This window comes from Stieleria magnilauensis (assembly GCA_007753675.1).
In the GTDB taxonomy this organism is placed as follows: Bacteria; Planctomycetota; Planctomycetia; order Pirellulales; family Pirellulaceae; genus Stieleria; species Stieleria magnilauensis.
Genome location: CP036432.1, coordinates 6,447,641 through 6,562,983 on the forward strand (window position 1 = coordinate 6,447,641; position 115,343 = coordinate 6,562,983).

Below are 115,343 nucleotides of genomic sequence, written 5' to 3' on the forward strand. Positions count from 1 at the left end.
ACATGGTTCGCCGGATTGGCTTGCGTGTGTTGAAGGAGATCGCGAACCTTCTGGTTCAGATCAATCGGAGGACGACCCGGCATGGTTACCCCTACTTCTCAGGCAGCGTTTTCTTCAGCGTCTTTTGCCGCTGCGGGGTCTTCCATCATCAGCCACTGCCAATCATCATCAGCCCACTGCAATAGAAATGTCCGAGCACTTGAATTGTTGTTTTTGTCTGCCATGTCATCCATCTGCTCCAGTTCCATGGCCTCGCCTTTCGCGGTTATGCCTTCGCGCGGGTCAAAGATGAGGGCGTTCTTGTCAACCTTCTGCAACGCTTTGATCAATTCATCAGGCGGGCAAGGGAAGTTCACGAACGATGTCAGAAGCGGATCACCGTCGACAAACCACCACATTTCACCCTGCTGCTCGATCCAACTGGCGAGATCAGTCGCTTTGATCGTGTAGTACGGTAATTGAATTTGATTTGGCATTGTGTCGGTCTGTTGACGCTCTTGTCCGTACACGTTCGTGTGGAGTTCTAATTCGTCTCTACATTTTACGCTTGAAAGCCGTTCCAGTAAAGTTTCTCTCCTTCCGCATCGGCGACGTTCATGCAGTGCGGGCAGCAGCACTGGCTCACGTTGCGACGACAATCGACACTGGCATGGTGAAGAGGGAAATGCGCTCGTGCTTGTCAAACGTAAAGCCGGATTCGGTGACCAGCTTCTCCAGCGGGATCGGCTGGCAATCGACGATGTGCGGAAAATGCGTGTGCATCCAGATGTAGGTTCGTTCCAGCACACTTTCCTCGTCGCCTTCTTCGACCGACGCCATACTCACAACGCCAAGCCTTCCACCGGGCTTCAGCACTCGGCGACATTCCGCCAACACGACCGGTATGGTTTCCAATGGGAACAGCTCCAATGTAAAGCTCATCGTGACGATATCAAATGTATCATCCTGCATCGGTAGCGGCGGAACCGCCCCGACCAGCAACTCAACACGACTCTCGATAGCGGCTTTTGACACTCGCTTCTGAGCGACCTCTTGCATACCGGGAGAAATGTCGATTCCAGTGACGTGACCGCTTTCACCCGCTGACTCAGCCAGCTCGACGATCGAATGCCCGGTTCCATAACCAATTTCGAGCACCGATTCCCCGGGTTGCACATCGAGTAACTTCAGACCGCGTTGGCGTGCCTCATGTTCGCCGCCGTCGGCGATCAAGTCGTAAGCGTGGCTGATTCGATCGTAAAACTGTTGTGTGAGATTGGTTGCCATGGCGTGCTCGCAACTTGGAGGCGGTTGGTGCTGTCGTGTCGATCGGATGTCGCAGTTTAACAAGATTGGGCGACCGGAGAAGTCAGACACCGTCGGCTCCTGACATTAAGGAGCGGAGTCGGCATGGTCTTCGACTGAGACTCGTCGGCTGCTGATTCTATTCGCGATGATCCAAACAAGCAGCGACCAAACAATGCCAGCGGTCCATCCGGCCAAGACGTCGGTGGGATAGTGCGCGCCAAGATAAACGCGGCTGAGTCCAACGAGGAATGTCGCGGCGAAGACTGCGGACCGCCCATTCATCGAAGGCCTGCGTATCGCCTTCGATCACTTCTTCGGCGAGCTCAATGAATCCCCAAGTCCCTCCGACCACGATCAACGCAGCCAACAACCAGATGGGCTCACGGGACCACGAGGACGGGATCAAATTCAGCAAGCGACGCAACATCGATTCTTCCAGCCTTTTACGAACGCGCAACGGGTTTACTCGACCGCGACTTGGCGTTTAGCCGGCTGGAATCGTCAGCGTTGGTCCCTGCTTGGCCGCATCGCCTTCCTGCACGGCGAGATTGTAAAGCAAGAGCACAAACGCCAGTGTTTCCTTTGACGTTATGTCCCGATCATCAATGTAAAACCAACAGCCGCGATAGGGAACTGCCACGGCGGCACGCTCGGGCTTTTCGCAGGAGCATTTGATGGTCATGAGATCGCCCGTCAACTGTGACCAGTCGAAGTCGTGACCTGCCGAGTCAAACGTGACTGTCACCAAACCACACTCGACATGCTGCGGCGGCACGCGGACTCCCTGCGAGAGATAGTACATCGCTTCCAGCATACTGCGGGTACTGACGACGAGCTTGTCATACGACTGGGGTCGATTCAGAACGAATCCTGATTTTTCCTGCTCCATCTCATAAGACACCTGCGCAGTGGACAGATTCAGCAGGGAAGCAAGTTCGACATGAAGCCCGCTGCCAACCACCTCGGGGGCGAATTGGAGAGCCAGATAGTCTTCATCTCTGTCCTTGCTCCACAGCTGCCAACCTCTTCCATCCTTGGAGGCACGGTATTCAAAGCCTTTTTCCGCTGCCGCAAGCACGTCGGCAGCCAACAAAGCATCCTGCTTCACGGCCACGCCAACCTGCTCCGCCTGATTAGTGCGGGTTGCTTGAGCGATCTCGACCTGCCGATGTTCCTGAAGGTCTTCGAGCAAGTCGACCGCAGCCGCGAATTGTTCAAAGCTGGGCTTAAGTTCAGGTGTCGGCCCGCCCGCCGCGGTCGCGTTGTCCACATCGTTGATGCTTTGCACGGTCAGTCGCAGGACACGCTCGAACGACCAGCCGGTGCGGGTCAATTGGTCAATCGTGTCCAGCGTGAACGGCGTCAGCAGACGATTGTTAAATTCCTGATCCTGTAACGGCGTGTACGTCAACGTCGGTGTGTCAGTCGCCTGCAATGACAATGAGCCGAAGACCTTGTCAAAGAACATCGGGTGAGAGCTGACCGTTCCGTTCCCCTGATAGGCGTATTGCTGGGTGATGTTCGGTATCGAGAGGAATTCGGGCGGCTCGGCATACCGCAGTCGCACGAGGTTCAACAGCATCTCTTCCTGTGCGGTCTGCTGAACCGCGTGGTTGTAAGGAAGGCGGCTATTCTGCAGTGACTTCGGCCCCAGCCGACACCCGCAACAGCAGGCAGCGATCACCAGCAACAGTGCAATCTTTGAAACACGCTCACCACCAAACATCGCACCACCCACTCAAATTCAGCGATTATCGTCCACGCAGGGCCTCCGGAAGCTCAGCGCAAAATCCGTACACCTTATAAACGGAATCGGTCATGCAGGCTGTATCAATTAAATCAGAGAAACGGTGGCCTCACGCCTATCGCATCCCCCCCAGTTTGCCGCCGTGGTTGTATCGCTTTCATTGAGTTGGTGCACTTGGTAATACAAAAAAACCAAGGGGTGTGAAGACGGATTACTTCTCCGCGTGACAGCATGTTCAGAATTACGAACAGAAGATGTTGCCCAAGTCACGATCGACGTAAGCGTTCTATCTTTCCATGTTGACGGGAGCGGTAGCGTGGTGGGTTTCTTTCCACTTTTGGAGAAACCCATGGCAGGATTGCCCAACCCACAACTTGCCCGACAGTGGGGAGAGCGACTCGATCGATTTGAGCACTCCGATTCGACCGTCGAAAACTTCTGCGAATTCAGACGTGATGGCGAGCGAAGCTATCGCCAGCTTCAGGGGTCTTCTGGCCGTAGGTTATCAGCGATGCGACCGCGAAAGCGTTTTGATCTCTCGTGGCCCGTGGTGGATCGATAGACGCCTGACTCCCTCGTGACATGCGATGCGTGATCCAGTGGGTCCTTCTTTTAGCCAAAGACCGAATCCCTTGACCGCACTTCGCGCCGCCCCTTGGGAGTCGAGCGGAAGTAGAGCTCAGAGACACCCCAGTGAGATCAAAACGCAGCCTCAGCCACAGCGCCGATGGACTGCGTGCTAGAGACCTGGGAGGCGGCCGCCACCGAGTTTACGGGGCTGCGATTGGCCGCCGGTTGCTTCCCCCGACAGCAAGGCCACCCTGAGCAGATAGAATGCTTTCACAACGACAGTCGCAGAAAGTTCTTGGTCAACGGGGCCGCAGTAGCAGGGGCAGGGGCAGGTTTGTTTGCCGGTACGCTAGCCGCACAGGAGCAAGCTGCCAAAGATGCTGCCAAGCCATAGAGAGCACATGCTGGTCATGTCGCCATGAAAGGGCACGAGCAAATGCAGATGCCCATGACCGACGGACTTACCGATGACATTTAACCACGTATCGAACAACGATCCTTCCAATTCGCGGAGTACTGCGGCATCAGATCAGACATGTAAATCGAGCCGTCGTACACTGGCACCCTGCGTGACTGCTTGCCGCCGAGCAACTCATAGACCGGACGGTTCAATACTTTTCCGGCCAGATCCCAAAGCACCATCGTTCGAGGGCCCAACGGACCTGGCATTTTTCGCGACGCCAGCTCAAAATGTTGGAAGGGATTTTCCCCCAGTAACGGTGCGAGTGCTTCTTTTGGCTTCCAACACCTGGCAAGGCCCTCGACGCCCAGATTCGTATACAGCCGCACCATTCGGTCGCGGGAGGTCTGGCCGTGACCGCCGCTTCTCGCATTCTTCCCGATGGATTTTGATCGCCGCGTGGGGAGATCAAAGCTAACGATCCGGGTAATCTTCAGATCCTGTGGGAATTCCGTAGCGGATGCGATACCAGCAAACAGAGTTGAAGCGGTCGCCGCCCCAACGAATTGACGTCGGTTCAACAATTTTGAGTCTCTCAGGTTCGGTCCGGCAGAGTCACTTGGCCTGCAATCTCAGCGTTTTGATTTGAGAAGTATAGCAATTAAATCGTATTCTCGTTTTACTTCGGTACGGTTCGTTGCGGCTGCGGTACTGATGCTGTCGGCTCGACCGCTGCTTGCGGTCGGGGCGGCTCTCGTTGTGTCAGTACGTGACTTTTCTTGGGGACTTGGGCGATCATTGCGATAGAACCCACACGGTTCTTTGGTCGCTCCGGATGTGAAACGCTTTTCGTTGATGACTTTGAAACGAGAGCATTGTGAACGAACGCGAAGCACAGGTTTTCGCGGATGTTGTGCATTGCTTTTCGGCGTAGCTTGGTCGCCGCGGCGACCCCGCGCAGGTCCCTGCCGAGCAGTTGCACTCCGGCTGACTGAATCGCTATGCCGGTTCCCGTGCCCATCGCAATCCCGAGTTGCTCCGAGACAGCTCTGGCAGTTGTTTCTGCACCGTCAGTCGGCATGACGACTTTCAGCCCGAGTTCATACGTCTGGCCGGAACCGCCGGCGTGCTCTCCTTGATAGGATAAGCGATCGCCATGGTGGCGGCGAGCCTGCCATCGATTGCTACGAAGGTCACCGCTCAATCGCAGTCAATCACTGACAACCCAGCTAGCGCTCGGATGCGTCTGACTCAGCACGGCCAGTGTCCGTTATCAATCGGGCACTGGCTGTGTTCTTGTGTACGCCTTGCCAAAGAACCGACCAACAATTGATCGGCGCGGACAAATCCTGTTCGACTCGAACGGTTCAGCCGGCAAAGCAACGTAGGTTTTCCCCTTTGAATACGAATGGCACACGGCATGCTTTGAAATGGTCGAGGCCGCGCCGAAGTTGAATTGCCCTTAGCAATTTCATTTGGAAGCCTGGAAAGTTTGACCACTCCCCCCCCATCACGCAAGATAACCATGACCGAGATTCAATCGACCTTAGACGAACTCGCATCTAACGACGGCGCCGTCCGCGAACGCGCGCGGAAGGCACTTGTCGCGACCAACGGACACGAAGTTGTTTACGCCCTAATCGGGGAGTTGGTTGACCCGCGTCACCAAGTGCGTTGGGAAGCAGCGAAGGCGCTTTCGGAGATCGCTGATCCGGTTGCCGCGATCCCACTAGTTCACGCAATGTTTGATGAAGACAATGATGTTGCTTGGGTGGCCGCCGAAGGCGTAGCGAGACTGGGCGAACCAGGTCTCTTGGCAGTGCTCAGCGGCCTGACACGCGCTAGCCATTCAGTCGAATACTGCAAAGCCGCTCATCACTCGCTCAAAGAGTTCCGCAAGTCGGGCAAACAGCACACCGAAGTGGACGCCGTGATGAAGGCTCTTGAAGGTGTCGAGCCAAAGCTGTCGGCTCCCGTTGCCGCCTATCAAGCACTGCAACAAATCCGCATCGGCGAAGTTACCATGCCGTAGCCCAAGTCGCCAGACTCAATGCCGTCTCAGACACGATCGAGCCTCTGGCGAGATTGGCTACGAGACACCGATCCTGTTTTTCTTAACCCCCGCACGAAGAAGAGAAACCCATGTTACGAACATTCACTGCACTGTCGTTGGCCGCTACGTTTGCCGTTAGCACTTTGTCGGCCCAAGCCACGGGCACTCCCCCCGTCACAAAAGCCGCTGTGGCTACGAAGAAGACCGATCCCGTTTATCCCGCAAACCCGCCAGTCCGCGGTCTTGCCGAAGTCGAAGAGTTCCTGCTCTTACCATTGCACAAGGAACCGCACTTCGTCTTGAAAGCAACGGGCGAAGCGTTGCGCAGCAAAGACGACAAAAGAGCGGTCCAGGAAATCCTTCGAGCTATCACATGGTTGCGAGTGATCGAATCGCACGCGACACCGGAGGGCAAAAAGAATCTCTCCGACGCGATCGAACAACTCGCGAAAATCGAGACGGACTTGGGCGAGAACAAGACTGTCGAGGCCGCCGCAGCAGCAAAAGCGATCGGCAGTGCATACTACGCAATCGCCAACGACCACTACTTGAAAGCCAAACAGGATCACACCGGCACGGCCGCCGACATGGATTCCAACATGGGTGCCAAGCACTTGATCGCAGCAGGACTGTATCTACAAGAAGCAGCCCGATCGGCCAACACGGACCTGTCCAATGATGTCCAAGATTCCCTGACGTCCTTGATCGGATTTAAACATCCCGAATCCGATGCCGAAGCGGCCAAGTACGGCAATGTCCTTGCGATGCATTTAAAGCAAGTAGGCGACGGACTGCAACAACTCGGTGCAGAACTGCAGCAACCCTAATCGTTGACTCACAGAAGTCGTTGCCGCGCAGTCACGCTCACAGGCACGATCGTGCCGCAGGAGCCAATTGATCTTTGTCGTCGCAGTCGTGCCCGTAGCGAATCAAGTTGGTCGCCAAGCCCATGATGCAGCATCACAAATCGCCGTCTCACGTGATGGCAATTGAGCTGTTTGGTGTTTTATCCGAACAAGACATCGCCGCGATCAAGACTCGGTTCAATGCGATGCTCGAGTCGCATGAAGAGTTCGGTTTGTATATCGACATGTCTGAGCTAAACGATATGACCGCCGATGCGATCGTGGCAGACTTGAAGTTTGAACTTTCAGCGATGAAAGACCACCACCGCATTCGTCGCATTGCGTTTATCACCGACAAACACTGGGTATCGGCGGTGGTGACGATGTTCCAGCCGTTCTGTCCTCAGGTGACATGCCACTGCTTCCCGCCCAGCGAACACACACGGGCCATGGAGTTCGCCTCACAGCTTCCTGAACCGTCCAAGTTGAATGCGACCGACACACCGCCGGTTGCTCGCATTGCCACCGATCGTGACGATTTGATTGCGTTCGAGTGCATCGGCAGGATGCGTCTTGAAGACTTGCCGATTGTGCTCGAACCACTCAGCGAAGCCTTTAGGTCGGACCAAAAAATCGACTTATTGGTTCGGCTGACGGACTTCGCAGGATTTGCTCCTGTACTGCTGATGGAGAATTCTATCTACGCGATGAAGTTTGCGGCGTTGAGTCACGTTCGCAAATATGCCGTCGTCGGTGCTCCGATTTGGCTACGCCGAGCCGCCGAATTGTTCAAGCCAATGATTGATATCGACATGCGATTCTTCCATGCCGACGAAGAAGACGCAGCATGGGATTGGCTGAAGGTAACTGCGGTGCCGACCAACCATTGATCGGAGCAGGAGAATCCATGCCGCGGATGGTGTTAGGGCAATCGGCGTACGTTCACCGATCGACATTGTACAGGTGATCTTCGGGCAGCATCATCAACGCACCGGCCAGAAAACACGTGCCGCCAATGAGCGTGAAAACGGTCGTCAAGTTGGTTGGCGGCAATCTTCGTCGCCGGTTCCACCACCGATCGATCAGCATAGGCGGGAGTCAGCAGCGACTCTTCGTCGTTAAGTTCGCGTAGATCGATGATCCGATGCACCATGCTGGGATTCCTTGTGTTCGGTGAACATTCATGCCCAAAAAGCAATGACAAGCGACCAATGTTTGGTCGGAGTGATCAAAAGCTTCACGCCGGTAACACTTAATCATTGGCACACCTCAACAGATTGCGAGTTTCTGCTCTTTGGCGCGATTTCTGCTTTGTCATCGACATCGAGTCGCGACTGCGATTGGCATGTCGCCAACGAGATCGCGATAACTTTTGATGAGGAACACAAAAATGAAAACTCTCTCCATGTTTGCACTTGCCGCACTGATGGTCGCGCCGGCCGTTGTCGGTTCGGCCGCGGACACGACAACCGGCACCAAGACAAAGGGTTCGAAGCCTGCCGCATCACCTGGTTGGTTGGTGATTGAAGAAGATTTTTGGACACCACTGCGGTTCGAGCCTGTCGAATCGCTCGATACGATTCGCTACCATTATCGCCGCAACGAAGAGAAAGCGGCGGCGAACGAAATCGACAAAGCCATTAGTTGGTTGAAGTTGGCTGAAAGTCATGCCATGCCAATCACAAAGGAAAAGCTGACCTATGCAGCCAGCGAACTTACTCAGCTTTCGGCCAAGCTTCGTTCGGGTGAAGTCGCATCGGCCGCCGCGATGGACAGCGCTTTGGGACGTGCCGCACAAGCACTTGGCGAGTGGCACTTCTACAAGGCCAAGGAGTCTTGGGGGAAAGGCGAAGAGCAAGATGCCGGACGCAACTTGACGATGGCTGCCAACTATTTGCAGCATGCTGCCGATTCGGCTCATCTGCAATTCGGCCCCGACACCACTTCGGTGATCACTGACTACTACCGATACGGCTATTGGACCGGTGACACCGTGAAATTCGATCACAACAAACTCGGCAAGGATTTGCAATCGATCGAAAGGGCGGTCAGCGATCTCGGGAAAGAGATGAAGAACTATTAGTTTCACGAAGCGTATCTTCGCTCGCGAAGAGCGTGAGACACTACGGACCCATGTTTTGGCGAATTAAATGCCGTTCGCCAGGACATGGATTTTTCCATATAGCTGAAGCCGCCAGACGTTGGAGCCATCGAGAGCATTCAAACGCGCGCCAGAGCGTATTCAAAAGCACTACCCCACCTACTGTCGAAGGTCGCTACATTTAGGGCGACAGCTAGCATGATTCTTACGAGGCTCCGTCTGTGATTTTACTGCGACTTATTGCGATTCTAACGTCGCTTTCTTACGTGCATGCCACGTTTGCTCAATCCACCAATAATTCCGCGCCGCCAGAGGCGACTAGCCTCGACGCGATCACTCAGCGTCTTGCATCGGCATCCGACCTGACGGACCAGAATAAGACTGACATTGGGCAACTGGTGCAAACGATCCAGTCGCAGATTGCAGCGACGGCGAAAGCCAAGTTAGACGCGACCGGATTTGCGACGGCAACAAACGGCGCGGCAGACGCGATCAAACAAGCCAAAACGGAGCTCGCCAAACCGATTTCCGAGCCAACGCCGCCGAAAGACTCCGCCGCACTGAGTGACCTGCAACAACAACTTACAACGACTCAAGCGGGACTCGCTCAAGCACAGACTGACCTCGCCGCCGCAACGGCGGCTCCCACAACCCGACAATCACGTACCATCGCGATTCCCGGTTTGATCGCCGCGGCTCAGTCGCAGTTAGACGCCGTGAAAACAAGCCTGGCGCTGCCAGCATCGACAAGCGAACCGCCTTTGTTGGTACAGGCTAAACGAATGCAATTAGAAACGCAGCAGCAATTGCTCTTAGCGCAAATCGACGGCTACCAGAAGGAACTGGCGAGTTACGCAGCGACGACCGACTTGGTTCCATTGCAGCGACAACTTGCCGATCGCCACGTCGCAATGCTGACGGCACAAATGAACCAACTGCAGGCTGGCATTACACAACGCCGAGTCGACGAAGCGGCGCGTTGGAGAGCTGCCATTGCCAAGGACCTGCAATCCGCCGACGCCGCGACAAAGTCCGCCGCTCAATCAACAAAGGCATTGATCGACCAGTACGAACAGGTAAACAATCGAATCGCGTCATCATCGGCCAAGGTCGACGAGCTGAAGTCAAAATTGGATGCCGTCAAGGGTGACTATACAACAACAACCCAGCGAGTCGACGCGGTCGGGTTAACCGAAGCACTGGGCTTGCTGCTGCGACAACAGCAAGCTCGCTTGGTGGCAGAGAGACATCAATATCTACCCGACGGCCAGGGCAAAGCTCAAATGCAACAATTGCAGCTTGAAATGTTTCAAGATCAAGATCAATTGAATCTGCTGAATCAGTCCAGCACCAAGCCGGACAGCGTTTCCACACTTCGGATTGCGATCCTCGACAAACTCGTCCCAGCTCAAACAGCGTTGTTTCAAAATTTGGTCACCGTGGACACCGATTCGCGACAACTGATCGAAGCAATTGATAAATACCTCAACTTTATCCAAGGCAACCTTCTCTGGATTCCAAGCACGGGAACATTGTCCAGCGATGAAATTCCGCAGTCCATCGCGGCAGCACGCTGGCTCTTGACGCCAAGTTCTTGGCGCATCGTTGCGTCGGAACTGTTCAGTGATTGTAGGACCAATCCAGTTCGTTCGGCGTTTTTCGGCTTCTCAATGGTAGCTGCTTTCGCGACGCATCGCCGCCGTCGCCAGCGATTAGAATCGCATGGCAAGACGGCTGCCCGCCGAAACTGTCAGTCCATTCGCCCGACATTTGCCGCCTTGACGATCACAATTGTATCGTCGGCAATCTTGCCACTGATCATGCTCGGTATCGGTGCAATGTGCATTGCACCGGCCAGCAACGAAGAAGTTTTGCGCGCAATTGGCTATGGATTCTATGCCTGCGGCGTCTTTCTGATTCCATTGGAATTGATGCGGCATGTTGCCGCGCCGTCAGGGCTTGCCCAATCCCATTTCCGTTGGGCCGACTCAACGCGGGCCGCTCTGTCGTCAAAGCTACGATGGTTCTATCCCGCCACGTTGTTTTTGTTTATCGCAGTGGTTCTTGAACACCAATCCAATGCCGACTGGCAGAGTTCGCTGGGACGAATCGGGCTGATCGGATTCTGGCTGGTTGTCGCAGTCGCCTTGCATTGGCTTTTCCGACCGCAGTCAGGACTGATCCCGACCAAAGACGGAGATTCCGAACGTTTCATTTTGTTTCGCTCGCGCCGCATCATCTACGCCGCGACATTGCTAATTCCCACCCTGCTGATTGCGCTGTCGGCAGCCGGATATCATTACACCTCCGTTGAGCTCAGCAAACGCGTTTTATGGACGCTGGTGGTGGCGACAGGATTGTTGATCGCCAGCGAGTTCTTGACTCGTTTGGTACTGGTCCATCGCCGTCGATTGGCAATTCTTGAGTCGATGCGTGAACGTGAACGAAAAGCCGAGGTCACAACGGGCGAAACACTGATGGACGAAGCAGGGATCAACGCCCAGCAGGAAGAACGATGCGATCTTGTTTCGGTGGGGCGTCAGTCACGCAAAGTTGTCCATTTGCTGTTTGGGGTTGCCTTCGTATCGGCGGCATTGTGGTTCTGGAAAGACATGTTCCCAGCGTTCGATCTGCTCAACCAAGTCACGCTGTGGTCGGTCGGTGTGGCCGGAGAGGCCAAGCCGGTCACTCTGGCCGATGTCTTGATTGCGCTGCTTACGGTGACACTGACTCTGGTCTCGATCAAGAACATGCCGGGACTGCTGGAGTTGATTTTGCTGCAACGACTACCGCTCGATTCGGGAGCGCGTTATGCGGTCACCACAATGTTTCGCTACGCACTGTTTGTCGTCGGCTTGATTGTTGCACTAAGCTTCTTGAGCATCCCTTGGTCGCACTACAGTTGGATTGTGGCGGCCGGAACGGTCGGACTGGGGTTCGGGATGCAGGAGATCGTGGGCAACTTTGTATCGGGCATCATCATCCTGCTGGAACGTCCCATCCGCGTCGGTGACATGGTGACCGTCGATGGCAACATCGGATTCGTCACCCGCATCCAAATGCGGGCGACGACGATCACAACTCGCGACCACCAAGAACTGATTGTGCCGAACAAAGATTTCATCACCGGAAAAATCCTCAACTGGTCGCTCAGTAACGTGACCAATCGTATATTGATCAATGTTGGCGTGGCCTACGGCAGCGATCCAGACCAGGTCCGTGATTGTTTGCTCAAGACGGTCACAGATCACCCCATGGTCATGTCGGTCCCTGAACCGGTCGTGTCGATGGAGAGCTTCGGTGACAGTTCGCTGAACTTTGAAATCTGGTGTTATCTGCCGGATTTGACCAATCGTCAGGGTCTGCGTCACGAACTGTTGGCGGCAATCACACGTGCTCTCGATGGTATTGGCGTCACGATCCCGTTCCCGCAGCGGGACATTCACATCGTCCACGATTCGTCGGGTGCAAATCAACTCAAGTAGCCGAAATCACGGGCGTTTAGAAATCAATCCAGAGCATGGTGCCGCCGTTTAACGAAGATTTGATCGTCTGATGCGTGCAATCAGGTTGAGTAACCGCTGCCAAATACCTGACGATACACGAGAACGAGCCGTGCGATAGCCACTGGCGAAACCATGAAGATGGGTCATCAATTGCTCGGCCGCACATTCGTAGCGAGAATACACTGCATTTGAAAGAGGCAAGCTGGGGGCGGGGTCGAAGTCAAGAAGAAAGTCCTCGATGTCATCGATCGACGCGGAGCGATAATAGCGAACGATGTCCTCCAGCCCGGCTCCACATCGCTTGATCACGATCACCACCACCCAACTGTGATCTTCAGCCAAAAATCCGGATAGCTCGAACCAGAGGTGCTGGTCCGGGAATTCTAGAACCTCACAATGGACGTCGACAATTCGTTGCCCGACAAACCGGCATGTCCTTTCGGTGGAGTCAGCGATCAGGAAGGCGGGCATGATGGTTACCATGTAAAATTTCTTAGGTTGATTTGGCTACACCGACATTTGTGCGTCCAGTACCTTTTGAATGCGTTTCGCGAGGTCGTGAAGATGGGCTGCGGAGTAGGTATCGAGCTTGACATCACCCGCCAGCGCGTTTTCGATTCTTCCACGCAACTGTTCCAGCTCCATCGCGGCAATCGCGCGAGCGTCTTCTGGAACATCTGTTTTGCCGAGAACAAAATCGCCTAACTTTGTCAAGTAATCTCGTTGCAGATTGCGACGCACGCTCTTGATCGCAGGTTGGCGCGGCGTGTAGTCGCCCGGCTTGATCGGCTCCAACTCGCTAAAAATCGAATGCGTCAGACTGGAAATCAATTCCGCAATCGTCAACGCATCCTCGTCCGCGGGGGTCTTCATTTCGTTGTCGGAAACTCGATTCAAAGTCAGTGGTGAGAAGAATTGATCCAAAATCCGGTTTTGCCACAGCGATATCGTTTCTTGCAGTGGGTAGTCGGCTCGCTCGGCCACATCGGTCCCCCAGTGCAACCAACGTGACGAACCCATGTGACTGAATAGGTCCAGCGGCAACTCTAGCGCGTCGGCTGCGAACACGGAATTTTCGATCAACGACAACGCTTCTCGCTGTTGCTTTGCTGAAACGATTGCCGCAGGCAGCCTCGCGCCATCGTCACCCGGTTCGCTACGACTCAACCGAACACCGCCCACGTATCGCGACGCAAAGTGCATCGCTTGACCGTAGGCGGACAACAGCTCGTTGAGCGCCGGTCGGACGTTTTCGTAACCTTCGCACGATGCCTTGGATCGTTCGACCAATTTTGGCAACAAGCCTCGCACCAATTCCGCCCGCTGGGCCGCATACGCGATCGCGTCATCGCCTAGATCAAAACGATTCGCGTCCGGGTCCGGGTCAATTCCTCGCGTGTCTTCATCGGTTGCAAACGCCAATCCTGGCTCACCACTACGTGACGCAATCTTTTTTAACTCAGGAAGCTCGCCTTGGGTGCTGCCCGAGAGAGGCGTGTACCCGTATTGAATCGCCCAAAGGTCGTAGGGTCCGATCGTTGTTGAGAAGTAGTCGCCTTGCTGTGTTTTCCCCGGCACAATGTTGGCAGGCAAGTAGTCCATGACCGACGCTGCCAATCCGTCGCGATGAGTCGCCTTGTCGTCCGACATTTGATCAAGCGATCGAAACGTGCTGGCCTTGAAATTGTGACGCAATCCGAGCGTATGACCGACTTCGTGCATCACGACTTCTTTCAAGCCCTGCATCACGACCCGATCCTTCAGTTCGTCTAATCGCTCCGGATCAGCGTGCAGGGCGACCGCTTGCCGAGCCAAGGCGATTTGATGAGCAACGCCACGACAGTTAGCGCAAGTGTGCCCGTGTCGTGAGTTCGGATCAGTTTGTTGTAGCCGATAGCTAGCCAAGTCCAGCGGACCGCCCGTCATATGGGCGACGTCGTCGGGCGTCAGCGTTTCGATTTGCTGTGACCACTTGGTGACGAAGTCGGCATCCAAAATGATATCCGCATCGAGGATTTCACCTGTGTAAGGATTGATGCGAGAAGGCCCCATTGCAAATCCGGCATTGGCCGTCATCCAGCGGAACGTGTTGTAGTTGATATCTTCGGGGTCCCAATCGGCGTCGTCGGGTTGTTGGCGGACTTCGATTGCATCGACGATTCCCGCTGCTTCAAATGCCTTGTTCCACTCAGCGATGCCGTCGCGAATCGGTTCGCGGTATTTATAGGGAACTGATTTCTCGATCCAAAAGACAAGTGGTTTTTTCGGAGCGGATCGCTTGGCATCAGGGTCCGCCTTCGTCAGATTCCAGCGATTGATATAGCGGACGAATTGATCGTCGCCTTTGGTTTTGGAATAGTCTTTGATTGCGGTAACAAAGTAGCCGATACGGTTGTCCGCCAGTCGTGGTTGGTAGTTGGATTTGCGCAGTCGGCTGATGGAATAGTGAATGTGTAACGTCACACCGCGCGAATCGGCAACGGTGTCCATGTGCGCGCGACCACTCGAACCGTAAGTGGCCGCCACTTCAAGCTCGACGTTATGATCGAACCCTTTGACCGATGACCACGTTGATCGGTCAGAGGAAAAGCTAAAGCCAGGCAGGACTTGGCTGATCAGCGGCAGGTCCGACATGAAAACGTTGGTCAAGTCGACCAGATCGCCGCCGCCGGGTCCTTTGCACATGATGGGCAGGCTAAACAGAACGCTGTCGGTGAATGCGTTGTCAACCGACGTGGATTCCGGTGTATTGGCGGTGGCGCGAAAGCGCACATTGCGACGCACGATCTGAATGCGATCATCAATCTTGCGAAACTTCCACACCCAATCGTCATCAAACCCCCAAGCCATGCCGCCCAGCAACGGATTCTTACCGATCCCACGTGCAATGGAAGTCAGCACGAGATACTCGCTTGAGAGCTGTTCGCGGCCAATCTCTGCATACAGCTTGCCGCCTTTGCGGTATAGTGGAATTGCCCCGTCGATGTTCGTTGAATCCTTTAGGATTCCGGCGTGCTTCGCTGCGTTGCCGTCGGTCTTGGCGGTTTCGCCAGCCGAGACGGTGGCAACGGAAAGCGGTAACAGGACTGCGAAAACGATGATTCGTGCGAGAGGAGAAAGGGACATGCTGTTGGACTCCGAATAAGTTTGTTGAGGCAGGCAAGATCCGTAGCCGAAGCCGCCAGACTTTGGTTGATTCACTCCAGTCACTTGGCGAGATCGGCTACGTCAGTGACGAGCGATTGATTACGAAACGTCTTGTAACCGCGACATCAATTCGTCTTTGGAAGTGACGCCAATCACACGATCAACGACTTCGCCGTTGTTGAAGATCAACATCGTTGGTAACGACTTCACTTTAAAATGTGCTGCTGCGGCAGGATTCGCGTCGACATCCAGCTTCCCGACCATGATTTGGTCATTGGTCGAGGTTGCAATTTCCTCGACGACCGGTGCCATCATCCGGCAAGGGCCACACCAATCGGCATAGAAGTCGACGAGCACGGGCTTGCCTGCATTGAGCACCGTGTCAACGAAGTTGGCTTCGCTCAGTGGCAGAACTCCGGCGTTGGATGGCTTGACCGGACTCTTGTGGTTCGTTGTGATCGCTTTAATCGTGACGGGCTCAACCAACGCAGCGGGTACGTTAACTTGCCGTCCTTGATGGGCCAATGGCCGAGAGGGCGAACAACCCCAAACGAGTGCCAACAGGATGACAGAGGTGGCAGCAATGGAAAATAGTTTTGACATGGAAAAGTGCTCCAAATACACACAGGTCGTACGCGACCGAATTGTCACCGCACGCTTGCTGATTGAGTGACAAAGCACTCGGAATGCCAAAGATGCAAAAGCCACGTTTTGAGGTACAAAACTGACTTTGCAAGACAAGAACGGAGCGTCAGAATGTCTCATTGAGACATTCTGCCCCGATCAGAAATGGGGCTACGGGCGAAGCTTTTCGGTGCCTCAGATAATGAGCCGTACGCCGCCGAGTTCGGAGATTCCGAACATAAAGTGATCGCCTGGCGAACCGACGAACATCAAATTTGTCGGAATTGACCACTGTCCGGAAAGCTCATGGATCAATCGCGGAGAAAACTCGCCTTCAAGCTTCACGTATTCAATGTCGATTTCCGGGTATGCCTTGTCCAGGAATTTCAACTGTTCCGCCAACTCCGGCGGCTCTTGTTCGCCCGCTTGCACAACCGTAACGATGCGGACGCGGTCGGTGTGCTCGTTGTCCTCGATGTACTGCATCACGCGATTCAGGTTGCCGAGACTATCGCCGCGTGTGAAGAACACGATCTGCTGTGCACTAACTTCTTGAATCTTCCGGTACATCCAATCCTCGATCCACCGGATGCGAATTCCAATCCGGCGCCACCAACGGGCTTGCGTGAAATGCTGTTTATCAAAAGCGTCCTTTCGCTCACGGCCAATCGCGCGACGCACGCGGTCGGTAAAGAAGACGAGCAGTTCCAGCAGCTTTAGCCGTGTCAACATGATCGTGACGACCAACAACGTCGGCGCGAAGTATTCCAGGAACACGATCAAATACGCTTGGTTCAGTCGAGCATTCCCAAGAATGGCAACCGTGACGGCTGTCAGTGCAACAAGCAAGGTCGGATAACCAGCTTCTGTAGGTCGCGGCAGACGGGGCCGTTTGATTTTCAGAAGTAAGTTTCCGATCGCAAAGAACGCCATCACGGACAAGAACGAAAGCGTGTAGACAGCCGCCAGCGATTTCAGCTCGCCGCCGGTGATCAACAACACCGAAACACACAACACGAAGAATGTGACGATGATACGGTACGGTGTTTTTCGACGATTGAGCTTTGACAAAGCCCTTGGCAGACACCGGTCCAGCGTCATTCGCCCGACGAGCCCGGTGACGCCGACGTAGCTGGTCAAAGTCGCTCCGCTGAGCACAAGAATGGCGTCGATACTAATCAACCACGCCAGCCAACTGCCGCCGGATGTTTCGCCCATGTGCGAGAGCAATGTGTTCTGATACTGTTCGGCGACCTGAGGAATCGGCACCACTGCCAACGCCAATATTGCCATGCCGGGATTCAGTACTGTGACGGCGATCCACATGTTGCGCAGCGTTTTTGGAAACACCCCTTCGGCTTGCTCTTCGACAAAGTTGGCAGACGACTCGAATCCTGAGATGCCCAGCATGGCGGCAGCAAAACCGAAGAACAACGCATGGCCAAACCCGCCGACGGTGGGCGTTCGCATGTTGGCCCAAAAGATGTCTAGCCCGAATTGGGTGAGCGAGTAGATACCGACGCTCATCAAGAGCAGCATCGAAAACAGGTGAAACACAAAAATACCGATCGCAACCACAGCCGACTCGGTGATCCCAACGATCGCCAGGCACATGAACACGGCCAGCAACCCGATTGTCGCGGGGATGACCGGCAAGCCGTGCCACAGCGAATGCAGGTAATGCATCGCCTCGTTGGACGATATCACTGCGGTTGCCATGTACGAAAGGATTGTCAAACAAGCCGCGATTGATGCCCGGTATTTGCTGGTTGTGTTCAGCAGCGCGTTGTAAGCACCACCGTTGAGCGGCAGCGCGCCGACGACTTCGGCATAGATCGACCGAAACAGATACAGCGTTCCCGCGACCAGCAACAGGCAAACCGGTGCCCAGCGTCCGGCGTATCCGATCGCCAAAGCCGAAACGTACAGGCAAGAGGACGTGATGTCATTGCCACAGATAGCGGTGGACGCAAGCTGCCCCAGGCCACCATGTTTGTGAGAGGTCGGATGGGAATCGCCGGTGGTGGGTTCTGACATGGCAATGTTGCGGAGCGATTTCGGCTACGCTGCGGTGGAAGATTTTGACTGGGGCAATTTTCCTCAGTGGGCGGCAATGTCGCGAATTCAGGACCAATCAAAAAGTCGCCGCCGCAATCTGCGAAAACTTGCATGTGAAGTTTACCGTAACCGAAGTCGCAAGACATTGGAGGAAACGCATGCGACCGACCAATCTCTTGCCAGACCGGCCACGAGTGTCTTCTTCGGCACACGGCATGCTCTCTTGATCCAGCCTTCCCTTTTCTGAGAGTACTAAAAAATGAATAACTCATGGCATTTGGGCCGGTACGCGGGCATTGACATCAGGATTCACTGGACGTTTTTGCTGCTGCCGATTTGGATTTATTTTTCGTCGTTGGCTGCCGGAAGCGGTGCGGTTGCTGCCACCGTGTCAGTCGCGTTTGTCCTGGCAATTTTCGGCTGTGTCGTGTTGCACGAATACGGGCATGCGCTCACGGCTCGCCGGTTCGGGATCGGAACTCGCGATATCACCCTGCTGCCGATCGGCGGTGTGGCGAGTCTGCAAAGGATGCCGCGCAACCCTTGGCAAGAACTGGCCATCGCGGTCGCGGGCCCTGCGGTGAACGTCGCGATCGCGGCAGTGCTGTTTGTTGGTTTACCGATTCTCGCCGGTGTTTCCTTGCTGCCAATCGCGGTTGCCGGATTATTGGCAAAATTGGCCTGGGTCAACGTTGTGTTGGTCGTGTTCAATATGATCCCGGCATTTCCGATGGATGGTGGACGCGTTTTGCGAGCGATGCTTGCACTGGTGATGCCTTACCACAATGCGACGCGGGTTGCCGTTGGCGTAGGACGCTTCGCTGCTGTCGGCTTGGGACTGGTCGGCTTGATGTCGGGAAATTTGATGCTGGTTCTGATCGCTGGCTTCGTGCTCTTGGCCGGAGGTGCCGAAATGGCGAATGCAGGAAGTCCTGCGGAGCGAACGCACCTACCTTCAACGGCCACACTGCTGGATGTCAATGGCGAAGAAATCGCGAAAATTCCGTCGTCACTGCCCGTTGTGAGCGCTCAATGGAATGCTCGCAATGTGTTGGGATGGTTGTCGAGCGACACCGTCGACGAGTTCCTGGTGTCGAGTCACGGCGTCGCTATCGCAGTCGTTCGCAAATGTGACTTGCGACAGGCGGTTCGTTCCGGTCTCGGCGCGATCCCAATCGAACGACTACTCGCGGGTCACTTCCTGCCGTTCCGTGATCTCGGGTCAGGGACCGCCGCGTAAACATAGATTCGTAGACGAACTCGCCTGATTTTGGAGAGAAACTCGCTATGTCCAGAGTTTCTGGCGAGAGTTTCGCGAATTCATGTTTGCACAGTCGCAGATTCTGCCGGACACGTTGGGGGGGATTCGCGAACTGAAGGAGTCAAACGGCTTCCGCATCGCGGCAGTTAGCAATGAAAGCCGCGAGTTGACGGAGCACCGTATCGAGCGATTCAATTTGCATGTGGTTTTTGATTTGTTCGTCTGCTCGTGTTTTGTCAATCTGAGAAAACTTGACAGCGACACCTATCGGCTCGCCTTGGATCTGACTCAGGCTCGACTGGAGCGAGTGATCTATGTCGATGATCGCCAAATGTTTGTAGACATTGCCGCGAAGCTGGGCATCCGATCAGTCTGCCATCAATCCTTGGAGTCCACGAAGAGACAGTTCGCGGAGTTCGGCGTCAGAGTGTAGCCGAAGTCGCTAGACCGATACTGGCTTGGCCCAAGATATGCTCTGTTATCAGGTTCGGTGACGTATTCTATGTTGCCAACTTTACCACTGAAACACCGAGACAAACGATGATCATGCGACCGGAATCTAAGTCTGACGCACTGCCACCCTTAACGACGCAACCCGAGTTGGTGTACAGAACCGTTCACGGGGTGGAGGTCCGATTCAGGCCCTGCCAACGACGTTTCCCAGAATCTCAAACGTCGCGTTTGAACGAATCGACCGGGGATACATTCCCTAAGTTCGATCCGGCACATGGGGTCGTGGATGCTGTTGACGAGGCGAACGCGGAATCATTCCCTGCCAGCGACGCTGCTGCCCGCTGGTGAGCAGACAGTCGCCCAATGCCTGCTGCCTTGGGACTATCGAGCTGGTTTTCTTCGTCGCCGTTCGGTAGCGACGTTAATTACGATTACGAGAGTCCACCTGCGCTCAGATGGGCGCATTGTGCCACGCCCAGCAACGCTGCTCGCCCCGTGAGCATGACTCGGACGGGCACGTCGGCCAGCACCGATCGCAGACGCCCCTTTTGCACAAACGAATGAGCGAAGTCGCCCGCTTGCAACGCGGGTAGGATGCGCGGCGCGATCCCGCCGCCGACAAAGACACCACCGGTTGCCATATACCGAAGCAAGCAAACTCGGCTGACCGATTGTGATCGCGCAAGAACGTCATTGCCAGGGCGTCCAAGCTCTCAAAATCGTGACTTGGATAGGTCGCTTCGTCGATCACGGCGAGTGTGCCGTCACATACCCCAAAAAAACCGAGATTGGTTTTTGTGCCTCCAATATCGCCTGCCAATATCATTGTTTGGTTCTCACTATGCTGAGTCGTATTTATCCTTTTCCGGATACTGATTGGACATGGCGTTCCGGACGTCAAGACAGGCCATACCTATATCGAATGCGACCAGTGTTTAACCGGTGCGACCAATCTTTGGTCGATTGAAACACATCCTTTCGTACAGTTGACCGACTTTCTGTGCAGTGAAAATCCGTAGTCGGCATCGTCAGACTTCGGAAAACGTGAAATCGCCAAACTCTGGACGGTTCGGATGCGAATCTCAATCCTGATTGGTCCGCCGTATGCGTTGCTGGAACTCTCGACACACCTCCCCGTCAATTCACTGGAGCCGCACTGATGCCATCGCTTCAAATCAAAGCCATTCTGGAACTCATTCGCGACTATCACCATCAGCTTGCCGACCAGTTGGAGTCGCTCGCAGGCCACGAATCGGATCAGCGTATCCGTTTGCTGCTGGACTATATGGCCCGGCATGAAATCAATTTCGAGAAAACGCTTGCGGGGTATGAAAACGATACGGCCAAGTCGATCCTCCAGACGTGGATCAAGTACGTACCGGACGACGCGGTCACGAAAGCTACGGAACAATTAAATTTTCACGACGAGATGCCCGCCGACGAAATCTTGGCCGCCGTGATAACGTTCGACCGAGCACTGACGGACATGTATCGTGAACTGGCCGAGGAAACATCGGTCCCGCGAATCCACGAGCTTTTCACCAAATTGATCGACCTGGAAGACCGCAAGGACCGGCAGTTTTCGATCAGCATTTTGGAAATGGCTGACCAGTAGTTTTTCAACAAACTTGAATTCAGCGCAAGCCTTCCGGCGTTGCGTTTCTGCCCCCCCTCTTTTGAAACTGAGAATCGCAAAATGACATCCACAACCACCACACCCGATTCCGTCGTCGCCATCTATGACACCCACACTCAAGCCGAAGACGCCATCAAGCAGTTGCAGGCCAGCGGAATCGAACTGAATCAACTCTCGATCGTCGGGCGCGACTATCACAGCGAAGATCACGCGATCGGCTACTACAACACTGGCGACCGAGTGAAGTATTGGGGAAAACTCGGCGCGTTCTGGGGCGGCATTTGGGGATTGTTGGTCGGATCAGGACTGTTTTGGCTACCGGGGATCGGGGCAGTGGTCGTCGGCGGTCCGCTGGTGGCCGGACTGGTCGCTGCATTGGAGAACGCGATTGTCACTGGCGGCATGAGTGCCTTGGGCGCAGCGATCTACAGCGTCGGCATTCCCAAAGACAGCATTGTTCAGTACGAATCGAGCATCGAAGCGGGCAAGTTCTTGGTGATGATCCACGGCAGCACCGATAAACTGACCAAGGCCAAGGAAGCACTGCATCAGACCGACGCCGCCAGTGTCGATCACCACGTTCAAGCGTAACCGAAGTCGCTAGACTTGGGAGACAGACGGAACTCAAGCTCTTGGTGAGTTCGGTTACGACGCAGATTTCAGCGCCACTTTACGGCAGACGAGTTCAACATGACGCGAGATAAGCACCACAACCACCGCCCACAACATCGGAAAAAAGCGATTCACACCGATTGGAGGGCATGGGCGGCGGTCGCGTTGATGTTGGCGGCGATGGCCGCCTACGTATTGTCGCTCGACGAAGCTATCGGACCGCAAGGCGGCGGACAAGTCGTTCCAGCAATCGATGGTGGTGGGGCACCGTAGTCGAGGCCGCCGGACTTCGGACGGTACGAACAATCCATGCCTATCTAATTTAAAAATACCATGTCTGACCCGCAACTCATCCTCGAAGAACTGATCTTCGAGTTATTCATGCAACAAGACGATCTTTGTAACCGCTTGCATCGCGAGCGGCCCGATGTTAAGCCACAATGGGAAGCACTGCACCGGCAACTCAACCTTCTCAACGATGGATACATGAAGTTGTGCGACGAATCCATTTCCACAGGAGCCGAAGATTGGTTTGCGATGACCGACTTAGCCTATGCTATTGGCAAAGGCTTTGCAGACCTTGAATCGTTGTTGCCCACACAGGCACCTCCAGGCATCCCTCCAGCCTTCCATTCTCATTCATGAACAAAACCTATTTTCGTCACCTCGCCATCTTCGTCGCCATCCTGATTGCCTTGAACTTTCTGTTTCAATGGCACATTTCGATCATCGGCAGTTTGTTGCTGACCATCGGGTTGAACTTTGCTTTCAACTTGTTTTCCAACCGTCGGTCGTACTAATTCACATTTTTAGCAGAAGGGGCGTAGGCCGTTCGGCCTCGCACTGATGATGCGCGAGGTGCGAAAGGGCGTGCGGCCTTCCGCTAAGCATCGTCACCCGCTGGCCCGAAAATCATCAGGAACCACAACATGAATCGATTGCAAGCTCCCGGCGCACCTGGCATTGTACCTCGCTGGACCTCTAGCGCGAAAGTCGGAATCGGAACCGCGTACAGCGCTAGCTCGCCCGTTTGGTTCACACTCAGCCACGGCATCATCAACGAAATTTACTACCCGCATGTTGATTCGCCCAACACACGCGACTTGCAGTTCCTAATTTCTGATGGCGAAACGTTCTGCCACGAGGAAAAACGTGATCTGATTCACCAGTGCGAACGGCCTGATCCCGATGCGATGCTGTATCGATTGACCAGCACCGAGCGCGACGGTCGCTATCGAATTGTCAAAGAAGTCATCAGCCAACCGCATTCGCCTGTGGTGATGATGTCGGTGAAAGTTCAAATCTCGGACGAGTCTCTCAAGGGAAAGCTAAAGCTCTACGCTTTGCTGGCACCACATGTTAAAAACACGGGGGCCGGCAATACTGCAACGGTCTGCGGTGTCGCGGGCCAGCATTTTTTGCACGCCGAGCGGGAAGACGTGCATTTGATCCTTGGCTGCAGCACTGATTTTGTCCGTCGCAGTGTCGGTTACGTCGGCACCAGTGACGGCTGGCATGACCTGAAAGACAACTTCCAGATGGATTGGCAATACGAGGTCGCCAGTGATGGCAATGTCGCGATGACGGGCGAGATCGACATTGCGAGAGGAGCGGAATTCACGATCGGTGTCAGTTTCGGTGACAGCAAGCAGAGTGCAGCGACAGCATTGTTGCAAGCGTTTGCCAAGCCATTTCCCGGGCAGCGAGCGAAATTCATCGAGCAATGGAAACGGACAGAGCAGCCCAAGTTGTCGGACGATCCGAAAACGTCTTCGCTGGTACGCCTAAGCCAACATGTTTTGATGGCGCATGAGGACAAAACGTTTAGCGGTGCGACCGTCGCTTCAATGAGTATTCCGTGGGGTGATACCAAGGACGACTCCGACGCCGGTGGTTATCACCTAGTGTGGGCACGCGACATGGTGCAAACCACGACGGCACTATTGGCCTGCGGTGAGACCGAGTTGCCGCTTCGGGCGTTGGTCTGGCTGGCCAGTATTCAGGCGTCTGATGGCGGAATGCCGCAAAACAGTGCGATCGACGGCGCCGCCTATTGGCGAGGCGTTCAACTGGATGAAGTCGCCGCGCCGGTGGTGTTGGCTTGGCGACTGAAGGAAGCCAATGCGCAAGGGCAATTTGATCCAACCACCATGATCCGTCGCGCCATGCGGTTTTTGATATTGCACGGCCCCGTCACGGCACAAGAACGCTGGGAAGAGAACTCCGGATATTCGCCTTCAACACTGGCGACGATTATTTCATCGGTCGTATGCGCGGCGGATTTAATGCGCAGCCAAAGTCGCCAGACTTTGGATGATGTAGAGACGGTCCAAACTCTGGCGAGTTCGGATACGGGAGAGATCGAGTTTCTGCTCGACTATGCTGACTGGATGGTCGCGTCCCTCATCGAATGGACCGTCACGACGTGTGGCGAACTTGTCGCTGGGCATCCACGGCACTTTGTTCGCATCACTCCCGAGGCGACACATCCCGGTTCGGCCAATCCCGATCCGGACACAGCGGTGTTACAAGTGGCCAACGGCGGCGGAGACCATCCTGCACGCAATGTGGTAGACGCCGGATTCTTACAACTCGTTCGGATGGGAATCCTGGCCTGGAACGATCCCATCGTCGTCGATTCGATCGAAGTGATTGACGCGGTGCTCAAACGTGATCTTCCACAAGGTCCCTGTTGGCGCCGCTACAATCACGACGGCTATGGGAACCATGACGATGGCAGTGCGTTCAACGGCACCGGAGTCGGTCGTGTCTGGCCGCTGATCACTGGCGAACGCGGTCACTACGAAATCGCTGCCGGTCGTGATGTGACACCGTACATCAAGGCGATGGAAGGCTTCGCCAGCGATGGAGGATTGTTGGCCGAACAGCTTTGGGACGCTGATGACATCCCTGAACATGAACTATTTTTCGGCAGCCCCGCTGGATCAGCGATGCCGTTGTGCTGGGCTCACGCGGAATACATTTCCTTGGTGCGAAGCCAGAAAGACGGTGCTTGTTTTGATCGCATCGAACCGGTTTACCAGCGATACGCTCACGGCAACCCGAATAGCGATTTGGAATTCTGGACGTTTGCCCATCAGCCAATGCGAATCGCGAAAGGCAAGTCGTTGCGGATCGTCTGCGAAACAGCCGGTTCGGTCCACTGGAGTTTCGACGACTGGGCGACCCGACAAGACACGACGATGAAACCCAATGAATTCGGGTTGTTCTCGGCAGACATTCCCTGCGATTCGCTCGGCAAAGGCGGTGCGATTACGTTCACGTTCCACTGGGACGATGAACGCTGGGAAGGTCAAGATTACGTGGTCGCCATTTCCTAGCGGCAGGGCGCAAGCCCTCCGGCACAACGCACGACCTCCAAGCCAAACCACACCCATACCGGACGGCTTGCGCCGTTCTGCCAAGAACGAACAAAGCACATGAATATCACTCTCGACGGAAAACGCACCCTCGTCACCGGAGCCAACTCGGGCATCGGCGAGTCGATCGCAATGGCACTGGCCGAATCTGGAGCCAAGGTCGTCATCAACTACGTTTCGCATCCCGAAGCCGCCAACAACATCGTCGAGCAGATCAAGCAAATCGGCGGTGATGCGATGGCAATCGCTGCCGATGTCTCCGACCCGATCGAAGTGGCTGCCATGTTCGAGCGAATTGATCAAGCCTGGGGCGGCATCGACATCCTGGTCAACAACGCAGGCATCGACGGCGTTAGCGCAATGACCTGGGAATCAGACATTGACCAATGGCAGAAAGTCGTCCAGATCAATCTGTTCGGTGCGTACCATTGCGCCCGCGAAGCCCTCCGGCGAATGGTTCCCAATCAATCCGGCGTGATTGTAAACATGACTTCGGTTCACGAAGAGATCGCATGGTCGGGCTACAGTGCTTACACCGCCAGCAAAGCAGCACTCGCCATGTTGACCAAGACGATGGCTCAGGAAGCCGCACCACACAGCATTCGCGTCCTCTCCGTCGGTCCCGGGGCCATCCAAACGCCTATCAATCAATCGGTTTGGAGCGATCCCGACAGCATGAAAGACTTGCTGGAAAAAATTCCGCTCAACCGAATCGGTCAAACCGAAGATGTCGCGAAGATGGTCGTGGTGTTGGTATCTCACATCGCATCGTATGTTACCGGTCGAACCATCTTCATCGACGGCGGGATGACCGACTATCCCAACTTTTCCCATGGGGGCTAGTTTACCGCCTCCTGAAAGTCGTATCCTGCGGACTTGTGCTCCTTTTCGCTGTCGGTTTGCTGATCACCCCGATCGGCCACCTGCCGAACATCGATTTCTTGTCAACACGGACGAGTCGTGAGTTTGCCAGCAACCAGTCGCGAACCGTCAGGACGTGATTCGTCCGACGAGAGTACCGGAATTCGATCAGGCAATCAAAGGCAACTCTGGTCAGACGGGCATTGGCGGCGATCACTCTCCTGGGCGGTCGCTGTGATCATCGCCTATCTGCTTCGTGATTTCCTCTTGATCGGTGTTCATCGTTCGAGCGACCACTTTGGCGAGGGGATTTGGCTGAACTGGCGAAGCCGGATTCCTCAACCTCCCTCGGTTTACGATTCGATTTACTCAAGACTGTCGCTGATAGGTGGGATGCTGCCTACGCAAATGGCGAAGCAAACTTCATTCAGCAAGTGCGGGAAACGACCAAATCACTTACCAGTAGCGATCCGACGACGGCGGAAGCGATTGGGCAGCTGGATTTCAAACTGTAGATGCGACATCGATCGTTCAGCTGCAGAACAGTGGGCAGTCCATTGGGTAAAATGCGAACCGCTCGAAGGCAAACAGAATTCCCTATTCACCCACATAGTTATTCAGGACAGGTTAAATGCTTACGAATATCAAGAACCTTTTAAATAACACCTTCCTTGACAAAGGACTTGAACTTGCCGTTGCCATTGTTGCGGTATTGTTGGCCGCTATGGTCGCCAGACGGTTCTTGTTGCGCGATGTAAAAGAGCCCGAAGACCGACGGCGGATTCGCAAGGCAATTTCGCTGACGACGTTCTTTTTAATCGTTGCCTCGGTAGCAATCATCTTCAGCAGCAACCTAGGCAGTCTTGGCGTCAGCCTGGGAGTTGCTAGTGCCGGGATTGCTTTCGCATTGCAGGCTGTGATTGCGAACGCCGCGGCATGGATGGCGAACTCGACGGGAGCCTACTACAAGATTGGCGATCGGATTCAAATGGGCGGCGTGACAGGCGATGTGATTGGCACCAATGTGATGGTCACAACGGTCATGGAGATCGGCGGTTGGGTGAAAGCCGATCAATACAACGGGCGTGTCGTTCGCATTTCTAACAGCAACATCTTTACTTCGCCTGTTTACAACTACACCGCAGACTTTGCTGTGCTATGGGATGAAATCACCATCCCAATCAAATATGGCGGCGATCGAAAACTGGTCGTCGAAATTCTGGAACGTGTCGCAACAGAAGTCACGGCAGAGGCCATCGAGCAGGCGCAAAAAGAATGGACACAACTGGTAGACAAGTTTGATGTCGAAGACGCTCGGGTTGAACCACTCGTCACACTGATCGCTAACGACAACTGGCTTGAGTACAACCTGCGCTATGTGACAAGCTACCATCAACGTCGAATCACAAAAAGCATCCTTTTTAACCGGCTGATGGATGAATTTGACAAGGTGCCTGAAAAATTCTCGATCGCCTCATCGACCTACGACATCGTTTCATTCCCACCAGTGAACGTTAATCTGACCCATGAAAACAACAAACGTTCCTAGGAGGCCACAGCAACCAAAGAAGAGACAATCCAATGGAACATCTCAAACCGCTCTTGAAAGACGCGACTTTCGACCCCAACACTTGGTTCGGGGCGATCGCTTACGGTATTGTATTCTTCCTCTTGGCTTGGGCGACCGTTCGAGCGTTGAATTTCGTGCTTGGGCGCAGACGAGAACGCCTTGTGGGAACGACAAGTCACGGCGATGTCTCGTTTCTCTATCAACTTGGTCGCAGCACGATTTATCTCGTTGCACTTGTTCTTTACGCACATTTCATCCCTGCGTTTCGCTCGATCGGAACGGCGCTGCTGGCCGGCGTTAGCGTGGCGTCGATCGTCATTGGGCTCGCCGCACAGACCACGTTAAGTAATCTGATCGCCGGCGTTGTGCTAATCATTTACCGGCCGTTTGAGCTGGAGGATCGAATCCAGCTTTCGGCACCGACGGGAATCGAAACAGCATATGTGAAAGACATCACGCTCGGCTACACCGTCTTAGAGACCGCTGACAATCGAAGGATCGTCGTTCCCAATTCACTAATCGCGAGTCAAATCACAATCAATCTGACTCGGACGGAGAAGCGAACGCAGGTTGCATTGCCATTCCACCTCGACGCCGAAGCCTCAGTCGAATCGGCTCGGGAGGTTCTGCTGGACGTTACCAAAACACACCCGAAAGTCGTGGAAGTCTCAAGTTGCTTGGCAACTCAAGTCGATGGTGCGGGAGTGACTTTGACACTTAAAGTGCTTTGCGATTCGTCTGCCGATGCTGCTAGAGTGCAAAGCGACGTCATCGAGCAGACGACAAGGAAGTTTCGTGAACAGAATATTTCGCTTGCGATGCCGAGTTCATTTACCAAATCATAAACGCCCTCGTAGCCAAGCTTTGACGACTTCGGCTAACCCTATCATTGAAATGCAATCATGAGTTCACAACACATTCATCCGGAATTGCATCGTAGCGACCGAATTGGCTGGCTGCGCGCTGCGGTATTGGGCGCGAACGACGGCATCCTGTCGGTCGCCAGCATTGTTGTCGGCGTAGCGTCGGCAAGTACCGATCACAAAACCATTCTGCTATCGGGTGTGGCAGGGATGACGGCGGGCGCCATGTCGATGGCGGCAGGCGAATACGTTTCCGTCAGTTCGCAGGCAGATACGGAAGCGGCGGATCGACGACGCGAGGAAGAGGAACTACGGACGACCCCGGAAAGCGAACTCGACGAATTGACCCAAATCTATGTTCAGCGTGGTTTGGACGAACCGCTGGCAAAACAGGTCGCTATACAACTGACCGACAAAGATGCCCTCACGACACATCTTCGCGATGAACTGGGGATCACCGAAGAGCTGGCGGCACGACCACTGCAAGCGGCCATGGCCTCTGCTGCCTCCTTCGCCGTGGGAGCGGCGCTCCCGCTGGTGATTGCCCTGTCGTTCCCAACCAAGTGGACGACGGTTGCTGTCGCGGTGACCACGCTGGCGGGATTGACCGTGCTGGGCGGTTTATCCGCGTCGGCTGGTGGTGCTCCGCCTGCGAAAGCAGCCACGCGAGTCGTGTTTTGGGGCGCGGTGGCCATGGCCGTTACATCGGCCATCGGCTGGGCTTTTGGAGTTTCGGTCGGTTGAGCGATATTGCTGGCCGGCACTTTCAAGGTAAGCGTTCTATCTACCCAGGGTGGCCTTGCTGTCGGGGGGGAACTGCCGGCGGCCAATCGCAGCCCCGTATACTCGGTGGCGGCCGCTTCCCACGTCTCGAGCACGCAGTCCATCGGCGCTGACGCCGGTAACCTACGGCCAAAAAATCCATGATGCTGGCGATAGCCTCGCTCGCTTGCGACAGTCAAATCGGAGTGCTCAAATCGATCGAGTCGCTCTCGCCATTGCCGGGCAAGATGTGGGTCGAGCAATTGCGCCATGGGTTCCTCCAAAAGTGGGAAGAAACCCACCGCGCTACCGCTCCCGTCAACGCGGGACGATAGAACGCTTACTCTGGAAAGCTACAAGAAATGAAAGAGATGATTACAGATGTCGAGAATTCCAGCGGCGCATTGGCACCATGGCCCGGCAATCTGCGCAGCTCGCTTGCAACGATGGACGACCTCGGCAAAATCAAGGACGTGCGCGACAAGGCCGAAGCGGTTCGACAGTATGCCAAGTCTGCCGCACGCGGGTTGGAAATGCAGAACGACGCCGCGGAGGTAAAACTGCGGGCTGAAAGACGAGCAGGAGCCATACTCGCAACCATGCGCATGCGCGGAGGCGACCGAAAATCGAATGCACGCCGAACCGGGGTGACACTTGAAGAGCTAGGGATTTCCCAAAACCAGTCCACTCGATGGCAATTGTTGGCGAAACGCCCGGAACGTGATTTCGAGGCTCATTTACAATTGCAGCGGCAGCGGGGCTGCTAAATTACGTCTTCCGGTGTGAGCCGACTAGCCAAAGAAATGCACTGCCCAAAGAGAAAGGACGATCCTGATGGAGAGGCTTACACTGTGTTAAGCGAATTGAAGCAACATCGCCAACTGCTGGAAGACATTTTGGCGCCTCAGAAGCCGGGCGGCAGGATCGAGTTGTCCGCAAAACAGGCTCGGCACGCAAGGCGGCTGCTTACAGGGATGAAACAGCTATTGTGAGAGATTCAGAAGCGGGTGCCAAAGCCACCTGATGAATCAAGCAATCAGTCTGATTGTTTGAATTGAGGTAGAATGGAGTAACCACCACTAAATCGCCACCGGCCCAACGAGTGAGGGCGGCACACGGTTTCCTGTGTCCACGAACCTCGATGCCATTGCGCGCTATTGGCTTGCCGGCTTGCCCAAGCCGGTCAACCTGGGCCTTCAGCCTCTGCAGCAGATTGATCGCCCGCGTCATTGATCGTCCGCGTCTGACGCTTGCGTCTGCGATTCACGTACCACGCTAAGATCACCGCACCCACGATCAGCCCAAGGAAGAGCAGCCAACGCTCTCCGTGCTTGAACCAAACCAAAGCGTGTTCCATTTGGGTGCCAAACAAGTAAACAAGCACGCCCCAGACACCGACCCACAGAACGGCTCCGATTGTGTTGAACAGGAGAAAACGATGCCACGGGTAACCGACGGAGCCTGCGGCGATTCCATTGAGCTGTCGCAGCACTTCGACGAACCGCGCGATGACAATAATCGCTCCGCCGCGACGCCGGAACGTGTCCTCGACTCGTGTCAGTTTTTCGTCGGTAATGCCGACGTTTGGACCAAACCGCACCAACAATTTGCGACCGCCGAAGCGACCGATGGCATAACCGAGATTGTCTCCAACGATGCATGCCGCAAGCGCGACAGGGATAACCAGAAAGACGCTCATGCTGCCTTGCGAGGCCGCCAGCGCACCGCCGATCAGCATCGTTTCGCCGGGCAATGGCATCCCCAGGTTTTCCAGCAGGAGCGCCGCGAAGATGCCCGTGTATCCGTATTGCTCAAGAAAGGGCTTCGCCAGTGCCATGAAGTGGTGAAAGGAGACGCTCATCGGGTGCCCTTCCCTGACGTCTCCCTGATACGCTGACACCCACTCTGGGTGGCATCCAGTAGCGGCTCGCGATCGGTACGCATGACGCGAACAGGCATACCGGCCAACAGCGCTCGCAAACGCTGCGGGGTCCCAACTGATCCAAACACAGCAACCGCGAGAATCAACTTTCAACTCCTGATGGGTTTCGATGAATGATGTTGGATAGTCTAGCATCACTTAACATTCGCACATGCCTCCAATCCAACCGTGCCTGGTGATTTGACCGGACGATCCAAACAGTCATTGGTAATGTATTGCAATCGATCGGGCTGAATTCCGTTTTCAAAAATTTCTCTCGGCGTTCCTGATTCAACTCAAAAACCTTTGCTCTCAAAACAGGACTATTTCCAATGGATCTCGCTCACTTGCACTTGCTACTGAATCACTTTCCCATCATCGGCACGCTTTTTGGCGTCGGATTTCTTGCTTACGGAGTGATCCGTAGCGACGACAGGATCGCCAATGCGGGAAAGGTGGTGTTGGTCTTGATGGCCCTGATGACGATCCCTGCCTATTTCACTGGCGAACCCGCCGAGAAGGTGATAAGGGCCTTCCGGGGATCAGCAAAGATGACATCCACGCCCACGAATCCGCAGCCGAGTCGGCATTCATTGCGATGTTGGTTCTGGGCGGGCTTGCGTTTGTTGCCATGCTGAAGAAATTTCGCGAGAATCGAAAATTCTCGATTGCCCTGCTGGTCGGTTCCGTGATTGTCTTCGCGCTGATGGCTCGTGTCGGAAATTTGGGTGGACGGATTCAACACGAGGAGATCAAGGGATTGGAGCAGGAAGCACAAAGGGCCGGGGCAAATCCAAAGACGAAATGAGCGATCGAATTTCACCCGACGTCGCAAACTGAATATCGATCCAGCATGGCAAGAATAGCCCGACATCTTCGCTGTAACTTCCTGTGGTTGGTCGCCAAGCCAGACATCGACTACCTCATTCAGGTACTCGTTGTTTCCGTCTCGCTCTGTTTGTTTACGTTCTCCGCCGGACATCTATTGGCAAAATTGTTCCGATTGGACCATTCCAGCCGTGTCGCATTGCTCTATGGACTGGCATGTGGAATACGAGTGCTGGGTTGGTGTTAGTGGCGATGATGCTTGAGGTCTTCCCCCACGTCCTCCTGCCGATTTCCGCCGGGATTCGCAATGTATTGAAGGTCGGGGTGGATGCGAAGCCATTTGTTGACTTGTTCCTCACAAGACCTCGTCACGTGTTTTCAGAGCTGTGAAAATGGGTAAATTGTTCATCCGGCACGGCCCATTTGCTAGTGAGGAAAATCCACGATGAAATCGAAACTTACCTGTGTGCTCGTCGCATTGATGCCCTTGGGCTGCTTTATCGGCTGCCAGCAGAATGCCGCGAACAATACACCAACCGCTTTCTCTTCCGGCGACGTTGCGGAAGCGAGTCCGCAACAGGCGGCGACCAAGCAAGAGTCCGATTCATCCGGTGCAGACAGCAAAGAGGTCGCAGATGAGCGCGACTTGGATCGAGCCAGTTGGGAACCGACTAAGGGTGAGCGTTCCGAGGACGGGCTGATGACGTATCGCAGCCACAAGGGCGTGCTGCGTGTCGATTTGACCGCCAAACAGACCACCGTCAAATTTGGCGATACGCAGTATCAGGGCACCCCGTTCAACGGAGACTATGCCGGGCCGTTGCTGCGTGTCCGTCGAGGCGATACGATCCACGTCCGATTGAACAACCAGCTTCGAAGTTCGACCAACTTGCACTTTCATGGACTCGGCGTCTCGCCTCTTCCGCCCGCCGATGATGTTCTGATGGAGATCGCTTCCGGTGAGCAATATGAGTACGTCTTGCAAATTCCGATCACCGAAGAATCAGGACTGTTCTGGATGCATTCGCACGATCATGGTCGTTCACAGCGGCAAGTCATGAATGGCCTTAGCGGCACCCTGATTATCGAAGGCCAGCTCGACCCGTTCCCGCAACTGAAAGGCATCAAGGAACGTGTGCTGGTCTTGAAAGACACGATCCCCGGCAAGGATGGTCGGCTGCCGCGAGATTTCAGTCTCTCTGATCCCATCATCCGCACGGTCAACGGTCAGGTGAATCCGACACTGGAAATTCGCCCGAACGAAGTCCAGTTCTGGCGCGTCGCCAATCAAAGCGCCAACCTGTATTACAAGCTTGCATTGGAAGGACACGAGCTGCACGTGCTGGCGCGTGATGGAATGCGTACGACAAAACTGTTGCCAACCAACGAATACCTGATTCCTCCGGCTTCGCGAGTGGAGTTTCTGGTGGTCGGCGGCAAGGCTGGAACGTACAAGTTCGCGACGGCGGACATGGACACCGGGCCGGACGGCGATCAGTACAAGGGTGCCACCATTGCGACGATGGTTTGCAAAGGCGATACGGTTGATCCCATCAAGCTGCCGACGCCCGATCAGTTTCCGGCTATCGACGAGATCGCGACTCAGAAGGTCGACCACACACGCGAAGTGGTTTTTACCGAAAACAACAAGGCGCACGAGTTTTACGTTGACGGAAAAATGTTCGATCCCAAACGCGTTGACACTCGTATTCCGCTAGGCAGCGTCGAAGAATGGACGATCACGAACAACACGAAAGAACTACACGTTTTTCACATCCATCAAGGTGACTTTCTGGTCACCAAGATCAACGGTGAGGCGCAGGAAGCAAACGGACTCCGCGACACGGTCAGCGTGCCCACCGGTGGCAGCCTGACGTTGAAAATGGATTTTACCGAACCCTTCATTTGTGGTCGCTTCGTCTATCACTGCCACCTGATGGAGCACGAAGACGCCGGCATGGTCGCGGTCGCCGAAGTCTACGACCCCACGTTTCCGAAGGATAATTACGACGATTTCTACAGCTATGTGCCACATTTGCCGACTCTGGAAATCAAGAAACTGGCCGGCCCGTTCGAGTTGCGAGATCAGTCCAACCGCGCGGTCAGCCAACAAGACCTATCCGGCAACTACTCGCTGGTCACGTTTGGCTACACGACTTGCACGGGCAGCTGCACCACGGCAGTACCGAACATGGTGCGAGCAACAAATAAACTGAAAGAGTCTGGATTGGAAATCACACCGTATCTGGTCAGTGTCGATCCGCAGCGTGATTCGGTGGCCGCGATGGAAGATTACGCGAAACGCTTTGACGGGCTGGTCGCGTTGACCGGTTCAGCCGCGCAGGTCGAACAGGCCGCGATTGCGTTTGGCGTGCTGTACCGTCCTCGCCCGCTACCCGATCGCGACACCTACTCGGTGCTTCATTCCCCGGACATCTTCTTGCTCGACCCCGATGGCAACTTCGTCGCCTCGTTCCGTGACAACGTCGCCTCCGAAAAGATCACCCAGCGAGTTCGCCTCATCATGGAGGGCGCAAAGGTGGCGATGAAGTAATGTACTTACGGATTCGATCCATTGAGCTAGATCAGCGAACGCAGACGATACCCGCCCGTACGCATGGGCGCGCTGTGGGCAATCATCAAGGAAACGCCTGCCCACACATTGCAACTCCGGAGGGAGGCAAACTTCCGGATGCGGGATAAGGCGTTGGGACGTTTTTGCAACATGCCCAAGTAGAACGCTCTAGCGATTGCAATCCCCTGTTAGGGACCTATGCATCGTGATGACGGTGACGCTCGACCGATTCGGCGTCACAGGTTTTCAAAACGGCCTGTGCTTCCTCTAGACGATCCGTCTCGCCGGTGACGATGATCAACGCCGCACCATCAAGGAGTCGTTGCCTGAAATGCTAGGCAACTTTGGCGTGCTCATCTGCATGCACTATTTCACATAACGCGGCACTTGTTAGGGCTCCTCCGGCAAACATGGCCAGCGGTGTCGATAGCGGCACAACGAGCACCCTGGTCATTCGTAGCGACCCGATGGCGATCGGACTGGAGATGGATGCGGCTATCAAACCAGCAAGTCCGGCAGCGTCAGCAAGGCCGCCCATTGAATGTGCTTCTTCATCATCGACCAATGATTTGCCGGTACGAGCGGAATTTAGCCGCGATGAATCGAAGAATTGCGGCTCAAGATTTAGCGGTTTTGCGCGGAAGCCCTCGGGCATCCCCGTCAGCAAAACTGCGAGGCCGCACGGCTTCGCCCTGCCACTAACAAGTAAGGGTTGCTGGGCTGTGCTGGTTCAAAGTCTTGGCGGGTTCGGTTACCGCTGTTAGATGTCCCGCGACTCGGCAATGTTCTGGGTTGGACTTCAGCGAACCGGCTGATTTTGACGACAAAAAGGGGGGCTACTTTCTTGGAGACTCCCACTTCAGTGCGTTTTCCTGTTTTCTCGCTGCTTTTCGTTCTGCTGTGCTGCGGGTGTTCCGTTTCGCACCGCCGGGTGAATTGGTGTGCGCCGTCGGTGGAATCGGCGTTGGCGTCCGTAGGCGATGCCTCGCAGACGCTCATCGACGCGCTGCTCTCTGCTCGAAGACTTGAGCAAGCCGATGAACCAGCATGCGTGGAAGCGTATTTCCACGTTGCCACTGAAACGCTCCCGAATTCACCAATTCACAAGGTCGCCGTCGCCAAACTGGTGGAAACCGCGGGCCGCTTTGGTCGAATCGACATGGAGGTCGGTATCCATCTGGCGTCCGGTAGAGCGGCAAGCGTTCTTCGATTTCAGACCAACGGATTTGAATGGTCGAATGATGAGTTCCGCGAGTTTATCCCGGTTGGAAAATACTGCGCCGAAGGCCTAGCATGCCATAACGCAACGGATGGTCCTGGGACGGCCTTTGTCGTGCTCGGCGAAGATCGTCGTTCTAAACCGTTGCTGCTCGAATGTGAGCCGTTTGCAGCCACCGCGATGTTGATTCAGACTGAAGGAAGTTACGAGCTTCATTGGTACGCACCCAAAGTTGCCGCTCAACAAGGATTGGCCTACGACCGCACTGCGCCGATTGCCTTCGGGATGATTGGGACAGAGAAGGTGGCGTTGGAAGACTATCGGTTCCCAAGTGAGCCGTCCGCAGGCCCGACGTTGTTCATGGGGCAACCGTATCAACGAGGCAAAACGCCTGTCATTTTCGTGCATGGACTGGCATCCGACGCCAGCACTTGGGCAGGCACGATCAACGAACTCCGACAGTGCGAAGACCTCAACGATCGGTTTCAGTTTTGGTTTTTTGAGTATCCGTCAGGGTTGTCGGTGCTCGGAAACGCCGCTGCACTGCGACAACAAATCAAGTGTTTGATTCACCGAATCGATCCGAAGGGGACCGATCCAGCACTTCAGCGAATGATCATTGTCGGTCACAGTGCGGGTGGACTGATCGCCAAGGCTCAGTGTTGCGCGAGCGGAAATCGACTTTGGGATGCAGCGTTCAAACAATCACTAGCCGATTTGAAACTAGCGCCCGAGGTTGAGAGTGATTTGAAACGGGATTTTTATTTTGAGCCATCGTCTCGAATCGACCAAGTCATCTACATTGCGACGCCCCATCGCGGTTCGGTGATTTCCTATCACTTGCCTGCTCGATTGGCAACGCATTTGGTTCAGACACCGCAACTGATTCGTTCGGAGCATCGTGACTTGCTACGAAACAATCCTCATTCGGTTCGCTGGCAACTTCGACACCGTATGCCCACGTGCGTGGATTTATTGAAGCCAAACAGTCAAATTTTGCAGGCACTCGACGCGTGTCCGATTGCTGGCAACGTTCGCGTCGATTCGATCATCGGTTTTGGGCACTCGCATCATCCATGGCAAGACTCCGATGGCGTGGTTGCGGTCAGCAGTGCGACCGACAAGCGGTCGACGACGGAAACGTTCATCAACGCAAAGCACACCAAAATCAAGTCCGATCCGGCAACGATCAATCAATTGATTCGATTGCTCAGCGAGCGTTGCCCGTAGCCGAACTCGCCAAGAGATTGGATGCTCAATATTCCTAGCGGCGGGGCGCAAGCCCCATGGCATTTCACGCACGGTTTTAGTGTGCGAGGGAGGTCGGCTTGCGCCGTGCCACTAACGAGTGGGGGCTGTTGGGGGTGTGCTGGCCCAAAGTCTGGCGACTTCGGCTATAACAAAAGCATGCTACCAATCACACTCTCTCTCCTACCGACACTCGTTTGGGTTCTGCTCTGGCTTTGGATTCGGCCCAGGTCGCTACCGATTCAATGGTTGGTTGCCGGAATGATTGCTGGAGCACTGGTATGCGCCCCCGTGTACGTCGCAGAAACCCTCGTCGATCAAATCGCGCCGACGGATCGTTGGTCACGCGATTTCGTTCAGCAAGTCGCGGGCGCCGCTTGCTGTGAAGAGTTTCTGAAGTTGGTCGCCGTGGGAGGACTGCTTCGGTGGTCCGGTGAGCCAAGTTCGCTGCGAGGCACCCTTGCGATTGCCGCGTCTGTTGGGATTGGATTCATGACACTGGAGAACGTTGTCGCGGTGTCAAACGCTGCTTCGGCAGATTCAACGGCGATCGGCCGGCAAGTTTCGATCCTGGCAGGACATCCCAGCTACCAAGTCATCATGGGATTCTGCTTGGCTCGTTGGCAGGCATCACGACAGACGGCCTGGATCATCGCGGCGGTCGCTGTGCCGGTCGTGCTGCACGGCTGGGGGGATTTCTCCGAAGCCGTTTTTCAGGACGAACCCAACCCAGGCTCGCGGGAGGACACGATTGTGTTTCAATCCTGGATCATGTCCGTGTTTGTGACCGCGATGACCGCGATGGCGTGCCTGAAGCTGTCTCGCAAACACGAAGCTTTAGCGTAATTACAAAGAAGAGAGCTCATGCTCGGGTTTCCCGACAGCCGATGGGAAACTGCAGCGGTTGTGCCGATTCGATGGCTGTGCCGATTCGATTGGCTACCTTCGTTTTGTGCCCAAGATCATCGATGGTGAAATGATCCGCCTGTCGGTCGAACCCAAGGCTAGCGAGATCAATCGGGCGACCACATTGATGCAATCAATCTTCCATTGCAGCTTCGATCGCTCCGCAAGCGATGCGTTTTCCGGCATTGCCGGACGGCTGCGTTTTGAAATCGTCTGGGTCTGCATGGATGATCACACTCCGTCCTAGGATCGACGATTCGCCGTTCAACCGAATCAATTTGTCTTTGCGTTGATACTTTGCGACGCCTTCTCTATCGGCGACAAGGTTGCCAAGGTCGCCGGCGTGACGCCGGGAATCGTCGGGGCCGCCGTGCGGCATCGCGTTCGGGTTGAAATGACCACCGGCGCGTGCTCCATCGGCATCATGGCATTCACCGAACTCGTGAATGTGGAATCCGTGTTCGCCAGGTGTCAGACCGGTGACTTCGGCAGCGATGAGCACATAGCCATCCTTCTGAGCGAATGTGACTGCGCCTTCGACACCGCTATCACCGAGCGGCCTGACCACGCACAACGCACTGGTAACTGCGGGTGAGGGATTGACGGCGGTCGCATCTGTTTCATTGTGATGCTGGCGGTAATAAGTGACACTGGGTATGATCGGGGAAAGGGCATAGAGGGCGAGAAAGTAGGGGAATGCTTTTTCCATTTTGACGATTCCTTGCAGCTCAACTCACCGACGTCTGGAGGGTTCGTGTGGTGACTCGTGGCTGAATGGTGGGTGCGACCAAATCCTGGCGACTTCCGCTACGATTAGATCATTAGTTGGGGGTGCTTCCATCAGCCAACGCATCGACATGGTGGAATGCAAATCGTTGCAGGCTGTCCGGACCCGTTGTTTTCAGGACCGCTTGTGCCTCGTCCAATCGTGGCGGCGTACTGGTCACGATCACGAGGATCGCTCCGTCGTTGATCCGGTCCTCGTAGTGGGCAGCCGAATGGGCATTGATGGGGAAATGATTTGCCATTGCGAACACCCCACGCGTATCGTCGCCATCGGAACTGGTGTACTTGCGATGAGTGAGATGCTCCGATTCCGCAAACACGCCGCCAGCCGCCGAACCCGTCGCGAGGGCCGCAAGCGGACCAGCAACCATGACCGGCCCCATGATGGAGCTGATTCCGATCGGAATACCTACGATCGAAGCCACGATGGCACCAATTGCCATTGAGCCTCCGACACCGAGCTCATCGGTCTCTTCATGGCGTTCGACCTTTCGCAGGGCTTCGGTATGGCCACGCCAAGCAACAGAAATCGCGTCGGGGTGGAAGTCCGATTTACGGAGGACTTCCAGCCCAATTTTCATGGTGTCGCGGTTCGCGTATTCCGCGACGAGACAAGCAGCGTGCATTTTGTTTCTCTTCTATGTTGAAGTGTTTGGTTGCCGAACTCGCCAGAGTTTGGATTGGTTTGGTTCGTGGCGCAGGCCCAACGTCTGGCGACTGCGGTTACGTGTGATGGTCATTCAAGCTGGCCTTAGATCAACACCCAAACCGCAATCCCGGCCAGGCAGAGCAATAGGACGACCAGATACGAAAGACCCACAAGCCCGATGGCGAACCCCGGCGTGCGGTCTTCCATGGACATGCTTTCGCCTTTGCCACGTTCGCTCAGCGGGACATCGGAATCACTTTCATCGACGACTTTCATTTTTGACATTGGAATCTCGTTATTGACAAGGGGAGGAGAACGATTGGTTTCATCCGATTCGCGGGTCTTGGTTATAAAAACGTTTCATGACTTGAAACAACTCGGGCCATTGCTTTGCAAGTAATCCCGACGCTTCAAAAAACACTTCGGTCGTCACGGCAAAGAATTCAGCCTTGCTTACCGTTGCGTATTCGTCGATGAGATCAGTGCGGCCGGATTCGTAAATCTTGCACAGTTGGTCGTAGGCTGCGTCCGTCACGCTGACCCACTCGTCAGCTTGTTCGTTAGTCTCAATCGGCGGAATCCCATCGGCATCGCGGCCGTTGCGGAAGTCGAGTTGATGGGCAAATTCGTGAAGGATGACGTTGTGCGGACGGCGTGACGATTGAACATGAGATTGGATATCATCCCAAGCTAAGATGACCGGACCGTGATACCAGGATTCTCCGATGCGTTGCGAATGGCCTTCCATTACGACACCGCTGCCGATGTGCTGCCGATGGGGAGCTTCGTAAGCACTCGGATACACGAGGATGGAATCGACATCGCCGAGGTAGTCCTCGCTGAACCCGAGAGTCAGCCGCATGGCGTGGGCGGCGATCGTGGCTTGATGTTCTTCCCGAAGCGAAAAGCCGCCGCAGCCTTCCCAGGTGTGAGAATCAGTGAAGCATAACATTGCATGGTCGAGCAACGTGCGGCGCGCCGGATCAAGACGCGATCGGAACAGTGCGTTGCGTTCGAGGACTGCGTTCCATGATTCGGGAAACGGCCGAGCGACCAGGCGCCGCCGTTGGAAGGGTTCAAATAGGCTGCACATGGTGATGTTCCCTGGACAATCTTGCGAACGAATTCTTAGCGGAAGAATCCCTTTTCGCGCGGCGGGGGTCGAGGAACCCGCCAGGCCATGGGCTAGGTGGTGTTCAATCCAAACTCTGGGAAACTCGGCTACCAGACTCTCTGAAGCACGGCCCGTGCCAATCCCAAAATCAACAGCAAATCGCGGTTCGCCAGGCAAAAGTGACTAATCCCTGATCGCCCCGAGCAAAAAGTGCTCGCCCAACGGGGAGCCTAAATAAAAGTTCCGTCGTAGCCGCAATCGCCAAACCTTGCTTGTGCCATCCAATTACTGGCGAGATCGGCTACGGGCAGTCAGTATTAGCCGAAGTCGCCAGAGTCTGGATCGCATCACGCACAGCGACCCAAATCACCGGAACACGGTGCTTGGCTTCCAAATCGACGGCCTTGCTGGCTTCTAGGATCGCATCGGCTTGATGACCCGACTGCATCAGAGCAACGGCTCTTCGCGCGGCTGACTCCGCCTTTTTTGCGTCGCTTTCGACGATGGCAAGAAAAGCGGCTGCCTCGTCCCAAGCGGCTGATTCACTGCCGGATGTGGCACTTGCCAAAATCTGCGCATGGCTCGAACGCATCCCCTGCAAATTCAGTTTCTGCGGTCCCATCGCGGTCCGCCAATTGCAACCGGTCCATCGCCCCGACGCCTCGTCCAGGAGCGATTGCAACATTTCGATAGAGATTGGCGGAATGGTCAGGATGGTCACCGAGGTGGCAAGAACGAAGTCGTTTCCAAACCTAACGGTAGGGCACGAGCCCTCCGGAAATTCATCGCGATTCCGTGGAAGCCCGGACGGCTTGCACCGTTCCGCTAGGAAGGCGATGGCGAAACAAACTTCTGCACATCGCATACCAACACGAAACTCACCTTAGTACAATCACATTGATGACAATCTCTAGACGAACCTACTGGCTGCCCATTGCGATTGCGTCGGCGTTTCTCGCAGTCGCGGTGTTCGCGGTCGTTTCGTATCTGAACACTGTGCGAATCCGACAAAATGAGCAACGGGTTCAGCGGTCCTTTGCGATCCGTGAAGCGACGCGGGAACTACTCTCTGCCATGAAGGACGCCGAGACTTCCCAGCGTGGCTATCTGCTCACCGGCGATGTTGCGTTTCTGAAACATTATGACACCGGCGTCGAGGACGCCCAGCAGCGCTTCGCACAATTGCGAACGCTCGAAGCGGGCGACGAAAAATTGATCGCCCAATTGAACACGTTCCGCGATGCTTTCGATCGTCAACAAGATCACTTTCAAGAAACCATTGCGATGCGAATGAAAGCACCGAAAGCTGCGATTAGCGAAGACATCTTGTCGTTGGTCAAGTCGGGGCGTGGCAAGCAAGCGATGGATATCGCAAGACAAACGTCGCGAGTGATCGTCTCTCGTGAAACTGAACGCCTGAAAGAAGCCGAATCCACCAACCAATATCTCGCACGGGTTTCCCGAAGCACGATCACAGTCGGCAACACGATCGCACTCGCCCTGATTTTTGCCACGGCGTTCGCGGCGTACGTTGACCGCAAACGACGCGATGCCGCAGAAGCTGGTTTGTTGTCAAAACAAACCGAACTGGAGGCTGTCGTCGACTCGGCCTACGAGGGCATCATTACCCGTGATGCAAACTTCACCATTCGCCTCATCAATCCAGCCGCCGCAAGCATGTTAGGAGTAGACGCTGAGCAGACGGTTGGCAGGTCGTTATTGGATTTTGTGCCTGACGACCGGCGCGGATTCGTTGGCTCACGAGCCGAGCAAAATAGTGAGTCCGAAGCAAACCTGTACGAGTACGATTGCGAACGGATGCGACGGGCCGATGGCACCGAGTTCGCCGTCTCGGGTAACTCAGTCCGCACCGAGTTGCCAACCGGGATTTTGGTCACGGTTAAGTTTCGTGACATGAGCGACTTTCAAGACAGCCAAGCGAAACAGCGAGAATACGCCGCGATCTTGGAACAAATCAGTGACGCGGTGTTGGTATGTGATTTGGAGGGCCGAGTGCGGTCGTGCAACAATTCCGCCGAAACCCTGTTCGCCCAATCCGAAGGCGAGCTTGTCGGGCAGTTGGCTGAGAAGCTGTTGGGCGTCGATTCAGAAGTGTGGGAAATCAATCGCGACCACCTATTTGAAAACGGATTGGTCACGACACAGCGTGTCTGGCTTTCACCCGACGGCAAGGAATTTGTTCTGGACCAGAGACGTTCCCTGATCCGAGATGACGGTGGCCAACCGATCGGAAAGCTCTTGTTTCTCATTGACATCACTCAGCGCGTTCGCGAAGAAGCTCAACAGCGACGTACTCAGCGATTAGAAAGCATCGGAACACTGGCCGGTGGCATCGCGCATGATTTGAACAACGTGCTGACCCCGATCGTGATGAGCGCCAAATTGCTCCGGCGCGGCAGCAAGACTCCCGAACGATTGGTCGACAACATTATCACAAGCGCCGATCGTGGCGGAAAGATGATCGCCAAACTGCTCGCCTTTGCCGGTGGTGACCGCGAAGTAAAAGCTCAGATCGACCTGCGGGAAACGCTGTCCGAGGTCGAAGAAATCCTGTCTCACACATTGCAGCATACGATTGACCTGAAGGTCAACGTGCCAGCGAAGTTGCACAAGATCGACGGCGATAGCACCGAACTGATTCAAGTCATCATGAACCTCGCCATTAACGCTCGCGATGCGATGCCACATGGTGGCACGTTGGAGATTTGCGTCGAGAATTTCAATGTTGACAGGTCGCGTGCCGCCCACAGCGACATCCTCAACGAAGGGCCGCACGTCTTACTGACCGTGGCCGACAACGGAGATGGAATTCCGAAAGACGTGATCGACCGCATCTTTGATCCATTTTTTACGACGAAAGTACAAGGCAAAGGGACGGGGCTAGGGTTGGCAACGACACGGGGGATCGTTCGTTCCTATGATGGTGACGTGACCGTCTACAGTGAACCGGGAATCGGGACCAAGTTTTCGATCTATCTTCCTTCATCAAAACTTGCCGAAAAAATCGCGGAGATGGATGACGAACCGGAAGCCCTCTCGGGCAATGGCGAGATGGTTCTGATCGTCGACGATGAATCGCTGATCTTGGAAACGGCTCGCGAGACGCTGGAACTGGCAGGCTACCAAACGATCATCGCCAGCAGCGGCACCGACGCCGTTGTGGTCTATCAATCGCAGGGCGATTCGATTGACATCATCCTGCTGGACATGATGATGCCAGGGCTGGACGGATCCGAGACCCGCGAGGCAATCCGCGGCATGAACCCTAACGCTCGTGTCATCGCCAGCAGCGGCTTACGTCGCCCAGGCCAAGCAGGCGGCAAGATGGAAGACTTCGACGGATTCCTCGCCAAGCCCTACACAGACGCACAATTGTTGGGAATCGTGCGAAGCGTGTTGGATTTAGAACCAAAGGGATCGACTGTGTAACCGAAGTCGCCAGCGATCCTACACAGCTTTGACGACTTCGATTTCGCGATCATGGACCCAGCCGCGGTGGCCGTCGGTGGTGCAGATTTGTGCCCACACCCCTCGATGAGTCAATACCTCGACTCGGTGCCCCTGCGCGGCGTCAACGGAAACGACCTCATCGAATTGCTCGCCATCGCCGGCGTGTAGGCTCATGTGATCGACAAGGACCACGGCGTTCCACGGCATCTGTGGATTGGATTGGGTCAAGGCGAACGAGCCGAGTGATATCAGTAGCAACGCAAAAGGTACCGCCGCCCACTTCCAGACAGGAAACGACTGATGAACCACTCGCACGATCAGTAAGCCCCAGAAAAAGATTGACGAAAGACCCAGCGTCCAGGTGATTACACTTGCTCCAACTAGGGCCGTCACTCTGTTGTTCAGTGCCCGCACGGATGTCGCTGAATTCGTCAGGGCCTGAACGCCGACGACCTTTTCGTTGGCGAATGCTAGGTTGTTGGTCGCATGCGCATTTCCCGAATCCAAACAGATTGCCTTCTCGTAGTTCGCAATCGCATGACCGAGTTTTCCAGCCTGAAGATAAGCATTGCCCAGATTCGTAAATAGATCGGCGTTTTTAATGCCGCTGTCGACAAGCAGCTGATACTTGCTGGTTGCCGTTGCCAGCAACTCCTTTGCCTCCGCAGAATCGGTTTGCGCCGCTGAAACACCTTGGTTGTAAGCCTGACTTGCCTCTTCGAGCAAGGACTCTTGTTGGGGCTGTGAAAGCGTCAGCGGCTCCGAGGCCGATGCACCTCCAACAGACATGACCACTGCGGTGGCAATCACCAATCCAAGTGAACGATGAAGTGCAACTTTGGCGACACTACGTTTGCGAGTTTTGATTCTCGTCTTCTTGTTTGCCAGCGCCGTATCGATTGTCTCAACCATCGCCGTCGCCTTTATTGCCCAATCCTCCAGAGATTGGGCATCACCAGTCGTGCATTTTGCGAGGAAGGATTCGGCTTCGTTGGCGACGTCATAGATTCCAGCAACCCTCAAGACGCCAACCGCATTGATTGATAGAGTTTGCGCATCATCGCTACGCGAATGCCAACTTGTGCGAGTTCGGCCGCGACGCAACATGAATAGTGCGATCGCTTGGGCAATCTCTTCACCACTCTTCGCACGTTTGATCGCGGCAAGACATCGGGCCTTGGGCGATCGGAAACTGAGTATGCGGCCGACAATTAGATCGCGGTATTTGGCTATCACAACACCGATCCAAACCATTGGCGGCAGAATCACGAATCCCCACCACCAGTTCGATTCGCCTCGCGGCGTATGTGACATCAACACGTTTTTGCCGCCTTGATTGGTGAAGTCGGGCAGGTTTGCGTTCGCCAACGGCCCAGCGGAACCAGGGGTAGCATTGCGAGCATTGCCAACGATGGCGTCCAGTGCCAAAGTCTCTGACTTATTGACCGTGACCGCGATCGGATCACTCGTCACGGTTTGAAACGTTTCCGTTTCTGGATCAAAGAAACTGAACCGGATCGGGGGGATTTCAGTGATGCCCTCATGTCGTGGTCGAATCGACGTTGAAAACACTTTCGTATCGTCTTTGACAAATCCGGCCAACGATTCATCGGCGACTTTGAAATTTTTCGTCAAATCGGATTGCTCGTACAACGGCGGCGCTTGCACCAATTCCATTGGACCGGTTCCCGCGATACCGATGTTCAGCGTGATTGGGTCACCAGCGTCGACGGTCGTTGGAGTGGCTTGCGTGACGATTCGATACCGCCCGACTGCACCGCGATAGTTGGCGGGACGTCCTTCCGACGGCACCGGGCGCACTTCGGTGGCATCCACACTGACTTCGCCGACGATCGGACGCGACGCGACCACCGCCATTCGATTGCCAAACGACGAACCAAAGAAGTCATCGTTCATCATACGAGACTTCATTGAATTCCCGCCGAACATGTCGTCTCCGAACATGCTGCCGAAGGGAGATCGCGACCTGCCCAGTGCGGTTGGGTAGTCGACGACGATCTGTACATCACTCGCGTCGATCTTCCCAGCACGTTTGGGATAAACAGTGGCATTGATTTCATACAGGTAGTAGACGCGCTGACCACTGTTGCCGTCATCCCGCAATACTTCTTGACCACCGGGGCGTTGATTGTTCGCGGCCATCTCTTTCATGCGAGCCGTGAAGCCGCCCCACGAGGTTGAGTCAGAAATCATGTTCCACATCTCGCCTTCGCTAAGCGTTTGCCCGGTCTTGACGTCACGAAACGGTTTGATCCAAATCTTCAGTTTCAAATCGATCGGCTGACCGACGAACACATTCTCTTTTCCACCTGCGATTTCGACAAACATCAAGTCGCCCGTATCGCTTTTCGTTGCAACGAACCGCATCGCGTTAGTGGTCACCGTTTTTCCGTCGACGTTTAAGCTCATCGACGGGACCGTGAATGTGCCTTCGCGGCGAGGCGTGATGAGATACTGCATCGTCACGCTGCGACTGTCGCGACGCCGACCATTGATGATCGTGATTTGCGAACTCTGCGACGGCGACCCAGCCGAACGCACGTCACACCCGTCAATCGCTGGCAGTGCCGGTTGCTCATAGTCGGTGGCGTCCGAAACGGTGACCTGTAAGGTCACTGGCGACCCGACGTATGCTTCGCGGGTTGATAGGCGAGCATCGATGTTGGCTGCGGAAACGGACGCGGTCAGCAGTGCGGCCAGAGTGATGGTGGTGATGAAGTTTTTCATATTCTTAGTCTCGGATAAATTCCAATTGCATACTCACACGGCGATGGTGAAGTGTTGATTACCAGTCTTTGTCGGTAGGGACGTGCATGCTCCGTTCGATTTGCTCCTGACGAAGTCGTCGCAGCATATCGCGATCACGGACGGCTTGCAGCATTTTGAGTGCTTCCTCTTTGGACATCATTCCTTGCTCTACGTTCGGGTCGGATACCGCAACACTGCCGTCCGGATTTTCCTTGGCTTTTTGTTCCGATGCCGCTTTCAACTCGCCCTCGGGAACTGCTTGATTGTTTGCTTCGACTTGCTGTTCTCGTTCCGCGGCCGAATTCGCCTGGTTTTGATCTTCTTGACCGGTTCTTTGCTGTTCGGATCGTTGCTGGTCGTGTGGTTGCGTTGCCTCCTGACTCGATTGATCGTCGGACTTGCTTTGCTGCTCGCCAGACTGCTGCGGTTTGTCTTCCAGTTTTTCCCCTTGGTCGTCACCGGACGATTGGTCTTCGGAAGACTGTTGTTGGTCCTGCTCTTTTTGACCTTGCTGAGACTGCGAGTCATTGGATTCCGAACTCTGATCTTGTTTTTGGTCTTGCTGGGACTCGCCATCCTGGGACTGCGAGTCTTGGTTTTGCTGATCTTGATTCTTGTCTTGCGACTGGGATTCTTGGTTTTGTGAGTCTTGCGATTGATCTTGGTTCTGTTGTTGATCTTGCTGCTGTTGTTGATCTTGCTGCTGCTGTTGTTGATCTTGCTGCTGCTGTTGTTGATCTTGCTGCTGCTGTTGTTGATCTTGCTGCTGCTGTTGATCTTGCTTCTCCTGCTCTTGCTGCAGCTTCTTCAGCAATTCACCTGCCAATTCGATGTTGGCGCGAGCGTCGACGCGGTCAGAGTTGCCAACCAACGAGCCTCGATAGTCGTCGATCGCCTGATGCAAGGCGTCGATCGCGGCTGTCTTGTCCTTGTCAGCCGCAGCAATGGCGTCGGCATAGAAACAATTCCCGAGGTTGTATCGGGCAGCGGACGCGAGCTTTGGATCTACCGACGTCGACGCTTCGGTGAACTTCGCCTTGGCGGACTCGATGTCGCCGTTTCGATACTGAGCCACGGCGATATTGTAGTCCAGTTCGTCTTTGACTTCGCCGCTTGGTGTCACGCTTCGATAGCCGTCCAGTGCTTCATCGAACTTACCTTCGCGAACGAGCGAGTTGGCGGTGTTGATCTCGGTGGCGGTGTCAGCCATCGCGGGTACAGTGACTGCACATGCGAGCAAAGCGATAGGAAGTCGTCTGGCATTCATGGTCGAAAATCTCTTGTTAGCGGAACGGCACGAGCCGTCCGGCCTCGGGTGTTAGGCGTTATCGTCGTGTGTGGTGCCGGAGGGTTTGCGTCCTACCGCTAAGTTGACTAGGCGGCTGCCTTCCTTTTTGACTCCAAAGTTTTGGCGACTCCGGCTACGGTGGCAATCGTGGCACGTCGAACTCGTCGCGTTGCCAATAACACTTCGAGCAACAACAGTGCCAAAGCGGGTATGGCGAACCACTGATACCTTGCAATGTACGTATTGATCTTTGCTGTCTCGAATTCGCCTTGTTCTACGTTGGCGACATAGCCGTGGTAGACGTCGGACATGTTGACCCGGCGTGTCCCGGCGGGGATATATGCCCCGTTGGTTTTCTCCGCAATCTGCTGTAACACCGCACCGTTCATCTTCGACCAAACTTGCTGCCCCTTGTATTGCACGTAGCCACCGCGACCGTCTTCGGATTCAGGCACGCGAGCACCTTGATCCATGTCGCCAAGCCCGACCGTGAAGATGCGAATGCCTTGGTCTGCGTACAACTTCTCGGCCACACCGACGGGGTCACTCTCCTGGTCTTCGCCATCAGTAAAGATCACGATTGCTTTGTGTTCGTTTGTTTTGCTCAAAAATCCGTTGGCCGCCGCAGTGATCGCATCGCCCAAACGCGAACCGCCACTACGCACGGTATGCGGTCCGACCGAATCGAGCGTTTGTCTGAAATCTTCGTAGTGGCTAGTCAGCGGAACGGATTGACGGGTGTCACCGGCAAACGACACTAGCCCAACTCGGTCGCCCGCCATTTCATCGACCATGTCTTTGATCTGTTGTTTCGCCCGCGCCAACCGGTTTGGCGACGCGTCCTCGGCAAGCATCGAACGGGAAACGTCGAGAACAAACATGACTTCGATGCCCTTTTGCGGAACTTCACGCCATGTCTTTCCCCAGCGGATGTCGGTCAAGGCGACTGCGATCAACGCCAAACTCGCCGTGACCAAAATCGCCGATGTCCAATGTCGTGCCGACGCACCAGTGGGAAGCAAACGGCGTCGTTGCCCTTCGGTGGCAAATTGGCTCGCGGTTCGGCGTCGAGCGATCGCCGCCCACGCGACGAGACCAATTCCAACCGCGACAAACGCGAGCAGGTAAATACTGGACGGGTTTCCAAATTGCAAATCGTTCATTTCGGTTTCCTTGGTAACCGAACTCGTCTGAGTTCAGAGGTATGTCGTAGCCGAACTCGCCAGAGTTTGGAGGTTGTGGTGTTTCCAAAATCTGGCGACTTCGGCTACTTTGTCTGTTGGTTAATTCAGTTCTCGAAGCCATGTTTGTTCAAGCGCCAACCGCGCTGCCAGCAACAAAAATGCGATCAACAGCAACGGCGGCAACGTCACCACGCCCGCGTACGATTGCACCGCCAGTTCGCGGTAGTCGACAAAGTGTTTTGCTTCGACCTTCGTCTTTTCAAGTTGGTCAATTTCGGCGTAGATTTTCGCCAGCGAGTCCGTATCGGTCGCTCGGAAATACTTACCGCCGGTCACTTCCGCGACCTTTGTTAACGTCGCTTCGTCAATATTGACTTGCATGTACTGAATCCGTTGCCGACCAAACGGGTCGGTCACCGGAACCGGTGCCTCACCTTTGGTCCCCACACCGATCGTGTAGACCTTAATGCCCATCGTCGCGGCCAGTTCCGCCGCTTGGATCGGCTCGAGTTGCCCAGCGTTATTTTCTCCGTCGGTCAGCAAGATCACGACTTTGCTTTGCACCTTTTGCTTCTGCCGATCATCCAAAGCGTTTAGCTTTTCGACGGCCAACGAAATCGCATCACCAATCGCGGTGCCGTCTTCACTGCGGTTCGTCACGATTCGTGCGTTGTTGAGTTGCGAAACCAAAAAGGCATGGTCGAGCGTCGGTGGCGTCTCGCCGTCGGCGTATCCGGCAAATGTGATCAAACCGACCAGATCGCTGAAACGTCCGTCAAGTTGATCGCTCTCGCCGCCGGTGACGAATTCGCCAGCCACTTTTTTGATCGCTGTCAGGCGGTCGACATATTGCCCGTCAATTTGAAAGTCCATCGCCTGCATGCTGCCGCTACAGTCGACGACCATTTCGATCGCAATGCCTTCACTCTCGGCCACTGTTTGCTCGCGCCCCTCGCGAGGCCGAGCGACAGCGACGATCATCAATGTGATCGCGGCAAGCGTCAGGGCAGCGGGCAACCATGTCAGGCGTTGACGCAGTGTCGGCGTCATCTGTTGAGCAAGTTTTAGGCTGCTGAACCGAATCGCGCTGCGGCGTCGAGGAGCGAATAGTCGCCACGCCAGTAGCGGAACGAGAAGGAGCAGCAGGAAGTACCAGGGTGAGTAGAACATCAGTTTTTCTCCGTTGTATCTTCGTGGCCGGCCTCGCCAGGGATTGGATGGGGTTTGTTGTCACGGCCCAAAGTCTGGCGACTTCGGCTACTTTCAAATTCGTTTGCAATTCGTTCGATCAATTCACGCGAGTCGTTGACGGCGCTTTTCATCGCGGACGCCGACAACTCCACGCCTGCAAATCGGACCTTGTCAGCCAACATGAATGCTGTGCTTAGCCGATCGGTCGCTTCCTTCGCGATTCGCTCGGTTGCAACAATCTCATTCACCAGTTCCTGCGGCGTCCGCCCGGCGTCCTCAATTCCAAACTCCAGCAGCAGATAGCTACGAACGATCTCGGACAGCTTTTGTGCCGTCGTCTCGCAATCGACCGAGTTTGTGTCGATCAAAGACTCAAGCTCGTCGAGTTCCTCGATCGCCCAAGCCTTTGGGGTCAGCCACTGACCGCGACGCGAAAGCACTAACCCCGCGATCGCGCACAAGCACGCTCCCGCAACGCCGCCCATCGCCCACAGCATCCAAGTCCCGGACTTGACTTCCGGCACATTTACATCGACGACCGTTTGGATGTCACGGAACTTGGTCGGGTCGCTACGGTCTTCCAGCACGCTGACAACTCGCACGTTGATCGGTTGCGTTTGAACCAGCTTTGCGATCTCGCCTTCGCTGACTTGAATGTCGAGCGATGGAATGACCAAGTCGCCCGTCGCAATGCTTTCAAGCTCTATCCGTCGTGCCCACGTCCGACCGTTTGCTGTTGGCACATCAAACCTGTCTTGCGAATCACGCACATCGAATTCGCCTAGCCGGTCGGCGATCGCCGGAAAAGCGACTTTTGCACCGGCGGGTGCATTGACGGTGATATCGACGGTAAACGGTTCAGCGACTTGAACTGAGTTGGTGGAGGCGGTCGCAGTGACCGTTGGTTCGCTTGCCGAAACATTGGCGGCGCCGCAGAGCAAGACGGTGGTAATCGCAAGCCATCTCGTAGCGATACTCGCCAAGAGTTTCGGCCCGTTTGGTGAGTCGCCGAAAGTCTTGACGACTTTCGCTACGACAGGTTGATCCGTGTTCATGATCGGCTCTCCCGTTGATGAAAGTATTTGCGTAAGGGTTCAACGATGTCACAGCCGGTTTCTAAGTGGATCGGTGTTAGCTGAAGACGTCGAAACAGGTTGTCACGGGCTTCGGTTTGCTGGCGATACAATTCCGCGTATCGGTGGCGATTCTTGCGACTGGCCGTGTCCAACGTGATCACCTCGCCAGTTTCTTCGTCTTGTAGTCGAACGAGCCCCACGTTGGGCATTTTGTGCTCGCGTGGGTCAGCGATGACTACCGGGATGATGTCGTGTCGACGACGCGCGACTTTTAGTGCCGACTCGTATTGGCTGTCTTGGAAGTCGCTGATTAGGAACACGACCGTGCGGCGTTTGGAAACTCGATTGACGTGCTCCAACGCTTGTTTGACATCGGTGCCGGTGCCGATCGGGTCGCAGTACAACAGTTCGCGGATCAGACGCAACACATGCCGCGATCCCTTGCGAGCCGGGATCGCCTTCTCGATGCCATCGGTAAAGAGCGTCAGGCCAACTTTGTCGTTGTTCTTGATCGCTGACATGGCCAGCATCGCTCCAAGTTCTGCAACAAGTTCACGTTTGGTTTGCGACGTCGTCCCCAAGTTCTGCGACCCGCTAAGATCGACCAGCAACTGAACCGACAGCTCACGTTCTTCGCGGAATAGCTTGATAAACGGCTCGCCACTGCGGGCGGTGACGTTCCAATCAATCGCTCGCACATCGTCGCCTATCTGGTAGGGACGAACTTCTTCAAACTCGATACCGCGGCCTTTGAAGGCCGAGTGCCAGTTGCCCGCCAGCAACTCGTCGACTTTGTGTGACGTGCGAATTTGAATGCGACGGATTTTGCGGAGTGTTTCGCGTGGGATCATGGGCTGGTTCCTCGTAGCCGATCTCGCCAGAGATCGGATGTGCATAGGCTTTCGGTAGCCGAAGTCGCCAAGACTTTGGACGGGTATCAAAAACAACGGAGTTCCAAACTCTGGCGAGTTCGGCTACGCCACGTGATGGCTTACGGAGTCTTCACGTGATTGAGGATTTCAGTCACGATCGACTCGCTGGTGCGTTCTTCCGCTTCGGCTTCGTAGGTCACCATCACGCGGTGACGAAGCACATCGAGTGCGATCTCTTTTACATCGGCCGGAGTCACGTAGCCTCGCCCTGCCAAGAACGCGTTCGCTTTGGCAGCCAACGTCAAATTGATCGTCGCTCGCGGCGATCCACCGAACTGAATCAATTCGCTCAGTTGCATCCCGTAGGCTTCGGGTTTGCGAGTCGCCATGACCAGATCGACGACGTAATTCTGAACTTTTGAATCGACGTAGATTCCGTCGACCAACTCGCGTGCTGCCAGTATTTCTGCGGGCAACATCACGGGTTGAATGTCGAATTTCGCCGATGTCTTGCTCATCCGCTGCAAGATCTGCAGTTCTTCATCACGGTTGGGGTAATCGACGACCACCTTCAACATGAACCGGTCGGTTTGTGCTTCAGGCAATTGATACGTGCCTTCTTGTTCAACCGGGTTTTGCGTGGCCATGACCAAGAATGGATTGTCCAGCGGGAACGTTTCGCCGCCGATTGTGACTTGCCGTTCTTGCATCGCTTCGAGCAGAGCGCTCTGCACCTTGGCCGGAGCACGGTTGATTTCGTCGGCCAAAATCAGGTTCGAGAAGATCGGACCTTTTTGAACAACGAAAGTTTGATCTTGCGGTCGGTAAACTTGTGTGCCGGTCAAGTCGGCGGGCAACAAGTCGGGTGTGAATTGCAGTCGTTGAAAACCAGTGTTGATGGCTTTGGCGAGGCTCGCCACGGCCGTCGTTTTCGCCAAGCCCGGCACGCCTTCGATGAGAAGGTGTCCGTTGGCAAGCAATCCGACTAACATTCGATGAACAAGTTTTTCTTGACCCACGAGGACATGATTGACCTGCTGAACGATTTGTCGAAATGGTTCGCTGTGGTTTTTGATCTCGTGGGTAAGTTCGGCAACGCGTTCACGAGCGGTTTGTTGGTCAAGCATGGCTTGGTTTCTTTCATTGAGGAAGGAGCATTGATAGCGGCAGGGCGCAAGCCCTCCGGCCTCGTGAGGTGTTTCAGCAGCGATGCCAGTGGGCTCGCGCCGTTCCGCGAAGAGGCGATGGCTCTCTAAAGCAGGACTCGTGCCAGAGCCGTTTCAAGAAGTGAAAACCAACGATTTGCAGTGGTTTTGGACTCGCGGCCTCACTTTTGATCGCGACTTGTTTTCCCACCGGGGAAATTTGCCCCAGTTGACGCGGGGCTCTGGTAGCCGAAGCCGCCAGACGCTGGACGGTCATTGCATACCAATCTCTTGGTGAGATCCGCTACAGAAGTGGTGAGACCGTTTCGGCAAGCGATTCGACCAGGTGATTCGTGCGGCCGGTGGATGATTCCCACGACGTGCATTCGCTCAGTCGAGCCTCGATCCACTGAGAGATTTCTGCAATGTTCTCGCCCGAGTAGATCGCTAGGACGAGTTCGTAGTTCAACAGTAAACTCCGTTCGTCGATGTTTGCCGAGCCGACGAGCGCCAAAGTTTTGTCGAACAGGCATGTCTTGGCATGAACCATCCTCGGATGCGCAAGCACTTTGCCTCCTGCCGCCTGAATTGCACGAAGGTGTGGGCCTCGCGCCCAATCGGCGAGCGTGTGATTGGATTTCGCAGGCACAAGGATGCGAACATCCACGTTGCGTCTTGCGGCCAGACACAAAGCGTCAATCAGACTCTCCGGCGGAACGAAGTACGGCGAGACCATCCAAATGCGGTCCTCCGCGTCATAAATCGCCGTCAGCAGAGCACTCAGCAGTGCATCATTGGAAACGTCCGGGCCGGAAGGTACGACCTGTGTAATTGCCGAACACGTCGTATCTGAACTCGCCAAGAGCCTGAACTCAACGCCCCGATTATCCTGCCTAATGGCGCCAACGTCTCTCCCCGTTGCGAATTTCCAGTCTGATTCAAACACTTGCCGATTGACGTGACAACTCGGGCCATGCAACAGATAGGACAGGTCGATCCAGGCACTTTCAGTAGGCTCGCCCGACATGTATTCCGAGGCAGTGTTTCGCCCGCCCGCCCAGGTTTTCACGCCGTCAACAATGACTTGCTTGCGGTGGTTCCGCAGATTCGATCGGCCTCGAAACGGGCGATGCAGGACCGGCATGAACCAAGCAACTTCGCCACCTGATTCGATCAACGACTGCAAGAAACGCTTGCTCGTTCTCAAGCATCCCACTCCGTCGAGCAGCAACCGGACCTGAACGCCGGCCGCCGCTTTGGTTTCTAACCGCTCAATGACAGCTCGTCCCGTTGCATCATCGGCAATAATGAACGTCGAATACCAAATGCTCGTCTCGGCAGATTCGATCATTTCAATCAACGACGTCAGAGCCGCCACACCATCGTTGTGAATCTGCAACGAGTTACCACCTTCAGCGACTGGAATCCCCAACGACGTTAGTACATCGTGAACACGGTCGCTGGGCGTTTGCGATTCAACAAGGCTGCTCAGCACCAAATCTTCTTTCGAGTCCATCAACCGTTGCATTTTTCGACCACCCATCATCAAATACAGCGGAACGCCGATCCAGGGCAGCACAAACATTAGCACCAACCAAGCCCAGACGCTCTGAGGCGATCGACGTTGCGACAGCATGTGAACGGCCGCAGGCACCGCCAACGCGAACCCCATCACCACCAAGATGTGACTGAAAAACCAGTTCAATGTCGTGCTCCCTGTTGCGCCGAACTCACCAGAGTTCGGACGAATGAAGTTGCCTTTGTCGAAAGTCTAATATTTGGAGCCGGACGTCATGCGCCGTTCCGCTATCTGTTTAGCGGCAGGGCGGAAGCCCTCCGGCCTCATCTCCCTCTATATCTCCAGCCGCGTACCGATCTCGACGACCTGTTCGGGCGGCAAATGGAAGTACCTGCTTGGATCATCAGCGTTTCGTGCCAGAGCGACGAAAAGCATCTTTCGCCATCGCCGCATCGCCGATTGATTGCCGACGTCTAAGGTTAAGCGACTGAGATAGTAGGTAATTGCGGCCAACTCGCCGAAGTCAACTCCTTGTTGACGGCATTGTTCAATTACGCTTGGCAAATTTGGACGTTGCTTGAATCCGTAATGGGCCACGACACGATACCAACCGCTATCGATTCGGACGATTTCGATGCGTTTTTCCAATGGAACCCAGGGTCGCGATTCGACTTCGATCGTCAGCAAGCCGACTGGATCGTGCATCGCATGGTGGTGGCGAATGTTGTGAATCATTGCCATCGGCACACCTTCGTCGCCTGAAGTCAAATAGATCGCGGTGGCCTTGATGCGTCGCGGCAACGTGGTCTTCATCTCGTCGATCAAGTCACAGGCCGAAATGGACCGTTGACGAAGCAGACCCAACACGAGATCGCTGCCACGACTCCACGTCGTCATCACGAAGCACAGGCCGACGCCAACCAAAAGTGGAAACCAGCCACCGTCTAGAATCTTCGGTACGTTCGCCGCAAAGAAGGCCACGTCAATGCACAGGAACAAGCCGAGCATCGGCATGGCGAACCAGCGATTCCAGCTCCAACGATTGACGGCGACGATGTATAGCAACACGGTGGTGATAACCATCGTCGTTGTGACGGCCATCCCGTAGGCAGCCGCCAAATGATCCGATGTGCGAAAAGCCAATACCAATGCCACGACTCCGGCAAACATCAGCCAGTTGACGACTGGGACATAAACCTGTCCTTGCTGGTCTTTCGACGTGTGGAGGATCGAAACACGTGGAAGGAATCCAAGGTGCACGGCTTGACTGGTCAGCGAAAACGCGCCGGAAATAATCGCTTGCGATGCGATCACGGTCGCAATGGTCGCAAGCAGCACCAGTGGTATCAATGCCCACGACGGAGCAAGTCGATAAAACGGATTGCTGACGGCGGAGGCGTCCGTCAGCAGCAAGGCTCCTTGTCCGTAATAATTCAGCAACAAGCTTGGCAAAACGACCAGGAACCATGCGAAGCGAATCGGGCGTTTCCCGAAGTGTCCCATGTCCGCGTACAAGGCTTCGCCGCCAGTGACCACCAAGAACACGACACCCAAGATCGTGAAAGCAGTAAAGCCATTAGCTGAAAAGAACTGCAACGCTTGAATCGGATTTGCCGCCGCCAAGACACCGGGGTAAATCACAATCGCAGCCACACCCAGGACGCCGATGACCGCAAACCAAATGATCATCGCGGGTCCGAACAAGCGTCCGATGTTGGCCGTGCCTCGCTTCTGAAACCAGAACAACGCGAACAAGATCACCAATGACGTGGGAACGACAAGATGGTCAAACGCATTAGTGGCAACATGAACGCCCTCGATGGCACTGAGCACCGAGATCGCGGGTGTGATAATGCCGTCACCATAGAGCAAAGAAGCGCCGAACAATCCCAACAGTATGATGACGGAAGTTTTTGATTTCCGGTGCGTTGCCGAACTCGCCAGAGTATGGACAGTGGCAGATTCGGATTCATCCAAATTCTGGCGACTTTGGCGACGTCGTGGGATCGCCAGGCTCATGAGAGCCAAGATTCCGCCTTCGCCCTGGTTGTCCGCCCGCATCACAAACGCAAGGTACTTCAGCGACACGACCAGCAGCAACGACCAAAGGATCAGTGACAACACACCCAAAACGTTCGCTTCGCTAACCGCCAATCGCCCCGCGCCCACGAAGCACGCGCGAAACGCATACAGCGGACTTGTGCCGATGTCACCATACACGATGCCCAAGGCAGCGATCGTCGCAGGAAGCACGGGTTTGGTGGGTGTATTCATGTCGGGAATGTAGCCGAAGTCGCCAGGCTTTGGATGGAAGTTGAGGCAAGGTCCAATCTCTTGGCGAGATCGGCTACGGTTGGATGATTCGATGGGTCTATCGACCAAGTTTTACTCGGCGCGGCAAATTTTTGGTCGCGTTGCAAACGAATCTGGCCACAAACCAGCGATTCCTGCGTTCGGCACGTTCAATGCGTACCAAAAAAGACAGGAAATCACTTCCCCTGTTTCGGAGCATTTCTCGTGACCTTCCCTCGCAAAAACGAAACCATTCTTCGGTTCTCAATATTTCTGGCCGCTTGTTACTTTTTTCCGATGACGGCATTGGCCAACGATTCCCAGATCACCGAATGGGTCGTCGATGCCTTGGCGCAGGACCAGCGTGTCGACAATATCAAAGTCCACGTCGCCGCCAACGACGGCATCGTGACGCTATCGGGAAACGTCGGTTCGGCTTACGCCAAGCAACGGGCCACCGACGAAGTGAAGGAAATCGCGCACGTGAAGGCCGTCAATAATGAAATGAAAGTCGATCCGGTCTTAATGCGAGGCGAAAAGGCGACCTACAACTGGCCATCCGAAGAGGAATTGGAAGCGGCTTTAACAACGGAACTCAATCACGATTCACGAATCGACGCGGCCGCGATCAACCCGTCTGTCGAGTACGGCCACGTCGTCTTGGACGGGGCTGTACGCACACTTCGCGAAAAGCGAATCGCCGAACAAGATGCCTTTGACATCATCGGCGTGCAATCGGTCGCAAACAACTTGTCGGTGAACCCAGGCAGGAAGAACGCCGTGAGCGTCGAATCCGAAGTCGCAATGGAGCTGGCTTCTGACACAACCTTGCATCAATTCGACTTGAAAACGAAATCAATCGCTGGGACGATCATCTTGTCGGGGACCGTCAACAGTCTGTATGAGCGATCGCTCGCCGAACGAATCGCAGCCCGCGTTCATTGGGTCACAAAAGTTGACAATCAGATCGTGGTCAAGCAGTCCTCTCCAATTTCTGACGATGCGATCAAGCAGGCGATCGTTAGACGGTGGAGTCAAAACAAAATCACCCAGCCATGCAAACTGCTGAGTGCCGAGGTCAAGGACGGGATCGCCACATTAACCGGCAACGTCGACTCGTGGGCCGAGTATCAAGAAGCCTCGCGAGTTGCCTTTCACACTCAAGGCGTCCGTCACGTAAAAAACCAATTGGTGGTTGAAGGTTGGGATTATCCGTGGGAGCAGTTACGCGGTGAAGACGGCCAGGACTTTGACCCTGATTCACCACAAGTTCATCAGTTCCTTTTTAACTGAATCAAAAACCGAGTTCGGCTACGACACTCGCGCTGGGTTCGCCAGCGACCGAATTTGTGCGATAATCACTTAATCATCCTGCAAACCCTTATCAAACGATTCTATGAACACACCGCACGTCGTCATCATCGGCGGTGGCTTCGGCGGACTCGAAACGGCACAGCGGCTTCGTAAGGCCAATGTTCGCGTGACGATCGTCGACCGCCACAACTACCATCTTTTCCAACCGTTGCTGTATCAAGTTGCCACAGGTGGCTTGTCGCCAGCCAATATTGCTACGCCATTGCGGGCAATCGTTCGCAAACAAGCGAACTGCGAAGTCTTGATGGCCGAGGTCGAGGACATCGACGTTACGAACCAAAAACTTGTCTTGGCCGATGGCGAACTCGAATTCGACATCTTGGTGGTCGCTTCGGGAGCGACACACAGCTACTTTGGGCGCGACGACTGGGAACCAGTCGCGCCGGGGCTGAAAACGTTGGCTGATGCCACTCGAATCCGCAAGCGAATTTACCTGGCGTTTGAAGCGGCCGAGCGGGAGACCGATGAAGAGCTGCGTAAGGCGTTGCTGACGTTCGTGGTCGTCGGCGGCGGACCAACCGGTGTGGAGCTGGCTGGTGCGTTGTCCGAGATCGCCGCACACACACTTAAACACGATTTCCGGCATATCAATCCCGAAGATTCACGCATCCTGGTTATCGAAGCAGCTCCGCATATCTTGGCGCACTACCCAGAAGAACTTTGCAAGCGTGCCGCGGAAAAGGTTCGATCACTGGGCATCGAGGTCCACACGCACACGAAAGTCACCGAGATCACGCCGGATCAGGTGCGGCTAGCAACCGCTGATGAAGAAACCGTTGTGCTGACGAAAACGGTATTGTGGGGCGCGGGAGTGCAAGCCAGTCCGCTGGGCAAGAAACTTGCTGCCGCGTGTGGACTCGAAACCGACCGAGCAGGTCACCTGCCCGTAACCGATCGACTAAATATTGCTGGGCACGAAAACATTTTTGCGATCGGCGACATCGCGACATGTCTCGGCCAAGACGGAAAGCCGCTGCCTGGTTTGGCCGCCGTGGCGGTTCAGCAGGGAGCGTATGTGGCCAAACGAATTGCCGCATACGGTGCGGCAGTCGGCAAAAACTCGGACGGGGGCAAAGGCCTTCCTGCCATGGCGAGCTCGGCTACAGGCAAGCCGTTTATCTACAACGACAAAGGAACCATGGCAACGATCGGTCGAGCCGCTGCGGTAGCTGAAATCGGCAAGCACCAGTTTTGTGGATTCTTCGCCTGGATTTTGTGGTTATTCGTCCACCTGATGCTGATCGTGAAATTCCAAAACCGCGTGCTGATCCTGCTCCAGTGGGCATGGAGCTACGCGACGTTCAACCGTAGCAACCGCATCATCAGCGGAGAGCAACCGGTCGTGCTGCCGGAAGCAAAAGATGCCGCAGCATCAGTCGAGTAACTCGAAAATGCTTCAGAGTAACCAATCTCGCCAGAGTTTGGATGAGTGTCGAAAAGCCTGGAAAATTCGGCGACGACCGATCTTGCCCATTGCTTCATCCATTGGACAGTTCCGTTTAGGTCTTTCATGAATAATCATCGCAAGAACCAAAATCACAGAATACCGTGTGGCATCTGCGGCAAGACGTTTCCGGTATCGGAATTGACACCGGGTAGGTTCATGCGTCGCTTAGTCGCCGAGCGAATCACCGCGGAACACCCGCAGTGGACCGAGGACTCGTACATCTGCCATGCCGACTTGAACCACTATCGAAGTGCCTATATTCAAAACGTGCTTGAAGAGGAACGCGGTGAGCTGTCAGAACTAGAGCGGGATGTGATCGAGAGCCTGCGTCAGCATGAGATCGTTACCGAAAATCTCAATGAGATAATGGAAGATAACTCAACTCTTGGTCAGCGACTGGCGGACAAGGTCGCAAGCTTCGGAGGCAGCTGGACTTTCATCCTGCTTTTTGCTGGCGTGTTAACCGTTTGGGTCACGATCAATTCCGTCGCTATTTTCGTGAAACCGTTCGATCCGTACCCGTTCATATTCTTGAATCTAGTGTTGTCTTGCTTAGCCGCGATTCAAGCTCCCATCATCATGATGAGCCAAAACCGGCAGGGCGAGAAAGATCGTCTGCAATCTGAGAATGATTACCGAGTGAACTTAAAAGCCGAACTCGAAATCCGTCACCTGCATTCCAAGATGGACTTGCTGTTGACCCACCAGTGGCAGCGACTGCTTGAAATTCAACAAGTGCAAACCGACCTGTTGGAAGAATTGGGCGATCGAAAGTAGCGGTAGGGCGCAAACCCTCCGGCCGCGGTTAAACTCTTCAGTCGAACGGATCGTGCTGTTCCACGCACCAAGATTGATTCATGAAACAGCACTCCCACGCCCTTAAGCCGCTCGCCACGATCGTATTTTTTGCGATCGCATTGTATCTGTTGCATCACGAGTTCAAACAGTACAAGATTCACGACATTGCGAGCAGTTTCCGTGCGATTCCAATCACCGCGGTGCTGGCGGCATTGTTTTTTACTGTTTGCAACTACACCGTGATGATCGGCTACGACTGGCTTGGCGTGAAATTGGTCAAGCATCCTCTGACGTTCAAGCAAATCAGCATCGCGGCGCTAATTTACTATGCGATGAGTAATTCGCTGGGCGTGCTGTTTGGCGGAACGCCAGTCCGCGTGCGTTTGTATTCGGGTTGGGGCATGTCGGGGGCGGAGATCATGCGATTGATCGTCTTCATTGGAACCGCTTTTTGGATCGGCCTGTTTTGTCTTGGCGGCTTGCTGTTTGTCGTCACGCCATTTGATATTCCAGTTCGGTTCAATCTACCGCTCAGCAACAGCCGCCCACTCGGATTCATCATGCTCGCGCTAGCTGGATCGTTTTTTGTCTTGTGCGCATTGCGTCGCAACCCGATTCACATCCATGGCGTCAATTTCCAACCACCACCACTGGGTATCGGATTGGCACAAGCGGGTGTTGCGATGCTCGATTTCCTGCTTGCATCAGCAGCGCTGTTTGTGCTACTTCCCGCTGATGCGGGGATCGGCTTCCTTCCCTTCACAGCCATTTTCCTGCTCGCAATCATCGTTGCATTGCTCAGCCACGTGCCCGGCGGGCTGGGCGTGCTGGAATTAGTGCTGATCACGATGCTGCCGCAGTCTTTAAATGGACTCGTGGCCTCGTTGCTAGTCTTCCGTGTCGTTTATTACTTGCTGCCGCTATTGATGGCGTTATTAGGCATCTCGGTGGTGTCGCTACGAAAGATGGTGCTGGAACGACTCACCTCCCCCGGTCAAGCGGATGATTCAGCATTGGCACCGGAGGGCGTTCGACACACCGCTACGTTTTTGACGGCGGCGGCCAACGTCATCGCTCCACGACTGGTCACAGGAGCGATTTTTGTTGCCGGTCTGATCTTGCTGCTTTCCGGATCATTGCCTGCTGCTGATGGGCGAATGAAGTTGCTTCGCGACGCGATGCCGCTGCCGCTGGTGGAGATTTCGCACTTAGCGGGCAGCATCATCGGCGCGTTGCTTTTGATCCTGGCTCGCGCGCTGCAGCGACGAATCGACGCTGCATGGACATTGACGATCGGACTTCTTGGCGTTGGGATCATCGTGTCCCTCACCAAAGGATTCGACTACGAAGAAGCGATCGTGTTGTCAATTTTGTTGCTGATGATTCTTCCTTGTCGTCGTTATTTCTACCGCAAAGGCAACTTGCTTTCGCCGTCGATCAGCATTGGGTGGCTGGCTTCGGTCGCGATCGCTCTGGGGTTGTCGCTTTGGCTGATCTTGTTCGCCTATCGTCATGTCGAATACTCCGATCAATTGTGGTGGGAATTCGCGTATCAAGGCGATGCGCCACGCTCATTACGTGCTCTGCTTTCCGCTGCGGTTGTTTTTGCGTTGGTGGCCGTCGCCAAGCTACTCCACTCGCGACCTGCCGAACCCCCGTTGCCTACCGAAGCTGAAATGGCTGAGGTTGAGTCCATCGTCAAATCTGCCGAATCAACCGTTGCAAACTTGGCACTTCTTGGTGACAAACGCTTCATCTTCAGCGACGACCGCAAAGCCGTGGCGATGTTCGGTTGTGAAGGAAGAAGCTGGATCACGATGAGCGACCCGATCGGCCCCGAAGAATCGGCTGATGATGCGGCGTGGAAATTCCGCGAAGGCTGCGATGCCGCCGGAGTCGTCCCGGTTTTCTATCAAGTCAGCGAAGAGTATCTCGCCCGCTACATCGAAATGGGAATGACGATGTTGAAGCTTGGTGAAGAAGGACGTGTGCCGTTGGAAAACTTCTCGCTCGAAGGCAGTCATCGCAAAGACCTTCGTCGCACCAAAAAGAAGTCCGACGAAGCGGGACTGAAGTTCAAGATTATTCCGCGAGAAAACGTGGCGGCAATCATGCCGCGACTCAAGGAGATTTCGGATGCCTGGTTAAAGGACAAGTCGGCAGGCGAGAAGGGGTTTTCCCTTGGATTCTTTGAAGAGGGCTATGTTGCCCATTACGATATCGCTGTGATCGTTCGTCCGACCGTACCGGAACCGTACGAGTCGTCCGGCCCTGGGAATCACTCCGACGCGATGCCGGGGGGATTGCGCCATGACGTCGACCAAACAAACGCGGCCGAAAAAGTCATTGCATTTGCGAACGTCTTACGGGGGGCAAATAAACACGAGCTTTCGATCGACCTAATGCGGTACCTCCCCGACGCACCTCACGGAGTCATGGAGCTATTGCTTCTGGAACTGATGTTGCTAGGACAGAGGGAGGGATTTCGCTACTTTAGTTTGGGGATGGCGCCGCTATCGGGTGTTGATTCTCACAGGCTCGGTCCGCTATGGAATCGGCTATCAAGCCTGATGTTTCATCATGGCGAACACTTTTACAACTTCAAGGGCCTGCGAGCCTACAAAGACAAATTCGACCCCGAGTGGATACCGAAATATCTCGCTGCCCCAGGTGGCGTCGCCACGGCTCGCGCTTTGACCGACGTCACCACGCTGATTAGCGGTGGACTTGGCAAAATGCTGCATCGTTAGACTCGGATTCACGCTCGGGCGACGCAAGCGTTCTATCTGCCCAGGGCTGTCTTGCTGACGGGGGAAGCTGCCGACGGCCAATCGTCGCCCCGGAAAATTCGGGGGCGGCCGCTTCCCACGTCTCTAACACGCAGTCCATCGGCGCTGCGGCTGAGGCTGCGTTTTGATCTCACTGGGGTTCTCTGATCTCTACTTCCGCTCGACTCCCAAGGGGCAGCGCGAAGTGCGGTCAAGGGATTCGGTCTTTGGCTAAAAGAAAGCCCCACTGGATCACGCATCGCATGTCACGAGGGAGTCAGGCGGCTATCGATCCATCACGGGCCACGAGAGATCAAAACGCCTTCGCGGTCGCATCGCTGGTAACCTACGGCAAGAAGACTCATGAAGCTGGCGATAGCCTTGCTCACATTACACCTGCTCTCTTGCGCGACATCATGGAAGAGACCAGATGCATTTCACCACAAGATATCCAGGTCTCCGTAGCCGGTTTGCTGGGCGTACTCCAGGCGGTCGCACAGGTCATTGACCGCCTCGACGTCGCGGCCCGCTTTGCCTTTGACCCACGAGTGGTTCAGGTCGCTGGCATCGAACTGGACGGGAATGAATGCCGGGTCATCTGGAGACTTTTCGCCGCGGAGCTTTCGTCGCCACGGATAGCCGGCGGTCGTCGAGTATCCTTCGTATTCGCAGAAGTTTTCGACCGTCAAATCGGAGTGCTCAAATCGATCGAGTCGCTCTCGCCACTGCCGGGCAAGTTGTGGGTTGGGCAATCGTGCCATGGGTTTCTCCAAAAGTGGAAAGAATCCCACCACGCTACCGCTCCCGTCAACATGGGAAGAAAGAACGCTTACGGCGATGTCGCTCTCTTATCTGATTCTCCACAATCCATTCTCGTAACAAGAAAAGCCCGACGAAAGCGACTGGAAATGTCACGACCGCTACAAACCATGCGTCGACCACAGCGGGTTCCGCCAGATTCACTTGGACGCTTAGTCGCTGGGCCGACTCAATGTTGATCAGAAACTCCCACTGACCGGACCGCGAAAGAACGAGTTTAGCCGACTGAAGTACCTTGTTCGTTGAGTCGGCGTGGTTGGCCGTCGTCGTAGTCGTTTGATTCGAGTCGAGATGCCGGCAGACAACCGAGATGCGTTCGTCATGAATGACTTGACCAGTCGCTTCGTCCTGCACCAAAAAGCTGATATCAACCGGCCCGGTCGTCAGGGGTGTGGGTGACGTAAAAACCGTGATTCGGCGTCCGTCAATGGCTTGGCTCAACTGAACCTTGCCACCATCGGCCATGACGTTTGTTTCGATCCCGGTGACGAACGCGAGGCATAGGAACGGAACTCGTATCAGTGGGACATATTGGCATTTTAACGGCATTTCATCTCCCTACTACCAATGCGCCGCGCATCTGCATCGGTTGCAACAGCACCCACACACACGCTGCGTAGAAGGCTAACATCAATACGGCCCACGGGATGATCGCCACTCGATGATGCTCAGACGTTACGCCACGATCGCCAATCCGATACGCGACCACAAACGAAGCGCACAAACCAATCCCGATCGCCACCAACTCCGTCGGCAACAGCCAGGGAACCGAGTCCGCTTTGCAGCACGCCATCGCAATCGGACCGACTTCAAATGCAGTCCCTGTCCAATCCGCGATTGCCCGATCCCCCGCCACACGCCATCCGTCGAAACTTGTCACGAGATGAAAACAGTAGTGAGCCAGCCACATGCTCAGCGAAAGGGGGATCAGGGACGGCGCAAACTTGGCGATGTTCGCACGGACGTTCTCATCACTGCTGCTTAGACCGACCAAACGATTACTCATCGCGCCGACGGTCTGCATCACCAGGATGGGCACACCAACGACCGCGAAGAAAAAGCCGACCGTCATCACAGGCAGTCGCCCGACGCCGAAATGCTGGACGAGCGAGTCTTCGATTGCGATGACCGGCGAGGTCATCCACGCGGCATTGACCAACGCAGCAAAAAACAGCATCACAATCAACGCGGCGAGATCGAATCGTTTTTCGTATCGCCCAACTGACGTAGCCGAAGTCGTCAGACTTTGGACATCATCCAACCTCCCGATCGCAAACACTGCGACGTTCTCATGCGGGCACGCATCCACGCAATCCATACAAAACGTGCAATCCATGTTACCTTGTTTCTTGGGTTGAAACAGATGGGTTTGGCACCCGGGTGATTTCGCATTCCCGGCAATGCAATCTTTGGTCGTGCAGTCACTGCAAACGGCTCCGTCGGCAACAGCGACTTGCGTCGGCGAGACCAGCGAATGAACAAAGTTAAACTGTCCGATCGGGCAAACAAATTTACAGAATGGAGCTTCCACAAATAACGCGTCGATCGCGAAAACTGCAACAAAGTAGCCAATCACAATCATCGCGGTGGCCAGCGGCCGGTCCCATAACGCGAACGCTTCGTAGCTCCAGAAAAACAAGACGAGCATCGCGATCGCGAGCCATTTGTTTTGCAATAGCTTCGGCCAGCGATGCGAGGGTTTGAAAAGACGCTTTGCGGTCGTGCGGAACATGGTGAACGGGCAAGCCATGCAGAAATAGTTTCCGCCCAGGACTAGCGCAATCACGAGGAATCCACGCCAGTGAATCCATGGCAACACACCCGCCAAATTGATCGCAGAAACCTGCGGCCCAGTCACACCGTCAATCACGACGACAGCCGCAAGCAATAACATTGCAAGTTGCAGCGTTCGACGGATTGGCTTGCGAGCAAGCTGATTCAGGAACGACGGCAGCCTCGCTGCTAGCGGCAGGGCGCAAGCCCTCCGGCCTCCCGCATCAAACTCGCGATCAATTTCGGACGGCTTGCGACGTTCCGCTAAGTAGGAAGGCGACGCCGACAACTGCTCTCCCACCACATAGACAATCGCAATCAAGAACGAGACCGCCATGGGAACCCACATGATCGCTCCGGCCAGCGACTGGTCGGTGAGCGAGTCGATTCCAAAAATGTTTGGCGCTGCTTCATAATACGAATAAATCACTCGTGGCGAGAACGTCAGGAGTGCGGCCAAGGCACTTCCCTGAATTCCCGCTAAAAACAAATAGGGAACCAACCGCCAACGCGACCGCTTGGATCGAAACGGATACGGCTCCAACACCGGCCACCAAAACAGGATCGACGTTGTCAGAAAACAGGCGTGTTCGGCTCGATGCCAACCGCCGGATTGCAAAGCGAGATCATAGAGCTGTGGTGCGTGCCATACCCAGAGAGTGACGGCGAAAAGCACCCACGCAATCGGCGGTTGAACGAGGAACCCCAGCGATCGGCGCAGCGGTTTCCAGGTCACAAACGGAGTCACCCAATTATCGCGGAACGACTTTGGCAAACCCGCAATCATCGGTAGCGTCGGTGTGCCATAAAGCAACAACGGCGGTGCGACGATCATCAGTAACAGATGCTGGACCATGTGAACTTGCAGCGAAAACGCCGCCGCCACGTCCAGCGGCGATTGGATTGCAAAAAACACCGCCACGAGCCCGGCCAGGAAGCTAAGCAACCGCCCGAATGTAAAACGTCTCCTAGCGGAACGGCGCAAGCCGTCCGGCCCAGTGCGACCTTCGCGAGCGCGGCCGGAGGGCTTGCCCCCTACCGCTAAGTCTCGCGCACGCATCTTTCGTTGGTATCTCAACCAACCACGCACATACACCAACGCCACTGCCGACAACCAAATCACGACAACCGGCGCCACGTTCCAGGACTGAAGCAGCAATCCCCAGTCCTGTCCATTCATGGTGCACGGCCTTTGATCGAATCGCCTTTGATCGGGGGTGCAACCGGCAGCTTCGCTTCCGGTTCGCCTGCGGGTCGTCGCGCCGCCAAAAATGCCACCAATGCGTCAATCTCAGCCGCCGAAAGTTGCTGGCCATAGGCTGGCATGTAGCCACCGCCTTGGACGACTTGGCGAATCAACTCGGGACGGTTCTTGCGAGAGCCAACATAGGTCAAGTCGGGCCCACGTTTTCCGCCGACGCCGTCGAGTGCATGGCAGTTGCGACATGCTTGCAGTTGGAAGGTCACGGCACCCTGCAACTCCAGAGGCGATGAATGCTTCACCATCTCGACCGGCACCGGATCACCGCTCCACGCGTCCATCTGCGGCGACCATGGTGATGTCGCACCGTACCAACCGAGAACCGCAAAGACGATATACGTCACCGTCACAAACATGACCGCCACGGGGCGTCGTGACGCACTGCGTTCACCGCTGCCCGATAGAAAAGGCACCGCCAGCAATACGCCGATTGCGATCACTGGTGCGACGATGATGAACGCGAATTCCAGCGACGGCGGACACAATGCAGCCAGGGCGAACATCGGCAAGAAATACCAATCCGGTCTCGGGTCGGCTCCGATGATGGTCGGATCAGGAAACGCATCCGGACCCTTGGGACCAAAAATCACGGCCAACGCGACCACCACAATCACCGCGATCGCGCAGGCAATGCCGTCGCGATAGATTGCATGGGGAAAAAACGGAACGCCCTTCTTCAACAGCTCTTCATATTGCTCGTCATACGTCGCCGGATCAACAGGTTGCTCGGGCTTGGGCGGTTCGGAAATCCCACGCTTGATGACCATGTAAAGGTGTCCGGCCAACAAGGTAACCAGCAGCGCTGGCAGGATGAAAACATGCACGGCAAAGAATCGACCCACCGTGCTTTCACCGATGTACTGTCCACCCAAAACGGTGTGAACGACCTCCGGTCCAACAGCGGGTGCGCGACCTGCTGCTGACGCAAGCACGCCCACGCCCCAATACGAACTGGAATCAAACCGCAACACTTGACCACTGAATGCGAGTGCCAACGTCAGTCCCAACAGACCGACACCGAAAAACCATGTCACCTCACGCGGATACTTGTACGCACCCATCAAAAAGACTTGCGTCATGTGGACGACGATCATCACGACCATACCGGTGGCCGCGTAGTAATGGATTGCTCGGATCAGCCAACCAAATGGAGTCTGGTAATTCAATGTTTGCAGACTCGAATAGGCTGCGTCGGCGGTCGGTTCATACACCATCGCCAAACAAATGCCCGTGACGACTTGCAGCATAAAAAACGTCATCGTGACGCTACCGAAGACGTACCACCAACCTTTCTTCTGAGCGACCTCGGCCGGGATCGGATGACGAGCCACCGACACGACCGAATCGCTCAGTTGCATCCGATTGTCGATCCAGCCGATAATGGATTTGATGATACTCATGCGGGCTGCTGGAGCGTTGGGAGGTGACCGACTTCGACCATCAACGTTTCATTTTCAATTTTGTGTGGGTACTGGAAAAGTTCGCGCGGTGGTGGTCCTGCGGCGACGCTGCCATCTTCGTAGTACACCCCCCCGTGACATGGACACATAAACAATCCGGCATTGGCGAACCAACTGACAGGACAACCAAGATGCGTGCAGTTCACCGCAAAGATATTGAACGTGTCGCCCTCATTGCGGCGAACGTACATGATCGTCTTGGCGGTTTCGCCGTCGTTGGCATCCGCCAACGGATTGACGAACTCGACCTTATGCGTTTTGCCGACTTCAAAGTCCGAGATCTTTCCCGCTGCGATCCATGAGTTCGCTTTGTTGGCTAGCGGTGCAAGCAAGAAGCCCAGGATCGGAACTCCCGCAGCCGAGGCGGCAACTCCACCCAAAATCACCGTCCCCCAGGCCAGCAATCGACGTCGGCCGGGGGATTCGACCGGAGGCGTCACGGCGGCGGCGATGGTTGTTTTTCCGTCGCACTGGCACGGACAGTCCTTTTCATTGTTCATAAGGCGACTCGTTGTGGAACAGGTTTCGGCGCATGTTGCGCGGAGCGAACGTAGGCGGCCAGGTCGATGATTTCTTGTTCGGTGAGAGGTCGTTTCAAGTCAGACTGTTTGCCCAACTCGACGTAGTCAGGCATGTCCAAATCGGGCCGACCAGTGATGATGATGCGGCGAATCAATTGATCGCTAACCAACTCTCCAAACGCATGACTGAGGATGCCACCGTCGCCGCTGGACTGTCCGTCGGCTTCGCGGCCATCTGCTCCATGACACTTCATACAAACGGTGGTAAACAGCTTTTTACCCGCGTCGACGTTACCATCGCGGACGCCCGCCGGATCGTCTTGGCTCACTTGATAGACGGGCGGCTCAGGCGTCTCAGCTGGAAGGTCGCTTTTCCATTGTTTGCGCACGCCATCAACGATGACTTGGATTTGTGCATCGCTCAGCGGTCCGCCCTCAGCGATTGCGAATGCGGGCATCGCGTAACCTTCACGCCCCTTGTGGATCAGATCAGAAATCTGTGAATCAGAAATAATCATTTGAAACAGCGGATCGTTCAGCGGCGGAGCGGGGCCGAGTTGGCCGTCCATCCCGTGACAACCCGAGCAGTTCTGGCCGAACAGTTTTGCAAAGTCCATGACTTGTTCAGGTCGCACATAGTGATCGGCCGGGTCGGGTTTACCGCAACCAGCAAGCAGCGCCAACAACAAAAGCGATCCAATCCAGGTCTGGGTAGACGGAGTCGCCAGACTTTGGACTCCCCGCGAATAACCCAATCTCTGGCGAGATCGGCTACGACGTGTATTTGTCATTCCGATTCCTCCCGGCTCTGGACCATCTCAGCCCGCCGACGTCCACCGAGCGAAATCACACCTCCCACGGTCAAACCGAACATGGCCTGAGCACCGACAAACCAAGCCCAAGGAATCTGGCGACTCAACGGGGGATTCAACAGCGACAAAGCCCCATACACCACCGCCGACCACAGCAGCGGAATCACGATGCCTCCCCATGCAACAGGTGACCGAGGCAACATCGGCAAAAGGACGCTGAACGCGAGTCCGATCAACAACGAGATCGTTACGTGCAACACCGAGGCGACGATTAGTCCGGCCTGATTGTAAGCGGCCAAGTCGGCGATCGGCTGTCGCCCCAAATCTGTCAAAACGATCGACGCGAGCAGGTTCGCGGGATACCAAATCTCATGGCCACTCAAATGACTCCAAAGCATCGCAACCGCCGCCATCACGCCGCAACCAATGAGTCCCGCCAGCAAACCCAAGCGATAGGGATGAACTTTCGCTGGATAGATGCTGCGATGTTGCGGATGATTCGGACGAGCATGTGCGACAGGACGTGAGGACGGTTGGACGGTTTTCGCTCGATGCTCCGGAGCCACCAACGGAACTTCCATCTCGCCGACGCCATCGGCCATGATTCGCGACCATTGCACGATTGTCGCCACCAAAATCAGCACGCCCGCTGCCGAGATCACCAAACTGGTCATCAAGCCGATACCCATCATTGCAATCGAGACCGACGCAAAGAACGGGATCGACGTCGATTCGGGCATCTCGATCGTATCGCTGGATTCAGAATCTGAAGTTTCCATGCTCAGTGTCCCAACACATAAACGACTAGAACGATCGCCAACCAGACCGTATCGACCAAGTGCCAATACCACGACAACAACTCTGGCGCTTCACTCTTCGCACTCATTTGACCTCGTCTTGCCCGCCAAACCAACATAGCCATTAACAACATTCCGACCGTCACGTGCGTCGCGTGAAAACCAATTAATGTGAAGTACGTCGTTCCGAATACGTTACGACTGATCGTCAGCCCGTCGACCCAGATCAACTCTCGCCACTCATAGGCGGTCCCACCGAGGAACCCAATGCCCAACGCGATCGTCGCGAACATCCAAAACGTGAAACCACCAAGCTTGCCGCGACCGAATGCTCTCACGGCCAACATCATGGTAAAACTACTAGGGATCAGGAAAACGCTGTTGATAATCGCGATCTCCAGGTTCAGCGATTGCCCGGGCGTTGGCCCGCTCATTTCTGCCCCCAAAAATGTGATGTAACCAATCAGCAACGTCGTAAAAAAAACGGCTTCGCTGAACAGGAAGGCAGCCATGCCAACCTTTGCCGCGGTCCAGCCAGTTTCGTTTCGACAATCAATTCCATCCAAAGTCTTGGCGACTTCGGCTACGCCAGTTGCACCGCTACTCATGTTTCCAGTCCGGGTCTTCGGGGTGCTTCAAATCCCACAGCGGTCGGCGACTGCGAACGGTTGGAATTTCCTCAAAGTTGTAAGCTGCCGGTGGTGACGACGTCATCCATTCCAACGTCCAAGCGTCCCATGGATCGTCGCCCGCTGGTTTGCCGCTCCGCAATGACTTAGCAAGATTCCAGAACAACGTCAGGAAAGCCAAGCCCATGATGAAACCGCCAACGGTCGAAATCTGATTCCAAATTTCCCAACCTTGCCCTGGTTGGTAGGTGTAGACACGGCGTGGCATTCCCAAGATTCCCGAGATGTGCATCGGGCCAAACAGCAAATTGAACCCAATGAATTGCAACCAGAAATTCAATTTGCCCAAACGGTCGTCCAACATCCGGCCCGTCGCCTTGGGGAACCAGTAGTAGACGCCGCCCATCAGTGCAAACAAACTGCCGCCGAACAAAACATAGTGAAAATGTCCGACCAAAAAGTAACTGTCGGAAATCTGCCAGTCGACCGGCACCGCTGCCAGCATGATGCCCGTCAAGCCACCCATCAGGAACATGCCCAGGAAACCCAGCGCGAACAACATCGGCGTTCGCAAACGCAATTGCCCGCCGTACAATGTCGCCGTCCAGTTGAGCACTTTAATACCTGTTGGCACTGCGATGAGAAAACTGGTTGCTGAGAAAAAAGCATCCAAACTGTCGCTCATTCCCACGGTAAACATGTGGTGCGCCCACACGCTTGAACCGATGACACCGATGGCGGCACTCGACATCGCCACCGAAGCGTAACCAAAGATAACCTTCCGCGAGAACACCGGAACAATCTCCGAAATGATTCCGAACGCGGGCAGCGCTAAGATGTATACCTCGGGATGCCCAAAGAACCAAAACAGGTGCTGCCACAGTAGCGCCGAGCCACCCGCCTGAGTATCAAAAAAGTGTGCTCCCATATGGCGATCCATCAATAACATGACCTGGGCCGCCGTTAACGGAGGAAATGCCAGCAGGATCATGAACGACGTGATCAACATCATCCACACGAACAGGGGCACTTTGCTGATCAACATTCCTGGCGCACGCATCGTCACGATGGTGGCAATCGTATTGACAGCGAACGCTATCGTTCCAATACCGCTGATCGCTGTTCCGACAATCCAGTAGTCTGTGCTCGAACCAACCGAATATGCCGGTGACGTCAGAGGCGCATAAGCGAACCAGCCCACGTCGGGTGCGGAACCGCCTCCCAGCAATCCTTTGCCGGTGAAGTAACTGAGGTAGAGCGTACAGCCGCCCATCAGCGATAACCAAAAACCCAAAGCGTTGAGCCGCGGAAACGCCACATCACGAGCTCCGATCATCAGCGGGACCAGGAAGTTCGCGAACCCAGCGATCATCGGCATCACAACAAAAAAGATCATTGTGGTGCCGTGCATCGTGAACAACTGGTTGAACGTTTCCGCTTCCACGAGCGTGTTGTTCGCCGTCCAAAGCTGAACTCGGATAATCAATGCTTCGATACCGCCAAAGACCATGAACATGAGGCTCATCATCAGATACAACAGACCAACGCGCTTGTGATCGACCGTCGTCACCCAATCGTGCAGTTGGGTGACGAGCGGCGGGCGCGTTGCAGCCGAACTCGCCAGAGTTTGGCCCACCACGGTATGTGAGTCCAAAGCCTGGCTGCCTTCAGGAATGTCGCTAGATGTCATTACTTCAAACTCAACAGGTAGTCGACAATCAACTTCACATCGGGTTCTGTCAACCGCATGTCCGGCATGCGGCAACCCTTTTTCAAATCATCAGGCTTGGAAATCCAACGAGTCAAATTCTCTCGATCGTTCAAGGCCAATCCCGAGCAGATCGTCTTACGGCTCATCAAGTGCGTTAGGTCGGGACCGAACTCACCGGCCGCGCGAGTTCCGCGAATCGCATGGCAATTCATGCAAGCCATTTCCATGAACCGATCACGCCCCGCGGCCACTGAATCGTCCGAAACGGCATCGGCCTTTTGATTCTCAACCCACTTGTCAAAATCCGCTTGTGAAACACAGTCGACGCGAATCAACATTTTGGCGTGCTGCGTGCCGCAGTACTCCGCGCACCGACCAAAGTAGGTTGCCGGTTCGCCCGCTTGAATCCACATGCTGTTTGTGCGACCGGGGATACAATCGGTTTTGCCAGCCAGTCGAGGCACCCAAAAACTGTGACATACGTCCGCCGACTCAAGTTGCAGATAAATCGGCTTGGCAAGATCAGGCTCACTGACCGGAATCACCAGCTCGTTGGCCGTTGTGAACCCGTGATCGGGATAATTCAATTCCCACCACCACTGATGCCCGACGACACGAACACGATGCGCCGCCGTCGATGGTGGATCGGCTCGAAGTTTGATCACGGTGGCAATCACCAACACGGCCAACAACGTGACGGTCAACAGCGGCGCAAGAGTCCAAGCCAACTCGATCGCCCGACTACCATAGATTTGGGGTGGCTCACTATTGTCACCCGGCCGTTCGCGGTATTTTGCGATAAACCAAATCAGCGTCGTTCCAACCAAGCCAAGAATAACTGCGCAAATACCGATCACGACCCAAAAGATTTCTTGGATCGACTCCGCGTTCGGCCCGGCCGGATTGAACATATCGGGAGCGTCATTGCCCTGCGAAAACTCCGGCGACTGAGCCAACGACAACGATGACCAAACCATTATCACGGCGATCGCAACCGCGCAGCGAACCGTGACTCCCAATGACGGGAACCGCAATGTCAATCCGATAACGTGAATTCGCGGAATCAAAAAGGAACCTCGAGGGATTGCAAATCGCACCTAGTCGAATTCGCCAGAGTTTGGACTCTGAGTGACCTACAAAGTCTGGCGACGTCGGCTGCAAACGCGATTCTTGTTCGCCGGTCCAAACAACCTTTCGCACACGATGGGCCACTCTCGCGACGCGACGTGAAAGCATCCAGAATAGCCGTAAAACAAAGTCTGCACATACAAAGCGCGACTAGAAAATGTGCAACCCGACCAAAAACTGTTCGCCTGCAACCGACTGACGTCGGGGAGCTCGCCAAGCCTCGGATGAATTGACGAGCGACAACTCAAGTCTGGCGACTTCGGCTACGGCTTCGGCTCGTCACTCACAATCATTTCTCGAAACGCAACCGAATGCCCATTCGGCACAATGCCTTCACCGAAACAGATCGAAAAGTTTTTCGTTGCTTCGGCACCTAACAGAAAGATCATGCTGGTGTAGTAAATCCAAACCAGAAACACGACCAGAGAAGCCGCCGCGGAGCCGAGGTGCGCCGCGGGATTGCTGTTGGCGAGGTACCACTGCAAAGCAAAGCGACCAATCCAAAATAGAACTGTTGTCACAACTGCTCCGAACAGCACGTCACGCCATCGAACGATCGCGTCTGGCATGAACTTGAATATCGCGGCAAACACGATCAGGGGAATCAACGTCTGCATGGCATAGTTGACCACAATGGCATAGGCATCGCCCAGATCGACAAAATTTCCAATCTTTGTACCGAAATAGCTCAGCGCAGCTGAAATGAGGATCGACGCCAGAAGTAAAAACCCCAGACCGACGATCATCAACATTGAAAGCAGTCGTTTGGACAACCAAGTCAGAATCGTCGAGCGATCGGGATCGGGCCTCACGTGCCAAACTCGATTAATCGCATCCTGCAACGCGGCTACTACGCCCGTAGCGCCAACGATAATCCCCGCAAGTCCCAGTAAAGCCTTCCACCAATGGCCGCCCATGTCGTGATTGCTCTGCAAAATATCCGCGATTTGCTTCACCGCTACTGAATCGCCAAACAGCTCCGACGCTTGTGCTTGCAGTACATCGCTGGCACGCTTTTCTGCCGCTGCCTGGCCGGCCGTCGTCGACAACCCCATCGTCAACAACATCAGCAACAGATACAGCATCGGTGGCAACGCAAAAAGCGTGTAATAGGCTAAAGATGCCGCAAGCGTCGTGCAGCGATCACTAACGAAATCAGAAATGATCGTTCTAAGAAATTTCAGCACCCGCGCACTCCGGCAAATTCAACGCGTTTATGATACCTGCACTGCCCACACCAACAATGTGTGCGCGTGACGTTCCGCTGACGCCCCCCATTTCATTCGGGTGGTTGGAGGATCGGCGTGACCCGTCAGATTTCGCACGCCATCCAGCAGAACTCCCTGACTGAGCAGGTTAGTAATGGTAGCAACTGGAAAGGGATGCGTCGAAAGACGCGAGGGCAATCCGCCGTCTCGCATACGGCGTGTGACCATTCGAGCCATGTCGCCTGCGGTCACGGCGTTCAGTGTGAGCTTCTTGGTTTTCAACCCGACTACGTGTGAAGTGTTGAGTGAAGGCATGAGACAGCGAGCCTGCGGAACGGAAAACTCGGGCGTTTTTCGCTCGACACCTTGAAGTCGTTCACTTCGCTCTGAGTGGACAGGATTCAGCAAGACGACGCGCAGCGTGGCAAGCGTATCAAAGAAGTGGCGGATAGCTGATAGGTGCGGTTTCTTGGTTGCCAGTGCATAGCTCTGCTGATCGAGATAGCTACCGACTTCTTGTGGTGAAACTGTGGGAAGCTGTTCGTCCAAAGCATGGCAGTGACTCAAGAACTATCGAATCGCTCTCTTGTAGGCTGTTCGCGTGTGAGGATTGCGAATCTTCGGCCTGCGTAGCATTTTTGTCGTGAATCCGCATTTAAGACTTATCGCCGTTTTCGAAGTGTGTCCGAAAACTGTCCGAGAACTGCTGGCACATGTCCGAAAACTATGTAAAATCTGGACTGTTGGCGGCCTCTGGTCACTTTGCAATAGTTGACTTAACAACTTACCCCATAACAAGTTGCGTCACCTCGCACCCTTGGCTCAGTTGGAAAGCGCATCGGTCTTCGGAACCGAGGGTTGCAGGTTCGAATCCTGCCGGGTGTATCGAAGCCTTCTCCTGACACGTCGTCACGTGTCGGGAGCGGGCTTTTTTCGTTTTCACAGCGAAAGTGAGACAAGAAAATGGGTGACAGGAAAATCGGTGGGGATCGTTGAGAACGTGGAATCCACGTCAGCAACCGGCCCAATGGATCAGCTCACTCGGGTCCCTACGCCCCATTTTCCTGTCGATCCGCTTCTTGCCCGCCCCATTTTTCGACCCGTAATTTGCGGCCATCTGCCTTGCCCAGACCGTCCGCTTCTGAAGTCTCCCGTTCATTTTCGCTCACCGGTTTGTTGACCCATTCGATCCATCCAGGCAACCGCGGTAGCGGCCAACGGGCAAGTTCTACCCCGCAGTGTCCGCCGTTCCAATTGTAAAGGCTCCTGACACTTTTTCTGGCCGCAATGGTCTCCATCCGGCGCACTCAGAGCGACTGATTCACGGCGATAGTCAAGATTTCAACGCGTCGATTTCGACATGGGGAGCGGGCTTTGCATGGGTTTGGCAATTTACCCAATTCACTGTCTCAATCGTCGCTTTCCAATTCGGAGAATCCATGAATCGCCGTGCCCCACGTATGCTGAGGTCGACCGCAGCGCTGCTCACCGTGTTCGCAGCATTCCCTTCGGTGACTCACGCACAATCGCCCGATGTGACGAACGATCAGAAGCCGTCGTTTACTCAAGGTGAAGCGCAAACGGATATCATCAAACTCTTCAAATGGACGGGCAGCAACCCACGCACGGCCAATGTGGGGACGATCAAGGCGTCAGACGGCACCGAGTGGACGGTGCCGGCCAAGACCCACTTTCAATCCGCCCCCCGAGCCGCGGATCTGTACAACGAAGCCAATGGAGTCACACCGGACGGTATCGACAACGTGGACTTGGAAGCGATTCCGGCAATCAACGCCGGCGGAGACGAGCTGTTTACCGGCTACGTTTTCGGGGATAACTATTTCGAGTTCTACGTGAACGGCAAATTGTTGGCAGTGGATCCGGTTCCGATGACGCCGTTCAACAGTAACATCATCCGATTCAAAGCGAATCGCCCCTTTACCGTTGGAATCATGGGCGTCGATTGGGAAGAACGACTTGGGCTGGGGTTTGAACAGTTCCGCGGCGCACCGTTTCACCAAGGAGACGCGGGATTGGTCGCGGTTATCAAAGACGCGGCCGGCGAAACGATTGCGATCACCGATCGGAGTTGGAAGGCTCAAACGTTTTATACGGCACCCCTGAAGACCAAGGACTGCCTGGTTCTCAGGGGAGCGATCCGTGACAGTTCGAACTGTAGCACGGAGGACACCGCCGACGGAACCGCCTACTTCGCGGCTCACTGGCCGATTCCACCAAACTGGGCCGCGGTGGATTTCGATGATCGCGGTTGGCCAAACGCAGTGACATTCACCAACGATTTTGTTGGCGTTGACAACAAGCCGGCCTATACCAACTTCACCGACTTGTTCGACGCCCCTCGGGCAGACGCGCATTTCATTTGGACATCGAGTCTAGTGCATGACAATCTGGTGCTGATGCGAACCACCGTTGGCAAGCAACAAGACCAATGATTCATGAATCTATCCTCATCGTATTCGGCCGAAATGGCAACGACAGCTCATGGAGTTGAACGGCGGGTACTGGCAACTCCAGAACGAGGACAAAGTGGAAACGAAGGAAAGACCTGTGGCCATGTAGGACACGCTCGACGAGGCCGCTGGCCTGCGGGCGTAAACAAGAACGCATTTGAAAGGTTAGGGAGCTAGGTTAATGAGAAAATTCAAACTGTCGCTGTTGTCGGTACTGGTATTCACGTCGCTGGCCTATGGTCAGCGACCGGAAGAGACTGGTCCCACTGAACAAACGGCTCCACAAAAAGACGTGCCCTCCAGCGTCATGATCCGCTTGATTGATCCGCTCGATGAGCCCGAGTTCTATTGCCTTGACGTTCCCGGTTACGGACCGGGAGTACAATTGGATAGCCCACTGACCGCGCACACGTTGAAGGCGTTTGGGTCTGCGGACGAAATGTGGGTGCTGAACTACCCAGCGGCGGGACAGATCTATGTTCCTGCCTACAAGAGATGTATCGAGGCCGAACATGCCAAGGCGGGAGCGTCGTTGTACCTCAAGCAACCCGGCGACTCTCCGCTGCAGCGGTTTACCATGACGGAGAAAGGCACGATTGTCTTGGCCGATCACACCGATCTTGGTTTCGCTGCTGCACTTTAGGCGAAAAGTTATCGCAGACCGATTGATATTGCCACGAAAAAGGCCCTCAGAGAAAATGGAGGTTACCACACCAATCCACATCTCAAAGGGCCAAGGATGGCTAAGCGTAAACGCTCCGGCAGACCACCGCAAGCTCAACATTCTCGCAAATCCACGCCTTCCCAGCACGACAAGCGGCGAAGGCTTGACACACCGAATCCGAGTCGCAGACGAACCAAAACGGCAAGCATTCCGCTCAGCGGGACGATCGCAACTTTGGTCGCTTCGATGAGTGACTTGCTTGACAAACGAATCGGCTTTCGGTTGCCGATCGTTATCGCCGGGGCGATGCTCGCCGGTGGTCGCCGCACTGCCGCCAGTTGGTTTCGCTGCGGCGGCGTTAACGATGATTGGGACCGGTTCTACGAGATGCTTCAATCGATCGGGAGAAACACTGTCTCGTTGATGCTGCCGTTGGTTATGTTCATCTTCAAGAAGTTCGATCCCGGCGAGAACGGTCACTGGACGTTTGCCATCGATGATTCGCCCACCAAGCGATTTGGGCCGTACGTTGAAGCGGCTAACATTCACCACAATCCGACACCCGGCCCTGGCGACGGAGATTGGCTTTATGGTCATAACTGGGTTTGCTTGGCAATGGTCCTGAGCCATCCGCTGTTCGGAGTCATGGCGTTGCCGTTGCTCTCGCGACTGTACGTTCGGCAGGTTGACATCAACAAGCTGAAACAACGATATGACTGGGACTTTCGTACCAAACACCAACTCGCCATGGAGTTGCTTCGGCAAGTCTTTGGCACGCTTCGTGCGCTCGGCAGCAAAGCGAGATTCATTGTTGTGTTCGATGGCGCGTATGCGGCCAGGGACCTTGTGCGCCCGTTGATCGCTGAAGGTGCCACAGTAGTCACACGGCTTCGTCGCGATGCGAAGCTGTTCGATCTGCCGGCGAACAAACCGGGGCAGCGCGGTAGGCCTCGCAAGTATGGCAAGAATCGAATCAGCTTGGCCAAGCGAGCTGGACGCCGAGATGGCTGGAAAGCGATTACCTACTGTTGTCGAGGCGTACAGACGGAGGGACGTTACAAAACGTTCGTCGCGACCAGCAAGGTCGTGGGCGGTCAGGTTCGAGTCGTTTTGTTGGAGCATGCCAGTGGGAATTGGGCAGCGTACATCAGCACCGATCCGACGATGAGCGTGGAGGCAATCTTGCAAACGGTCTCTGACCGTTGGTCGATCGAAGAGCACTTTCACGACGTGAAGGAGATTTGGGGTGCCGGCGAGCAGCAGGTCCGAAACGTTTGGTCTAGCATTGCCTGCTGGAACTTGTGCGGGTGGATGTACAGCCTGGTTGAATTGGAGTGTTGGGACCTGTCGGCCGAACAGCTGGTTGATCGCAGTGACCGACCGTGGGACAATCCATCGCGTCGTCCCTCACACACAGATCGCCGTCGCCGAATCACCCGTGAAATGCTGCGTTCTGAATTTTTGAACGATCTGCATCTGGCTCCTGACGAAACAAAAATTCGCGACCGATTCGAACGCTTGCTCGCGTTTGCGGCGTGACGATCGACGACGCTACAGTCAATCACCTAAAGTGCAGTTTCGCTGTAGCACCCGGTAAAGGCGAGCCTACGCGGGGGCCGAGCCATCTGTTTCGGAAAATGGGTCTGGCGAATCTTGCCGAGACACCGGAGAAACTCACCAGGTGGAAGCTTGTCGAAGATGCCAACCGCTGGCCTGAGTAACGATGGCTTGTCCGATCAAACCATACCCTTCTTGCCGCACGTCTTTACGCCGCGGCGTCAACACCCGAGGAGTCCGATGACAACTCTACGTGACCAAACCAATGCACAATTCGCCAAGCTACAGCAATCGAAGCCTGTATTTGCAGGACAGATCGAGTCCCTTTTGGCCAAAGCTCGCGATTTTGGAGATGGCAAGGATGCGATTGCAGTGGGCCAGCCCGCTCCAGATTTTGTATTGCCCAGTGCCAAAGGTGAATCGATCGAATTGTCTGCGTTGCTCGCGGGCGGACCGGTGGTGATCGTGTTCTATCGTGGTAGTTGGTGTCCTTACTGCAACCTGCAGCTCCGTGCGATGCAGGACCGATTGGCTGACATTGAAAACCTTGGCGGTCAGCTTGTGGCGGTGAGTCCGGAGGTTCCCGACGAATCACTGTCGCTGATCGAAAAGGAAGAACTTGTTTTCACAGTGCTCTCAGACAAAGACGCGCTGATTGCCGCACAATATGGGGTCGCTTGGGAAGTCCCCGAACTGATTCTCGACCATATGCGCGACGACCGCGGCCTTGACCTGACCAAGATCAACGATGGCAATGGCACCGTCCTACCGATCCCTGCGACTTTCGTCGTTTCAACCGATGGCATCGTGGCGTGGCAACATGTCAATGTGGACTATCGTCATCGTGCTGAACCGGACGATGTCATCGCAGCACTTCGAGAGTTGATTCGTCTACAGGATTGAGTCACCCTGCTTCCAGATCGGCGTTATCGGCTCGATGAATTGAAAAAAACGAGCATCGGCAAAACGATCAATCGCGAATTTCGCACTACAACGGCAACGATGCAATGGAACTGCTCCAGCAGTGGCGCGGAGTCGAAAGGGAACCTGGCAAGTACGGAAGCGAATACGCTGCGCTGGCGCACCAAGCCTACCCCGCGCCGGACACAGCCGTCGTCTTGTCGCTGCAACCCATCGACACGAATTCGCATCGAGTTTCAAAGCTCCTGCATTCCTTTGCTTGGATCCGGCCATCGACGACTGCCGCAGATCGAAACGCTCACTTGGCAACCGATTCCCCAAGGCCGATGCTGGCTCCGTTGGTTCGGCGGATTCCAAAGCCAGGCACGTTGGGGACGCAAAGTTTGCCGTTGCGTATCGCAAAGTTGGAGTAGTCCAGATTGCTGCCAACACCTGGAATGCCCTCCACAATAAGAACGTTCCCGACGCCTGCTGCCAGGTGCGCGCAATAGAGGGGCTTGGGGGTGCAGCCCCAGAGATGAGGTGCCGCTGCGACTCCCGCTTCCCTGAGGATCGGCATCACGTTCCTCCAGCGGGTAAAGCCCAGCGTGCCAATGTCGAAAACGCATACATCGATCAGCTTTTCTTCGGCGAGTTCAAAAAAGCGATCGACAAACCTTTTCTCGTATTCTCCCCATTTCCAGAGTTTTGGTGCGCTTCCGGTGCGAGCTTCGCCGTCAGCAACCAATGCCCTGCAATCGACTTTGTGCATATGATCTTTCAGCCGCATGAGTCCGTCCCGATTTTCGATGAACGGTTCTTCGATCCAGAACAGATCACAGTCCGCGACGCCGGTGACGTATTTCAGAAACCTGTCGACTGAGTACCCGTCGTTTGCATCGACAAGGATCTTGCAGTCGGGGAATTTCTCTCGAACGGCTCGCGTGACTTCGATATCGCGGCGGTCACCTTCGTCCCCTTGCATCCATCTGGCGCGACCGATCTTCAGCTTAAAAGCACGATATCCGGAGTCGTAGTCCATTTGGCAGGCATCAAGGACAGCCGATACCCCCTGCGGTCTGGATTTCGGCATCAAGTCTTCCATGTAAATCGCACCGCTGTACGTTTCGATCTCCGTGGGTCCGTGAGCACCCATCAATTCGTAGACAGGCTTGCCAAGAATTTCGCCTGCAAGATCATGCAGTACATAATCGAGAGCGTGAGCTTCTTCGGTTACGCCGACGGATGGATCGAACAGATCCCCCAATTTCGCGCCCACAAACGGCGTGATGGCATCTTCGTTAGGCCAGCACATGCCAATTCCACGTGCCCCCTGGTCCGTGGTCGCGATTCGAAAAGGCCTCGAATAGCCAGATCCGTGTGGTCCTCTCTTGGCGTTGGGTCCAAGCGTTCTCGCGTACCGATCGCGCGAATGGAATGTTTCAAAATTTACGATGCGATGATCCGCCAAGTCCTTCGACCAGCTCGTTGCCGCGTCGCAACGATCCAGAGAGGGAAAGCCATAACTCGCACCGATCAACCCAAGGCCACCTGAGAGTAGATCGCGACGACGCATTCTCGTTTTCCATGCTCGATCGGGGAGAAGGGGACAATCGCTGAAAGTGCACCGTTGGCAGCGAAAACGACAAGTATAGTATATGGCCGCCACGTCACCAATCAGCGTGACCAGCATATCATCGTGGTTTTCGATCTCTGCATTCAACGCGGCGTCATTGGCTTCGATGGAACGACGAGTGCGACCCCAGATATCCAACTCCCAAGATAGATCGAATCCCGTGTCCCAATCGTCGTAGGTGCGTGGAAAGAACGTGGTCGCCGTTTGGCTTAGCTGCACGCGGCTGTATTGTCCGTAGGCGTTCTGCGACTGGGGAAGCAGATTGCGGACGGATGCCAGCACAATGTTGTCGCAAAATAAGTGCAGGTTCGCTGCTGGCCTCGCCGTTCTGCTGTGACATGAAGTGGCTTGGCCCCGACGCAGTTGTCGAGAGTCTTCACGAAAAGCGTTGCCTCCGCTGTATCGAAGCCTTCTCCTGACACGTCGTCACGTGTCGGGAGCGGGCTTTTTTCGTTTACACAGCGAAAGTGAGACAAGAAAATGGGTGACAGCAAAATAGGTGGGGATCGTTGAGAACGTAAAATCCACGTCGGCAACCGGCCCAATGGATCGGGTCCCTTCGAGGTCCCGCACCCATTTTCTTGTCAACCATTTTCCTGTCGACCCGCTTCCCGCCCCCCCATTTTTCTGCCATCTGCGTCGTTCCCCGAGACTCAGTCCCCTAGATCCGACGGACCGATCGGAAACGCGCCAACGCGTTACAAATGCCCCGCCAAGTGTCATCGGCGTTTCCGTCTGGTTCCACGCACCAGCCGCGTCCCACACTAGCAACCAATTGCTAGCGAAACCAATCGGTGGGTGGCACCATTTGAGCTGGTCCATCTATCTGTTTTTGTAGAACTCTTCCACCGCGATGGCTGCTGCCTCGTGGTCTCTGAATGTCAGTCACTCTTCACATTTCCAGAGGTGGACCGAATCAAAGATGATCCGGCAATCTGGACCGCCCTTGAAAGTAAATCTGGGCCCGTGTTTGTCTTTCTCGTTGACGAGGGTGACCTTCTCGTGTTCGTAGGTTTTGCCGTGTCCGTTGACGCTGACTCGGATCGTTCCAAGCTTGTACTCGATGATCAAATCGACCCATTCGCCAAGTTTCATCTTTGACTCGGGCTCGGTGAAAGCGGGACCATCATGTGGCAACTTGACTCGGTGACCACCTTCTTTGATGTAGCCCAGGCTGATCATGTGGTGACCGATTTGAAAGCTGGGGCGGCCCGGTGATAGTTCTCTCTTGTCGAACTTGTAACGCAGGTGACAGACGAATTCTTCGGGAATCCCATTCAGATGCACGACCGGTTCCAGTCCAAGGTGATGATCTCGCTTGAGCGCTTTCATCGCCTCTTCCTTTGATTTGTATTTCTGCGACACGATCAGCTTGCCGTCCGCGATCTGTTTGTCCCGTGTCGGTGCCCCCCAACGCTCTCGGTTAATCTCCCCATCAAAATCATCGGAGTAGACGAGCGTGCCGGTCTTGAAAAGCTCTGATTTGAAAGCGGGCGGATCGGCAGCGCATACGTCGAACGCGCAAAGACATAAAAGTGCAGTACAGAGCATTGCTGCGAGAATGTTGTTCATGGCTGAGATCACTTTGAATCTCGAGGGGTAAGAGTGGGATTGTTGCTGCCCGACCCTGAGAGTCAGGCTGCTGATCACTTCGTCCAGAGCGATTCGCTCATCGCTGCGCGACGAAGAGTTAAAGCACTATTCGTTATTCACGCCAGCCTTTTCCGGCTCACGACGAATTTCTCATCGTATTCATACCCCAATCCCGGCTTGCCTGAGGGCACGAAGTAGGCGCCGTCGAATTTGATCGGTTCTTTGAAAAAGTGATTCGCGTTCAGTCTTTTATTTGTGGCCACGGGCGGATTCACTTCTCTCATCGCATTCGCTTCAAGAATCAACACATTGGGGGTGGCCATGCAAAGGTTGACCATGGCGACCCAGGTTAACGGGCCATAGGAAAAGAAATGCGGCGCAATCTGCATGCCCCGCGATTCCGCCAAGGTGGCGATCTTGCGTGCTTCGGTTAGGCCGCCGACGTTGGGCGGCGGCAGATTGAGAATCGACGCGGCACGCTTGTCGATCAGACGGGTGAAGTCTTCCAAGCCCTGAAGGTTCTCGCCCGTCGCGATGGGAATCGTGGTGGCCGCGGCTACTTTGGCCATCTCATCCATGCTGCTGGTGGGCGGCACCGGCTCTTCCATCCAAAAAAGATCAAACTGCTCGAGTCTTTGGCAGGTGGCGATGGCCCCTTCGGCACAGCACTGACCGTGGCCGCCGTGGATCAGGTCCACCTTGTCGCCGGCTCCTTCGCGCAGCCAACGGAAAACATTTTCGTTGAAGGCGATGTTCTCTTCAGTCGGCATTTTCCCGCCAGCTTCGTACACCGTATCCTCCCAGGCTTTCTTCTCGCCAAGTCGTTCGAAAACCGCGAACGGATCGGTCTTCGCGGCTGCCCCGGGTTGTTTGGCCAGGTCTCGACCCAGCGCGCGCCAGGCGTCTTCGCTCGCTTGCTGTTCTAGCCTCGGCTTGCGATAGTGGTAGACCCTGATCCGGTCGCGCACCGGACCGCCGAGCAGTTCGTAGACGGGCCTACCGGTTTCCCGGCCGAGCAGGTCCCATAGCGCATATAATCCAAAGCTGTACGATGCGAGCAGAGGAGACCGGCCCGCCGCATCTTGGACCAGATGGCTTCCACGGCCGAGGGATTGGCGCCGATGAGATGCTCCTTGGCGACTCCGCCCAGTGCCGGCGCATAGTCGAGGTCGGGGAAATCTGCATATCCAGCGGTGCCTGTGGTCGAGGTGACTTTCAGCACGTGCCGCTTCTCGCCATTGCGTTGCAATAGAAGGACCTCCAGGGCTTCGATGCGGCTCGCCTTTTCCGAGGCATCTGCAGATAGCGGGTGGCCGAGCGACGGCAGCCCCGCAATCGCACTTGCCCCCAACACAGATCGCTTAAGAAATCTTCGACGATTGGGTTGGTTGCCTATAACTTGATGGTCCATCACTTTCCCCTGGTCTTTGTTTCTACCTGGGCGACACGCCTTATTTGAAACTTCGTTTCATCAATCTCACACGATTCCGCAACCAGGGATCCTTGAGTCATTCTCAGGGGGATCTTCAGCACACCGTCATCCTTCAACCATTGCTCCTGGTTTGGAGACGTCACCCACAGTACTTCATCGCGTCCGGAAAGCGACCGTGCGACGGCCAGCAGTGAAAGTGGACCGCCTTGCACCACCGGAGCCACTTTCAATTTGGCTTCCCTCGCCAAGTCCGCCGTCCGAGCAAGCATGACCACACCGCCAATGCGGCCGGCATCGGGTACCAGGACCGTGCCAGCTTGATTCTTGATGCCCTGAATGAAGTCTTCGATCGCATGATAGTCTCCGCCAAACCCCAGAGGCTGGCTGAACTCCTTGCGCGCCTCACACTGCTCGGGCAGGTGCCGGAGCGCCATCGGGTTTTCGAGCAAGGCCACCTCGTTCCTTTCGCAATGCAGCGCCAGGTAGGTCATGCCATCCGTGCTCAAGTTCATGTTGGCGGCAACGATCAGATCCATTTCCGCGCCGGCTGCCTTTTTCGAGGCTAACACTAGGCTACCGATACGGCCCAACACTTCCTGCGGGTAGCGGTAGGGTGCGCACTCGCCGCGCGCCGACATCTCATCTTCAAGGGCGCCAGCAAGCTCCAGCCGGACTGCGGTAAAGCCAGCTTGCTTGAGCGACGCAACGGTCTGCTGCATTTCGTCAGGTGTACTCAGCCGGCGCTCACCGTCTACTTTCCGATCAATGGAAATCGACGGACAGAGCCGCACACGGCATGGCCCCTTTTCCTCAGCGAGGTCGAGCAAGGCTGCCTGCAGCGCGATGACCAATCCTGATTTTCCCGGGCCCTGCCACATCGGGCCAAAGCCTTCTCTAAGGAACAACGCGTTCGGGGCCTTAGCGGTGACTGGATGGACATGGAGTGATTGCTCCGCAGTCTGACCCAGAATGGTGTGACCGCCCCCGACGGCCCGCACTGAAGGATCGGTCAGGAAGATATCTATCTTCTGATTCTGTTCGACATAGCGGTTCGCCAACCGTGCCAGTGTCTCTTTCTCATCCTCGGCGGGTAGACCGAAGTCAAGATAATCCCCATAGCCCTTAGTGCCACTCCGCGTGGTCAACCGGATGACCCGCAACCGCGACTCGGCTTGCGATCCCGGTTCCTTAACGGTCAGCAGGTCCATCGCCACGATTTCGTCCGGCGATGAATCTGCCTGGGCTTCCTGAATGTTCAGGATCGTCGCACACGGAAAGAGGACCAGACATGCAAATTTGACGAAAGGTGTTGTGAAGAACGACTTCATTTGCGAATTGCCTCGACGGGTTTTGTGTGGGACCTGCGCGTCCAATATCGCCGCCATACTTGCACCTCTTTCATCTGCTGCCGCTCCCTCGGGAATTTAGCGCTGAAAACTCGCGATTGAACTCATCGTTCCCACTTTGCACGTTCCACGTTCCGCCTTGCCTCTGAGTCGAGGCTCTGGGCAAGGTCACCCAGAGCCCGCGAGGCTGCAGGGCAGGTTTCTCGCAGTTGATCTGCACGGTTTCGAAGTTGCTCGGCTTGGCTTTTCTCTGACTGTCCGGTTGGATCGACAATATGAACGCCGCGGGCGTTCGATAAGCTTACCGAGAGATGCCGTGGAAAGGTTTCCGGGATAGCTTCCGCCAGAATGTTAATCACATCAGCCACATCTGGTGTCGGCCATGTATCAATCGAAGTCCATGCTCCACTTGTGATGACATCGGGAAGCTGAAGGCCGAGCGCCGTCAGATACCGACATTCAGAGGCGATTTGGACCACTTCCGTAACCCAATCCGCGATCGACTTTTCGTTCATTGGACAAAGTTCAGATTGCCCTGGCAGTTCGGCGAGTTGGCGCAGTAGACCACCGACTTGGTTCGCCAAAGCCTTTGTTGGATCATCATCCGGTGTGGTAGATTTGCCAGCGTCGTTTTTCCAAGGATATCTGAGCAAATCAACGAACAATGACGGAGTGTCCCGAATTGCCACCAGCAACCCTTTTGGCTGGAACTTTCGGCTTTCATCGTCTTCGAATACTTGGTGATAAAGCAGTTCCAGTCGCAAAAGCCGCTCTACTTGTGACATCCCAATTCTGTAGAGCACTTCAAAAAGTTCCTGTAGCTCCCACCGTAAACTGTCTTGGCGCGGTTCATCGGCGTCTCGCTCGACGAGCGGCAACATCTCCAACGCTTCAAATACAAGGTCCACTTCGTCTTCGGCAATGTCTTCCCGACAACGTGCCAGCAAATCAATCCCTCGATCTGCACGGGCTACCTGAACCAGCCCTCTGACAAAGTACGAAAGTCGTCCCTCGGGGATCTCCCAAGGCACAGACGCATTCTTCCAATACAGTCGCTGGACCGCCTCGCTCTGCTGATCAATGCAGTCCCAAACCTCCGGTACAAGTGGAAGGCACCGCAGGTACGACGAAATCGTCTCATCCGACGACATCGTTGACAGAAGAGGCAACACATCAGTCGAAAGCGAATCCTTGCGTTGCCACGCCCAAACTGTGGCAAACCCGCTGGCGAGCATTCGATCCGCCTTCGTCTCTGACGAAAAGAGCGGAAGTACTTCATCAAGTTCGATCTTGACTGTTTCATTCAGCGCCGCTGTTCTTCCGACTCCGTCTGCATCGACGTGCTCAATCGCCGTCAAGCGACGCAAGCCATCCAAACCTTCGACCTTCCACACGCTTTCAGCAATAGACTGCCGTGCTTCATTGATGCGTTCTTGCTGTTTTTTGTAATTGAAACGATCTGAGAAGTGTCGCGTGCAGTGATTAGGATTAAGTCCGTGCAGAAATGCATGGCACCCAGCTAGAACCGGATCGTCGGGAGTTGACGCGTCGAGCAGATGTCGCAGTCGCGGCCCGTGCGTCTCGTAGGACTTAACTTCTCGCGGAAAGTGAGGCTCCGAATCAGCATCCGGATCCTTGATGTCATCCTTGTCGACAATCTCACCATTGCTGAGACGCCGCCGACTCGCGGACCACTCCATTCGCACAAGCATGGCGTTGATCGTTTCCCAGAGCAGTCGTCTGCCGTCTTGTTCAAACGCTCCGCGCGCTAACGCCGACTCATAGCTTTCCAGAACAGCGGTATATTGCTCGTCCTCAATGTCGCCGCAAAGTTCAATCAGCGCGCACCATCGTTCGGCATCATCACCAGCAACCGCAAGTAGTTGTTCGACGCACCAACGAAGTTCTGTGGCGATTTGCCCATACGTTGTGCCGGACTTGTACCCGTGAGCCCAGTTCCGCCACGTCGGCAATTCACGGCACATCCAGCTTGAGTGTCCCGAAGGAAATAGTGAGATCACCAGCCTGAAAGCCGTTCCGGCATCTTCTTTCAGCATTCGATCGATCGCTGTTCGTCTCGCTTCCCAGTCAGCATTTGTCTGGGGGCAGTAAAGTTGCAGCGTCTCTCGAATCGAGTTGGAAGGGTTGTTCCCGGAGTTGATGTCAGCGTTGAGTCCGGCAAGCCGTAACAGAACGGAGGTGGCTCGTTCCAAATGCTGCGGAGACCAACAAAGCCTTTCGAGTGCCCAGAGAATGCCCGTGTGTGCGGGTGAGCAAAAGAGACCGGTCTCAGTCTTGTCCATCACCTCCGCAAGCGGTCCATTGGCGTGAAGGTCGTTTTCAAGAGCATCGAGCAAAGCATCCGGTGCGGCTTCGGCCAGGATCGACAATTCGCCGCGAAACGACGCCCAGCGACTGAAGCCTGCGTCTTTCAACGTTGACCGCACGATCCAATCCACGAACGAAGGGCTCATGGAATGATCGAGTTTCAAACGAGTTGCACCGATCGAACCGGCAATCGCCAAAGAATGCACGACGTTTCGTCGCAATGTCCCCGAGAACTCGGGCCGTTGACCGAGAAACTGCGCGGTGAGTCGCTCGTCTCCAGACATGCCGGCGGTCGGATCGTCGTCAGCAAGCAGGTATCGGACGACATCAGCGAAATCGTCTACGACCGACTTGGTGATGAGCGATGCATAGCGAATCCACGCAAGCTCTGGAGAAAGAAGCCTGAATTTCCCATCGGCGCGAAACAAGAGGCCATCCGGGTCGTTCGAATCAGCAACGAGCGAAGTCTCGATTTCTTCGTAAGGCAACCCAGAAAGGATCGTGAATACCTCACGATCTGCCGGATGGTTGCCATTCCAGCCGACAACAAGCAGGCAGGCTGCCTTTACTCGGTCATCGAGACTTGACCCGACCGATCCTGCCGGTGCGTGCAGTCCCGACAACCGATCCAGAAGAAGTTGGCCGTTCCCGCCGCACTGTTTCGCGTGTTGAGTTGCCTCAGCTTCACCAATGCCGGAAGAAGTCAGAGCTTTGCGTACTTCAAATTCACTAAGACGTGGCAGCTCCGTGTCGCCAGTAGCTGAGCAGTAAACAACACGATGATTGCGGTTTGCGGCCTGCTGGAGCTGTTCCCGACTCGGCTGCACCTGTGGAGCAACGATTAGGCCCAAGTCCGATTCTTCAACGATGAGTTGTTCCCATCGAATACGCGAATCAACAACGACTGTGCGAGCAATCGATACTTCGTCACCAGATTCACCGACAGAAGCGACGGCAAACGGCACGACCTCTGCTGGCGATCGGCAGGGAATTGCCAACGCGCTACGTTTCTCCTCACCGGCAAAGTGTGCTTGAACTTTACTCGCCAGTTCCTCACGGCCAGCGAGCAGCACCTGCGGACTAAGGAGCCCCGCATCCGTCGTCGCAACATTCGCCCAGTATCCTTCGACATCTCTGAGACCAGCGGTCGCCTTCCCAAGCTTTCGGGAGAACCAAGCTTCAACGCCGGGGCAATCCGACAGCCAGCCGAGGATGTCATCCACGTCGAAAACGCGGACTGCCTTCCAATGACCGACGACCTTATCTTTGACCGGCCCCGGATCGGACTCCCATTCGGTTTTCTTCTCCCAGTGTCGCGGCGTGCCACAGAGGTAAGTCAATTCCTGTTGTCGACAGGTCGCTGTCCCGGTTGTCCTTTTTTTGAAATCCGAGTTCGCTTTACTGACGTGGTCCTTGTTTGTACCGAACTCCCAGACCGACTCACCTTCTGGAACGTATTTTGAGCCGTTCTTCGCGAGGACGTAGCCGTCCAGGCCCGACCGGCCGACGGAGTCACCGTACGGCATCACGATCACTTCTACAGTCTGGTTTGACGCAACCACAAGCCGACGAATCAACTCTGGAAAGAGTCCTTCAGCCGCTTTCGTGTCTGCCCAGGTGATGAGATCGGATCGCGTAAGACGAGTCACGTGTCGCTACTCCATTGTCGCACAATGATGAGAATCTATTCAGAACGCCGGACCAAACGAAAACACTGTTCCAGCACTGTTAGTATAACCTTGGCCCATCATTTATCTCATCGCCGGAGCTGCATCGCTGCGTCCTTGATCAGGCCTGCTCGGCTTTCCCGGTTTTGATCACGGTTTCGTTGAATCGACCAAGGCAATCGATCGAAGACGTCGAGGATTGGTGCATCGTCAGATGTAAGAGTTGTTCAGGATCAAAAACGCACCATCATGACCAGCTTAACGCGCCGCTGCGTCGCTGCCTTCTTCACGGGGACACGCCTCATGGAGCTGGATGTGCGCCGCGTTCTCATTCAGCCTTCTTTCTCCGCCTCATTGTCGGAGATGGATCACCCACGGTTTCGAGATAGGTTTGAAGGCGTGATTGCAGTCGCCTGGCTTTGTCAGCTTGTGCAGCGGATAGATCACGCTTTTCGGCGATATCCTCAACGACATTGAAGAGTTTGGCCGATTGAATTTCACGCTTCGCGTTCACCTCTGCCAGCAGTTTCCATTCACCGGCGCGGATCGCCGCCATTCCCTGCCGGGGCCGAGAAAAAACCAAGCCATCGATCGGCCGCTTCACCGAACCGGTTTCCGGATTGGAAAACAGAGTGACAAAGCTTCCACCATCGAGTTCATCGGAGAGATTGCCTTTCCCGCCAGCCAACTCATGAAAGGTAGGTAGAAAGTCGTAGCCAACGCAATGAAGACCATCGTGGCGGTCTTCATGAAAGTCTGAAGAGTGGTTTTTGTGATCATGTTGTGTTTCATCTCTTGAGATGTCGCCGGAACGGTCCTTGTCGGCCCTCTTTAGAAAAGTATCCAGGTGAGCGGTAAATGGCTTTCATGGAATTGAATTCTTGTGATGGATTGGGCTGGATCCTACTTCGATTGAAACGGCCTGCTCTGGACGAGGGCGTGAATGAATTCGCTGACGGGGAACTCTTTGCTCTGCGCGGCGCGAACAATGTCATTCGCGAGGTCTTCATCCGTGAAGCCGAACGGACGACCCAACGCGTATTCGATCAGGTGTTCGGTGAATCCGCGGGCGAAGTCTTCTTCGCGCTGGGCGATGAGGTCGCGTAGTTCGTGGTAGTCGTTGAATTCTGGTCCCTTGTGGAATGCTCCGGAGGCGTCGATCGCCCAAGTCCTTCGCTTGCCGACGCCTCTGCCTTTCCCGTCTCGCACCTGGTAGCTGTCTTCAGTGCGCCACTTTCCGGCGGCGCCCCAGTTTTCCAGACCGAAGCCGATGGGGTCGATCTTGCGGTGGCAGCTTGCGCACTGGGCTTCTTCCTGGTGGGCCAGGAGTCGCTCTCGCGTTGTGAGGACCTGACCTTCGAGACGCGAGATTTGCGGGACGTTGGGCGGTGCTGGCGGTGGAGGATCGTTCAACAGGTGTCGCAAGACCCAGGCTCCGCGCTCGACCGGGCTGCTCACGACGCCGTCGCTGCCCATCGCATGGATGGCGGCCATACCCATCAAACCACCGCGTGGAGAACCGGCGGGCAGCTTCACTTGATGAAACTCGTCACCCGCAACGCCGTCGATTCCGTAGTAGGTGGCGAGCAGGCCGTTGATGAAGACGTAGTCGCTCTTGAGAAGCTTGCCGAGCCGGCCATTTCGCTTATCACGCATGAGGTGTGCGAAGGATTTGTAAACCTCTTCCCGGGCAGCGGCTCGAGTGTTTTCATCGAACTCGCGATGCAGAGCCACGTCAAATTGGAAAAAGTCGAGTCGCTCCATGTCGAGCCACTGATGCACGAAGCCGGAGACAAGTTCATCCGAACGCGGGTCGGCGATCATGCGATCGACTTGTTCGCGGAGAATTTCCGGTTCGCGCAACTCGCCGCGCTGAGCGAGATCCAACAGTTGCTCGTCCGGCGGAGCACTCCAGAGGAAGTAGGCCAGACGCACGGCCAGTTCGCGATCGTCGAGTTGCCTTGGTTGAGTTTCGCTGCCGGGTTCGCTGAGATAGAGGAATCCCGGCGAGGCGAGAATGACGCTGAGCGGCGTGCGGATGGCGACCTCGAACGATTCACCGGCTTTTCGACGCACCTCAAAGATCGCCACAAGCTTGTCGATGAACGTCGCGTCCGGCTTTGCCTTGCGAAAGGCAGCGTCGGCAAAGTCGGTGAGTAGAGCGCGAGCGCGCTGAGCTTCCGAATGCGTGGCAGCGGCAAGATGCGTGTCGAGAATCGTACGTAGCGGTGACGGCGGTCCGGATTCCGGAAGCGGACCTTCGAGTTCGATCCAGTCGATCCAGATGGCAGGCGGCGTTCCGTAACCGTTGGTTCGCTTGTCTCGATTGTAGGCGTCACGGAGGCTCTTCCCATCGGTTGGCTGCCGTTCCTGGATGCCGAATTCCTTGGGGGTATGAAGGCCAACTTCGAGTTGCGTCTCGATGACCTCTGGTTGTTCGACGGTTCCTGTCACTTGGTGACTACTGATGGGTAAACTCGCGAATCCCGCCGGTACCTGGTTCACGCGTTGTGGGTGGCCGATCTGAATGAAGTGACGGTACGACGGAGATCCTTCCACGACTCCAGCTCGCACGCGCATCCTGTATGTCCCGGGCGGAAGATCCTTCGGCTTTGGTGATACATCGATGCGCTGGATTCCCCACGTGAGCTTCAGGTAAGTGCCCCGATCACTGTGAGGAAGCTCGGCGTAGTGCTTCATGTAGGCGTACTTTCGGGAATAGCCGCCCTGGAAGGAGAAGGTCGCGTCATTGTCATCCCGGAACCCAAACGCTTTTGGATCGGGAGCCCCGTTGAGTTTGTGGGCGTGCCGGTAAAACAGAAAGGCTGACGCCGACGGCCAGGCCGACAGATCCAGTTTTGGGTTCTCCTTGAGAATGCTGGCTACGATCTTCCGGTTCTCCGGGGCGGCCGCGGCTCTGTCGACACCTGCTTTCCAGCGCATGAAGCGGTCATTGGTTTCTTCCATCTTCCGCATGCTATTCAGGCTCTCGACATTGACCGTGGTTTCCGGATCGACTCGGAAGACCCGCGGTTCCTGCACCAGCGCCGCTTGCCGCTCAAACGCCTGATCAATCGAGCTGCGACCAAGTTTCAGATACTGCTCGAACTGATCGCTAGAGATAAACTGCGATGCCCCCACGGTATCAAAGGTTCCGGAGCCGCCATCGTTGGGCAGTGAGTCGGCGTTGACGGTAGCGCCGGTCAACTGTTTGATGGTGTTGCGGTATTCACGACGGTTGAGCCGCCGCATCGTGATTTTGCCGCCTGAATCCGACAGCGTCTGACGCGCAGTGACCATGGTCCGAGCCAGGTCATCCAAGAAGTCCGCCTTCTCAGTGTTGCCCGGCTGCTCGGTATCTTCCGGGGGCATTTCACCGGCGTTCAAGGCGTTGAGCACCTTTTGCCAGAGTTCTGCCTGCTCCAGGTTGGTGATGCTCAGCGGCAGCGTTTCCAGATCCACCTTGCCTTCCTGTGCCTCGGAGTGGTGACAGTCGAGGCAATACGTTTTGAAGAATGCCCGGTGTTTTTCGTGAAGGCGTGCTTCCGGCGGGGCGGCTTCGACAAGAGAGCAGGACCAGAAAACTGCGATGCCGAGTATGTATTTAAAAAGGGTCATTTGCATCTCCGTCGATCTCTATTTTCGGCCGAATGCAGGGTGGGAGACGATGGCGTGGATGGCGGCGCGCAGCGAGAAATCTTCCTCGGCAATCGACTCGAAAACGGCGTCGACATGCGGACGGTCGGCACGGGTGACTTCGCGGCCATGGGCGTAGCTGATGAGTTTTCCGATGATGCCCTTGACGATGTGCTGCTTGTCGGCCATCAGCGCGGCCTTGAGTGTGATCATGTCACGCACCTCACGTCCGCCCGGAAGTTTCATGGCGGCATCAATCGGGACGTTGGTGAACTTGAGTTTCTTCGTGAACGTCGTTCCTTCTTGAACCGCAGGGAGTTCTTCCACGTAGCGATACTCGTCCCGCTTGCGCCCAACCGGATCGTAGTACTCCAGAGCGAAACCCAGGGGATCGATCTTCGAATGACAACGTGAGCAACTCTCAAGCTGTTGATGCTTCAGAATGGCTTCTCGTACGGTGGTGGTACCCCGGATGTCCGGCTCGTTGATCAAGACGTCGGCGGGTGGTTCGATGCGTTCGTTGTAAAGATTCTTGAGAATCCACGAGCCCCTGTGGATCGGTGATGTGGCGAAGTCGGTGGAGGTGAGCTTCAGGAAACCGGCTTGGGCCACGAGCCCTCCGCGTTCACTTTCTTCCGGAAGCTTCACTGGCACAAAGTCGTCACCTTCGACAGCTTGCAAACCGTAGAATCGAGCAAGACGGTCGTTGGCCATGACGTAATCCGAGTCGATGAAGTGTTCCATGCTCAGCCCCTTCTCCAGCATGTGCCGAAAGAGCTCACGGCCTTCGCGACCCATGGAATCGACCGTCATGCGGCGCACGTTCTTGAACACACGGACGTCCGGCCCGAAGTCGTCCACCTTGTCGCGTTGCAACCACTGACGGGTGAAGTCGTCGATGAAGCGACCAACCTTCACATCATTGAGCATCCGCTCTACTTGAGCGGATGGATCCTTGCCCAAGGCACCGGACCTGGCCGCGCTGAGAAGTTCGGCGTCTGGAGCGGAGTTCCAGAGGAAATACGACAGTCGGTAGGACCGCTGCACGTCGGTCAACTCAGGCGACTCGGACTTGTAGATGAAATGTGGCGAGGTCAGCAGCGCGATCAACACGCTGCGGGCAGTCGCAGTCATCGAAGCGCCGGACTTCTTTTGGGTCCGCGCGATCTCGACAAATGCTCTGCGATCCTGCACCGCCAGCGGCCGCTGCGTGAGCAACAGCGTGATGTGATCGACAAGCTCTCCCGGCTTCATGTTCGGTTGGGGGAGGATGGCCTGCATCGCGGCGGTCGGCCACTGCTCCGTCAACGGGCCGGTCACCTTCAAATGAGAGAACCGCATCGCGGGACCCTTGTGTGGTTTCTTTTCAAGACTCCTACCCGGCACGCGGGCACTATCGAAGGTGAAGGCGAGTTGGTCGCCTGCCTGGAGAGTGAGCTCGGTCGTAAAACCTTGCGAGCCGTGCGGCATTGGGATCCGGCGGATACTCCGGAAGCTGGTCGGATGACGCCCGTCGCCGAGATTGATTCCGATGACCTCACCTTCGTCGGATTTCTCCGAATGCGCCTGCACGTCCAACCGGTACACCCCGAAGGCGGGAATGACAAATTGATCATGGCTCTCCGGATCGATGGAGAAATGCAGATTGCTGCGGTAGGGACGAAATCCCGTGAGAACATAGTCGTCTCCATCGCGGTAATCTCCACCCCCACCGGTCGCAAAGTTCTTGCTGCCGTGAAAATGTCGTACATCGAATTCCCACGTCCTCGTCTTTGGTTTGACATCCGGCAACACCCGCTCGGCGATGAAGCGAGCGGTCTTGAGGTAGGCCATGACCTGATGCGGCGACATCAGGTGGGCCTCGCCAAACTTGTCGAAGCCATGCTCCACGTGATCGGGAGGAAGCAAGCCGGTGAAATCAAAATCCACACCGAAGAGATCGCGGATCGTGTTGGTGTATTCCGCGCGAGTGAGCCGCTTGAGGGGATTGACTGGGCGATGGGCGAGGAGTTGCTTCTGTAGCAATTGCATGATCTCAGCGACTGCTTCGGCGTTGGGTTGCGGCGCCTCTTCCGGCGGCATTTCGCCGGCTTCAAGCACAGTAGCGATGGTCTCCAGCAACTCCTGATCGGCGAACAACGTGCCAACTGGCTTGTCCAGTCTCACCTCGCCATTTTGTTTTTCAGAGCCGTGACACTTGACGCAGTGTTGGACAAAGAATTGTTCCAGTTTGGATTCCGCACCGACAGTCCCCGCCAGGAGAAAGCCTATCAGCAGCATTGTCCAAGCCAGTCGCATCATGACAACACCTCGAAGGCTCCCGTGCTTTCCCCGAAGCTGTCTTGTTCGGCCCCAAATTGCTGCAACAGTCCGAGGTACAGGTTGCTCATGGGGACATCCGTCTTTTGCCAATGGCCGGCGGTCTTCATGCGGGCGTCAAACACCAGGGCCGGCAGGTCGTCGAAATTGTGAGAGTTGGCGCTGCCCATTGAGGCAGTAAGCAGGGTGGTCGTCTGATCGAACAGTGAGCTGTTGCCAACGGTGCGTTGCTTCATCGTGCTGAGCGAATTGTTGATTCGCTTCAGGATTGCGTGCTCCAGCATGAGCAGCTTCTGAATCTTCTCCGGCTTCTGGCCGTGGTGGGAAAGGTCGTGGTAGTTCCCGCTGAGGTCTGGCTCCTTGAAGCCTTCCCAGAACGGAATCTGGACCGTGACAGCACGCGTGGAATCGGTTTGCAGGGCCAGCACGGCAAGGTCCAGCAAGGTTCCTACGTAGTCATCCACGGACTTGCGGTCGAAGTCCTCGAGTTCGTAATCCACCTGCGGCTTGGAACGGTCGGCCCAGTAGGCGCGACGTTTCACGGTCTGCTCCACCTCGCGGACGGAGGTGAGATACTCGTTCATTTTCACTCGGTCGGTTGCATTGAGACGCTTCTCCATGGACTTGGCCTGGGCGAGGACTGCATCCAGAATGCTGCGGTCTTCGGCGAGCACTTGCTGTTGCGTCTTCTCATTTTCGTCGACCTGGAATAGCAGGTTGAAAATCTTGCGCGGCGAATCGATCTGCTTCACCGGCAATCCGTGCTTGTCCCAGGCGATCTGAGAAAAGTTGAGGTTTTCTCCTGCCTGAAACACCAGTGATTTGAAACGCGTGTCGCCGCCAATCAGATCGGCTACCGCTTGGTCAATGGACAGCCGGTTCTTGCGGTGCAGCTTGTTGAAGTAACCGGAGAGAATGCCCACACACGGCGTGTGCCCGAAACCATTCTGCACGGCCGGGTTGTCCATCCCGCTGAAAATTTTCAGGTGATCAAAGTGATCGGACAACTCGTCCAGCAGCGGCGGCGCTTTCTTGAATGCGCCGTCGGTCTGCGGGATCAACTCGGGCTGATAAAAACTCAGGTGATTCACGATCGTGAGTAGGCGGCGCGGCGAATCCCCGTCCGCAACTTGCCCCAGACTCTCCATGCAGGGGAGCAGTAAGGCAACCCCAGCTCCCTTCAGCAAGGTACGTCTTTTCATGATTCCGCCGTTTGTTATGGTGTTAGGGTGGTTTCATCGTTTACGGCACAACGACCTTCGCATCCGCAGACAACGCGACAAACTTAAGCCTGCAACTCCTTCACGACGCCGGTGCTGTCGCCGTGTCGTTCAACGTCGATGCCGAGCCCCTGCAGCATCGTCAGCCAAACGTTGCACAGCGGTGTGTCTTTTGGCAGGGCGAGATGCTGGCCCAATTTCAGGTTGGCTCCGCCGCCGGTGAGAACCGTTGGGCAATTGGTGAGGTAATGGATGGAGCTGATGTTTGAACCAAAGGCGAGCGCTAGATGATCGAAGAGGCTTGATCCGTCTGCTTCTTTCGTCGCCTTGAGCTTGTCGATCAATCCAGCCAGCAGTTCGCAGTGAGCCTTGTCGCGGGCCTGGGACGCCTGCATGCGTTCACCAGGAGAGTAATGGCTCACATTGTGAGCGCTCAGGGTGACGCCCATACTCTGTAGAAGTGACTGGCCTGGCATTCGATAAGTCATGACCCGAGTGCTGTCGGTCTGCAGAGCGGCGACAATCAGGTCATACATCACCTCAACCTCTGCGCGCCCTTTTAAGCCCGAGCCTGGTTCGTCGATGGGAGACTGAGCTTTGGGGACTTCGAGCCAGGCCTCATCTTTGCTCAGCCGCGTTTCGATATCTCGGATGCCCTGAAAGTACTCTTCCAACTTGTCTTTGTCCGTCATCGCCAGGCCGCGCTGCACGCGTCTCGCATCGGTGAGGACGGCATCCAGCACGCTGCGGTTTTCGGCAATGGCCGCTTGGCGTTGTTCCAAGGGCAGGTCGTCGGCAGAGAACAGCTTGTGAAACACCTGGACCGGATCGTCGAACCCTGCGACCGGTTTGCCACGCTGATCCCAGGCCAGTGAGAGTCCGGGGCCATGACCGGATGCGCTGCCATCGCTGCTGCTCAGCTGAATCGAGGAGAAACGGGTGTCCTGCCCCAGTTCCCGAGCCGCGACTTGATCGGCAGAGATGCTGTTGGACATGTTCTGGCCAGGCACCGCGAACCGATTTGCTCCCGTCAACCAGAAGGTGCTGCCCCAGTGAGCTTCGTTGCTGAACTGATTTGAGCAACCTTGCACGACGGTGAAATCTCCTTGGTGTCGCAAGAGTGGCTTCAGGCCCTCGGGTAGGTCGTAGTCGGCTCCAGTCTGTTCTAGATTCGGAAACCATGTCTCCTGAGTGACGCCAAACCCTAAACCGAGAAAGACCATCCGCTTGGGTGGCGTCGCGGATGCTTTCTCTGCGGCCGAAGCAAACTGGCGAAACGCGATTGACTCAAGTGCCGGCAGCGCAATCAGGGAACCGGCTCCACGAAGAACATTGCGACGGTTCAATTCTGTGTTCATGACAAGCTCTCGAAGAAACAGGCTCGGTTGGTGATTGCTGAGGATGTGCATGCGGACCGGCAGCCGCGCATGTCATCACCGTGAGGCGCTCTCGCAAACGATTTGGCCTCGTTGTCATTCGATTCGGCGATCCATTGTCGCAGAAAGTTACGGTGCTCGCTGAGGGTTTGGCAGAATTCCGCCACGCCACCGGCATCCACTCTGCCGGCCCTCGGGACGTCGATTGTATTACTGAGCGACTCTTGGGCAAGCACCGCTCTGCGGTGCACACCGCAGAGCGGTGCCACAACAAAGCCCGGAGTCGCGAAGCGCACTCCGGGTGGGGCGCAGAGGACAGGGGAACCCCAGCGGGGTTCAACAAACGGCGCGGCACAATCCGGGGTGCGCAAACGGCGGCGTGAATCGGGCGAACCGTGTTGCTCTGTTCAACCCCGTTGGGGTTGGCGGCCTGTTGGCGACCGGAACTTGGGGTGCGCGGGCGCGACCCCAAGCTTTGATGTGGCACGCCGCTGGCGTGCGGGCCGCAGGAGCGGTTGCCGCTCGCGAGTCGTTCCCACAACGCGGTACGGCAAGTAATTCGTCAGTAATACAATCGACATCCTCCGGGCCTGAAGCCCCACGCCTATCTGGCAAGATCCGGTACCTAGAAAACGTTAGAGTCAGGCGTTTTTCATTGCCGGGGCCTCTTCCGCCCAGCTTCGACGCCAAAATGATGCAACACGTTCTTGAGCAGTTTGCTCATGTGTTCGTCGTGATACACGCCCCAGGCGGTTGCGATGGATCCGGTGTGGAACACGCGACCGCCTGTTGGACGTTCCCAGTAGATGATCTCGGCGATCGTCTGGTCGTCGCCGATCCGCGGCTTGTGTCCTTCGGCGTTGTAGTCAATCACACGGCGCTGGTCGTTACTGCTAGCGACGGTGACAATCCCTTGGGGTTCAACCAAGCCCTTGATGGCCGAGTCCGCAGTGGCACGCTGCAACGTTGAGAGGCGAACGTCGAACTCGTGGCCTACTGCGCCCATGTCCTTGCTGATGAATCCAAATGCATCTCCTTTTTTCAATCCCACCTGATGAGGCGTGTTGAAGAGAAAATGGTCAGGCTGGTCGACTTGATAGGGCTTGAACGCGCCGCCCCAACCGATGCAGGTGAGCCCGACGACTTTCCAGGCCGGGTAACCACAGAAACGCATCAGACTGCCGCGGCGGAAATCGTGACTGTGATAGAGTTCGCCGACTTGCGCGAGTTTGCGTCCGCCGATTCCTGTCCCGTACTTGCGTACCTCCATGAACTCGTCGGTTTCGTCGAAGCTAACCCGCCAGAACATCGTGTTACCGGAGAGGACGATCGCATCGCCGCCGGCTTTGAGATAATCGTCGAGTCCTTCATAGGCGCGCGCCGACCAGTATTCGCTGTGTCCATTGATGACAACGGCCTGATAGCCATCGAGTACTTCGGGGTTGCGATCCAGGTCGCGGTCGGTGATGACGTCGTAATCGTATCCGTGCTGGTCCAACCAGAGATGCAGAAAACGCTCGCCGCGCATCAGATGGCTGTAGGACTGATTGATGTAGGTCTTGTTCGGACCGGCCGCCGGCCACGGCAATTTCATCCCGATTTTGTATGTCGGTTGACCGTTGCGGTGATCGCGATAGCCGCTGTAGGTCGCAGCGTCTGGGTGCGTTGTTGGAAGGCCACCTGTGCCCATCATTGTCAGCTCCCGCCCGTGATTGATGGGGAAAGGCGCCGAGTTGTATGCCAACCATGTGTTGGTCGACATCAGCACCGCCAACGGCGCCTTGGGCCGCGACTCCGGTCGGCGCACGATAAACGTCGTGAAGTAACGTTTTGGTTTTCCATCGATTTCAAAATCAAAGCGGCCTGCGTAAACTCCGGATTTTGCGTCAGCGGGGATGCGGAACCGATGATTGATTTTCCAACGCGCGTTGTAGAGTTCGTCTGATGCGAGCCGCAGTCCGTGGCCACGTTTCGGATCTTTCGTCGGATCGTAGCTGGTATCGTGCCGATCGATGGCTGCGGCGTCAAAGCTGGGCCCGCCGATCATCCACGTGCCGCGGTTAATGATTCGCCCGTGCCGTCCACCGATACCGGCGTCGGCGACCCGAGTGCCGCGTTCTTCGGTGAAGGGCCAACAAGCGAGAACGGCGTTTCCTTTTGGGATGGTCAGCCCGCGATCGGCAACGCGTTTTTGCATCTGATCCAGAGTGATCGCTTGGTCATACAGGGACACCATCGCGATGTCGCCGTTGTAGAAATTCTCTGCCGCTCCCTTGCTGCCGTAAGCACCAATCCTGAGGGCCGTCTTCCCAGGACGAACGACTCCAGTGTATGGCCATTCGCCCGCCGCCTTTCCATCGATGAAAACACGCTTTACTTTTCCATCCCAGGTTGCCGCGACGTGGTGCCAACGCTGGGTCTCGATCAACCCTGGTGCGGTTTTGTGAAGAGACGCAGGATTGTGTTTGCCGCCACTGTCAGTCATGAACGCAATCTGGCCGTCGCTGAGGAACAGCCCGATCCCGCATTTGTCCGGATAGTCATGTTGATTGATCAAGCCTTGCCAGCCGCCGAGTGCAAAGGGACGAATCCAGCACTCCAGGGTCAGCCCGGTCAGTGGTCGCTCACTGGGCAAGCTGTTGTCGACATGCACGTACGATCCCGGGTGGATCGGCTGCTGCGGCGGCCTATTGGCAGAGAACGTCGCCAGAACGGGGTCGTTGTCGCGGTTTTCCGGATCAGGACCGAGCCGCACGACGCTCAATTGATAGGGAACGCTGCTGCTGACTCGAAACTTGATTTCGTTACCCGCGGCAATACTTTTCTGAGCATAGGCATGCAAGCCAGGCAACGTCATCTCGCGATGCGGTGGAATCTGTTGCTCTGCGAGTTCAGAACTTGGTGAAGCAGACTCATCTGGTGACGTTGACTCTTTCAGATAGGCCACAAGGTCCGCGATTTCCTGTGGTTTCAACTCGCGGTCCAGTCCCTCGGGCATGAAGGAGACATCGGAGTATCTGGCGTGTTCGATTTCCTTCATGCGTACCGGTTGCAAGACTCCCGCTGCCGATGCAAGAAAGATTTTGTCCATCGTTTCTTTGACAAGCAGTCCCGAGACAGCCCTGCCATCTTCCGTCAGGACGTTCACGATTTCGTGATAACGAGCAATCGATGCGTTGGGGTAAACAATGGCTTCCAACAAGTCGCGCTCACTGCGAATCGCTCCGATCCTGGTCAAGTCAGGGCCTAATCGGACTCCCTGGTCGCCCTTGAGATGACAGATGATGCACTTTGATTTATCGCGATTGCCGAACAGCTTCGCTCCTCGCTGCGCATCCGCTGTCGGCAGAAAGGCTGCAAGTTCATCAAGGCGTTGTTTTTGACGAGCCATCTTTTCAGGACTCGGCTCAGCGACTTTCGCGAGTTGGATTTCGGGAAAGTCATCAGGGGTAACATTTCGCTGATCGATTTCCTGCATCCGCCGCACTTGTTCTGTGACCGGATGGTTGGCTGGAAGACCATCGCTGTCGCCGATTTCAAAAACCGCGTGGATGACAGCATGCTTCAAGAACGCATCCGCACTTTCTGAATAGGTTTTTAGCAGAGGTTTGACCGCTGCACTGTTGCCGATTCTGCCGAGGGCCATCGCAGCGAGTCGGCGAAGTTGTCGATCATCATCGGAAAGCAACTCAATGAGTGGCGCCACAGCACCTCGATCCCGCCACAGTGCCACGCTATGAATCGCAGCCGTGCGAACGTCCGCACTCTGATCGCTGAGAAATTCGCGAACCGCCTGCCGCGCGGACTGACTCTGGATTCGATTTAGTGTCCAGACGGCTGGAATCTTGGCGCTGGCCTTGCGCAAATCATCGATCTTGTTCTCGTTGGCCAGAGCGTCAATGGCGCGTTTGACGACCGCGGGCCGCTGGTCAGACAACCAACCGACTTGAGGCTGATTCCAATCGAGCTTCAGACCACGCGGATCGTACAAAACCGGTAGCGGACGAGGCGACGAGTCCCGCGAAACCGGTAGTGGACGAGGCGACGAGTCCCGCGAAACCGGTAGTGGACGAGGCGACGAGTCCCGCGAAACCGGTAGTGGACGAGGCGACGAGTCCCGCGTAACCGGTAGTGGACGAGGCGACGAGTCCCGCGAAACCGGTAGTGGACCAGGCGACGAGTCCCCCAAAACCGGTAGTGGACGAGGCGACGAGTCCCGCGAAACCGGTAGCGGACCAGGCGACGAGTCCCCCAAAACCGGTAGTGGACCAGGCGACGAGTCCCGCGAAACCGGTAGCGGACCAGGCGACGAGTCCCGCGAAACCGGTAGTGGACGAGGCGACGAGTCCCGCGGTTCAGCACTCGTCGCCTCGCCCACGACGCCATTGAAATCACCCTCTTTTTCAAGCCGATAGATCGCACCGAGAACGTCGGGCTTGGCGACTTTGGAAGTCGGGCAACAGATCATGTACCAACTGCCCGTATCAGCAACCAGCAGGCTGCCATCGGCGTCTTCGATCACGTCGGTTGGATGAAAGTCGGTATTGTCGCTTTCAATGAACGTCGTTGTTTCTGCCGAGTAAGACGAACCAGATCGAGTGAGCTGATGTCTGGAGATGCGGCGTGTGTTGAATTCGGTGCAGAGCAAGTCGCCACTCAAACCCGAGTTCGGATGACGCGCCATCATCATTCCCGAGGGAGCAGCGGGTCCGAGCTGTGTCAGAATCGGCAGCAAGTCTCCGGTATTGGGATGGGGAGTGAGCACGCGATTGTTTTCTTTGCCATACGTTCCCCCATAAACGGCGTGCAGGATTCCATCGCGTCTGCCGGGTTGGGAAAGGTCAAAGAACGTGCCGCTGAGAAACCGTTCACCCGTTTCACTGAATGCCAAGCCAACGGGATTGTTCATTCCACCGGTGATGACCATTTCCAGTTGGCTTCCGTCAGGCCGAGCACGATAAAGATGGGCTGCGCTGGACTGTATCGTTCGACCATTGCTCAGTTCATGCTTCTGCGGAGCAAAAGCTCCCTTGCACCAGTAGAAAAAACCGTCGGGTCCCAAGTAGGGACCGTGCATGTCGTTGCCACATCCTTCGATGCTGCCGCCATCGAACCATTCGGTTCGCTCATCCGCCACCTGGTCGCCGTCGGTATCGCGAAGTTTCCAAATGTGGGGCGGTGCTCCCACGTAGACGCTGCCGCCGTGAACAAGAATGCCTTCGGGGAAGGGCAATTTGTCGGCGAACACCGTCGATTCATCAAAGACTCCGTCGCCGTCGGTGTCGACCAAACGCAACACGCGATGTTGCGGGTCCTTGAGTTGAACCGGCGCTTTGTCGGTGTTGCCTGAACTGTCGGTGACGTACAGAACGCCGGACTCGTCAAAGCACATGTGAATGGGCCGCTTGACCAGTGGCGGCGCGGCGACACGTTTCAGTTCATATCCGTCCGGAATCGTGAACGTGTGAGGCGCCAGCGAAACGGTCTCTGCACTTTCTGTTTTCCCGTAGGCACAACAGATGGCAAGGGCGACGAAAACGCGGAGGCAATGGTAACTTGGCATGAGACGCAGATTGGATTGATTACTGTCGCGGCTTTCGGTGGGAGCTTGCCCCAATCCCCCATGCTAACACATGAGGCCATATGCCTTCGCAGTTTCGCTGCTGGAAAGCGACGACAGTCTGACGACGTGAAGAAGCACCTGAGAACCAAGTCCAACTGCTTGCCTGCGGGATTCCTTTAGGCATGGCACCACTGGAGCCATGAAATCTGGATCTAAAGCGGCAGATCCGGAAGAAAAGTTGGCAAGAAACTCTTCGAATGGCGTCCGACTTAGAGCAAAATGGCACATAGGGGTCAGAGGCAGCCGCTGGTTTCAACGCGGATGGTCGGTTTTGGATCTTTACGTCTGTGGATCGATTTCCGTGTCATTTCGTGGCAGGGGCTGAATCGACATCAACTCAAGACGACCGAATCGTCAGACAACCGCGAGTTTCCCATGAATAGCATTCTCCATCGGTCGCATCGACGCGTGGCGGCACGACGTCAGCGACGCATTCTATTGGAAGCACTCGAAGGCCGGCGTTTGTTGGCCGCGACGAATCCGCTGCCGCTCGATTCACTCGACGGGTCCAACGGGGTCCGGTTGATCGCCGCGGAAGCTGACTCCCGCACCGGGATCGCCGTCTCGGACGTTGGTGACGTGAACGGAGATGGTCGCGACGATGTGGTGATCGGAGCGAGCTTGGCGAGCCCGGGCGGCGTCAGCGACGCAGGCGCGAGCTACGTCGTCTTTGGCGATCGCAATGGCCTGCCCCCCACGGTCGATCTCGCCAAACTCGATGGCAAAACAGGGTTCGTCGTGACGGGGATCGATAGCTTTGACAAATCCGGTTCAAGCCTCAGCGGCGCCGGCGACTTCAACGGAGACGGCATCGACGATCTGATCCTCGGCGTGTCCGGGGGCGACCAACTGCCCGATCTTTCCGTGGGCGAAGCGTATCTACTTTTCGGCAGGTCGGTGTGGGAGTCCGGCTCGGTCGATCCGTCGCGACTCTCCGGAGGAACAGGTTTTCAAATCGTCGGTCTTGCAGCCGGCGATCAACTCGGCGTCGGGGTGAGCGCTGCGGGCGACATCAATGGAGACGGACTCGATGACTTGATCATTGGGGCCAATGGAGCCGAGCCGACCGGAAGTTCGAACGCCGGTCAGTCTTACGTTCTCTTCGGCACCACTGACGAAATCCGTAGTCCCTTCAGTCCATTGGCCCTCGATGGAAGCAACGGGTTTATCCTCAACGGCAAGGACGAGGATTTTTCCGGAGTGCGTGTCAGTGGTGCCGGGGATGTCAACGGAGACGGACTGGCAGATCTATTGATTGGCACCCAGAACGGCAAGAGCTACGTTGTTTTCGGGGGGGCAGACGGGTTTGCCGCCAGCATCGACCTTTCCACACTCGATGGAAATGACGGCTTCCTGATTAGCGGGAATGCGAACGACACGCATTACGTCAGCGAAGCCGGTGACATCAACGGCGATGGACTCGGCGACGTGATCATTGGTGCGTTTGATCCAGTGCAAACGGATCCCGGGGAAAGCTATGTCGTCTTCGGCACTGACGGCGGATTTGCCGCGACCATTGATCTTGCAAGCCTCGACGGGGCGACGGGCTTTCGCATCGACGGAATTGATGCGTTCGACCTAGCGGGGCTGAGTGTCAGCGGTGCGGGTGACGTCAATAGCGATGGATTCGACGACCTGATCGTCGGCGCCCACCGAGCGGATCCCGGAGGGATCAACCAGGCCGGGGAGAGCTATGTCGTGTTCGGAAAGGCGTCTGGTTTCGCAGCGGTATTTAGTTTGTCATCACTGGACGGCATCAACGGATTCCAGATCAACGGAATCAAGGCCGATGACAATAGTGGCTATGCCGTCTCGGGTGCGGGCGACGTCGACGGTGACGGATTCGACGATGTCATCCTGAGTGCCATCCTTGCCGACCCAGGTCTGGCCGACGGAGGCGAGGGCTACATCGTCTATGGCGGAAACTTCACCGGCGGCGTCGAAACCCAAGTCGGTGGCGAATCGGACGATAGACTCATCGCGAATCAAGGTGCCGCAGTCGACGTGTTGATCGGCGGCGGTGGCGATGACAAGTTGACCAGTGATGGCGGCAATGATGTCTTGCGCGGCGGCGCGGACGATGACACTCTGATTCTCCAGGACGTCGACTTCTCAGGGTCCCGACGGGTCGACGGCGGACGAGGCTTCGACACGCTTTTACTCGATACGGCGGGTGAAACACTCGACCTTCGTGACATTGCCGATACCAAAATCCGGCAGATCGAACAGATCGACTTCGGCACCGGCTTGAAAGCTCAAGCAGCCAGGACCAAACAAGCGTTGGTCGTGACGCCGCTGGAGATTCGGAACCTGTCATCCACCAGCAACACGTTGACGGTCGTGGGCAAGGGCGGGACCGTCCGTGTCGAGGGGCGGAACTGGAACGGCCCCACGCCGATCACTCTCGATGGTAAAGACTTTGTGGAATACACCGACGGCACAGCGACGCTACGCGTTCAATCGAATTTGTCCCTTGTCTTTTCGGCTTGGTCACTTTCCGGCTTGAACGGGCTCAACGGGTTCCGTCTCGATGGCGTCGACTCGGACGAGGAATCGGGCAACAGCGTGCACCAAGTGGGTGACCTCAATGGAGACGGCTTTGACGACGTGATGATTGGGGCGTCCCGAGCCCGGCCCGACGGTTCCAATCTGGCGGGGGCAACTTACGTGGTGTTCGGCGGTCCCGGCGTGTTTCCGTCGTCAATCCCGCTGTCCAGCTTGAATGGAACCAACGGCTTTCGGCTCGACGGAATGGCTGCGGGCGACCAATCGGGATTCAGCGTCGGCGGTGCCGGTGATTTCAACGGCGACGGACTCGATGACCTCGTCCTCGGGGCGCCCTTAGCCGACGCGAATGGACGGGGCGAATCAGGTGTCGCCTACGTCGTCTTTGGCAGCACCGGCGGCTTCGCGTCGTCGATCGACCTCTCCAGTCTGAACGGGTCGAGCGGCTTTCGAATCGAGGGGATCGCCGCGTCGGATGAACTCGGACAGAGTGTCAGCTTTGCCGGTGATTTCAACGGGGATGGGCTCGATGACGTGATCGTTGGCGCCCCCAACGCAAATCCCGGAGGCGTGGGAAACGCTGGTGAGGCTTACGTGCTTTATGGGCGAACCGGTGCAATGCCCGCGGTTGTTGACGCGAGCTCGATTTCCGCCACGGACGGACTTGTGATCAGCGGAATTTCCGTCGGCGACCGAACCGGCGTGGTCGTCAGCGATGCGGGCGACATCAACGGCGACGGACTGGACGATGTGATCATCGGCGCACACCTCGCCGATCCGAATGGCAACTTATCGTCTGGAGAGTCCTACGTTGTTTACGGTCGCACCCATTTCCCCAGCGGTTCACTCGGGCTCGGGTCGCTTGACGGCGGCAACGGATTTCAACTCAACGGAATTGCCTCGGGCGATCAGTCGGGCCTCAGCGTCAGCGGCGTGGGTGACTTTAACGGGGATGGTTTTGACGATCTCTTGGTCGCTGCGCCATTTGCCAATCCCAATGGCGTCAGTAGCGCAGGCGAATCTTATCTGCTGTTCGGAGGCGAGTCGCTACCATCGGTCTTCAACTTCGCCGACATGGTCGGTGCCGATGGCGTGCGAATCAGCGGCATTGATCTGAATGATTTTTCCGGATCGAGCGTCAGCGGTGCGGGCGACGTCAACGGCGACGGCTTCGATGATCTTCTCATTGGGGCCCAAGGCGGCGACGGCCCGGACAACGGTGGGAACAATCGCGGTGAGACCTATGTGGTGTTCGGCAGTTCAAGCCGTCCATTCTCGCTGGAGCTATCGACCCTCGATGGAACCGCTGGCTTCCGGCTCGAGGGCGTCGAAGACTTAGACCTGTCCGGCGAAAGTGTCAGCGGAGCCGGGGACTTCAACGGCGACGGCTTTGACGATTTTCTGATCGGGGCAACCGGTGCCAGCACGGGCGGGGTGAACGGCGCGGGATCGAGCTATATCGTCTTCGGGGGCAACTTCACCGGCGGCTTGGAAACGCAAGTCGGCAGCGATGCCGACGACACCTTGAATGCCGTTGGAGGGCGGTTTGTCGCCGATGTTTTGAACGGCGGTCGGGGCAATGACACCCTGATCAGCGACGGCGGCCAGGATGTTTTGCGGGGCGGCCAGGGCAATGACATTCTTGTGATTGTGGACAACGATTTCTCCGGCACCAGACGGATCTTAGGAGGAAACGGCTCAGATACGTTACAGATGGGCAGGCCCGGAATGTCAATCGACCTGACAACGATCGGTGACAACCGCATCGTCGACATTGAAAATATCGACCTCGGGTCAGGGTTGGCGCACACGCTGACGCTTGACGGACAGGATCTGCGCAATCTGTCGTCGCACGACAACTCTTTGACGGTTGATGGCGATGGCTCGGTCGTTCGACTTGTGGGAGGCGATTGGGGCGCACCAACGCTGAATCGTCTCAATGGCGACGACTATGTTCGCTATGCCAATGGGAACGGGATCATCAATCTAAACGCGAGGCTGACGATTGCAGTCGCCGAACGAGAACTTTCCAGCTTGGACGGCAATGTCGGTTTCACGATCACCGGTGGAAACACGTTTGATAGCCTGGGAACCGTCAGCGGTGCCGGTGACATCAACGGAGATGGCTATGATGATGTCGTGGTCGGCGCAATCGGCGCTGACCCGAACAGTCAGTTCGAGGCTGGTGAAAGTTATGTGGTCTTTGGAGGCCCCGGAGGATTCAACGCGACCCTCTCGGTTTCCGACTTGAACGGGGTCAATGGCTTTCGTCTTCCCGGAATGAGCGGCTTCGATCAATCCGGCTACAGTGTCAGTGGCGTGGGCGACTTCAACGGCGACGGATTAGACGACCTGCTGATCGGTGCGCGGGGTGCAGATCCGGGTGGCGAAGCTTCGGCGGGAGAGTGCTACCTTGTGTTCGGTCGCTCCACCCCGTTTCCCCGCGTGATTGACGTGTCATCGTTGGACGGAACCAACGGAATGCGGATTGAAGGAGCCGTTCGTTTGGATGGTCTGGGTTCCAGCGTTTCCGGTGCGGGGGATGTCAATGGCGACGGGCTAAGCGATTTGATCATTGGCGCGTCGGACGCAAGGCCGTTTGGCCGCGTCAATGCCGGCGCGGCCTATGTCGTCTTTGGCGACATCGCCCCCGCCCCTGCCGTGTTGAATGTTTCGGAACTGAACGGAAACAACGGCTTCACAATCACCGGCGAAGATCTATCTGGCGAAGCTGGCATCAGTGTCGGCGGAAACGTCGACGTCAACGGTGATGGATTCGACGATGTGATCTTGGGCGCACACCACGTTGATGCAAATGGGTTGCTCCGCGTCGGAAAAAGTTACGTCGTGTACGGCAAACCCGCCGGGTTTGCTCCGCTGATGGATTTGACCACGCTTTCTACCACGCAGGGATTCTCCATAACTGGATTGGAGAGTTTTGACCGATTGGGTGACGCGGTGAGCGGCGCCGGCGACGTCAACGCCGATGGATTTGACGACATGATCGTGGGGGCCCGTTATGTCGGCTCACCGCCGAACGACGATCTCGTGGGGCAGAGTTACGTAATCTTTGGTGATCCCAATGGGCTCACATTGTCTATCGATCCGAATCAACTCAACGGGACCAACGGATTTCGGATCAATGGTGACGCGGACTCGGACCAGCTAGGCAATGCCGTGTCGGCGGCGGGTGACGTCAACGGAGACGGTATCGACGACCTGTTAGTCGGTGCGTATTCCGCCGACCCCAATGGCTCCACCAGTGCCGGCGCTGCCTATCTGATCTTCGGTCGTCGCGGCAGTTTCTCACCGGACGTCGATGTCACCGATTTGAATGGAGAAAACGGACTTCGGATCAACGGAATACTTCCATTCGATTTTGCCGGCATCGAGTTGGGCGGACGTTTCGACTTCAACGGTGACGGGCTCGACGACTGGATTATTGCCGCATCCGGAGCCGACCCCAACGGACAGACCGGCGCAGGTGAAAGCTACGTCATGTTCGGAAACAGCCCGACCGGCCGTGTCGAAGTGCAATTGGGTGATGCGACGGACAATCAACTCATCGCGTCGCAAGGCTTGAGCATGCCGGATGTGTTGATCGGCGGCAGAGGCAACGACACCCTGATCAGCGACGGTGGAGAAGATGTTCTGCGCGGCGGCCAAGGGGATGACATCCTGGCAATCGTGGATGCTGATTTCTCCGGCACCAGACGCGTCATAGGTGGTAACGGATTTGATACGTTGCGTCTTGACGGAGCAGGTCTGATGCTCGATTTGATTTCCATCCCGGACAATCGATTGATCGACATCGAAGCGATCGACATCACAGGATCGGGCGCCAATCAGTTACTGCTCGATAAGTCCGAGGTGTTACGACTGAGTTCACACAGCAACACCGTCACGGTGCTGCGAGACCGCGACGACCTCGTCGACTTTGGCAGCGGCTGGACACAGATCGCCGATGAACTCGACGCCGGGAAATCCTTTGAAGTCTTTGCGCAAGGGAACGCGACTCTGAAGATTGAAAAGATCAGTCATTATCTGGCATTCCCCGCCGGAAACGGGCTAGACGATTGGACGGTTCGTCGCAACGGGCTACGCATCGAAGTGTTCGACAATCTTGCGGCAACCGTCATCACTTCGATTGATCTCGCGTCGACAAAGTCGTTGAGTTTTGAATCAGTGCCGCCCGAACCGGCACGATTGCAAATCGACTATGCCAGCGGTGGCTTTTTCGAAATCCCATCGGGCATCACGTTCGTCGGCTCCAGTACCAGCGACTCGTTCGCGTTGCAGGGGAACGGACTGACTCTGGCAACCTTGGCTGCTGGAAGCCCAACAATGGGCACGGGGATTCTTTCAACGACGCAAGGAGGTTCTTCGACAGCGGTCATGTTCAGTAATCTGGGTCCGCTGAACCTATCGGGATTGGCGGGGCTGGCGGTGCAAGGACCGTTGAATATCGGCTCAGAAACGCTTCAGGTGGATGCCCTCGGGAGGATCGACTTACACGCTCTGACGAGCATCAACGGCGGAACCATCTCTGCCCCCGGCGGCATCCATTTGGAATCCTCCGAACTGCTGTTCGGACACGGAAGCGTCAACGCCCCCGTTTCGTCGGACTCCGGATCGACCATCACGCTCTCCGGCGACACAACCCTCGGAGACATCGCGTCATTGGATGGGATCCAGTTCCAGGGCCGGCTGAATCTCGGCGCCAACACAGCCACCTTGTTGGACGGACACAAGGCAGTTCTCGGATCGCAAACCACGATCGGCTCCTCGAGCGAAAATGGCGTCCTTCATTCCGACAACGGCATTGAACTTCCCGATACCCACACATTTGTTGGTCGAGGTGTCGTCAACACGATCAACGGTGAGTTCGAAAACCAGGGATTCGTGCAGGGCAACGGTCCGGGATTGACGTTCAATCACCTTGTCACCGGAGCCGGTGATTTCGGCGGTGTCACCACGTTTAACGGCGGCACGGATTTCGGCAACAGTCCGGCCAAAATTAATGCGGGTGAGATCCGGTTCGGAGCGGCGAATTCGCACACCGTTGAACTCGGCGGTTTGATCGCGGGCCAGGAATACGATCAGGTTAACGCCGAGACCGCAACGCTGGATGGGATTCTGGAGGTTCGATTCATCGATCTTCAAAACGACTATCACCCACAGGTCGGAGATTCGTTTCCCATCATTACGGCAAACTCGATCAACGGCACCTTTCCCTGCACCGACCTACCCGCTCTGCCACAGGACCTGGCGTGGGACGTCCTCTACTCATCGGACGAAGTTCGATTGGAGATCGTTCGCATTCCCGAAGTCGAGTCGATCGTCGTCAATGACGGATCAAACAGTCGATCTCTGATCACGTCAGTGACGGTTCGCTTCGTCAGCAAGGTGGACCACGCCGCGTTAGTCAACGCATTTTCGTTGACCAATATCGATACGAATGTCGCCGTCGGAATGATCAGCGTTGCGGCAAGCGATGAAGTCGGAAAGACATCGGCCGTCCTGACTTTTTCCGGCGAATCGACCCATCCGGGCAGCAACTCGTTGGACGACGGCAACTACCGGCTAGACATCCTTTCCAATCAGGTGGTGACTGCTGGAAATAACGCGATGCTTGCTGACTTTCTGTTCGGCGGTCAAAAAGCAAACGCGCCGAACAACGACCACTTCTTCCGTCTCTACGGCGATACCGATGGAGACGGAGATGTGGACGGCCAAGATTACGGTCGTTTCGGACTCACCTTCCTGAGGCACACAGGTGACCCCGCCTACAATTCAAGTCTCGACTACGATCTCGACGGTGACATTGACGGACAGGACTACGGTCGATTCGGATTGCGATTCTTGACCACGCGGAATTGATTCATCGGTGCGGAGAATTTGATCTGACCACGATCGATTCGTTCTTTATCCGCGGAATCGACACCGCCGAGATGCTTGACCCTACCGATCCCACCGCATTCGTCACCGGACTGAGTTATGTCGACTCGCTCGTCAGACGGAATACCAGTAGGTGGGCGGCAGGATTTGAGCCCCTTTTGGCGAAGATGTGCGTCGGCGTCACAAGAAAATGGCCGAGCGCGCTCGAAGAGCCACTCGACGAGCTAAAGGCTGCACCGCCGTGAGTACCTGTTGTGCGAATTCGGCGACGCAGAGGGCTACGCTGATAGCTAGCAGGAGTTGCGGAAACCGTTTCGGGACCGGGAGAAAACCCACGAAGACTGCGACTTAAAATCGATGGCAAGTCCTTTGTACTTAATGGCACGTCGTTTGCAATTATCTTTCGAATTCCGAGCCCACTTTGACTCGATCACTTAAACCGGTAGGAAGAGATGAGATGAGCGGACAAAACAAGATCGTGGCGGATTTGATTCGTGGGCTCAAGCACGAACGAGACGAACTCAAGCTGCAAGCACACCTGGCGTCGATGGAAGCTCGCGAGGAACTGAGCAGGCTTGGCGACAAGCTCGATGAACTCGATCGCCAGTACAAGCCACTCAAGGACGCGGTCCAAACGTCGGCAGACGATGTCTTGGATTCCATGAAGTTGGTCGCCTATGAAATTCGCGATGGCTTGAAGCGGATTCGTGACGCGGTGTAACTCGCGAAACCCGATCAATTCTTGTTCATACGAAGAGAATAACGGGAAAGGAGTTTGATTTGCACCGAAGATCGAACGAGACGTCTCGGACGAACGGTTCAATGCATGGGCGAAAAAATTAGCCGACTCGACACGCGATGGGCATCGTGTTCCGAG

The 115,343-nt window shown here is 55.6% G+C and carries 85 protein-coding genes, 1 tRNA gene and 2 pseudogenes (1 of these 88 cut by a window edge); 36 read left to right on the plus strand and 52 right to left on the minus strand.

What is annotated here, in order from left to right; all coding sequences use genetic code 11:
* The 6 genes from TBK1r_RS23055 to TBK1r_RS23080 all read right to left on the minus strand — a co-directional run.
* On the minus strand, positions 1-83 hold the 5' end (the start) of the coding sequence (locus TBK1r_RS23055) for a hypothetical protein (RefSeq protein WP_145216032.1). It extends 781 nt beyond the left edge of the window; 83 of the gene's 864 nt are visible here — the first part of the coding sequence; it begins with the start codon at positions 81-83; the stop codon falls past the left edge of the window.
* A 15-nt stretch (positions 84-98) separates the two neighbouring features.
* Positions 99-476, minus strand: a complete 378-nt coding sequence (locus TBK1r_RS23060) for a hypothetical protein (protein ID WP_145216035.1) — start codon at positions 474-476, stop codon at positions 99-101.
* Positions 477-621: 145 nt separating this feature from the next.
* Positions 622-1,266: a class I SAM-dependent methyltransferase gene (locus TBK1r_RS23065; protein ID WP_145216038.1), complete on the minus strand. Its 645-nt coding sequence runs from the start codon at positions 1,264-1,266 to the stop codon at positions 622-624.
* Positions 1,267-1,371: 105 nt separating this feature from the next.
* Positions 1,372-1,569, minus strand: a complete 198-nt coding sequence (locus TBK1r_RS38995; protein WP_419580304.1) for a phosphatase PAP2 family protein — start codon at positions 1,567-1,569, stop codon at positions 1,372-1,374.
* 202 nt (positions 1,570-1,771) lie between these two features.
* Positions 1,772-3,013 (minus strand): hypothetical protein, encoded by a 1,242-nt coding sequence (locus TBK1r_RS23075; protein WP_145216041.1) that lies wholly within the window; start codon positions 3,011-3,013, stop codon positions 1,772-1,774.
* A gap of 1,065 nt (positions 3,014-4,078) precedes the next feature.
* The gene (locus tag TBK1r_RS23080) at positions 4,079-4,585 is read right to left on the minus strand and encodes an enolase-like domain-containing protein (protein WP_145216044.1); all 507 of its coding nucleotides are present in this window, start codon (positions 4,583-4,585) and stop codon (positions 4,079-4,081) included.
* Positions 4,586-5,529: 944 nt separating this feature from the next.
* Between TBK1r_RS23080 and TBK1r_RS23085 the strand changes: the two genes are divergently transcribed.
* The 5 genes from TBK1r_RS23085 to TBK1r_RS23105 all read left to right on the plus strand — a co-directional run bounded on the left by TBK1r_RS23085 (position 5,530) and on the right by TBK1r_RS23105 (position 12,488).
* The gene (locus TBK1r_RS23085; protein WP_145216047.1) at positions 5,530-6,036 is read left to right on the plus strand and encodes a HEAT repeat domain-containing protein; all 507 of its coding nucleotides are present in this window, start codon (positions 5,530-5,532) and stop codon (positions 6,034-6,036) included.
* 110 nt (positions 6,037-6,146) lie between these two features.
* On the plus strand, positions 6,147-6,884 hold the full coding sequence (locus tag TBK1r_RS23090) for a hypothetical protein (protein WP_145216050.1): 738 nt from the start codon (positions 6,147-6,149) through the stop codon (positions 6,882-6,884).
* 155 nt (positions 6,885-7,039) lie between these two features.
* The gene (locus TBK1r_RS23095) at positions 7,040-7,792 is read left to right on the plus strand and encodes a SpoIIAA family protein (RefSeq protein ID WP_419580305.1); all 753 of its coding nucleotides are present in this window, start codon (positions 7,040-7,042) and stop codon (positions 7,790-7,792) included.
* 500 nt (positions 7,793-8,292) lie between these two features.
* Positions 8,293-8,985, plus strand: a complete 693-nt coding sequence (locus TBK1r_RS23100) for a hypothetical protein (protein ID WP_145216056.1) — start codon at positions 8,293-8,295, stop codon at positions 8,983-8,985.
* A 239-nt stretch (positions 8,986-9,224) separates the two neighbouring features.
* The gene (locus TBK1r_RS23105) at positions 9,225-12,488 is read left to right on the plus strand and encodes a mechanosensitive ion channel domain-containing protein (RefSeq protein WP_145216059.1); all 3,264 of its coding nucleotides are present in this window, start codon (positions 9,225-9,227) and stop codon (positions 12,486-12,488) included.
* A gap of 48 nt (positions 12,489-12,536) precedes the next feature.
* On the opposite strand, the gene TBK1r_RS23110 is transcribed toward TBK1r_RS23105, so the two are convergent.
* From TBK1r_RS23110 to TBK1r_RS23125, 4 genes are all read right to left on the minus strand, one after another.
* The gene (locus tag TBK1r_RS23110) at positions 12,537-12,980 is read right to left on the minus strand and encodes a hypothetical protein (protein ID WP_419580306.1); all 444 of its coding nucleotides are present in this window, start codon (positions 12,978-12,980) and stop codon (positions 12,537-12,539) included.
* 36 nt (positions 12,981-13,016) lie between these two features.
* Positions 13,017-15,635, minus strand: a complete 2,619-nt coding sequence (locus TBK1r_RS23115; protein ID WP_145216065.1) for a zinc-dependent metalloprotease — start codon at positions 15,633-15,635, stop codon at positions 13,017-13,019.
* 120 nt (positions 15,636-15,755) lie between these two features.
* Positions 15,756-16,259: a thioredoxin gene (gene trxA / locus TBK1r_RS23120; RefSeq protein ID WP_145216068.1), complete on the minus strand. Its 504-nt coding sequence runs from the start codon at positions 16,257-16,259 to the stop codon at positions 15,756-15,758.
* A 216-nt stretch (positions 16,260-16,475) separates the two neighbouring features.
* Positions 16,476-18,317 carry an APC family permease gene (locus TBK1r_RS23125; protein WP_145216071.1) on the minus strand — a complete coding sequence of 614 codons (1,842 nt, stop codon included), beginning with the start codon at positions 18,315-18,317 and terminating at the stop codon, positions 16,476-16,478.
* A 280-nt stretch (positions 18,318-18,597) separates the two neighbouring features.
* Between TBK1r_RS23125 and TBK1r_RS23130 the strand changes: the two genes are divergently transcribed.
* Together TBK1r_RS23130 and TBK1r_RS23135 are read left to right on the plus strand one after the other, a co-directional pair.
* Entirely contained in the window at positions 18,598-19,578 is a 981-nt protein-coding gene (locus tag TBK1r_RS23130) for a site-2 protease family protein (protein ID WP_145216075.1), read from the plus strand.
* A 70-nt stretch (positions 19,579-19,648) separates the two neighbouring features.
* Positions 19,649-20,032: pseudogene (locus TBK1r_RS23135) on the plus strand (HAD family hydrolase); the annotation flags it as partial.
* Positions 20,033-20,483: 451 nt separating this feature from the next.
* Here the strand turns inward: TBK1r_RS23135 and TBK1r_RS39000 are convergent.
* Together TBK1r_RS39000 and TBK1r_RS39005 are read right to left on the minus strand one after the other, a co-directional pair.
* A complete protein-coding gene (locus tag TBK1r_RS39000; RefSeq protein WP_419580307.1) occupies positions 20,484-20,705 on the minus strand; it encodes a glucokinase in 222 nt (73 codons plus the stop codon).
* 32 nt (positions 20,706-20,737) lie between these two features.
* Positions 20,738-20,878 (minus strand): annotated as a pseudogene (locus tag TBK1r_RS39005) (glucokinase); the annotation flags it as partial.
* A 333-nt stretch (positions 20,879-21,211) separates the two neighbouring features.
* Here TBK1r_RS39005 and TBK1r_RS23145 point away from each other — a divergent pair.
* From TBK1r_RS23145 to TBK1r_RS23190, 11 genes are all read left to right on the plus strand, one after another.
* Positions 21,212-21,667 carry a hypothetical protein gene (locus tag TBK1r_RS23145; protein ID WP_145216084.1) on the plus strand — a complete coding sequence of 152 codons (456 nt, stop codon included), beginning with the start codon at positions 21,212-21,214 and terminating at the stop codon, positions 21,665-21,667.
* Between the two features lie 81 nt (positions 21,668-21,748).
* Positions 21,749-22,279, plus strand: coding sequence for a general stress protein (locus TBK1r_RS23150; protein WP_145216087.1), 531 nt, complete (start codon positions 21,749-21,751; stop codon positions 22,277-22,279).
* A gap of 99 nt (positions 22,280-22,378) precedes the next feature.
* A complete protein-coding gene (locus tag TBK1r_RS23155) occupies positions 22,379-22,573 on the plus strand; it encodes a hypothetical protein (RefSeq protein ID WP_145216089.1) in 195 nt (64 codons plus the stop codon).
* A 60-nt stretch (positions 22,574-22,633) separates the two neighbouring features.
* A complete protein-coding gene (locus TBK1r_RS23160) occupies positions 22,634-22,945 on the plus strand; it encodes a hypothetical protein (protein ID WP_145216092.1) in 312 nt (103 codons plus the stop codon).
* Positions 22,942-23,100: a hypothetical protein gene (locus TBK1r_RS39010; RefSeq protein ID WP_419580308.1), complete on the plus strand. Its 159-nt coding sequence runs from the start codon at positions 22,942-22,944 to the stop codon at positions 23,098-23,100. The genes TBK1r_RS23160 and TBK1r_RS39010 overlap by 4 nt, the downstream gene beginning before the upstream one ends.
* Before the next feature lie 129 nt (positions 23,101-23,229).
* Positions 23,230-25,641, plus strand: coding sequence for a glycoside hydrolase family 15 protein (locus tag TBK1r_RS23165; protein ID WP_145216095.1), 2,412 nt, complete (start codon positions 23,230-23,232; stop codon positions 25,639-25,641).
* A 99-nt stretch (positions 25,642-25,740) separates the two neighbouring features.
* The gene (locus tag TBK1r_RS23170) at positions 25,741-26,523 is read left to right on the plus strand and encodes a glucose 1-dehydrogenase (RefSeq protein ID WP_145216098.1); all 783 of its coding nucleotides are present in this window, start codon (positions 25,741-25,743) and stop codon (positions 26,521-26,523) included.
* A gap of 649 nt (positions 26,524-27,172) precedes the next feature.
* Positions 27,173-28,090: a mechanosensitive ion channel family protein gene (locus tag TBK1r_RS23175; RefSeq protein WP_145216101.1), complete on the plus strand. Its 918-nt coding sequence runs from the start codon at positions 27,173-27,175 to the stop codon at positions 28,088-28,090.
* Between the two features lie 32 nt (positions 28,091-28,122).
* The gene (locus TBK1r_RS23180) at positions 28,123-28,956 is read left to right on the plus strand and encodes a mechanosensitive ion channel family protein (RefSeq protein WP_145216104.1); all 834 of its coding nucleotides are present in this window, start codon (positions 28,123-28,125) and stop codon (positions 28,954-28,956) included.
* A 57-nt stretch (positions 28,957-29,013) separates the two neighbouring features.
* Positions 29,014-29,718 carry a VIT1/CCC1 transporter family protein gene (locus TBK1r_RS23185; protein ID WP_145216107.1) on the plus strand — a complete coding sequence of 235 codons (705 nt, stop codon included), beginning with the start codon at positions 29,014-29,016 and terminating at the stop codon, positions 29,716-29,718.
* A gap of 380 nt (positions 29,719-30,098) precedes the next feature.
* Positions 30,099-30,503, plus strand: a complete 405-nt coding sequence (locus TBK1r_RS23190; protein WP_145216110.1) for a hypothetical protein — start codon at positions 30,099-30,101, stop codon at positions 30,501-30,503.
* A gap of 416 nt (positions 30,504-30,919) precedes the next feature.
* On the opposite strand, the gene TBK1r_RS23195 is transcribed toward TBK1r_RS23190, so the two are convergent.
* Positions 30,920-31,597: a DedA family protein gene (locus TBK1r_RS23195; protein WP_419580309.1), complete on the minus strand. Its 678-nt coding sequence runs from the start codon at positions 31,595-31,597 to the stop codon at positions 30,920-30,922.
* Positions 31,598-32,255: 658 nt separating this feature from the next.
* On the opposite strand from TBK1r_RS23195, the gene TBK1r_RS23200 reads away from it, so the two are divergent.
* Positions 32,256-32,465, plus strand: coding sequence for a hypothetical protein (locus tag TBK1r_RS23200; RefSeq protein ID WP_145216116.1), 210 nt, complete (start codon positions 32,256-32,258; stop codon positions 32,463-32,465).
* A 45-nt stretch (positions 32,466-32,510) separates the two neighbouring features.
* The gene (locus TBK1r_RS23205; protein WP_145216118.1) at positions 32,511-32,732 is read left to right on the plus strand and encodes a hypothetical protein; all 222 of its coding nucleotides are present in this window, start codon (positions 32,511-32,513) and stop codon (positions 32,730-32,732) included.
* Here TBK1r_RS23205 and TBK1r_RS23210 read toward each other — a convergent pair.
* The gene (locus tag TBK1r_RS23210; RefSeq protein ID WP_145216121.1) at positions 32,729-32,857 is read right to left on the minus strand and encodes a carbohydrate porin; all 129 of its coding nucleotides are present in this window, start codon (positions 32,855-32,857) and stop codon (positions 32,729-32,731) included. The genes TBK1r_RS23205 and TBK1r_RS23210 overlap by 4 nt on opposite strands.
* A gap of 73 nt (positions 32,858-32,930) precedes the next feature.
* Here TBK1r_RS23210 and TBK1r_RS23215 point away from each other — a divergent pair, with 73 nt between their 5' ends.
* The gene (locus TBK1r_RS23215; RefSeq protein ID WP_145216124.1) at positions 32,931-35,039 is read left to right on the plus strand and encodes an SCO family protein; all 2,109 of its coding nucleotides are present in this window, start codon (positions 32,931-32,933) and stop codon (positions 35,037-35,039) included.
* A 355-nt stretch (positions 35,040-35,394) separates the two neighbouring features.
* Here the strand turns inward: TBK1r_RS23215 and TBK1r_RS23220 are convergent, their stop codons facing one another.
* The gene (locus TBK1r_RS23220) at positions 35,395-35,715 is read right to left on the minus strand and encodes a hypothetical protein (RefSeq protein ID WP_145216127.1); all 321 of its coding nucleotides are present in this window, start codon (positions 35,713-35,715) and stop codon (positions 35,395-35,397) included.
* Positions 35,716-36,024: 309 nt separating this feature from the next.
* Between TBK1r_RS23220 and TBK1r_RS23225 the strand changes: the two genes are divergently transcribed.
* Together TBK1r_RS23225 and TBK1r_RS23230 are read left to right on the plus strand one after the other, a co-directional pair.
* Positions 36,025-37,509 carry an esterase/lipase family protein gene (locus tag TBK1r_RS23225; RefSeq protein WP_145216130.1) on the plus strand — a complete coding sequence of 495 codons (1,485 nt, stop codon included), beginning with the start codon at positions 36,025-36,027 and terminating at the stop codon, positions 37,507-37,509.
* A gap of 177 nt (positions 37,510-37,686) precedes the next feature.
* The gene (locus TBK1r_RS23230; protein WP_419580310.1) at positions 37,687-38,373 is read left to right on the plus strand and encodes a PrsW family glutamic-type intramembrane protease; all 687 of its coding nucleotides are present in this window, start codon (positions 37,687-37,689) and stop codon (positions 38,371-38,373) included.
* A gap of 193 nt (positions 38,374-38,566) precedes the next feature.
* Here the strand turns inward: TBK1r_RS23230 and TBK1r_RS23235 are convergent, their stop codons facing one another.
* The 5 genes from TBK1r_RS23235 to TBK1r_RS23255 form a co-directional block, all read right to left on the minus strand.
* Positions 38,567-39,142 carry a superoxide dismutase family protein gene (locus tag TBK1r_RS23235; protein ID WP_145216135.1) on the minus strand — a complete coding sequence of 192 codons (576 nt, stop codon included), beginning with the start codon at positions 39,140-39,142 and terminating at the stop codon, positions 38,567-38,569.
* Positions 39,143-39,254: 112 nt separating this feature from the next.
* The gene (locus TBK1r_RS23240; RefSeq protein ID WP_145216138.1) at positions 39,255-39,845 is read right to left on the minus strand and encodes a hypothetical protein; all 591 of its coding nucleotides are present in this window, start codon (positions 39,843-39,845) and stop codon (positions 39,255-39,257) included.
* A gap of 125 nt (positions 39,846-39,970) precedes the next feature.
* The gene (locus tag TBK1r_RS23245; protein WP_145216141.1) at positions 39,971-40,153 is read right to left on the minus strand and encodes a hypothetical protein; all 183 of its coding nucleotides are present in this window, start codon (positions 40,151-40,153) and stop codon (positions 39,971-39,973) included.
* A 40-nt stretch (positions 40,154-40,193) separates the two neighbouring features.
* Positions 40,194-40,961, minus strand: a complete 768-nt coding sequence (locus TBK1r_RS23250) for a M90 family metallopeptidase (RefSeq protein WP_145216144.1) — start codon at positions 40,959-40,961, stop codon at positions 40,194-40,196.
* A gap of 322 nt (positions 40,962-41,283) precedes the next feature.
* Positions 41,284-41,667: a hypothetical protein gene (locus TBK1r_RS23255; protein ID WP_145216147.1), complete on the minus strand. Its 384-nt coding sequence runs from the start codon at positions 41,665-41,667 to the stop codon at positions 41,284-41,286.
* Between the two features lie 215 nt (positions 41,668-41,882).
* Here TBK1r_RS23255 and TBK1r_RS23260 point away from each other — a divergent pair, with 215 nt between their 5' ends.
* Entirely contained in the window at positions 41,883-44,432 is a 2,550-nt protein-coding gene (locus TBK1r_RS23260) for a CHASE3 domain-containing protein (protein ID WP_145216150.1), read from the plus strand.
* 18 nt (positions 44,433-44,450) lie between these two features.
* Here TBK1r_RS23260 and TBK1r_RS23265 read toward each other — a convergent pair whose 3' ends face one another.
* From TBK1r_RS23265 to TBK1r_RS23295, 7 genes are all read right to left on the minus strand, one after another.
* Positions 44,451-47,201: a BatD family protein gene (locus tag TBK1r_RS23265; protein ID WP_145216153.1), complete on the minus strand. Its 2,751-nt coding sequence runs from the start codon at positions 47,199-47,201 to the stop codon at positions 44,451-44,453.
* A gap of 58 nt (positions 47,202-47,259) precedes the next feature.
* Positions 47,260-48,432 carry a tetratricopeptide repeat protein gene (locus tag TBK1r_RS23270; protein ID WP_419580311.1) on the minus strand — a complete coding sequence of 391 codons (1,173 nt, stop codon included), beginning with the start codon at positions 48,430-48,432 and terminating at the stop codon, positions 47,260-47,262.
* A gap of 164 nt (positions 48,433-48,596) precedes the next feature.
* Complete coding sequence (locus TBK1r_RS23275; protein ID WP_145216159.1) at positions 48,597-49,673, minus strand: vWA domain-containing protein; 1,077 nt, start codon at positions 49,671-49,673, stop codon at positions 48,597-48,599.
* Between the two features lie 120 nt (positions 49,674-49,793).
* Entirely contained in the window at positions 49,794-50,864 is a 1,071-nt protein-coding gene (locus TBK1r_RS23280; protein ID WP_145216162.1) for a vWA domain-containing protein, read from the minus strand.
* The gene (locus tag TBK1r_RS23285) at positions 50,864-51,940 is read right to left on the minus strand and encodes a BatD family protein (RefSeq protein WP_145216165.1); all 1,077 of its coding nucleotides are present in this window, start codon (positions 51,938-51,940) and stop codon (positions 50,864-50,866) included. The genes TBK1r_RS23280 and TBK1r_RS23285 overlap by 1 nt, the downstream gene beginning before the upstream one ends.
* On the minus strand, positions 51,937-52,812 hold the full coding sequence (locus TBK1r_RS23290) for a DUF58 domain-containing protein (RefSeq protein ID WP_145216168.1): 876 nt from the start codon (positions 52,810-52,812) through the stop codon (positions 51,937-51,939). The genes TBK1r_RS23285 and TBK1r_RS23290 overlap by 4 nt, the downstream gene beginning before the upstream one ends.
* Positions 52,813-52,952: 140 nt before the next feature.
* A complete protein-coding gene (locus TBK1r_RS23295; protein ID WP_473772448.1) occupies positions 52,953-53,852 on the minus strand; it encodes an AAA family ATPase in 900 nt (299 codons plus the stop codon).
* Here TBK1r_RS23295 and TBK1r_RS39015 point away from each other — a divergent pair.
* A complete protein-coding gene (locus TBK1r_RS39015; RefSeq protein WP_419581627.1) occupies positions 53,829-54,089 on the plus strand; it encodes a hypothetical protein in 261 nt (86 codons plus the stop codon). The two genes, TBK1r_RS23295 and TBK1r_RS39015, sit on opposite strands and share 24 nt — an antisense overlap.
* A gap of 193 nt (positions 54,090-54,282) precedes the next feature.
* Here the strand turns inward: TBK1r_RS39015 and TBK1r_RS23300 are convergent, their stop codons facing one another.
* Together TBK1r_RS23300 and kup are read right to left on the minus strand one after the other, a co-directional pair.
* Entirely contained in the window at positions 54,283-55,683 is a 1,401-nt protein-coding gene (locus tag TBK1r_RS23300) for a phospholipase D-like domain-containing protein (protein ID WP_145216173.1), read from the minus strand.
* A gap of 147 nt (positions 55,684-55,830) precedes the next feature.
* A complete protein-coding gene (kup, locus tag TBK1r_RS23305) occupies positions 55,831-57,771 on the minus strand; it encodes a potassium uptake protein (RefSeq protein WP_145216176.1) in 1,941 nt (646 codons plus the stop codon).
* A gap of 243 nt (positions 57,772-58,014) precedes the next feature.
* Between kup and TBK1r_RS23310 the strand changes: the two genes are divergently transcribed.
* The 4 genes from TBK1r_RS23310 to mprF all read left to right on the plus strand — a co-directional run bounded on the left by TBK1r_RS23310 (position 58,015) and on the right by mprF (position 64,158).
* Complete coding sequence (locus TBK1r_RS23310; RefSeq protein WP_145216179.1) at positions 58,015-59,082, plus strand: BON domain-containing protein; 1,068 nt, start codon at positions 58,015-58,017, stop codon at positions 59,080-59,082.
* 103 nt (positions 59,083-59,185) lie between these two features.
* A complete protein-coding gene (locus tag TBK1r_RS23315; RefSeq protein ID WP_145216182.1) occupies positions 59,186-60,547 on the plus strand; it encodes an NAD(P)/FAD-dependent oxidoreductase in 1,362 nt (453 codons plus the stop codon).
* A 126-nt stretch (positions 60,548-60,673) separates the two neighbouring features.
* Positions 60,674-61,387, plus strand: a complete 714-nt coding sequence (locus TBK1r_RS23320) for a DUF1003 domain-containing protein (RefSeq protein WP_145216185.1) — start codon at positions 60,674-60,676, stop codon at positions 61,385-61,387.
* 80 nt (positions 61,388-61,467) lie between these two features.
* Complete coding sequence (mprF, locus tag TBK1r_RS23325) at positions 61,468-64,158, plus strand: bifunctional lysylphosphatidylglycerol flippase/synthetase MprF (protein ID WP_145216188.1); 2,691 nt, start codon at positions 61,468-61,470, stop codon at positions 64,156-64,158.
* 455 nt (positions 64,159-64,613) lie between these two features.
* On the opposite strand, the gene tnpA is transcribed toward mprF, so the two are convergent.
* The 12 genes from tnpA to TBK1r_RS23385 form a co-directional block, all read right to left on the minus strand.
* Positions 64,614-64,937, minus strand: a complete 324-nt coding sequence (gene tnpA / locus TBK1r_RS23330) for an IS66 family insertion sequence element accessory protein TnpA (protein WP_145216192.1) — start codon at positions 64,935-64,937, stop codon at positions 64,614-64,616.
* A 46-nt stretch (positions 64,938-64,983) separates the two neighbouring features.
* Positions 64,984-65,460: a hypothetical protein gene (locus TBK1r_RS23335; RefSeq protein WP_145216194.1), complete on the minus strand. Its 477-nt coding sequence runs from the start codon at positions 65,458-65,460 to the stop codon at positions 64,984-64,986.
* Between the two features lie 85 nt (positions 65,461-65,545).
* The gene (locus TBK1r_RS23340) at positions 65,546-67,948 is read right to left on the minus strand and encodes a cytochrome c oxidase assembly protein (protein ID WP_145216197.1); all 2,403 of its coding nucleotides are present in this window, start codon (positions 67,946-67,948) and stop codon (positions 65,546-65,548) included.
* Positions 67,945-69,429, minus strand: coding sequence for a cytochrome b N-terminal domain-containing protein (locus TBK1r_RS23345; protein WP_145216200.1), 1,485 nt, complete (start codon positions 69,427-69,429; stop codon positions 67,945-67,947). The genes TBK1r_RS23340 and TBK1r_RS23345 overlap by 4 nt, the downstream gene beginning before the upstream one ends.
* Positions 69,426-69,989 (minus strand): QcrA and Rieske domain-containing protein, encoded by a 564-nt coding sequence (locus tag TBK1r_RS23350; protein ID WP_145216203.1) that lies wholly within the window; start codon positions 69,987-69,989, stop codon positions 69,426-69,428. Before TBK1r_RS23350 ends, TBK1r_RS23345 begins: the two co-directional genes overlap by 4 nt.
* Positions 69,986-70,801: a c-type cytochrome gene (locus TBK1r_RS23355; protein ID WP_145216206.1), complete on the minus strand. Its 816-nt coding sequence runs from the start codon at positions 70,799-70,801 to the stop codon at positions 69,986-69,988. The genes TBK1r_RS23350 and TBK1r_RS23355 overlap by 4 nt, the downstream gene beginning before the upstream one ends.
* A complete protein-coding gene (locus TBK1r_RS23360) occupies positions 70,798-71,601 on the minus strand; it encodes a hypothetical protein (RefSeq protein WP_145216209.1) in 804 nt (267 codons plus the stop codon). Before TBK1r_RS23360 ends, TBK1r_RS23355 begins: the two co-directional genes overlap by 4 nt.
* 2 nt (positions 71,602-71,603) lie before the next feature.
* Positions 71,604-72,227 carry a cytochrome c oxidase subunit 3 gene (locus tag TBK1r_RS23365; protein ID WP_145216212.1) on the minus strand — a complete coding sequence of 208 codons (624 nt, stop codon included), beginning with the start codon at positions 72,225-72,227 and terminating at the stop codon, positions 71,604-71,606.
* Positions 72,220-73,938 carry a cytochrome c oxidase subunit I gene (gene ctaD / locus TBK1r_RS23370; protein WP_145216215.1) on the minus strand — a complete coding sequence of 573 codons (1,719 nt, stop codon included), beginning with the start codon at positions 73,936-73,938 and terminating at the stop codon, positions 72,220-72,222. The genes TBK1r_RS23365 and ctaD overlap by 8 nt, the downstream gene beginning before the upstream one ends.
* Complete coding sequence (gene coxB / locus TBK1r_RS23375; protein ID WP_145216219.1) at positions 73,938-74,936, minus strand: cytochrome c oxidase subunit II; 999 nt, start codon at positions 74,934-74,936, stop codon at positions 73,938-73,940. The genes ctaD and coxB overlap by 1 nt, the downstream gene beginning before the upstream one ends.
* A gap of 414 nt (positions 74,937-75,350) precedes the next feature.
* Positions 75,351-76,274 (minus strand): YihY/virulence factor BrkB family protein, encoded by a 924-nt coding sequence (locus TBK1r_RS23380; protein WP_419580312.1) that lies wholly within the window; start codon positions 76,272-76,274, stop codon positions 75,351-75,353.
* Positions 76,275-76,301: 27 nt separating this feature from the next.
* On the minus strand, positions 76,302-76,844 hold the full coding sequence (locus tag TBK1r_RS23385) for a site-specific integrase (protein ID WP_145216222.1): 543 nt from the start codon (positions 76,842-76,844) through the stop codon (positions 76,302-76,304).
* 262 nt (positions 76,845-77,106) lie between these two features.
* Here TBK1r_RS23385 and TBK1r_RS23390 point away from each other — a divergent pair.
* The 5 genes from TBK1r_RS23390 (at position 77,107) to TBK1r_RS23410 (ending at position 81,890) form a co-directional block, all read left to right on the plus strand.
* Positions 77,107-77,180: transfer RNA gene (locus TBK1r_RS23390), tRNA-Arg, on the plus strand.
* 554 nt (positions 77,181-77,734) lie between these two features.
* Positions 77,735-78,748, plus strand: a complete 1,014-nt coding sequence (locus TBK1r_RS23395) for a hypothetical protein (protein WP_419580313.1) — start codon at positions 77,735-77,737, stop codon at positions 78,746-78,748.
* A gap of 199 nt (positions 78,749-78,947) precedes the next feature.
* Positions 78,948-79,409: a hypothetical protein gene (locus TBK1r_RS23400; RefSeq protein WP_145216225.1), complete on the plus strand. Its 462-nt coding sequence runs from the start codon at positions 78,948-78,950 to the stop codon at positions 79,407-79,409.
* 96 nt (positions 79,410-79,505) lie between these two features.
* Positions 79,506-80,969: an IS701 family transposase gene (locus TBK1r_RS23405; protein ID WP_145213181.1), complete on the plus strand. Its 1,464-nt coding sequence runs from the start codon at positions 79,506-79,508 to the stop codon at positions 80,967-80,969.
* A 258-nt stretch (positions 80,970-81,227) separates the two neighbouring features.
* Positions 81,228-81,890: a peroxiredoxin-like family protein gene (locus tag TBK1r_RS23410; RefSeq protein ID WP_145216227.1), complete on the plus strand. Its 663-nt coding sequence runs from the start codon at positions 81,228-81,230 to the stop codon at positions 81,888-81,890.
* A gap of 316 nt (positions 81,891-82,206) precedes the next feature.
* Here TBK1r_RS23410 and TBK1r_RS23415 read toward each other — a convergent pair whose 3' ends face one another.
* The 11 genes from TBK1r_RS23415 to TBK1r_RS23465 form a co-directional block, all read right to left on the minus strand.
* The gene (locus TBK1r_RS23415) at positions 82,207-83,805 is read right to left on the minus strand and encodes an enolase C-terminal domain-like protein (RefSeq protein ID WP_145216230.1); all 1,599 of its coding nucleotides are present in this window, start codon (positions 83,803-83,805) and stop codon (positions 82,207-82,209) included.
* A gap of 603 nt (positions 83,806-84,408) precedes the next feature.
* Positions 84,409-85,095: a hypothetical protein gene (locus TBK1r_RS23420; RefSeq protein ID WP_145216233.1), complete on the minus strand. Its 687-nt coding sequence runs from the start codon at positions 85,093-85,095 to the stop codon at positions 84,409-84,411.
* A 137-nt stretch (positions 85,096-85,232) separates the two neighbouring features.
* Positions 85,233-86,084, minus strand: a complete 852-nt coding sequence (locus tag TBK1r_RS23425) for an enolase C-terminal domain-like protein (RefSeq protein WP_145216236.1) — start codon at positions 86,082-86,084, stop codon at positions 85,233-85,235.
* Between the two features lie 442 nt (positions 86,085-86,526).
* Positions 86,527-87,876 (minus strand): enolase C-terminal domain-like protein, encoded by a 1,350-nt coding sequence (locus TBK1r_RS23430; RefSeq protein WP_419580314.1) that lies wholly within the window; start codon positions 87,874-87,876, stop codon positions 86,527-86,529.
* Positions 87,877-87,998: 122 nt separating this feature from the next.
* Positions 87,999-91,871, minus strand: a complete 3,873-nt coding sequence (locus TBK1r_RS23435; protein ID WP_145216240.1) for a hypothetical protein — start codon at positions 91,869-91,871, stop codon at positions 87,999-88,001.
* Between the two features lie 346 nt (positions 91,872-92,217).
* Positions 92,218-92,493, minus strand: a complete 276-nt coding sequence (locus TBK1r_RS23440; RefSeq protein WP_145216242.1) for a hypothetical protein — start codon at positions 92,491-92,493, stop codon at positions 92,218-92,220.
* 299 nt (positions 92,494-92,792) lie between these two features.
* Entirely contained in the window at positions 92,793-95,507 is a 2,715-nt protein-coding gene (locus TBK1r_RS23445; RefSeq protein WP_145216244.1) for a DUF1592 domain-containing protein, read from the minus strand.
* A gap of 18 nt (positions 95,508-95,525) precedes the next feature.
* Positions 95,526-97,826: a DUF1592 domain-containing protein gene (locus TBK1r_RS23450; protein WP_145216246.1), complete on the minus strand. Its 2,301-nt coding sequence runs from the start codon at positions 97,824-97,826 to the stop codon at positions 95,526-95,528.
* Positions 97,823-99,046: a DUF1552 domain-containing protein gene (locus TBK1r_RS23455; protein WP_145216247.1), complete on the minus strand. Its 1,224-nt coding sequence runs from the start codon at positions 99,044-99,046 to the stop codon at positions 97,823-97,825. Before TBK1r_RS23455 ends, TBK1r_RS23450 begins: the two co-directional genes overlap by 4 nt.
* A gap of 83 nt (positions 99,047-99,129) precedes the next feature.
* Complete coding sequence (locus TBK1r_RS23460; protein ID WP_473772449.1) at positions 99,130-100,287, minus strand: DUF1552 domain-containing protein; 1,158 nt, start codon at positions 100,285-100,287, stop codon at positions 99,130-99,132.
* An 805-nt stretch (positions 100,288-101,092) separates the two neighbouring features.
* Positions 101,093-106,003, minus strand: a complete 4,911-nt coding sequence (locus TBK1r_RS23465; RefSeq protein ID WP_145216252.1) for a PVC-type heme-binding CxxCH protein — start codon at positions 106,001-106,003, stop codon at positions 101,093-101,095.
* Positions 106,004-106,438: 435 nt separating this feature from the next.
* Between TBK1r_RS23465 and TBK1r_RS23470 the strand changes: the two genes are divergently transcribed.
* Both TBK1r_RS23470 and TBK1r_RS23475 read left to right on the plus strand, forming a co-directional pair.
* Positions 106,439-114,448, plus strand: coding sequence for a beta strand repeat-containing protein (locus TBK1r_RS23470; RefSeq protein WP_419580315.1), 8,010 nt, complete (start codon positions 106,439-106,441; stop codon positions 114,446-114,448).
* Positions 114,449-114,923: 475 nt separating this feature from the next.
* The gene (locus TBK1r_RS23475; protein WP_145216255.1) at positions 114,924-115,187 is read left to right on the plus strand and encodes a hypothetical protein; all 264 of its coding nucleotides are present in this window, start codon (positions 114,924-114,926) and stop codon (positions 115,185-115,187) included.
* Positions 115,188-115,343: the final 156 nt, after the last annotated feature.

What these genes read in the sequence shown, in the direction of transcription:
- TBK1r_RS23060 (WP_145216035.1), bottom strand. Translation starts at nt 476, where the DNA reads ATGCCAAATCAAATTCAATTACCGTACTACACGATCAAAGCGACTGAT.
- TBK1r_RS23065 (WP_145216038.1), bottom strand. Translation starts at nt 1,266, where the DNA reads ATGGCAACCAATCTCACACAACAGTTTTACGATCGAATCAGCCACGCT.
- TBK1r_RS38995 (WP_419580304.1), bottom strand. Translation starts at nt 1,569, where the DNA reads ATGAATGGGCGGTCCGCAGTCTTCGCCGCGACATTCCTCGTTGGACTC.
- TBK1r_RS23075 (WP_145216041.1), bottom strand. Translation starts at nt 3,013, where the DNA reads ATGTTTGGTGGTGAGCGTGTTTCAAAGATTGCACTGTTGCTGGTGATC.
- TBK1r_RS23085 (WP_145216047.1), top strand. Translation starts at nt 5,530, where the DNA reads ATGACCGAGATTCAATCGACCTTAGACGAACTCGCATCTAACGACGGC.
- TBK1r_RS23090 (WP_145216050.1), top strand. Translation starts at nt 6,147, where the DNA reads ATGTTACGAACATTCACTGCACTGTCGTTGGCCGCTACGTTTGCCGTT.
- TBK1r_RS23095 (WP_419580305.1), top strand. Translation starts at nt 7,040, where the DNA reads ATGGCAATTGAGCTGTTTGGTGTTTTATCCGAACAAGACATCGCCGCG.
- TBK1r_RS23100 (WP_145216056.1), top strand. Translation starts at nt 8,293, where the DNA reads ATGAAAACTCTCTCCATGTTTGCACTTGCCGCACTGATGGTCGCGCCG.
- TBK1r_RS23110 (WP_419580306.1), bottom strand. Translation starts at nt 12,980, where the DNA reads ATGCCCGCCTTCCTGATCGCTGACTCCACCGAAAGGACATGCCGGTTT.
- TBK1r_RS23115 (WP_145216065.1), bottom strand. Translation starts at nt 15,635, where the DNA reads ATGTCCCTTTCTCCTCTCGCACGAATCATCGTTTTCGCAGTCCTGTTA.
- trxA (WP_145216068.1), bottom strand. Translation starts at nt 16,259, where the DNA reads ATGTCAAAACTATTTTCCATTGCTGCCACCTCTGTCATCCTGTTGGCA.
- TBK1r_RS23125 (WP_145216071.1), bottom strand. Translation starts at nt 18,317, where the DNA reads ATGTCAGAACCCACCACCGGCGATTCCCATCCGACCTCTCACAAACAT.
- TBK1r_RS23130 (WP_145216075.1), top strand. Translation starts at nt 18,598, where the DNA reads ATGAATAACTCATGGCATTTGGGCCGGTACGCGGGCATTGACATCAGG.
- TBK1r_RS23145 (WP_145216084.1), top strand. Translation starts at nt 21,212, where the DNA reads ATGCCATCGCTTCAAATCAAAGCCATTCTGGAACTCATTCGCGACTAT.
- TBK1r_RS23150 (WP_145216087.1), top strand. Translation starts at nt 21,749, where the DNA reads ATGACATCCACAACCACCACACCCGATTCCGTCGTCGCCATCTATGAC.
- TBK1r_RS23155 (WP_145216089.1), top strand. Translation starts at nt 22,379, where the DNA reads ATGACGCGAGATAAGCACCACAACCACCGCCCACAACATCGGAAAAAA.
- TBK1r_RS23160 (WP_145216092.1), top strand. Translation starts at nt 22,634, where the DNA reads ATGTCTGACCCGCAACTCATCCTCGAAGAACTGATCTTCGAGTTATTC.
- TBK1r_RS39010 (WP_419580308.1), top strand. Translation starts at nt 22,942, where the DNA reads ATGAACAAAACCTATTTTCGTCACCTCGCCATCTTCGTCGCCATCCTG.
- TBK1r_RS23165 (WP_145216095.1), top strand. Translation starts at nt 23,230, where the DNA reads ATGAATCGATTGCAAGCTCCCGGCGCACCTGGCATTGTACCTCGCTGG.
- TBK1r_RS23170 (WP_145216098.1), top strand. Translation starts at nt 25,741, where the DNA reads ATGAATATCACTCTCGACGGAAAACGCACCCTCGTCACCGGAGCCAAC.
- TBK1r_RS23175 (WP_145216101.1), top strand. Translation starts at nt 27,173, where the DNA reads ATGCTTACGAATATCAAGAACCTTTTAAATAACACCTTCCTTGACAAA.
- TBK1r_RS23180 (WP_145216104.1), top strand. Translation starts at nt 28,123, where the DNA reads ATGGAACATCTCAAACCGCTCTTGAAAGACGCGACTTTCGACCCCAAC.
- TBK1r_RS23185 (WP_145216107.1), top strand. Translation starts at nt 29,014, where the DNA reads ATGAGTTCACAACACATTCATCCGGAATTGCATCGTAGCGACCGAATT.
- TBK1r_RS23190 (WP_145216110.1), top strand. Translation starts at nt 30,099, where the DNA reads ATGAAAGAGATGATTACAGATGTCGAGAATTCCAGCGGCGCATTGGCA.
- TBK1r_RS23195 (WP_419580309.1), bottom strand. Translation starts at nt 31,597, where the DNA reads ATGAGCGTCTCCTTTCACCACTTCATGGCACTGGCGAAGCCCTTTCTT.
- TBK1r_RS23200 (WP_145216116.1), top strand. Translation starts at nt 32,256, where the DNA reads ATGTTGGTTCTGGGCGGGCTTGCGTTTGTTGCCATGCTGAAGAAATTT.
- TBK1r_RS23205 (WP_145216118.1), top strand. Translation starts at nt 32,511, where the DNA reads ATGGCAAGAATAGCCCGACATCTTCGCTGTAACTTCCTGTGGTTGGTC.
- TBK1r_RS23215 (WP_145216124.1), top strand. Translation starts at nt 32,931, where the DNA reads ATGAAATCGAAACTTACCTGTGTGCTCGTCGCATTGATGCCCTTGGGC.
- TBK1r_RS23220 (WP_145216127.1), bottom strand. Translation starts at nt 35,715, where the DNA reads ATGCCCGAGGGCTTCCGCGCAAAACCGCTAAATCTTGAGCCGCAATTC.
- TBK1r_RS23230 (WP_419580310.1), top strand. Translation starts at nt 37,687, where the DNA reads ATGCTACCAATCACACTCTCTCTCCTACCGACACTCGTTTGGGTTCTG.
- TBK1r_RS23235 (WP_145216135.1), bottom strand. Translation starts at nt 39,142, where the DNA reads ATGGAAAAAGCATTCCCCTACTTTCTCGCCCTCTATGCCCTTTCCCCG.
- TBK1r_RS23240 (WP_145216138.1), bottom strand. Translation starts at nt 39,845, where the DNA reads ATGCACGCTGCTTGTCTCGTCGCGGAATACGCGAACCGCGACACCATG.
- TBK1r_RS23245 (WP_145216141.1), bottom strand. Translation starts at nt 40,153, where the DNA reads ATGTCAAAAATGAAAGTCGTCGATGAAAGTGATTCCGATGTCCCGCTG.
- TBK1r_RS23250 (WP_145216144.1), bottom strand. Translation starts at nt 40,961, where the DNA reads ATGTGCAGCCTATTTGAACCCTTCCAACGGCGGCGCCTGGTCGCTCGG.
- TBK1r_RS23255 (WP_145216147.1), bottom strand. Translation starts at nt 41,667, where the DNA reads ATGTTGCAATCGCTCCTGGACGAGGCGTCGGGGCGATGGACCGGTTGC.
- TBK1r_RS23260 (WP_145216150.1), top strand. Translation starts at nt 41,883, where the DNA reads ATGACAATCTCTAGACGAACCTACTGGCTGCCCATTGCGATTGCGTCG.
- TBK1r_RS23265 (WP_145216153.1), bottom strand. Translation starts at nt 47,201, where the DNA reads ATGAAAAACTTCATCACCACCATCACTCTGGCCGCACTGCTGACCGCG.
- TBK1r_RS23270 (WP_419580311.1), bottom strand. Translation starts at nt 48,432, where the DNA reads ATGGCTGACACCGCCACCGAGATCAACACCGCCAACTCGCTCGTTCGC.
- TBK1r_RS23275 (WP_145216159.1), bottom strand. Translation starts at nt 49,673, where the DNA reads ATGAACGATTTGCAATTTGGAAACCCGTCCAGTATTTACCTGCTCGCG.
- TBK1r_RS23280 (WP_145216162.1), bottom strand. Translation starts at nt 50,864, where the DNA reads ATGTTCTACTCACCCTGGTACTTCCTGCTGCTCCTTCTCGTTCCGCTA.
- TBK1r_RS23285 (WP_145216165.1), bottom strand. Translation starts at nt 51,940, where the DNA reads ATGAACACGGATCAACCTGTCGTAGCGAAAGTCGTCAAGACTTTCGGC.
- TBK1r_RS23290 (WP_145216168.1), bottom strand. Translation starts at nt 52,812, where the DNA reads ATGATCCCACGCGAAACACTCCGCAAAATCCGTCGCATTCAAATTCGC.
- TBK1r_RS39015 (WP_419581627.1), top strand. Translation starts at nt 53,829, where the DNA reads ATGAACAAGTTTTTCTTGACCCACGAGGACATGATTGACCTGCTGAAC.
- kup (WP_145216176.1), bottom strand. Translation starts at nt 57,771, where the DNA reads ATGAATACACCCACCAAACCCGTGCTTCCTGCGACGATCGCTGCCTTG.
- TBK1r_RS23315 (WP_145216182.1), top strand. Translation starts at nt 59,186, where the DNA reads ATGAACACACCGCACGTCGTCATCATCGGCGGTGGCTTCGGCGGACTC.
- TBK1r_RS23320 (WP_145216185.1), top strand. Translation starts at nt 60,674, where the DNA reads ATGAATAATCATCGCAAGAACCAAAATCACAGAATACCGTGTGGCATC.
- mprF (WP_145216188.1), top strand. Translation starts at nt 61,468, where the DNA reads ATGAAACAGCACTCCCACGCCCTTAAGCCGCTCGCCACGATCGTATTT.
- tnpA (WP_145216192.1), bottom strand. Translation starts at nt 64,937, where the DNA reads ATGGCACGATTGCCCAACCCACAACTTGCCCGGCAGTGGCGAGAGCGA.
- TBK1r_RS23335 (WP_145216194.1), bottom strand. Translation starts at nt 65,460, where the DNA reads ATGGCCGATGGTGGCAAGGTTCAGTTGAGCCAAGCCATTGACGGACGC.
- TBK1r_RS23340 (WP_145216197.1), bottom strand. Translation starts at nt 67,948, where the DNA reads ATGAATGGACAGGACTGGGGATTGCTGCTTCAGTCCTGGAACGTGGCG.
- TBK1r_RS23345 (WP_145216200.1), bottom strand. Translation starts at nt 69,429, where the DNA reads ATGAGTATCATCAAATCCATTATCGGCTGGATCGACAATCGGATGCAA.
- TBK1r_RS23350 (WP_145216203.1), bottom strand. Translation starts at nt 69,989, where the DNA reads ATGAACAATGAAAAGGACTGTCCGTGCCAGTGCGACGGAAAAACAACC.
- TBK1r_RS23355 (WP_145216206.1), bottom strand. Translation starts at nt 70,801, where the DNA reads ATGACAAATACACGTCGTAGCCGATCTCGCCAGAGATTGGGTTATTCG.
- TBK1r_RS23360 (WP_145216209.1), bottom strand. Translation starts at nt 71,601, where the DNA reads ATGGAAACTTCAGATTCTGAATCCAGCGATACGATCGAGATGCCCGAA.
- TBK1r_RS23365 (WP_145216212.1), bottom strand. Translation starts at nt 72,227, where the DNA reads ATGAGTAGCGGTGCAACTGGCGTAGCCGAAGTCGCCAAGACTTTGGAT.
- ctaD (WP_145216215.1), bottom strand. Translation starts at nt 73,938, where the DNA reads ATGACATCTAGCGACATTCCTGAAGGCAGCCAGGCTTTGGACTCACAT.
- coxB (WP_145216219.1), bottom strand. Translation starts at nt 74,936, where the DNA reads ATGGTTTGGTCATCGTTGTCGTTGGCTCAGTCGCCGGAGTTTTCGCAG.
- TBK1r_RS23395 (WP_419580313.1), top strand. Translation starts at nt 77,735, where the DNA reads ATGAATCGCCGTGCCCCACGTATGCTGAGGTCGACCGCAGCGCTGCTC.
- TBK1r_RS23400 (WP_145216225.1), top strand. Translation starts at nt 78,948, where the DNA reads ATGAGAAAATTCAAACTGTCGCTGTTGTCGGTACTGGTATTCACGTCG.
- TBK1r_RS23405 (WP_145213181.1), top strand. Translation starts at nt 79,506, where the DNA reads ATGGCTAAGCGTAAACGCTCCGGCAGACCACCGCAAGCTCAACATTCT.
- TBK1r_RS23410 (WP_145216227.1), top strand. Translation starts at nt 81,228, where the DNA reads ATGACAACTCTACGTGACCAAACCAATGCACAATTCGCCAAGCTACAG.
- TBK1r_RS23420 (WP_145216233.1), bottom strand. Translation starts at nt 85,095, where the DNA reads ATGAACAACATTCTCGCAGCAATGCTCTGTACTGCACTTTTATGTCTT.
- TBK1r_RS23430 (WP_419580314.1), bottom strand. Translation starts at nt 87,876, where the DNA reads ATGAAGTCGTTCTTCACAACACCTTTCGTCAAATTTGCATGTCTGGTC.
- TBK1r_RS23445 (WP_145216244.1), bottom strand. Translation starts at nt 95,507, where the DNA reads ATGACCCTTTTTAAATACATACTCGGCATCGCAGTTTTCTGGTCCTGC.
- TBK1r_RS23450 (WP_145216246.1), bottom strand. Translation starts at nt 97,826, where the DNA reads ATGATGCGACTGGCTTGGACAATGCTGCTGATAGGCTTTCTCCTGGCG.
- TBK1r_RS23455 (WP_145216247.1), bottom strand. Translation starts at nt 99,046, where the DNA reads ATGAAAAGACGTACCTTGCTGAAGGGAGCTGGGGTTGCCTTACTGCTC.
- TBK1r_RS23460 (WP_473772449.1), bottom strand. Translation starts at nt 100,287, where the DNA reads ATGGTCTTTCTCGGTTTAGGGTTTGGCGTCACTCAGGAGACATGGTTT.
- TBK1r_RS23465 (WP_145216252.1), bottom strand. Translation starts at nt 106,003, where the DNA reads ATGCCAAGTTACCATTGCCTCCGCGTTTTCGTCGCCCTTGCCATCTGT.
- TBK1r_RS23470 (WP_419580315.1), top strand. Translation starts at nt 106,439, where the DNA reads ATGAATAGCATTCTCCATCGGTCGCATCGACGCGTGGCGGCACGACGT.
- TBK1r_RS23475 (WP_145216255.1), top strand. Translation starts at nt 114,924, where the DNA reads ATGAGCGGACAAAACAAGATCGTGGCGGATTTGATTCGTGGGCTCAAG.